At 60.2% G+C, this 87678-nt stretch carries 82 protein-coding genes, 4 pseudogenes and 2 riboswitches (1 of these 88 running past the window's edge); of the genes and pseudogenes, 42 read left to right on the forward strand and 44 right to left on the reverse strand.

The window, feature by feature from the left end:
- A protein-coding gene (locus tag KHQ24_RS09315; protein WP_012968198.1) for a hypothetical protein crosses the window boundary here: on the forward strand, positions 1-509 show its 3' portion. Its footprint begins 130 nt before the window's first position; 509 of the gene's 639 nt are visible here — the last part of the coding sequence; the start codon falls outside the window, past its left edge; it ends in the stop codon at positions 507-509.
- 42 nt (positions 510-551) lie between these two features.
- Here KHQ24_RS09315 and atzF read toward each other — a convergent pair whose 3' ends face one another.
- From atzF to KHQ24_RS09350, 7 genes are all read right to left on the reverse strand, one after another.
- Positions 552-2348 carry an allophanate hydrolase gene (gene atzF / locus KHQ24_RS09320; RefSeq protein WP_108432971.1) on the reverse strand — a complete coding sequence of 599 codons (1797 nt, stop codon included), beginning with the start codon at positions 2346-2348 and terminating at the stop codon, positions 552-554.
- Positions 2345-5950 carry an urea carboxylase gene (gene uca / locus KHQ24_RS09325; protein ID WP_211777240.1) on the reverse strand — a complete coding sequence of 1202 codons (3606 nt, stop codon included), beginning with the start codon at positions 5948-5950 and terminating at the stop codon, positions 2345-2347. Before uca ends, atzF begins: the two co-directional genes overlap by 4 nt.
- Positions 5951-6116: 166 nt before the next feature.
- The gene (locus tag KHQ24_RS09330) at positions 6117-6752 is read right to left on the reverse strand and encodes an urea amidolyase associated protein UAAP2 (protein WP_017900291.1); all 636 of its coding nucleotides are present in this window, start codon (positions 6750-6752) and stop codon (positions 6117-6119) included.
- 10 nt (positions 6753-6762) lie between these two features.
- Positions 6763-7491: an urea amidolyase associated protein UAAP1 gene (locus tag KHQ24_RS09335; RefSeq protein WP_048294868.1), complete on the reverse strand. Its 729-nt coding sequence runs from the start codon at positions 7489-7491 to the stop codon at positions 6763-6765.
- A gap of 4 nt (positions 7492-7495) precedes the next feature.
- Positions 7496-8272, reverse strand: a complete 777-nt coding sequence (locus KHQ24_RS09340) for an ABC transporter ATP-binding protein (RefSeq protein ID WP_004205863.1) — start codon at positions 8270-8272, stop codon at positions 7496-7498.
- On the reverse strand, positions 8269-9084 hold the full coding sequence (locus tag KHQ24_RS09345) for an ABC transporter permease (protein WP_023318280.1): 816 nt from the start codon (positions 9082-9084) through the stop codon (positions 8269-8271). The genes KHQ24_RS09340 and KHQ24_RS09345 overlap by 4 nt, the downstream gene beginning before the upstream one ends.
- A gap of 24 nt (positions 9085-9108) precedes the next feature.
- Positions 9109-10167, reverse strand: coding sequence for a putative urea ABC transporter substrate-binding protein (locus KHQ24_RS09350; RefSeq protein ID WP_023318281.1), 1059 nt, complete (start codon positions 10165-10167; stop codon positions 9109-9111).
- Between the two features lie 56 nt (positions 10168-10223).
- A riboswitch (guanidine-I (ykkC/yxkD leader) is annotated at positions 10224-10322 on the reverse strand.
- Positions 10323-10797: 475 nt separating this feature from the next.
- Here KHQ24_RS09350 and oxlT point away from each other — a divergent pair.
- Positions 10798-12054: an oxalate/formate MFS antiporter gene (oxlT, locus tag KHQ24_RS09355; RefSeq protein WP_064150025.1), complete on the forward strand. Its 1257-nt coding sequence runs from the start codon at positions 10798-10800 to the stop codon at positions 12052-12054.
- A gap of 38 nt (positions 12055-12092) precedes the next feature.
- On the opposite strand, the gene KHQ24_RS09360 is transcribed toward oxlT, so the two are convergent.
- Positions 12093-12629 carry a GNAT family N-acetyltransferase gene (locus tag KHQ24_RS09360; RefSeq protein WP_065802327.1) on the reverse strand — a complete coding sequence of 179 codons (537 nt, stop codon included), beginning with the start codon at positions 12627-12629 and terminating at the stop codon, positions 12093-12095.
- Positions 12630-12700: 71 nt separating this feature from the next.
- Positions 12701-13303 (reverse strand): HAD-IB family hydrolase, encoded by a 603-nt coding sequence (locus KHQ24_RS09365; RefSeq protein ID WP_017900283.1) that lies wholly within the window; start codon positions 13301-13303, stop codon positions 12701-12703.
- Positions 13304-13456: 153 nt separating this feature from the next.
- On the opposite strand from KHQ24_RS09365, the gene KHQ24_RS09370 reads away from it, so the two are divergent.
- Positions 13457-14035 carry a TetR/AcrR family transcriptional regulator gene (locus KHQ24_RS09370; RefSeq protein ID WP_004205853.1) on the forward strand — a complete coding sequence of 193 codons (579 nt, stop codon included), beginning with the start codon at positions 13457-13459 and terminating at the stop codon, positions 14033-14035.
- On the opposite strand, the gene KHQ24_RS09375 is transcribed toward KHQ24_RS09370, so the two are convergent.
- Positions 14011-15111 carry an iron-containing redox enzyme family protein gene (locus KHQ24_RS09375; RefSeq protein ID WP_211777241.1) on the reverse strand — a complete coding sequence of 367 codons (1101 nt, stop codon included), beginning with the start codon at positions 15109-15111 and terminating at the stop codon, positions 14011-14013. The two genes, KHQ24_RS09370 and KHQ24_RS09375, sit on opposite strands and share 25 nt — an antisense overlap.
- A gap of 203 nt (positions 15112-15314) precedes the next feature.
- Between KHQ24_RS09375 and KHQ24_RS09380 the strand changes: the two genes are divergently transcribed.
- A complete protein-coding gene (locus KHQ24_RS09380; RefSeq protein ID WP_017900280.1) occupies positions 15315-16229 on the forward strand; it encodes a DMT family transporter in 915 nt (304 codons plus the stop codon).
- Between the two features lie 39 nt (positions 16230-16268).
- Here KHQ24_RS09380 and KHQ24_RS09385 read toward each other — a convergent pair whose 3' ends face one another.
- Positions 16269-17501: an MFS transporter gene (locus tag KHQ24_RS09385; RefSeq protein ID WP_032456074.1), complete on the reverse strand. Its 1233-nt coding sequence runs from the start codon at positions 17499-17501 to the stop codon at positions 16269-16271.
- A 276-nt stretch (positions 17502-17777) separates the two neighbouring features.
- On the opposite strand from KHQ24_RS09385, the gene KHQ24_RS09390 reads away from it, so the two are divergent.
- Positions 17778-19385: an FAD-NAD(P)-binding protein gene (locus KHQ24_RS09390; protein WP_211777242.1), complete on the forward strand. Its 1608-nt coding sequence runs from the start codon at positions 17778-17780 to the stop codon at positions 19383-19385.
- Positions 19386-19492: 107 nt separating this feature from the next.
- Positions 19493-20593, forward strand: coding sequence for an NADH:flavin oxidoreductase/NADH oxidase (locus KHQ24_RS09395; protein ID WP_211777243.1), 1101 nt, complete (start codon positions 19493-19495; stop codon positions 20591-20593).
- Between the two features lie 229 nt (positions 20594-20822).
- Here KHQ24_RS09395 and KHQ24_RS09400 read toward each other — a convergent pair whose 3' ends face one another.
- Entirely contained in the window at positions 20823-21311 is a 489-nt protein-coding gene (locus KHQ24_RS09400) for a hypothetical protein (RefSeq protein WP_004205841.1), read from the reverse strand.
- A gap of 88 nt (positions 21312-21399) precedes the next feature.
- Positions 21400-22305, reverse strand: coding sequence for a LysR family transcriptional regulator (locus tag KHQ24_RS09405; RefSeq protein ID WP_072206860.1), 906 nt, complete (start codon positions 22303-22305; stop codon positions 21400-21402).
- A gap of 174 nt (positions 22306-22479) precedes the next feature.
- Between KHQ24_RS09405 and KHQ24_RS09410 the strand changes: the two genes are divergently transcribed.
- On the forward strand, positions 22480-23457 hold the full coding sequence (locus tag KHQ24_RS09410; protein WP_017900276.1) for an NAD(P)H-dependent flavin oxidoreductase: 978 nt from the start codon (positions 22480-22482) through the stop codon (positions 23455-23457).
- A gap of 32 nt (positions 23458-23489) precedes the next feature.
- On the opposite strand, the gene hpxK is transcribed toward KHQ24_RS09410, so the two are convergent.
- The 7 genes from hpxK to hpxU form a co-directional block, all read right to left on the reverse strand.
- A complete protein-coding gene (gene hpxK, locus KHQ24_RS09415; RefSeq protein ID WP_043519587.1) occupies positions 23490-24749 on the reverse strand; it encodes an allantoate amidohydrolase in 1260 nt (419 codons plus the stop codon).
- Positions 24746-25987 (reverse strand): pyridoxal-phosphate-dependent aminotransferase family protein, encoded by a 1242-nt coding sequence (locus tag KHQ24_RS09420; RefSeq protein WP_043519588.1) that lies wholly within the window; start codon positions 25985-25987, stop codon positions 24746-24748. The genes hpxK and KHQ24_RS09420 overlap by 4 nt, the downstream gene beginning before the upstream one ends.
- A 15-nt stretch (positions 25988-26002) precedes the next feature.
- Positions 26003-26740: an amino acid ABC transporter ATP-binding protein gene (locus KHQ24_RS09425; protein ID WP_002905293.1), complete on the reverse strand. Its 738-nt coding sequence runs from the start codon at positions 26738-26740 to the stop codon at positions 26003-26005.
- On the reverse strand, positions 26721-27377 hold the full coding sequence (locus KHQ24_RS09430) for an amino acid ABC transporter permease (protein WP_002905295.1): 657 nt from the start codon (positions 27375-27377) through the stop codon (positions 26721-26723). The genes KHQ24_RS09425 and KHQ24_RS09430 overlap by 20 nt, the downstream gene beginning before the upstream one ends.
- Positions 27377-28042, reverse strand: coding sequence for an amino acid ABC transporter permease (locus KHQ24_RS09435; RefSeq protein WP_002905296.1), 666 nt, complete (start codon positions 28040-28042; stop codon positions 27377-27379). Before KHQ24_RS09435 ends, KHQ24_RS09430 begins: the two co-directional genes overlap by 1 nt.
- A gap of 9 nt (positions 28043-28051) precedes the next feature.
- Positions 28052-28837: a transporter substrate-binding domain-containing protein gene (locus KHQ24_RS09440; RefSeq protein WP_012968181.1), complete on the reverse strand. Its 786-nt coding sequence runs from the start codon at positions 28835-28837 to the stop codon at positions 28052-28054.
- A 214-nt stretch (positions 28838-29051) separates the two neighbouring features.
- Positions 29052-29891, reverse strand: coding sequence for a MurR/RpiR family transcriptional regulator HpxU (gene hpxU / locus KHQ24_RS09445; protein WP_023289756.1), 840 nt, complete (start codon positions 29889-29891; stop codon positions 29052-29054).
- Between the two features lie 179 nt (positions 29892-30070).
- Between hpxU and hpxW the strand changes: the two genes are divergently transcribed.
- From hpxW to KHQ24_RS09470, 5 genes are all read left to right on the forward strand, one after another.
- Positions 30071-31657 (forward strand): oxamate amidohydrolase, encoded by a 1587-nt coding sequence (gene hpxW / locus KHQ24_RS09450; RefSeq protein ID WP_146410877.1) that lies wholly within the window; start codon positions 30071-30073, stop codon positions 31655-31657.
- 10 nt (positions 31658-31667) lie between these two features.
- Positions 31668-31853, forward strand: coding sequence for an oxalurate catabolism protein HpxX (gene hpxX, locus KHQ24_RS09455; protein WP_004205830.1), 186 nt, complete (start codon positions 31668-31670; stop codon positions 31851-31853).
- Entirely contained in the window at positions 31850-33247 is a 1398-nt protein-coding gene (locus KHQ24_RS09460; RefSeq protein WP_004205828.1) for an AtzE family amidohydrolase, read from the forward strand. The genes hpxX and KHQ24_RS09460 overlap by 4 nt, the downstream gene beginning before the upstream one ends.
- Complete coding sequence (hpxZ, locus tag KHQ24_RS09465) at positions 33244-33630, forward strand: oxalurate catabolism protein HpxZ (RefSeq protein ID WP_002905421.1); 387 nt, start codon at positions 33244-33246, stop codon at positions 33628-33630. The genes KHQ24_RS09460 and hpxZ overlap by 4 nt, the downstream gene beginning before the upstream one ends.
- 86 nt (positions 33631-33716) lie before the next feature.
- A complete protein-coding gene (locus KHQ24_RS09470) occupies positions 33717-34139 on the forward strand; it encodes a GNAT family N-acetyltransferase (protein ID WP_064150661.1) in 423 nt (140 codons plus the stop codon).
- A gap of 140 nt (positions 34140-34279) precedes the next feature.
- Here the strand turns inward: KHQ24_RS09470 and asd are convergent, their stop codons facing one another.
- Complete coding sequence (asd, locus tag KHQ24_RS09475; protein WP_211777244.1) at positions 34280-35398, reverse strand: aspartate-semialdehyde dehydrogenase; 1119 nt, start codon at positions 35396-35398, stop codon at positions 34280-34282.
- A gap of 191 nt (positions 35399-35589) precedes the next feature.
- On the opposite strand from asd, the pseudogene KHQ24_RS09480 reads away from it, so the two are divergent.
- From KHQ24_RS09480 to fabF, 5 genes and pseudogenes are all read left to right on the forward strand, one after another.
- Positions 35590-35709: pseudogene (locus tag KHQ24_RS09480) on the forward strand (hypothetical protein); the annotation flags it as partial.
- Positions 35706-36263, forward strand: coding sequence for a winged helix-turn-helix transcriptional regulator (locus KHQ24_RS09485; RefSeq protein ID WP_053810366.1), 558 nt, complete (start codon positions 35706-35708; stop codon positions 36261-36263). The pseudogene KHQ24_RS09480 and the gene KHQ24_RS09485, both read left to right, overlap by 4 nt.
- Positions 36247-37287, forward strand: coding sequence for an HlyD family secretion protein (locus KHQ24_RS09490; protein ID WP_017900267.1), 1041 nt, complete (start codon positions 36247-36249; stop codon positions 37285-37287). Before KHQ24_RS09485 ends, KHQ24_RS09490 begins: the two co-directional genes overlap by 17 nt.
- Positions 37284-38846: a DHA2 family efflux MFS transporter permease subunit gene (locus KHQ24_RS09495; RefSeq protein WP_049093216.1), complete on the forward strand. Its 1563-nt coding sequence runs from the start codon at positions 37284-37286 to the stop codon at positions 38844-38846. Before KHQ24_RS09490 ends, KHQ24_RS09495 begins: the two co-directional genes overlap by 4 nt.
- Positions 38847-38865: 19 nt before the next feature.
- Positions 38866-40140: a beta-ketoacyl-ACP synthase II gene (gene fabF, locus KHQ24_RS09500; RefSeq protein ID WP_211777245.1), complete on the forward strand. Its 1275-nt coding sequence runs from the start codon at positions 38866-38868 to the stop codon at positions 40138-40140.
- Positions 40141-40143: 3 nt separating this feature from the next.
- Here fabF and KHQ24_RS09505 read toward each other — a convergent pair whose 3' ends face one another.
- On the reverse strand, positions 40144-40635 hold the full coding sequence (locus KHQ24_RS09505; RefSeq protein ID WP_002905492.1) for a DMT family transporter: 492 nt from the start codon (positions 40633-40635) through the stop codon (positions 40144-40146).
- Between the two features lie 9 nt (positions 40636-40644).
- Entirely contained in the window at positions 40645-41079 is a 435-nt protein-coding gene (locus KHQ24_RS09510) for a DMT family transporter (RefSeq protein WP_004151877.1), read from the reverse strand.
- Positions 41080-41177: 98 nt separating this feature from the next.
- On the opposite strand from KHQ24_RS09510, the gene KHQ24_RS09515 reads away from it, so the two are divergent.
- From KHQ24_RS09515 to KHQ24_RS09525, 3 genes and pseudogenes are all read left to right on the forward strand, one after another.
- Positions 41178-42113 carry a LysR family transcriptional regulator gene (locus KHQ24_RS09515; RefSeq protein WP_002905496.1) on the forward strand — a complete coding sequence of 312 codons (936 nt, stop codon included), beginning with the start codon at positions 41178-41180 and terminating at the stop codon, positions 42111-42113.
- Positions 42114-42364: 251 nt separating this feature from the next.
- On the forward strand, positions 42365-42721 hold the full coding sequence (locus tag KHQ24_RS09520) for an ASCH domain-containing protein (protein ID WP_074186510.1): 357 nt from the start codon (positions 42365-42367) through the stop codon (positions 42719-42721).
- Positions 42722-42925: 204 nt separating this feature from the next.
- Positions 42926-43824: pseudogene (locus KHQ24_RS09525) on the forward strand (hypothetical protein).
- 461 nt (positions 43825-44285) lie between these two features.
- Here KHQ24_RS09525 and KHQ24_RS09530 read toward each other — a convergent pair.
- Positions 44286-45086, reverse strand: coding sequence for an AraC family transcriptional regulator (locus KHQ24_RS09530; RefSeq protein ID WP_170928056.1), 801 nt, complete (start codon positions 45084-45086; stop codon positions 44286-44288).
- A 92-nt stretch (positions 45087-45178) separates the two neighbouring features.
- Here KHQ24_RS09530 and KHQ24_RS09535 point away from each other — a divergent pair, with 92 nt between their 5' ends.
- A complete protein-coding gene (locus KHQ24_RS09535) occupies positions 45179-45904 on the forward strand; it encodes a type 1 glutamine amidotransferase (RefSeq protein ID WP_048294885.1) in 726 nt (241 codons plus the stop codon).
- A gap of 190 nt (positions 45905-46094) precedes the next feature.
- Here KHQ24_RS09535 and KHQ24_RS09540 read toward each other — a convergent pair whose 3' ends face one another.
- From KHQ24_RS09540 to KHQ24_RS09550, 3 genes are read right to left on the reverse strand one after another with little or no spacing between them, the layout of a single operon-like run.
- A complete protein-coding gene (locus KHQ24_RS09540) occupies positions 46095-46403 on the reverse strand; it encodes a YciI family protein (protein ID WP_017900257.1) in 309 nt (102 codons plus the stop codon).
- Positions 46404-46406: 3 nt separating this feature from the next.
- The gene (locus KHQ24_RS09545) at positions 46407-47042 is read right to left on the reverse strand and encodes an FMN-dependent NADH-azoreductase (RefSeq protein WP_017900256.1); all 636 of its coding nucleotides are present in this window, start codon (positions 47040-47042) and stop codon (positions 46407-46409) included.
- 25 nt (positions 47043-47067) lie between these two features.
- Positions 47068-47847: an alpha/beta hydrolase gene (locus tag KHQ24_RS09550; RefSeq protein ID WP_043519598.1), complete on the reverse strand. Its 780-nt coding sequence runs from the start codon at positions 47845-47847 to the stop codon at positions 47068-47070.
- Positions 47848-47919: 72 nt separating this feature from the next.
- On the opposite strand from KHQ24_RS09550, the gene KHQ24_RS09555 reads away from it, so the two are divergent.
- Positions 47920-48966, forward strand: a complete 1047-nt coding sequence (locus KHQ24_RS09555) for a GlxA family transcriptional regulator (protein ID WP_017900254.1) — start codon at positions 47920-47922, stop codon at positions 48964-48966.
- A 213-nt stretch (positions 48967-49179) separates the two neighbouring features.
- On the opposite strand, the pseudogene KHQ24_RS24410 reads toward KHQ24_RS09555, so the two are convergent.
- The 4 genes and pseudogenes from KHQ24_RS24410 to KHQ24_RS09570 all read right to left on the reverse strand — a co-directional run.
- Positions 49180-49463 (reverse strand): annotated as a pseudogene (locus KHQ24_RS24410) (LysE family translocator); the annotation flags it as partial.
- Positions 49457-50077, reverse strand: a complete 621-nt coding sequence (locus tag KHQ24_RS09560) for a histidine phosphatase family protein (RefSeq protein ID WP_004151880.1) — start codon at positions 50075-50077, stop codon at positions 49457-49459. The gene KHQ24_RS09560 and the pseudogene KHQ24_RS24410, both read right to left, overlap by 7 nt.
- A 143-nt stretch (positions 50078-50220) precedes the next feature.
- The gene (locus KHQ24_RS09565) at positions 50221-50445 is read right to left on the reverse strand and encodes a hypothetical protein (RefSeq protein ID WP_004202530.1); all 225 of its coding nucleotides are present in this window, start codon (positions 50443-50445) and stop codon (positions 50221-50223) included.
- A 193-nt stretch (positions 50446-50638) separates the two neighbouring features.
- Positions 50639-51406, reverse strand: coding sequence for an AraC family transcriptional regulator (locus KHQ24_RS09570; RefSeq protein ID WP_130947551.1), 768 nt, complete (start codon positions 51404-51406; stop codon positions 50639-50641).
- Between the two features lie 109 nt (positions 51407-51515).
- Between KHQ24_RS09570 and KHQ24_RS09575 the strand changes: the two genes are divergently transcribed.
- Positions 51516-52307 carry a sulfite exporter TauE/SafE family protein gene (locus KHQ24_RS09575; RefSeq protein WP_064187203.1) on the forward strand — a complete coding sequence of 264 codons (792 nt, stop codon included), beginning with the start codon at positions 51516-51518 and terminating at the stop codon, positions 52305-52307.
- A 100-nt stretch (positions 52308-52407) separates the two neighbouring features.
- Here the strand turns inward: KHQ24_RS09575 and puuE are convergent, their stop codons facing one another.
- From puuE to KHQ24_RS09590, 3 genes and pseudogenes are all read right to left on the reverse strand, one after another.
- On the reverse strand, positions 52408-53307 hold the full coding sequence (puuE, locus tag KHQ24_RS09580) for an allantoinase PuuE (protein ID WP_225608507.1): 900 nt from the start codon (positions 53305-53307) through the stop codon (positions 52408-52410).
- Positions 53225-54096: pseudogene (hpxA, locus tag KHQ24_RS09585) on the reverse strand (allantoin racemase). Before hpxA ends, puuE begins: the two are co-directional and overlap by 83 nt.
- Entirely contained in the window at positions 54096-54812 is a 717-nt protein-coding gene (locus tag KHQ24_RS09590) for a GntR family transcriptional regulator (protein WP_130939037.1), read from the reverse strand. Before KHQ24_RS09590 ends, hpxA begins: the two are co-directional and overlap by 1 nt.
- A 145-nt stretch (positions 54813-54957) precedes the next feature.
- On the opposite strand from KHQ24_RS09590, the gene KHQ24_RS09595 reads away from it, so the two are divergent.
- Positions 54958-56454 carry an NCS1 family nucleobase:cation symporter-1 gene (locus KHQ24_RS09595; protein WP_002905524.1) on the forward strand — a complete coding sequence of 499 codons (1497 nt, stop codon included), beginning with the start codon at positions 54958-54960 and terminating at the stop codon, positions 56452-56454.
- A gap of 101 nt (positions 56455-56555) precedes the next feature.
- Positions 56556-57866, forward strand: a complete 1311-nt coding sequence (gene guaD / locus KHQ24_RS09600; RefSeq protein ID WP_211777246.1) for a guanine deaminase — start codon at positions 56556-56558, stop codon at positions 57864-57866.
- A gap of 130 nt (positions 57867-57996) precedes the next feature.
- Here the strand turns inward: guaD and KHQ24_RS09605 are convergent, their stop codons facing one another.
- The gene (locus KHQ24_RS09605) at positions 57997-58938 is read right to left on the reverse strand and encodes a hypothetical protein (protein WP_117130020.1); all 942 of its coding nucleotides are present in this window, start codon (positions 58936-58938) and stop codon (positions 57997-57999) included.
- A 121-nt stretch (positions 58939-59059) separates the two neighbouring features.
- Positions 59060-60310: a sensor domain-containing diguanylate cyclase gene (locus tag KHQ24_RS09610; RefSeq protein WP_004202549.1), complete on the reverse strand. Its 1251-nt coding sequence runs from the start codon at positions 60308-60310 to the stop codon at positions 59060-59062.
- Positions 60311-60695: 385 nt separating this feature from the next.
- Between KHQ24_RS09610 and KHQ24_RS09615 the strand changes: the two genes are divergently transcribed.
- The 3 genes from KHQ24_RS09615 (at position 60696) to KHQ24_RS09625 (ending at position 64048) form a co-directional block, all read left to right on the forward strand.
- Entirely contained in the window at positions 60696-61748 is a 1053-nt protein-coding gene (locus KHQ24_RS09615; protein ID WP_228294897.1) for a LacI family DNA-binding transcriptional regulator, read from the forward strand.
- Between the two features lie 190 nt (positions 61749-61938).
- Positions 61939-62862, forward strand: coding sequence for a TIM barrel protein (locus KHQ24_RS09620; protein WP_049003889.1), 924 nt, complete (start codon positions 61939-61941; stop codon positions 62860-62862).
- Positions 62863-62875: 13 nt separating this feature from the next.
- Positions 62876-64048 carry a Gfo/Idh/MocA family protein gene (locus KHQ24_RS09625; protein WP_211774174.1) on the forward strand — a complete coding sequence of 391 codons (1173 nt, stop codon included), beginning with the start codon at positions 62876-62878 and terminating at the stop codon, positions 64046-64048.
- A 36-nt stretch (positions 64049-64084) separates the two neighbouring features.
- Here the strand turns inward: KHQ24_RS09625 and KHQ24_RS09630 are convergent, their stop codons facing one another.
- The 3 genes from KHQ24_RS09630 to KHQ24_RS09640 form a co-directional block, all read right to left on the reverse strand.
- Entirely contained in the window at positions 64085-65191 is a 1107-nt protein-coding gene (locus tag KHQ24_RS09630; protein ID WP_004202562.1) for a DUF4056 domain-containing protein, read from the reverse strand.
- 65 nt (positions 65192-65256) lie between these two features.
- On the reverse strand, positions 65257-66201 hold the full coding sequence (locus KHQ24_RS09635) for a lipoprotein (protein WP_004202566.1): 945 nt from the start codon (positions 66199-66201) through the stop codon (positions 65257-65259).
- Positions 66202-66219: 18 nt separating this feature from the next.
- Positions 66220-67341, reverse strand: coding sequence for a BamA/TamA family outer membrane protein (locus KHQ24_RS09640; protein ID WP_048294896.1), 1122 nt, complete (start codon positions 67339-67341; stop codon positions 66220-66222).
- A gap of 220 nt (positions 67342-67561) precedes the next feature.
- A riboswitch (TPP riboswitch) is annotated at positions 67562-67663 on the forward strand.
- Between the two features lie 68 nt (positions 67664-67731).
- Here KHQ24_RS09640 and tenA point away from each other — a divergent pair.
- The 7 genes from tenA (at position 67732) to KHQ24_RS09675 (ending at position 75136) form a co-directional block, all read left to right on the forward strand.
- Positions 67732-68427, forward strand: coding sequence for a thiaminase II (gene tenA, locus KHQ24_RS09645; protein ID WP_023318323.1), 696 nt, complete (start codon positions 67732-67734; stop codon positions 68425-68427).
- Positions 68424-69152: an ABC transporter ATP-binding protein gene (locus KHQ24_RS09650; RefSeq protein WP_004202571.1), complete on the forward strand. Its 729-nt coding sequence runs from the start codon at positions 68424-68426 to the stop codon at positions 69150-69152. The genes tenA and KHQ24_RS09650 overlap by 4 nt, the downstream gene beginning before the upstream one ends.
- Positions 69149-69889, forward strand: a complete 741-nt coding sequence (locus KHQ24_RS09655; RefSeq protein WP_094311948.1) for an ABC transporter permease — start codon at positions 69149-69151, stop codon at positions 69887-69889. Before KHQ24_RS09650 ends, KHQ24_RS09655 begins: the two co-directional genes overlap by 4 nt.
- A gap of 24 nt (positions 69890-69913) precedes the next feature.
- Entirely contained in the window at positions 69914-70849 is a 936-nt protein-coding gene (locus tag KHQ24_RS09660) for an ABC transporter substrate-binding protein (RefSeq protein WP_064149990.1), read from the forward strand.
- 306 nt (positions 70850-71155) lie between these two features.
- Positions 71156-72541, forward strand: coding sequence for a diaminobutyrate--2-oxoglutarate transaminase (locus tag KHQ24_RS09665; RefSeq protein WP_008804788.1), 1386 nt, complete (start codon positions 71156-71158; stop codon positions 72539-72541).
- 9 nt (positions 72542-72550) lie between these two features.
- Positions 72551-74032 carry a pyridoxal phosphate-dependent decarboxylase family protein gene (locus tag KHQ24_RS09670; RefSeq protein ID WP_025999270.1) on the forward strand — a complete coding sequence of 494 codons (1482 nt, stop codon included), beginning with the start codon at positions 72551-72553 and terminating at the stop codon, positions 74030-74032.
- A 210-nt stretch (positions 74033-74242) separates the two neighbouring features.
- Positions 74243-75136, forward strand: coding sequence for a LysR substrate-binding domain-containing protein (locus tag KHQ24_RS09675; protein ID WP_048294900.1), 894 nt, complete (start codon positions 74243-74245; stop codon positions 75134-75136).
- A gap of 233 nt (positions 75137-75369) precedes the next feature.
- On the opposite strand, the gene KHQ24_RS09680 is transcribed toward KHQ24_RS09675, so the two are convergent.
- The 4 genes from KHQ24_RS09680 to KHQ24_RS09695 all read right to left on the reverse strand — a co-directional run bounded on the left by KHQ24_RS09680 (position 75370) and on the right by KHQ24_RS09695 (position 79822).
- Positions 75370-76560 (reverse strand): cytochrome c biogenesis protein/redoxin, encoded by a 1191-nt coding sequence (locus KHQ24_RS09680; protein WP_211777247.1) that lies wholly within the window; start codon positions 76558-76560, stop codon positions 75370-75372.
- Between the two features lie 102 nt (positions 76561-76662).
- Positions 76663-78006 (reverse strand): ATP-binding protein, encoded by a 1344-nt coding sequence (locus tag KHQ24_RS09685; protein ID WP_023318328.1) that lies wholly within the window; start codon positions 78004-78006, stop codon positions 76663-76665.
- On the reverse strand, positions 78003-78743 hold the full coding sequence (locus KHQ24_RS09690; protein ID WP_049092217.1) for a response regulator: 741 nt from the start codon (positions 78741-78743) through the stop codon (positions 78003-78005). Before KHQ24_RS09690 ends, KHQ24_RS09685 begins: the two co-directional genes overlap by 4 nt.
- An 86-nt stretch (positions 78744-78829) precedes the next feature.
- Positions 78830-79822 carry an alpha/beta fold hydrolase gene (locus tag KHQ24_RS09695; RefSeq protein WP_049116421.1) on the reverse strand — a complete coding sequence of 331 codons (993 nt, stop codon included), beginning with the start codon at positions 79820-79822 and terminating at the stop codon, positions 78830-78832.
- 242 nt (positions 79823-80064) lie between these two features.
- On the opposite strand from KHQ24_RS09695, the gene KHQ24_RS09700 reads away from it, so the two are divergent.
- From KHQ24_RS09700 to pqqF, 7 genes are all read left to right on the forward strand, one after another.
- Positions 80065-81084: a dipeptidase gene (locus tag KHQ24_RS09700; protein WP_208527517.1), complete on the forward strand. Its 1020-nt coding sequence runs from the start codon at positions 80065-80067 to the stop codon at positions 81082-81084.
- Between the two features lie 136 nt (positions 81085-81220).
- On the forward strand, positions 81221-81292 hold the full coding sequence (gene pqqA, locus KHQ24_RS09705; RefSeq protein ID WP_002905689.1) for a pyrroloquinoline quinone precursor peptide PqqA: 72 nt from the start codon (positions 81221-81223) through the stop codon (positions 81290-81292).
- Positions 81293-81346: 54 nt separating this feature from the next.
- Complete coding sequence (pqqB, locus tag KHQ24_RS09710; RefSeq protein WP_211777248.1) at positions 81347-82273, forward strand: pyrroloquinoline quinone biosynthesis protein PqqB; 927 nt, start codon at positions 81347-81349, stop codon at positions 82271-82273.
- On the forward strand, positions 82267-83022 hold the full coding sequence (gene pqqC, locus KHQ24_RS09715) for a pyrroloquinoline-quinone synthase PqqC (protein ID WP_004143685.1): 756 nt from the start codon (positions 82267-82269) through the stop codon (positions 83020-83022). The genes pqqB and pqqC overlap by 7 nt, the downstream gene beginning before the upstream one ends.
- A gap of 2 nt (positions 83023-83024) precedes the next feature.
- Positions 83025-83303 carry a pyrroloquinoline quinone biosynthesis peptide chaperone PqqD gene (pqqD, locus tag KHQ24_RS09720; RefSeq protein ID WP_004202592.1) on the forward strand — a complete coding sequence of 93 codons (279 nt, stop codon included), beginning with the start codon at positions 83025-83027 and terminating at the stop codon, positions 83301-83303.
- On the forward strand, positions 83290-84432 hold the full coding sequence (gene pqqE, locus KHQ24_RS09725; protein WP_211777249.1) for a pyrroloquinoline quinone biosynthesis protein PqqE: 1143 nt from the start codon (positions 83290-83292) through the stop codon (positions 84430-84432). Before pqqD ends, pqqE begins: the two co-directional genes overlap by 14 nt.
- The gene (pqqF, locus tag KHQ24_RS09730; protein WP_211777250.1) at positions 84432-86717 is read left to right on the forward strand and encodes a pyrroloquinoline quinone biosynthesis protein PqqF; all 2286 of its coding nucleotides are present in this window, start codon (positions 84432-84434) and stop codon (positions 86715-86717) included. The genes pqqE and pqqF overlap by 1 nt, the downstream gene beginning before the upstream one ends.
- On the opposite strand, the gene KHQ24_RS09735 is transcribed toward pqqF, so the two are convergent.
- Positions 86714-87451 (reverse strand): glutamine amidotransferase, encoded by a 738-nt coding sequence (locus KHQ24_RS09735; protein WP_017900545.1) that lies wholly within the window; start codon positions 87449-87451, stop codon positions 86714-86716. The two genes, pqqF and KHQ24_RS09735, sit on opposite strands and share 4 nt — an antisense overlap.
- Between the last annotated feature and the right edge of the window lie 227 nt (positions 87452-87678).

Genomic DNA, 87678 nt, shown 5'->3' on the forward strand with positions numbered 1-87678 from the left:
CCTGTGCCGATTTCATTGCGCTGCGTAAAGCGGGAGAGACCGTCGATGCGCTGCCCGGGCTTTCCGACCCGGATGGCCGTGCGGCGGAAGCGGCGTTATTCTCCTGCTGGCTACAGGCCTACACCATCGATCATACGTTATTCCCCTCTGCTGCGCCGAAACCAACCCTGGCTGAGGTGGTTCAGCACTTTCCTGCCAGTGCGGCGTTTATCGTCAGCGATGACGAAAAGCAGGACGTCGCCAAAAACTATGTGGGGAAAACCATCGCCGACTATACCCCGGACCTGAAAGCCAGGGACGATCGTCTGGAATCAGCGGCCAGCGCCAGCGGTTATGTGCTGGATGAGTATTATGCGTTTACCGATAAGCAAGGGCATCAGCTCAACATTGTCGCTCTGGTGGGCTACGCCATCGGCGGTACGGCAAGCGTGAAAAGCTACTATCGCATCGATGACACGCACGCCCGCGTCTGGAGCGTCACCCTGCTCGATGAGAACAGCCCGTTATAAGCGAGGGTTCCCTCTGCGGCGCTACCGCAGAGGGTTTCCCGTTTACCTGGCCAGCCACTGACGCCAGCCGCCCCAGGCGGTGATCTCTGTGGCCGCGCCCAGCCCTCCGGCTTCGCAAATAAAGCCTGTCACCCAGCGGCCGTCGGCCAGCTCAATCTGTCCCAGCCCCAGCGGCGCGGGGATAGCGGCCAGCAGCGACCCCACCTCGGCGCTGGGGATCTCCCAGACTTCCACGGCTATCGCGTCCCCCTCTGGCTCGTCACGCACCATCGCCGGGCGCTTGCCATCCGGAAGGGCATACAACCGATAGCGCGGCGCGCTGTGGGTCGCCTGCAGCAGCCTGCCGCCCCGCGCCAGCAATTGACCGTTCAGCGGCTGGCCGGACAGATGCGCGCCGCATACCGCGAGAGCCATCCGATCATGTCCCGCGGGATGTGCAGGCGGCGGGCTTTCCAGCCGCGCGCCGCCAGCCAGCGGTAGCCGCTCCGCGCGCTGGAAGGCGTCGGCCAGGCTCAGCAAATACTGATCGGTAAAGGCCCGGCCAAACAGCGTGACGCCGGAGGGCAATCCGTCAGGCATAAACCCGCACGGCACGCTCACCGCCGCATAGTCCAGCAGGTTCATAAAGTTGGTGTAGTAGCCCAGGTCGGCATTGCGGGTGATGGGCTCCACCGCCAGCTCGTCGAGCGTTACCGGGCGCGGAACGGTTGGCGTCAGCACGCAGTCCAGCGTCTCGAGAATGGCATCGCACTGCGCTTTATACCCCTGCAGCTGATACATCGCCTTAAAAGTCGCCGTCGCGTCGATATCAGGCGCTTTCGCCAGCACATCGCGAATGACCGGCAGCACGGCATCCGGCTGCTGCTCAATCAGCGGGCCAGCCACCGCATAGCGTTCAGCAACCCATGGTCCGTCATATAGCAGGCGGGCGGCGGCCAGAAATGGCGCGAAATCGATCGCTATCGGCACGCCGCCGAGCGCCGTCAGCCGCTGCACGGCCTGGGCGAACAGCGCTTCGCTGACGCGGCAGCCGAGGAAGTTAAGCTCCCGCGGGACGCCAAAGCGAAACCCGGCGGACGGCCTGCCGAAGGCCTGACGGCTGTTCCACTGGGGATTGCGGCGGCTGTAGCTATCCTGCTGATCGGATCGGGCAACCAGGGCCAGCAGCTGGCTGGCCTCGTCGGCGGTGGCGCTGAAAAAGGTCACGCAGTCCAGCGTCCGGCAGGCAGGTACCACTCCAGCGGTAGAGATCACCCCTTTCGTCGCTTTCAGCCCCACCAGGTTATTCAGCCCGGCCGGGACGCGACCGCTGCCGGCGGTGTCGGTCCCCAGCGCGAAGCTTGCCACGCCCAGCGCTACCGCCAGCGCGGAGCCGGCGCTGGAGCCGCCGGAGGGATAAGCGGGATGGTACGCGTTGCGGCAGCGGCCATACGGCGAACGGGTCCCGTTCAGGCCGGTGGCAAACTGGTCGAGATTGGTTTTGCCCACCGGCACCGCCCCCAGGGCAATCAGCTGAGCGACAATGGTCGCGCTTTGCGTCGGCCGGTAAGCAAACGCCGGACAGGCAGCGGTGGTGACGATCTCCGCAAGGTCAATATTATCTTTGATCGCGAACGGCACCCCGTACAGCGGGAGCGTCTCTGGCGAATGGCCTTCCAGCGCCGCCAGAAACGGCGCCTGCTCCGCTTCGCTCAGGAGATGAATAAACAGATTAAACTCGGGATTCAGCGCTTCCGCCCGCTGGCGGATCGCCGCCAGCAGGGCGCGCGGGGTGGTGTTGCCGATACGATAGTTCGCCGCCAGGGTCGCCAGGCGTAAATCAAACGTCTGCTGCATCATGCCTTCTCCTCAATAATCACTGCCACCCGCTGCCCGGCACGCACCGCGCTGCCTGGCTGCACATTGACTTGCTGAACCCTGCCATCGCATGGCGCCAGCAGCGGGATCTCCATTTTCATCGACTCAAGCACCACCAGCACATCGCCGGCACGTACCTGGCGGCCCACCGCGGTCTGCACCTGCCACAGATTGCCGGATACCGGGCTTTCCACCCCCTGTTCCCCCGGCTGCAGCGGCGCATCGCCCGCCTCTTCTGTCGCGCTCTCCTGACTGTCGAAATGAGCCTGGCCGCTGGCGATCCAGCGCTCGCGCTCGTCGTTAAACGCCCGCTGCTGATGGTCGCGAAATGCGCTAATGCTCTGCGCCTCGCGAGCGAGAAACTGCTGGTACTCCGCCAGCCGCAGCGTGCTGTGCTCGATGCGCAGCGGGTAGCGTCCGAGCGGGAAATCGCGGCGAATCTCCAGCAGTTCCTCCGCCGAGACCGGATAGAAACGCAGCTGGTCGAAAAAGCGCAGCAGCCAGGGCTTGCCAGCAAAATGAGCCACCTCGTGATAGCGACTCCACATCTGCAGGGTGCGGCCGACAAACTGATAGCCACCCGGGCCTTCCATGCCGTAAACGCACAGATACGCTCCGCCGATGCCCACCGAGTTTTCCGCCGTCCAGGTTCGCGCCGGGTTGTATTTGGTGGTGACCAGCCGATGGCGCGGATCAAGGGGGGTAGCCACCGGTGCGCCGAGATAGACATCGCCGAGCCCCATCACCAGATAGCTGGCGTCAAACACCGTTTGCCACACCGCCTGCTCATCCGGGAGATCGTTTATCCGGCGAATAAACTCGAGGTTGCTTGGGCACCAGGGGGCGTCCGGGCGGACGGTGGTCATATATTTGTCGATCGCCTTGCGGCAGGCGGGATCGTCCCAGGAGAGCGGTAGATGCACCACCCGTGTAGGCACCTGCAGATCGTCGCTCATGCAGACCGTGGCCCACTCCTCGCGGACCCACGCCAGCAGGGTCTCCAGCGCCAGCGTTTCCGGCTGGTAATGCAGCTGCAGGGAGCGGATCCCCGGCGTGATATCAATGATCCCTTCCCGGGCTTGCTCCTCAAGGGCCTGCATCAGGGCATGGATGCGAAAGCGCAGCACCAGATCCAGCTCCGCCTCACCGGCCTCCAGCAGCAGATGGGTATCGCCGGAGAGGCGCGCCACCAGGCGTTTGTCAGCGTCGCCGCAGGTCATCACCACCGGCGAGGTAAGCGGCACAGGCTGCCAGGCAACGTCCTGCGCCTGCAGGGTCGCCAGCTCCGCGCGACGGCCTGCCGCCAGTCGCCGGGCGGTGGGGACGTCCACCGCCACAAAGCGCACTTTATCCCCCGCCTTAAGCTGGCCCAGTTGCCAGAGATCGGCTTCGATCACCGTCACCGGGCAGACGAAGCCCCCGAGGCTTGGGCCGTCCGGCCCGAGGATCACCGGCATATCGCCGGTAAAATCCACGGCCCCCACGGCATAGGGGTTGTCATGAATATTCGACGGATGCAGCCCGGCTTCGCCGCCGCTGTCGCGGGCCCAGACCGGCTTGGGCCCGATCAGGCGCACGCCGGTGCGGCTGGAGTTAAAATGCACCTCCCAGTCGGTGGCAAAAAAGGTCGCCATATACGCCGGGGCAAAGAACTCCGGCGCGCCGTGGGGACCATAGATCACCCGCAGCGTTCGCACTGCCGCAAGCTCAGTGCGCAACCCTGCAGGAAGCGCCGCACTTTCCGTGGTCTCAGCCGGAGGTGCAAGATGCAGCACGTCGCCGGCGCGCAGCGCCCGTCCGCCGTGGCCGCCAAACTGACCGAGGGTAAAGGTGCTTTTACTGCCCAAATAATCCGGCACCTGAATGCCGCCGCGCAGGCAGAGATAGCTTCTGACCCCTGGCCCGCTTATCGCCCCCAGCCTGAGGGTCGCACCCGCCGGAATAGTGAATACGCAGTCCATCTCCTGGTCGACGCCGTCGAGCGTTACGGCCAGCGGCGCGCCGCAGACCACCGCCTGTACGGCGGTATTAAATTTCAGGGTGGGTCCGCTAAGGGTGATCTCCAGCGCAGCGTCGCCCTCGGCATTGCCCAGCAGACGGTTGCCCAGGCGCAGCGCCCGGTCATCCATCGGTCCCGAGGGCGGTACACCCACCGCCCAGTACCCCAGACGTCCCGGGTAGTCCTGGACGCTGGTCTGGGTGCCGGCGCTCAGAACCTCCACGGTATCGGCCCGGTAGCGCAACTGCTCCAGACAGCGAGTCCAGGGTTCTCCGGCAGTAAACGGCGCAAAGCTGAGGATCTGCTGCAGGTACTGGCGGTTGGTTTCGACGCCGTACAGGCGGGTCTCTGCCAGAGCCTGCGCCAGGCCGGCGATCGCCTCATCGCGGCTGGGGCGCCAGACGATAGCTTTCGCCAACAGCGGGTCGAAAAACGGCGGCACCTCACACCCGGCCTCCACCCAGCGATCGATGCGCAGGGTGGCGCCGTCCGCCGGTGGAAACCAGACGTCGGTTAACAGTCCGGGAGAAGGCTGAAACTGGCGGCCAGGATCTTCGGCGTAAATTCGCGCCTGAATAGCATGGCCCCGGGGCTGTAGCCCGGCGGCCAGCTCGCTCAGCGGCGGTAAATCCCCTGCCGCCAGGGCGATCATCCAGTGCACCAGGTCCACGGCCCACACCTGCTCCGTCACGCCGTGCTCCACCTGCAGTCGGGTATTGACCTCGAGGAAATAGAAACGCTGCGCCGCGCTGTCGTAGACAAACTCCACCGTCCCGGCGCTGCGGTAGTTCACTGCTTTTCCAAGGGCAATGGCCGCGCTACACAGCGCCTGCGCCATCCCGTCCGGCAGATTTGGCGCCGGGGTCTCTTCAATCACTTTCTGGTTACGTCGCTGCAGCGAGCAGTCGCGCACGCCGAGGGCGATAACTTCCCCCTTCCCGTCGCCGAAGATTTGCACCTCCAGATGGCGGGCGCGTTCGATATATTTTTCGAGAAACACCCCGGCGTCGCTGAAGTTGTTTTGCCCCAACCGCTGTACCGTGGCAAACGCCTCGCTCAGTTCGCGGGCGTCGCGGCAGACGCGCATGCCAATCCCTCCGCCGCCCGCCGTGCTCTTGAGCATCACCGGGTAGCCCACCGCCTCAGCCGCCCGGCAGGCTTCCTCACTGTCGGCCAGCAGTTCGCTGCCTTCCAGCAGCGGAACGCCCTCCGCCTTCGCCAGGGCGCGGGCGGTATGCTTCAGGCCGAAGGTTCGCAGCTGTTGCGGAGTCGGGCCAACAAACGCCAGTCCCGCCGCCTCACAGGCTTCGGCGAAGGCGGCGTTTTCCGACAGAAAGCCGTAGCCGGGATGGATAGCGCGGGCGCCGCTCTGCAGCGCGGCGGCAATGATCTTCTCTACCATCAGATAGGTTTGCGCTGCCGGCCCCTCGCCAAGGCTGAGCGCCTCATCCGCTTCGCGGACGTGCAGACTGCTCAGGTCGGCTTCGGCGTAAACGGCGACGCCCTTCACCTGCATGGCGCGCAGGGTGCGCAGAATGCGGCAGGCAATCGCCCCGCGGTTAGCAATCAGTAAGGTATCAAACATAAGCGGAACTCACAGCGAAGCGGGTCGTCCCGCAATAATTCGTCTTCCCCTGAGGTCGTCCCCGGGAGAGCCGGCGCTTAAAGGTGGCGCGTCGGCGTGTGGTTCAGGCGGTCGGCGCGAACGGCGAACAGCCGAAAGGCCAGCAAACGCCAGCGCTGCCAGCGGGTCAGTTCCATACCAGCACCTCGGCGGGGGTCGGGTTCCAGCCGTTGCAGGGATTGTTGAGCTGCGGGCAGTTGGAGATCAGCACCATGGCGTTACACTCCGCGCGCAGTTCCACGTATTTTCCCGCCGCCGAGATGCCATCCTCGAAGGTCAGACCCCCCTCCGGCGTCACCGGCACGTTCATAAAGAAGTTAATGTTGGCGCCGATATCGCGCTTATGCAGACGGCCATCGTGCAGACAGGCGCAGAGAAAATTGTCCCGGCAGCTGTGCATATAGCGCTTGTCGAGAGCGTAGCGCACGGTGTTGCTCTCCTGGGCGCAGGCGCCGCCGAGGGTATCGTGCCGCCCGCAGGTATCGGCCACGATGGTCATCAGCGGATGACCAAGATTGGAATAGAGCACGCTGCCGGCGGTCAGGTAGGCGTTACCCTGGCGGCGCAGCGTGCGCTGCGCATCGTAGCGCTCGCGCGGGTTGTCGGCGTTGTAAAACAGGGTATCAATCGCCTGGTTGCCTTCGAGATCGAGCAGGCGCAGGGTTTGCCCTTTTTTTACCTCAAACAGCCACGGCTCCCCAGCGGGGATCACATGGCGATAGACGGCCTCTTCCGGGCGTCGGTTACTGGTGATAAGGGTCATAAACGCCTCCTTACAGGGCAAAAAGTTGGGTATTGCGGAACGCGCGCTGGTTCTCATCGCGGGTCAGGAGCGCCTGGGTGGCTGCGTCTTCATCGTCGGCCTGATACCAGCTCAGCTGCACCGGACGGGGGGCATACTCGGTGGCCGGATCCTGGGGATGCGGCAGCGCGGTGAGCACCAGCAGGACGTCCATCGGGGCATACAGTTCCACGTAATCCCCGGCGCGGCTGTTGCCGGAGACAAACTGAAAGCGCCCCTCGTCATCGACGGTGACTTTGCTGAAGAAGTTGACCACCATCAGCAGATCTTCCAGACCGAGATCCCATTTCCCCATCTCCACCAGCAGGTTATCGACGCCGTTGCGGTAGAAGCCATTGCGTAATTCCTGGTAGCGTCCGGCGCCATATTTGTCGTGCGTCTCTTCGGCGTTAAGGACCCCGCCGAACGGATCGTGCCAGCCGCAGCTGTCGGCGACGATCCCGGCGAGCACCCGGCCCATATCGGAGTAGAAACAGTGCCCGGCGGTCAGACGCGCGGTATGCTGCCCCTTGAGGGTATCCGGCAGGTTCAGGCGCTCACTTTTCTCATGGGGGTTGAGCATCATCATGCTGACGTTCGCCCCGCCGTCGATATCGGTCAGGCGCAGGATCTGCCCTTTGCGCAAAATCAGCGAGGTGTGCGCCCCGCCGGGAAGCTGCTCTTCGCGCAGGCTGGGGGTGGAGTGAAGCAGTTCAGTCATCAATTTATCTCCTTAATGCGTAAACGTTGGTGTCGCTACCGGCGGCCAGCTGTGCCATCCGCGCTTCATTGAGCGGGATGTCGTAGGTAATACGCGCTCCCCAGGCGTTGGGCGCCTGCGGGTCGATGCGCACTTTGTCGAACACCAGCAGCCTCGTGCCGAGGTTGAAGCCTTCCGCCAGGTCGTGGGTGACCATAAACACCGTCATGCGCGTTTCGCTCCACAGCTGGAGCAGCAGCGCATGCATATCCTTGCGAATGCCGGGATCCAGCGCGCCGAAGGGCTCGTCCAGCAGCAGCACCCGCGGCTGCATCACGAACGCCTGGGCAATGGCCAGCCGCTGCTGCATCCCGCCCGAGAGCTGCGCCGGGTATTTATCCAGGGCGTGTCCCAGGCCCACTTTCTCCAGCATCCGCTGGGCCTGTTGCCGGGCCTCGCGCTTTCTGCCGCCAAACAGGCGCCCCAGCAGCGGGGACGCCGGCAGCTCCAGACCGATGGCGACGTTATCCAGCACGTTGAGATGCGGAAACACCGAATAGCGCTGGAAGACCACACCACGACTGCGGTCCGGCTCCGCCGCCAGCGGCTGGCCGTCGAGCAGGATGGCACCACGGGTCGGTTTTTCCTGACCGAGCAGCAGGCGCAGAAAGGTCGATTTACCACAGCCGGACGCGCCGACCATCGAGCAAAACTCGCCCTCTTTCACCTGCAGATTGATGCGCTCCAGCACCACGTGGTCGCCGTACTCCTGCCAGATGTTTTTGATGTCGATAAAACTCATCCCCGACCTCCTTCCGCCCACGGGAAACAGGCCTTGTGCAGCTGGCGCAGCGCCAGATCCATCAGCCATGCCAGCAAAGTGATCCAGATGACATAGGGAATAATCACGTCCATCGCCATATAGCGCCGCACCAGGAAAATGCGGTACCCCAGCCCGGCGGTGGCGGAGATGGCCTCGGCGGAGATGAGGAACAGCCATGCCGAGCCCAGCAGCAGGCGCAGGGAGGTGATCAGCCGCGACAGCAGCTGGGGAAGCACCACCCGCAGCACCAGGGTCCAGCTATTGGCGCCGAGGGTCTGCGCCTTAATAAACAGCTCCGCCGGGATCTCCTGCGCCCGCTGCTCCAGGTCGCGCGCCAGCATCGGCGTAATACCGATGACGATCAGCATCACTTTCGACAGCTCATCCAGGCCAAAGACGATAAACAGCACCGGCAGGATCGCCAGCGGCGGGATCATTGACACTACCGTCAGCAGCGGCGACAGCGCCGCGCGGTACATCGGAAAGACGCCGGCGGCGATGCCGATGCCGAGGCCGATCAGCGACGAGACGGCCAGGCCCGTCAGCAGACGGCTCAGGCTGATCAGCGTATCGGCCCACAGCAGATACTCGCCGCTGCGTTTGTCCGGGGTGAACGCCATCCGGTCAATGGCTGCCACCATCTGCGACAGGCCTGGCAGCAACTTGTCCTGCGGATTGGCTTCCAGCCGCACCGCCGATCCCATAAACCAGGCGGCGATCAGCACGACAAAAGGCAGCAGCATCAGCGTCAGGCGCATCCCCTTTTGGGGATAACGGTTAATGTGGCGCATGGCGTGGTCTCCCGGCGGCAATCATTAGAGCTGGCCCGCGGCGGCCAGCTTCAGGTAGCTGTCGTCAAAGCGCAGTTTGCGGTTGGCGGCATCGCCGAGGGTGACATTTCCCGGAAAGGTCATGCCGATAAAGTCCGCGCTCTGCGCCCCTTCACCCAGCAGGCCTTTATCGAACGAGAACTGCGCCACTCGCTGCATGGTTTTCGCCAGATCCGGCGAGGAGATAAACGCCAGGGTGTCGGCAGGCGTCCAGAACAGATGGGTGGTTTTCAGCTGCGCCTGGTAGCCGGCAAGATCGGTACCGGCGTCGGCGGCCATAGCGCTCAACGCCTGGCTATCCCCGGCCTTCATTTTGGCCATCATTTCAAACCAGGCGCCGGTCAGGGCTTTGCCCAGCGCGGGGTTATCTTTCAGGGTCTGGGTATTCACCACCATCATGTCGATAAGCTCGCCGGGCACCTGCGAGGAGCTAAACACTTCGCTGGTTTGCGGGGTCTTTTTGATAACCGACAGCTGTGGATTCCAGGCCACCGCCGCCCGCACGCCGCTGGTGCCGAAGGCCGAGACGATATCGGCATCGGAGGTATTCACCACCTTGACGTCTTTTTCCTGCAGCCCGGCTTTTTCCAGGCCGCGCACCAACAGATAGTGGGATACCGACAGCTCCGGGAGATACACCGACATTCCTTTCAGGTCGCTGAGCTTTTTATCCACCCCTTTGAGGACCACCCCGTCGTTACCGTCGGAGTAGCTGCCGGTGATCAGCGCCGTACTGTCGACACCGCCCGCCGCCGGGATCGTCAACGCGTCCATGTTGGTCATCGTGCAGCCGTCAAACTGCCCGGCGGTGTACTGGTTGATGGATTCGATGTAATCGTTGAGCTGAACGATATTGATTTTGATGCCGTATTTGCTGGCCCATTTATCAATGATCTTTTCATTGCTGATGGCGCCCCAGGGCATCCAGCCGGCGTAGATGGTCCAGCAGACGTTGAACTCTTTTTTGACGGCGGCAAAGGACGGGACGCTGGTCAGCAGCGTCAGCGACAGGACGAGTGAGCGGAGGAGCGGCGATGTTTTCATGGTGGACCTCTGGTTAGCACGAGAAACGGAGCAGCGCGACACCCAACGGTGCTGCTGTCTCCCGGGCTTTTATCCCGCCGTGTAACCTCGCCGAGGTCGCCAGCTCTCGGACCAGACGTTCACCGCGGTGAACCGGAACCCTAGCCAGCTATTGTGTGATCTGAATTGTCTGTTGCGCTGCTTTCTGCCGATGTTCTTGCAAGCGCCATGCCAGGAGCCAAATAGCCGTTTCATCGGTGATTTACCGCCAACCGGCGCATCGCCTCCCAAAAATGGGGAGTAAAAGTGGGGCATTGCATGGCTTTGGTGCAGGAAAGATAAGCATGCCTTCCCGCATATCGGCGTGTTTCCCCGCGCACCGCAATCACGCATTTGCACCGCCTCAGTGCCGCTTGCTCACCATGCCGCATCCCTTCAGATCCCACCTCATCACATTAATATCTTGAATATAAATGATTATTTTAGGTGGCACGTTTAATGCTGTGCGCTTGTATACCGCGATGTGGACAAGATCGTATGCCGTATGGCCACAACACGTCGTCACTCTGCGGTCGCCATCTTCCCCTTTCCGTGAGGCATCCAGGGTGAATGCGTTTCACGGAAGTCTGTTAACTGAAAACGGAGAACAACATGACGACACTCAGCGAACCGTTGGTTACCCCGAAATATGGCAAATGGCGCCAGCTGGTGCTGGGCTTGATCTGTATGGCCGCCATCTCCAGCCCGCAATATGTCTGGACGCTGCTGACGAAACCCCTGGCCGCCAGGCTGGGCGTCGGTCTGCCCGAGCTGCAGGTCACCTTCTCGCTGCTGATCATCCTCCAGACCTTCTTTTCGCCCTTTCAGGGGCGGTTAGTGGAAAAATTTGGCCCACGGCGGCTGATCGCTATCGGCACGGTGATGGCCGGAATGAGCTGGGTGCTTTCTGCGCAGGTGAAGGGCCTGGCGACGCTGTGGCTGGTTTATGGCTGCATGGGCGGCCTCGGGACCGGGATCGTCTATATCGGCGTTGTCGGCCTGATGGTTAAATGGTTCCCAAGGCAGCGGGGTTTTGCCGCCGGCGCGGTGGCGGCGGGCTACGGGATGGGGGCGATCATAACCACTTTCCCCATCTCCCTGTCGCTGACCACTAACGGCCTTGAACACACGCTGACAACTTTCGGGATCCTTTTCGCCCTCGTCGGCTTCCTCGCCAGTCAGGGGCTGAAGCTGCCGCCGCCTGCTGTCTCACTGCCCGTTAGCCAGACGGTGGCACAGAGCAGCAGATCGTTTACCTCCCGGGAAATGCTGCGCCAGCCGCTGTTCTGGCTGATGTTTGCCATGATGGCGATGATGTCGACTTCCGGGCTGATGGTCACCTCGCAGATGGCGGTGTTCGCCGAGGACTTCGGCATTAGCCAGGCGGTGGTGTTTGGCATGGCGGCGCTGCCGCTGGCGTTAACGATAGACCGCTTCACCAACGGCTTAACCCGGCCGCTGTTTGGTTTTATTTCCGACCGCTTCGGCCGCGAGCAAACCATGTTTATCGCCTTTGCGCTGGAGGGGGTGGCGATGACGCTCTGGCTGGCGTGCCGGGAAGATCCGCTGCTGTTTGTCCTGCTCTCCGGGGTGGTGTTCTTTGGCTGGGGGGAGATCTTCTCGCTCTTCCCGTCGACGCTCACTGATACCTTTGGCAGCGAACATGCCGCCAGCAACTATGGCTGGCTGTATATTTCGCAGGGCATCGGGTCCATCTTCGGCGGCCCGCTGGCGGCTCTGCTCTATCAGTACACCCACGGCTGGCATGTAGTTTTCAGCTGCGCCATTGGTCTGGATTTTATCACCGCTGCCCTCGCGCTGTGGGTGCTAAAACCGTGGCGCGCGCGCTTTATCCGCCAACATAGCTGATCGCCCGGCCGGACAGAAGTGACGGCCATGCCGTCACTTCACTGATATTCGCTGCGCAGCAGCGCGTACAGATACTCATCGCCCCACTCGCCTTTAAAAAAGATATTCTGCCGGTAATGCGCCTCGCGACGAAAGCCCAGCCCTTCCAGAAGTTTGATCGCCCCGGTATTGCGAGTGTCTACCACCGCTATTAGCCGGTGATGGGCTAACTGCTCAAAGAGTAAGGCTATCACCGCCCTCATGGCTTCCCGGGCATACCCCTGATGCTGATATGCCGGGGAAAAGGTCATCCCAAGCTCGGCCTGTCTGCCCCGATCGAAAAAATGGATCCCCACATCTCCCGCCAGCGCACCGTTGGCCTGGATCGCTACGGCAAGCTGGAACCAGCTTTCATCCTCAGCAAAGGCCAGCGAACGCTGTTGTTCATAGAAGGCTGTCGCCTCTGCCATGCTGTAGTGGGTCCAGCTCTGAAAGCGGGCCACCTCCGGCAGGTTGCGATAATGGCTGAAAGACGGCAGATCTTCCGTTCTGAACCGGCGCAGCAGCAGCCGGGGCGTGGTCAGGGGTAACATCATCTCTTCTCTTCTTCCTGGTGAGACGGGCAATCGCGCGCCATCTTAACCTGCGTAGCCTGGCGCTGCCAGGCTCATGGCGGAGCCTCATCCCAGCGATAGATTTTGGTGGTGGCCAGCGCCAGCATGGCGAAATCTTCCGGCGTATCGCCGTAGGCGAAGATCTCCTCGTAATCGGCCAGGGAGTAGTTCGCCAGGATACGCGCCTTTTTGGCCAGGCCGCTGCAGTCTCCCCCCTGATACTTTCCGGTCGCTGCCCCGTTTTGAAATTCCACTTCGCTGCACAGCAGCTCAAGATTATGCTGCTGGCACCACGGTCGAAGATAGACATCCAGCGAGGCTGAAACCACCACCACGGTGTCCCCTCGCGCCTGATGCCAGGCTATGCGCTGCATCGCGTTCTCCCGCAGTGTATGGGGAATAAATACCTGGCTATGATCGTTCCCGCGCTGCAGGATCTCAGGTTGCGATTTCCCGGCAAAAGCATAATGAAATACTTTTTGCCGGATGGCAGAGGCGGAAAGCCAGCCCATTTTCCAGGCGAGAATATACGGCAACAGCCGCAATTTGCCCTGACGAATGGCTTTCGCATCGAGGGACTGATAAATAAAAGGGGTAAACGTATCTTCGTGGGTGATCGTGCCATCGAAGTCAAAAAAGGCAATGTTCTTCTTCATCCTTGTAACCTTATACAGACACACCGGCGCCGCTAAGGTGCGGCTGATTTACTTTTTTCCCGCCTGGCGGCAATATCCGGCATAATGCACCGCTGTCGCAGGACGGCCGTGTCTCCGGCCGTCGTGACAGCGAACCAGTCGACAGGAAAACGCATGAAGCCAAAACAAGCGGACATTCTCCGCCACGCCAGCGCGCTGTTTAATCGCGAAGGATATCAGTCCCCCAGCATCGAGCGGATTGCTGAGCATGCCGGCATCTCCAAAATGACCTTCTACCGCTACTATGCCGATAAAGAGGCGCTCATTCTGGCTATCCTCCGGCAAAAAGAGAGCGAGTTTATGCAGGATCTGACGCAGATCACCGCGGATAAAGCCACCGCGCGGGAGAAGCTGTTCGCCGTGTTCGACTACTATCAGTGCTGGTTGACCTGCGAAACGTTCCACGGCTGCATGTTCACCCGCGCGCTATTCGAATATGGCGCGTCATCGCCGGCGATCCGGGAGCAGTGCTCCCGCTTCAAGTCGCGCCTGTGGCAGTTTTTCCGCGATATCCTGACTCTGGTATTAAAACCAGAGCCTGCCGAACGGGTCGCTATGATGATGGTGATGCTCATCGATGGCGCCATCGCCGCCCAGCAGGCCGAGTCCGCCGAATGCCGGGAGATCCCGCCGGGGACGACCGCCTGGAGCGCGGCCAAAGCGCTTATTTACTCAGAAGGCGGTACGCTGTGAGATGATGCGCTGCCGTCCAGCGACTGCAGCGCCGCCAGCAGGCCATCATAGTAATCGTTGCAGGTTTGCAGGCGCAGCGCGGCGCCAAAGTAGACCTCCTCCATCGCCGCCAGATGTTTTTTGCCAATCGGCATAATGACATTATTCAGCCAACCGTCCGCATGGCCGATATCGACCGTGATATGTTCGGCATAGTAATGCACGTCGCGATCGGAAAGCCCAATCCGCCGACAGCCCGCCACCAGTTTTTCATACTGTGGCGGGTCGAGCAGTTCGGTCATCGCCATCACTCCCAGCGATTTGTAATAATGCTGACGATTTACGCCGCCGACCATAAAGGCGTTATACCCGGCCAGCCCCTGCCACTCGTACAGATGGGCAAAATGGTTGTCCGGTAAGGCGATATTCCGCCGCTTCAGTAAATCCTTATACAGATTGACGTGGGTGATCTCAGTGCTGCCCTGACCTATCTCATCCCACAAATTCTGCGCAATCTCGGCGCGGGTTTCCGGCAACGAGCCCACCAGCCCCATCGCCACCAGATCGAAGAAAAGCAGATTCAGCGCGCTGTCGCTTTTGAAGAAATAGTCGATCTGCGCGGCGGAGGCCTCGCTGGCAAGGAAATCGAACAGCGGATGATGAGACGCCCGGTGCTGCTGGCATAGAGCGCGCAGTTCGTCGACGATATTGCCGGCATTGAGCACCGGTCGCTGGCGGTGGAAACGTTTGCTTTCCGCCCGCAGCCACTCAGACTCAATGTAATTTCGGATCCCGGAGAGCAGTGGATGAAACTGATTGGCAGCCGCCGGCGAGAGCGGGTCGGCAAGCCAGGACTGATAGAGGATGAACAGCGCATGGTGCGCGCGCTTTTTGGCCTGCGGGTCGTCAGCGGAGAAGGCGCGGATGCAGGTATTCTCAGTCAGATGCCAGGCTCTGTCGGCGACCTGCGGATTGGCCGTCAGCTTCAGCGACAGCGCGTTACTGTGCAGAAGCTGGTCAATTAACTCATCCAGCGCCAGCCTGGCCATCACCGCGGTTTGGTCACGACCAATGACCCCATTGTCGGTATTACGCATGAATTTATCCCTGTGAAATGCATGGCGACTATACGGTATAGTACCGCTCACAATGCGGCAACGTAAATTTCATTAATATTAATAACGTGCTGTTTTTTTAGAGAATTTAAACGAAACAAACAAAAACCACTAAAATATTATTGATATTATAAAAATAATAACGTTACCATCCAGTACAGTGACAAACGACATAAGGAATCACTATGCCCTATCTGTTACTGACGCTGGCCGCCCTGTTCTGGGGCGGGAATTACGTTGTCGGTCACGTGCTGGTTCAGGGCGTGGATCCGATCCTGATGACCGAAGCGCGCTGGGCGCTGACGGCGCTGCTGCTGGGCCTGCTCTACCGCCGGCAGATTGCCGACAGTCGTCACCTGCTGCAGGAAAACGCCCCGGCGGTGCTGGTGCTCACCCTGTGCGGTCAGGTCAGTTTCCCGCTCACGCTCTATATCGGTCTGCAAACTACCTCCGCCCTCAACGCCGCCATCTATATGTCCGCCACGCCGAGCATGGTGCTGCTGATTAACCGGCTGATTTTTCGCGACCCGGTATCGGCCCGCAACTGGCTGGGGGTGGTCTTCAGCACTCTTGGCGTGATGATCCTCTTATTCCAGGGGAATCCGCTGCATGCCGCCTCGCTGCATACTTTTTCCGTCGGCGATTTGTGGGCGATGGGTTCGGCGCTGAGCTGGGCGCTCTATTGTTCGCTGTTACGTCTGAAGGACCGCCGCATCCCGGCGAATGGCTTTGTCGCCGTCAGCTCGCTGCTCGGCGCCCTGCTCCTGCTACCAATCGTCGCCTTCTGGCTGATGCGCCACCCGGCGCAGGACTGGACCGCCTGGCGCGAGCCGTTTTTCCTTAGCGGTCTGGCTTATCTGGTGATTTTCCCGTCGTGGCTGGCCTATCTTTTCTGGAATAAAGGTATCGCTACGATTGGCGCCACGCGGGGGGAAATTTACACCCATATCATCCCGCTCTCCGGCGGGGTGTTGAGCATCCTCTTCCTGCATACCCAGCCCCATGCCTGGCACCTGTTCAGCGCGCTGTTCATTATGCTGGGGATTGGCATCTGCTCGCTGGAGAAACGCCAGGCGGCGACGGTTCGCCTGCGCGGTTAGCTTGTCTGCCGGGCGTCTGACAACGCCCGGCGTCAGCACTTAACGGCTGGTGGAGAGCGGCTGGTGAGGCGCCGTCCCGGCAGGTTGCGCCACCCGGCCCTCACGGCCAAAGAAGGTCAGAATGGTAATGACGATCGCCACCGTCCCGGCCACCAGGGCCATCGCCAGGCCGTAGTTATGCCCGTGGTGCTGGGCAATGGAGGCCTGCAGGGTGGCATTCACCGAGGCCAGCAGGTTACCCAGCTGATAGACGAAGCCGGGCAGCACTGCCCGGGTGTTGGCCGGAACCAGTTCGTTGAGCCAGGTAGGGATCACCCCCCAGGCGCCCTGCACCATAAACTGCATCAGAAACGCCCCGGCCCCCAGCGCCAGCGAGCCGCTGGCGAAAGCCCACAGCGGGATCACCGGCAGCGCCAGCAGGGCGGCGCTCATAATCGCTTTGCGCCGGCCGATCTTTTCCGACAGCGAGCCGAAGAAAACCCCGCCGATGATCGAGGCGATGTTGTAGCACACCGCGATAATGCTGACCGTTTTAGGCTCGAAGCCGTGCTGGACTTTCAAAAAGACCGGGTAGAGATCCTGCGTCCCGTGGGAGAAGAAGTTAAAGGCCGCCATCAGCACCACCAGGTACAGGCACAGCTTCCAGTGGCTACGCAACACCGGCAGCAGAGCCGTGCTCGCTTTACTCTGCCGTGCCGCCAGCCAGACCGGGGACTCCTCGACGCAGAAATAGATAAACGGCAACAGCAGCACCGGCGCGGCGCCAATGACAAACATCCCGCGCCAGCCGAGCTGTGTAAACAACAGCCCGTAGGCCACGGCCGCCAGCAGATAGCCGAAGGGATACCCCGCCTGGAACAGACCGGACATCAGGCCGCGCGAGCGGTCAGGGATCGTCTCCATCGCCAGCGACGAAGCCACGCCCCAGATCCCGCCCATCGCCACGCCGTACAGTACCCGCAGCAGAAAAAACAGCATCAACGACGGCGCCGCGGCGGAGAGCAGCTCAAAGGCGGAGAAGAAAACGATGTTGAGCATCAGGATCGGTTTGCGGCCAAACTTTTCCGCCGCCCGGCCGAAGATCAGCGCGCCGACAGGCCGCACGGCCAGGGTCAGCAGAATCGCCAGGGTCACCTCTTCAAGGTCGACGTGAAACGAGTGGGCGATATCGCTCAGTAAAAAAACCAACAGGAAAAAGTCGAAAGCATCGAGCGTCCAGCTTAAAAAACTGGCGATCGCCGCGTTGCGCTGTCGTGAAGTCCAGCCGTGCATCTTGTCATCCCTATCCCGACGGCGTTGCCGGGAGCTTGCGCGGCGTCCGGCAGAGCAGGCTGGTGCCACCGCTTGTGTAAATTGTTTGTATAGAAAGTTGCTCTTTTGTTAATTACACCCCTTTTCCAGCCGCCGGCAAGTTTATTAGCACGCTAATTTGTTTCAAATTGCGTGCGACGGCCCACCGGTTCGCTAATTTTCGACCAGAATTAAGGACAGGCTGGCTTCAGTGCACTGCCCCAGATGCCGCATCCACCCACAGGAAGGGAGAGAATCATGAAGAGAATCGCCATCGTCGGCGCCGGGCCGACGGGGATTTACACCTTGTATGAACTGGTGAAGCGTGGTGAGCCGCTATCGATCGCGCTGTTTGAAAAAGAGGCGCAGGCCGGGGTGGGTATGCCCTATAGCGACGATAATACCGCGGCGCAGATGCTGGCCAATATTGCCAGCATTGAGATCCCCCCTATTGACCTGACCTATCTGCAATGGCTGCAGCAGCAGAGCGACGACTGGCTGGCGGCGCGCGGTCTTGAACGGCAGGCACTGCATGAGCGCCAGTTTCTGCCGCGGGTGATCCTCGGCGAGTACTACCGCGATCGCTTTCTGTATCTTGTGCAACTGGCCAGAGACGCCGGCTTCGTGGTGAACGTCTGCGAGTCCTGCGAGGTCACGGATATTGCGGTGCAGCCCGTCGGGATCGCCATTCACACCGACGGCGCGGCACAGCCGGTAATCGTCGATCTGGTGGTGATTGCCACCGGCCATTTGTGGCCTGAAGAAGAACGCGCCAGCCGGCAGTATTTCCCCAGTCCGTGGACCGGCCTGATGGATGCCCGCATCGCCCCCTGTCGGGTCGGGATCCTCGGGACCTCCTTAAGCGCGATTGATGCCGCCGTGGCGGTGGTGGCCCGCCACGGCGTTTTCCATACTGAGCACGACAAAACCACTCATTTTTCCCTGCATCCCGGCAGCGACGCGCTGGAGATCACGCTGATGTCACGCAACGGCGTGCTGCCGGAGGCCGATTTTTACTGCCCGATCCCGTGGGAGCCGCTGGAGATAGCCACCCCTGCAGCCCTTGAGGCGGCCGTCGCTGAGGGCTGCGACGGCCTGCTGGATCGGGTGTTCCAGCTGATCGTCCATGAGCTGGAATATGCCGCCCCGGCCTGGTGCGAGGCGACGGGGCTGCGCCAGCTGACGCCTGACAGCATCGCCGACGCCTGGTTTGCCGACCGTCTCACCCATGACCCCTTCCAGTGGGCGCAGCACAATCTGCAGGAGGTGGAGCGCAATAAGCGCGAGCGCCACACGGTGCCCTGGCGCTATGCCATTCTCCGCCTGCACGAGGCGATTGAAACCGTGGTGCCGCAGCTCAACGACGAGGACAGCCGTCGCTTCCGCCAGGGGCTCGCCCGCGTGTTTATTGATAACTACGCTGCGATCCCGCCGGAGTCCATTCGCCGGTTGCTGGCCCTGCATCAGGCGGGCATTCTGCGAATTGTGGCGCTGGGTGAGGATTACGAGCTGCAGCGCGAGTCTGACCGGACGCTGATTGTCCATCATCAGCAGCGCTGTGAATTCGATGTCTTTATCGATGCCCGCGGACAGAAAGCATTGAAAACCCGGGATCTGCCCTTTCCTTCACTGCGCCAGCAGCTGCTGGCCTGCGGCGACGCTATTCCTGACGTTGGCGATGACTACACGCTGCAGGCGCCGGAGGCCGTGCGCGGCCGGGTCGCCTTCGGCGCTCTTCCCTGGCTGATGCACGATCGCCCCTTTGTCCAGGGGCTGACGGCCAGCGCCGAGATTGGCAGCGCAATGGCCCGCGCGGTCTCCCAGCAGGCAACTGGCCGGCGGCGTCGTCTCTGGTTTATCGAATAGCAGGACGTTTAAACGCAATATCCGAATAAAGGGGGGCCAGCAGGCGTGCTATAAACAGTGGCTGTTCGCCCCCGTGCAAGACCACGTCTAACATTTACGAGGTACTCATGAGTCATCTTTTTAGCGCGACGCGTATTGGTCAGTTGACGCTGGATAACCGTATCGTTATCGCCCCCATGTGTCAGTATTCTGCCAACGAGGGGAAGGCAACCTCCTGGCACCGGATCCACCTCGGGCAGCTGGCGTTCTCCGGCGCCGGCCTGTTAATTCTGGAAGCCACGGCAGTAGAGCCGGCGGGACGTATCTCGCCTGGGGATCTGGGGCTGTGGGATGATGAAACCGAAAACGCCCTGCGTGCCGTGGTGGAGGATATCCGGGCCTGGTCACCGATCCGTCTGGGGATCCAGCTGGGGCATGCCGGGCGCAAGGCCTCCTGCGCAGCCCCCTGGCAGGGTGGCCATCAGCTGGCGCTCAACCAGGGCGGCTGGCAGACCGTCGCCCCCTCCGCGGTGGCGTTTCACGACGGCGACCGCGCCCCGGCCGAGCTGAGCCATGCCGATCTGGCACGCATCAAAGCGGCCTTTGTCGCCAGCGCGTTGCGCGCCCAACGCCTGGGCTTTGAGCTGATTGAGCTGCACGCCGCTCACGGCTATCTGCTGCACCAGTTTCTTTCACCGCTCAGCAATCAGCGCCGTGACGAGTATGGCGGTTCGCTGGAAAACCGAATGCGCTATCCGCTGGAAGTGTTTAAGGCAATCCGCGAGGCGGTGGGCAACGCCATGGCGATGGGCATCAGGTTGTCGGCTACCGACTGGGTTGAAGGTGGTTGGGACGGCGAGCAGTCCATTCAGTTCAGCCAGCAGCTGGAAGCGCTGGGCAGCGACTATATCCATGTCTCCAGCGGCGGTTTGTCGCCGCTGCAGGCCATCACCGTCGGGCCGGGCTACCAGTTGCCTTTCGCCCGCGACATTCGCGAGCAGGTAGCCATCCCGGTGATTGGCGTAGGGCTGATCACCGACCCGCAGCAGGCGGAAGCGGCGCTGGAGAATGGCGATGCCGACCTGATCGCCCTCGCCCGCGCCGTGCTCTACGATCCGCACTGGCCATGGCACGCTGCCGCCAGCCTCGGCGCCCAGGTTCGCGTTCCTTCGCAATATCTGCGCTCCGAGCCACACGGCCTGAAAGGCACCCTGCTGCCAAACCGTTGAACCCGCGGCGGGCATAAAAAAGGGGTATCGTAAGATACCCCTCAGCAGGATGTTATTGCGGTCCATATGCCGGGCGGCGTCGCCTTGCCCGGCCTACAAAAGGGTGATGCCCGGTCATTGCGCAGCCAACCCGCCCCCTGCGTAGGCCCGCGCAAGCGCAGCGCCGCCGGGCAATCTATCAGGCTCCGCTCCCTATATTTCCGGGCGACGGCCCGGCAAACACCGCGAGTTACTGCTGGGCGGGCGGTGGCGTGGTGTTCTGTTTATCCTTCGCAATACTGTCCTGAATGGCTTTGGTTTTGCTCGCCGCTTCCGCCGAAAGCTGATTGGCATCACCGATGGCGTTGTCTTTAATCTGACCCGCCTCTTTGACTATGCGGTCACTTTCCTGCTTTGCGTTCTGCTTCACCGCATCGGCCTGGGCTTTCGCCTGCTGGGCGATGGCATCCGCTTTCTTGTCCGCCTCCGCCTTGATGGCGCTGGCCTGATCCTTCAGACGATCGGCCTCGGCGTCGGCCTGGCTTTTCAGCGTATCAATTTGCTTATCCGCATCCTGCTTAATCGCCTGGGCTTTGTCCGCCGCGGCATCCTTCATCTGCTCCGCATTATCTTTGGCCTTATCCAGTTTGTTATCCACTTTCGACGCATCGTCGCAGCCAAACAGGGTCAGGCACAGGGCGGAAGCAAGCAGTGTTTTATTCCAGAGTTTCATCAGCATTCCCTTACAGGTTGAGTCATTATCCAGCCTTGTGATTTATTGCCTTAATAGCATTCACATTTTATATATAAACGCTCAGCCAGCAGAGTCAAGGCGACACCGGTCGATCCAGCGTCGCCACCAGCCCCTGCAGCCACTCGGCAAAAACCCGCACCTTATGCGAGAGATGCCGGTGCGGATAGAGCAGCGACAGTGGCCGACGCGGCGCCGGGAAGTCCGGCAGAATTTCTACCAGCTCCCCACTGTCGATATAGGGTTGTAGAAAGAATCGCATTCCCTGCAGCATGCCCAGCCCTGCCAGCCCGGCGGCGGTAAAAACTTCTGAGTTGTCCAGCACCAGTTTACCGGGGATGGCGATCTGCCTGATGCCCTCCGGGGTCTGGAATCGCCAGGGCATAATCTGTCGGCTGCTGCTGTTTACCCAGTTCACCGCCAGGTGCGACTGCAGTTCCTCCAGCGTGGCGGGCGCTCCATAGCGAGCCAGATACGCAGGACTCGCGCAGGTGGTTAACGCCACCTCCCCCAGCGAGCGCGCCACATAGTCGCCATCCTCCAGATCCCCCACCCGCAGCAGACAATCCAGCCCATCGCGCAGCATATCCCGGCGCACATCGGAGCTACTGAGGACAATTTCCACCTCCGGATGGGCCTGATAAAAATCCGCCAGATGCGGGATCACCAGCAGCCGCGCAAAAGCGATTGGCATATCGACGCGTAGCTGGCCGCGGATCGGCCGGTCCGGCGCGAACGACTCCAGCAGATCGTCGGCCTGGGAGAGCAGCGGTTTACTGCGACGATAAAACTCTTCTCCTTCCGGCGTGAGATACAGGCGGCGGGTGGTGCGCTGCAGCAACCTGACACCGCTCTCCCGCTCCAGCTGCTGCAGCGCTTTGGTCACCGCCGGCCGGTGGATCTGCAAATTTTCCGCCGCCTGGGCAAAGCTGCCGGCGTCGACGATTTCAATAAAGATTTTAATATTTTCAAACAGATTCATCTGCATAACGGCTCGTTCCCCGTCTCTTCGCCTGTCTCAATTATTACCAATTTAATAACAGTGATGAAAGTTTTTGCTCATTTTTTAAAACAATAAAGGCGCCTACACTGCCCTCATTGCCGCATCGCTGGGGCGAAGAAATTGATAACTCATTAACGAACAAGGAAAAATATCATGCAAACTAACCGTGTGGCCCGCATTTTGGGTATTGAAAAACCGGTAGTCCAGGGCCCGCTCTCCTGGCTGACCGATGCTCGTCTGGTGGCGGCCGTCGGCAACGCCGGTGGTCTCGGGGTGCTGGGCCCGAACGCCGGCCTGACGGCGGCAACCGCCGTCTCCACGCCGGAGGCGACGGCAGAGAAAATGCGCGAAGAGATCCGCAAAACCAAACAGCTGACCGAGAAACCCTTTGGCGTCAACCTGATCCCGACGGCGGAAAACGACATCTGGACGCCGGCGATCCTTCCGGTGATCAAAGAGGAAGGCGTTAAGGTGGTGGTCTACACCGGCTACGGAGACGGTTCGTTAAAACCGGCGCTGTTCGATGAGCTGAAAACCGCCGGGATCACCATTATCTACCGCGATATTAACCCGACGCCGGAGAACAGCCGTCGCGCGGAGCAGGCCGGAGCGGACATCATCGTCGCCACCGGCTTTGACGAAGGCGGCACGCTGCCGGCTACCGCAATGGGGACCTTCACTATCGTCCCGCTGATCGTTGACGCTGTTCAGCGGGTTCCGGTGATGGCCGCGGGGGGCATCACCGACGCCCGGGGAGCGCGCGCTGCTCACGCCCTCGGCGCGGAAGGCGTCTTCGCCGGTTCGGTATTCATCAGCACCGTCGAAAGTCGCGTTCCCGACTCGGTGAAAGCGAAAATTCTCGCCGCCAACGGCCTGGATCTGCGGCTGTTTCGTACGCTGCCGGACTACTACCGCGCCCTGCCTGGCAAACTGAGCGACAAGCTGGTGGCCATGGACCGGGCCGGAGCCTCAAAGGCCGAGCTGGCCCAGGCGATGGGCGGTCTGCGCGGAATGCGGCTGGGCATGCTGGAGGGGAATACCGATGAGGGGTATATCTCGCTGGGGGCGGGGATCGGCAACATCCATGCCATCGCCTCCGTCGCCGAGGTAGTCAACCAGCTGGCGGTGTGAAGCCGCCAGCCGGGGCACGGTAACCGGCGCGATCAGGCGTCAGCTACCTTCTCTACCGCCCAGGAGAACGCGTCGATAGCCAGCCCGACGTCGGCGGCGGTGACCGACTCCGCCGGGTGATGGCTGACGCCCCCCAGGCAGCGCACAAACAGCATGGCCGATGGCCAGCGCTCGGCGATGGCGATGGCGTCATGCCCTGCTCCGCTCGGCAGCGTCAGTGAACGCCCCTGCACCGCCGTCACCGCCTCGCTCAGAACCGCCTGCAGTTGACTGTCGCAGGCGGTGGCGGCGATACGGTAATACTCCTCGGCGGTGAAGCTCAGCTGGCGGCGCCCGGCAATGGCCTGCGCCTGCGCCAGCAGCTCTTCCAGCAGCGCCGCAAGCGGTGCATCCTGCGGGCCGCGAATATCCAGCGTCAGCTGCACCTCGCCCGGAATCACATTCACCGCGCCCGGCGCACAGCGCAGGGTGCCGACCGTCGCCACCAGGTTGCCGCCGCGCTGCCGGGTCAGGCTTTCCACCTGCACCATCCATTCCGCCGCCGCGGCGAGCGCGTCCTTACGATGAAGCATCGGCACCGTGCCGGCATGGCCGGCTTCGCCGGTAAAGCGGCAGGTCAGGCGGCGGGCGCCGTTAATCGCCTCCACCACGCCGAGCGCCAGGCCCGCCTGCTCCAGGCACGGCCCCTGCTCGATATGCAGTTCGAGATAGGCGGCGATATCCTGCGGGTTGCGGGCGGCATGGGCGATCCGCGCCGGATCGAGTCCGGCATTCACCAGCGCCTGGGCGACGCTCACCCCGTCGGCATCGCACTGTGACAGCCAGCTTTCGGGCCAGGTGCCGGTAACGCCGCGGCTGCCCAACAGGGTGATGCCGAAGCGGGTGCCCTCTTCATCGCCAAAGCCGACGATCTCGATAGCCTTCGCCAGCCGTCGCCCCTGCTGGTGCAGACGCTGGACCACCTCAATCGCCGCCAGTACGCCCAGCATGCCGTCGTAGCGCCCGGCGTTGCGCACGGTGTCGAGATGAGAGCCCAGCAGCACCGCCGGCGCGCCCTCCTGCACGCCTTCATAGCGACCGCAGATATTACCGACGCTGTCCTGCCATACCATCATGCCGGCGGCCTGCATCCACTGGCCCACCAGCTGGTTGGCCTGCAGATGCTCCGGCGACAGATAGACCCGGGTCAGGGCGTCGGCGGTTTCGCTGAGGGCGGCCAGCTGGTCGGCGCGCGCCATCACCCGGCTGGCGGCCGCCTCTCTCTCCGCCAGCTGGCGGACGGTATCACTCATAGGGTGGCCTCGTTGCGGTAGTGATCCCAGGCCGCCTGCATCGCCGCGCCCTGGGTGGTGGTGAACTTGAGGTAGTTCAGCACCGCCTCCAGCGCGCTGAGCGTCTGCATCACACAGTCTTTACGTGCGTTATAGCCCATGGTGCCAATGCGCCAGACTTTACCGTGCAGCGGGCCGAACGAGGTGCCAATCTCAATGCCGAAATCTTCCAGCATCAGCTTCCGCACCTGATCGCCGTTGATCCCGTTGGGGATCACCACCCCCAGCACGTTATTCATTTTGTGCCGCAGGTCGCCAAAGGTCTCGAGCCCCATCGCCTGGATCCCTTTCAGCAGCGCATCGCCGTGCAGCTTGTGGCGGGCGATGCCGTTGTCGAGTCCCTCCTGAAGGATCAGGCGCGCGCACTCCCGGGCGGCGAACAGCGCCGAGGTCGCTTCGGTATGGTGGTTAAGGCGCTCCGGCCCCCAGTAATCCATCACCATGCCGAGATCGAAATAGTTGGAGTAGATCATCTCGTCGACGCCATCGTGGTGGGCATCGGTGCGGATCCCCTGCTCAATGCAGCGGCGGCGGCGGATGACCTCTTCCATCCGTGGGCTGAGGGTGATGGGTGAGGTGCCGGAGGGGCCGCCCAGGCACTTCTGCATCCCGGCGGACACCGCGTCCAGCTGCCAGGCGTCGGTTTCCAGCGGGTTGCCGCCGAGCGACGCGGTGGCGTCGGTATAGAACAGCACATCGTGGCGACGACAAATCTCTCCCAGCTCCGCCAGCGGCTGCAGCATGGTGGTCGAGGTATCGCCCTGCACGGTGAGCAGCAGGCGCGGTCGCACGCGCTTGATCGCGTCTTCAACCTGGTCCGGGGTAAAGACTTCCCCCCACGGCACCTCGATAGTGTGTACTTCTGCCCGGCAGCGGCGCGCAATCTCGCACAGCAGATGACCAAACCGGCCGAACACCGGCACCAGCACCTTGTCGCCCGGCCGGATCGCCGACACCAGGATCGCTTCGATACCGGCGCGGGAGGTACCGTCCACCAGCATCGTCCAGCGGTTTTCGGTGCGAAACACGCCGCGGTAGAGCGCCATGACTTCATTCATGTAGTGGGTCATCGCCGGATCGTACTGACCCACCAGCTGGCTCGCCATGGCGCGCAGCACGCGCGGGTCGGCGTTGATCGGCCCCGGGCCCATCAGCAGGCGCTGCGGCGGGTTAATTTGCGAAAACTGAGTGATATCCATCTGCCATTCCTTACGTTAGTTAAGACCGCGCACCGAGGAGATAAACTGTTTCAGTTCGGTTGTCTGCGGACTGGCGAACAGCGTTTTGCTGTCGCCCTGCTCCCAGACGCGCCCCTGATGCATAAACACCACGCGGTCGCCCACTTCGCGGGCAAAATTCATTTCATGGGTGACGAGGATCAGCGTCATGCCTTCCGCCGCCAGCTGCTCCAGCACCTTCAGCACTTCGCCCACCAGTTCCGGGTCGAGCGCCGAAGTGATTTCGTCACAGAGTAAAACTTTTGGCGACATGGCCAGCGCCCGGGCGATGGCCACGCGCTGCTGCTGGCCGCCGGAGAGGTTGGCCGGATAGTAATCCAGACGATCGCCAAGACCGACCTTCTCCAGCATCCGCTGCGCCAGCTCGCGACATTCGGCCTGAGACTTCTTCAGCACCCGCCGCGGGGCCAGCATGACGTTCTCCAGCGCCGTCATGTGCGGAAAGAGATTGAAGTTCTGAAACACCATGCCGATGGAGCGGCTGATCTCCCGGGCCTGGGAATCGCGGTCGGTGATGGTCATGCCCCCGAGCTTGATGCTCCCCTCCTGGTACCCCTCCAGACCATTGATGCAGCGCAGCAGGGTGCTTTTGCCCGAGCCGCTGCGGCCGATGATCGAGATCACTTCCCCCATGTCGATATCCAGATCGACGCCCTTCAGCACATGGTTGTCGCCGTAGTACTTCTGCATCTGATTAATGGTGATGAGAGGCATTGAATTTGTTCTCCAGATAACGGCTGTAGCGGGACAGCGGATAGCACAGAATGAAATAGCCCAGCGCCACCAGGGCAAACACTTTAAACGGCTGGTAAGTGACGTTGGTCAGCATGGTTCCTGCCTTGGTCAGCTCCACAAAGCCAATAATCGATGCCAGCGCCGTGCCTTTGATCACCTGCACGGCGAACCCCACCGTCGGCGCGATGGCGATGCGCAGCGCCTGCGGCGCCACCACCCGGTACAGGGTCTGGCCGAAGCTCAGCCCGAGACAGCGCGAAGCTTCCCACTGGCCTTTCGGCAGCGCGCGAATGCTGCCGAACCAGATATCCAGCAGAAAGGCGCTGGTATAAAGCGTCAGAGCCACCGACGCCGCGGTCCATGCCGAGACGTCGATGCCGAACAGCGCTACGCCGAAAAATGCCAGAAACAGCTGCATCAGCAGCGGCGTCCCCTGAAACAGTTCAACGTAGCCGCGGATCAGCCGTTTCACCTGCCGTCCGCCGGTCAGGCGCAGCAGCAGCAGCGGTAAGGTCACCAGCGCCCCGCCGGTGAACGCGACCAGCGACAGCAGCACCGTCCAGCGACCGGCCAGCAGCAGGTTGCGGATAATGTCCCAGTCGGTAAAGGTGGTCATCATGCCTGCACCCCCAGCCATTTACGCCCCGCCGCCATCAGCAGCTGGCGCATCGCTATCGATAACGCTAAGTAGATCCCGGTGGTCACCAGATAGACCTCAAAGCTCAAAAACGTCCGCGACTGGATCAGGTTGGCGGCGAAGGTCAGCTCCTCATAGGAGACCTGCGACACCACCGACGAGCCGAGCATCACGATGATGCACTGGCTAACCAGCGCCGGATAAATCCGCTGCAGCGCCGGGGGCAGTACCACGCGAACGAAAGTTTGCGTCCGGCTGAGCCCGAGCACGCGTCCGGCCTCCCACTGGCCTTTCGGCGTCACCTGGATGCCGGCGCGCACGATCTCGGTGCTGTAAGCCCCAAGATTAACCACCATCGCCAGCAGCGCCGCTTCGCCGGCGGTCATCTTCAGACCCAGGTTCGGTAAACCAAAAACGATAAAAAAGAGCTGCACCACGAACGGCGTGTTACGGATGATTTCCACATATCCGCCCCAGATCCGGCTGAGGACGCCCGGGCGGCCGCTGCGGATCGCCGCCCCGAGGATCCCAATCGCCAGTCCGCCGATCGTCGCCAGCACCGTCAGCTGCACCGTCACCCACAGACCGGCCAGCAGCTCCGGCCAGTGCGGCCAGAGCTCAGAAAAATGAAGTTGCTCCGTCATCCACAGACCTTACGCGCCGAGGCTGGCAGGCAGCGGCGCTTTCAGCCACTTCTCAGACAAACCGTTGAGGGTGCCGTCCTTAATGCCCTGCTCGATCAGGGTATCCACTTTCTCCTTCAGCGCCGGTTCGTTCTTTTTCAGCCCGATAAAGCACGGCGAGTCCTTCAGCATAAAGCTCGGCACCGGCGCTTTGTCAGCGTTCTGCCGGGAGATGGCCGCCACCACCAGGTTACCGGTGGCGACATACTGCACCTGGCCCGACAGATAGGCCGACAGCGTGGTGTTATTGTCCTCGTAGCGCTTAATCTGCGCCGCCTGCGGCGCCACGCTGGTCAGCACCATATCTTCCACCGCCCCACGGGTCACGCCGATGCTTTTACCGCTCAGCGCGGCCGCGTCCTTCAGCTCCGCCCCTTTCGGGCCAAACACCCCGAGGAAGAACGGGGCGTAGGCGCGGCTGAAGTCGATCACTTTCTCGCGCTCGGCGTTCTTGCCGAGGCTGGAGATCACCAGGTCCACCTTATCGGTCTGCAGATACGGCACGCGGTTGGCGCTGGTCACCGGGACCAGCTGCAGCTTGAGCTTCATCGACTTCGCCAGATAGCGCGCCATATCGATGTCATACCCCTGCGGCTGCAGGTCGGTCCCCACCGAGCCGAACGGCGGAAAATCCTGGGGCACGGCAATGCGGATGACGCCGCGTTTTTCAATATCCTGGAGCTGGTCAGCCTGCGCAGCAGAAACAGACGAAAGGAGACAAGCGGCCCCGGCCAGTGCGATCAACAGTTTCTTCATGATGTTTACCCGTTACGTTAGCATGAAACAAAAGATTCTTTGAATCTGTTTTTGCAACTAATGTGCCAGATACGGTCGATGCGCGGGTTGGCGAGGAATTAAGGCAAAAAGTGAGAACGGACAGGCAGTAAGGAGCAGAAGAGTAAAAATCGACGGCGCCAGAACGCGGAACCAAATGCACCATATTGATGCACAGCACCACGCTGGCGCCCCATCAGCGTTGTTCCAGCTCGTCCAGCTGCTGATAAAGCGTAGCGATATCGTGGATCCGCGGACGACCGCTGTCGAGCGTTTCATGCAGAAAGGCATTGGCCAGCAGATTGATCAGACTGTTGACCGAGGCATAGCTGTCGTAAGCCGAGACGCTGTCCAGCGGCGCGCAGAGCTGCCAGCGGGAGAGCGGGAACAGGCTGTGGGCCTGCGGCTCGCACATTAACAGAACCGGCACCCCGTCGCGCTGCAGCTGCTGCAGCAGCGGGCGCACGATCCGCGGCCGCCGGCGAAATGCCATCATCACCACCAGGTCATCGGCGGTCAGGTCGACCAGCTCTTCGCTGAGGCTCTGCCCCGGCTGGGGCAGCACCAGCACCTGACCGCGAGCCTGCAGCAGCTGCTGGCGCAGGTGCAGCGCCGCCGGATAGGCATTGCGCATGCCAATCACCACAATGCGGCGCGCGGCCACCATCGCCGTCAGCGCCTCGGCGAACTGGTGAGCGTCAAGGGCATTGACCCATTGGGTGAGGTTCGCCATCTCCTGCTTATAATGACGCGCCAGCAGCGTGTTACCCTGCACCGCGTCGCGCTGGTCGGTCAGCGGCATTCCGCTCTGGCGCAGGGTGCGCAGTTCATCGCGCATGTCCTTATATTTGTCATAGCCCAGGCGCTTGAACAGCCGGCTGACGGTGGCTTTCGACACGCCGCTCAGCTGCGCCAGCTCGGCGCTGTTGTAGCTTATCAGGTCATCAAAGTGGTCAAAGATGAAATCCGCCACCCGCTGCTCCTGCGGCGACAGCGAGGCGTATTGCCCTTTCAGTCGTTCATCGAGTTGTTGCATAGCGCCCCTGTAACTTTCGTTTCATCATCCATCCCTCATCATACTGTATCTGCTATGCCTTACACATAGCGTGCCAGCGGGAAAATTCCGGTCATTGTTTTTATCAATGAAACGAAACGTTCAGAGCTGGAACAGCTTTTGCAGTGTTCTGCGAGTGATTCGTTCAGAAAGGATAATTTATGCACAGTAGCAACGTTTCGACCCACGGCATGGCGGTCGCTCCTCACCACCTCGCCAGCCAGAGCGCGCTGGCCATCCTGCGCGAGGGCGGCAGCGCCATTGAAGCGATGGTGGCTGCCGCCGCAGCCATCGCCGTCGTCTATCCGCACATGAACGGCCTGGGCGGGGATGGTTTCTGGCTGATCGTGCCTCCCGGGGGGGATCCCATCGCCATTGACGCCAGCGGTGCGGCCGGGTCGCTGGCCACCCTCGAGGCCTATGCCGGTCAGCGGCATATCCCCCACCGGGGGCCGCAGGCCGCGCTGACCGTCGCCGGCACCGTTAGCGGCTGGGACGAGGCGCTGCGTATTTCTCGGGACTTAACCGGCCGCGCGCTGCCGGTGGCGCGCCTGCTGGCCGATGCGATCGGTTATGCCGAAGACGGCATTCCGGTCACCGCCTCGCAGGCCCACGCCACCGCCAGCAAACTGGAAGAGCTGCGCCATCAGCCGGGCTTCAGCGAAACCTGGCTGGTCGCGGGCGAGGCCCCGCGGCCCGGCAGCCGCTTCCGCCAGCCCGCCCTCGCCGGTACCCTGCGCATGCTGGCCAGCGACGGTCTCGACAGTTTCTATCGCGGTCCGCTGGCTGAACGTCTCGCCCAGGGGATGGCCGCGCTGGGGATGCCTGTCACCCTCGGCGACCTGCAGGCCCACCGCGCCCGGCGTCCGGCGCCGCTGACGCTCCAGCACCAGCAGGGAACGCTGTGGAATCTTGCCCCACCCACGCAGGGGCTGGTATCGCTGGCGATCCTTGGCATTACCGACCGTCTGAAGATGGCCGACGCCGACGAGGCGCAAACGGTGCACCGTATCGTCGAAGCCACCAAGCGGGCGTTTGCCCTGCGCGATGCGCATATCACCGATCCGCGCCATCTGGATGTGGATGTACAGCAGTTGCTCACCCCGGAAGCCCTGCAGCCGCTGGCCGACAGCATCGACGACGCCAGCGCTTCCCCCTGGGGCGGCGGTAAAGGCCCGGGCGATACCGTCTGGATGGGCGTCGTGGATAACAGCGGACTGGCAGTGTCGTTTATTCAGAGTATCTATCACGAGTTCGGCAGCGGCGTGGTGATCCCGGACACCGGGATCGTCTGGCAAAACCGCGGGGCGGCCTTCAGCCTCGATCCGCAGCATCTCCTGGCGCTGGCCCCTGGCAAACAGCCATTCCACACCCTCAACCCTGCCGCCGCGCGCCTGAACGATGGCCGGGTGATGGTCTATGGCTCGATGGGCGGCGACGGTCAGCCACAGACCCAGGCGGCGCTGTTTACTCGCTATATCCTGCAGGGGGCGCCGCTGCAGGAGAGCATCTCACGGCCACGCTGGCTGCTGGGCCGCACCTGGGGGCAGTCCTCGGATTCACTGAAGCTGGAGGGACGCTTTGCCCCCGCCTGCATCGCGCGTCTGCGCGATCTGGGGCACGAGGTGGAAGTGCTGGCCGATTTCAGCGAAGCGATGGGCCACGCCGGGGCCATTGTCCGCCATCCCAACGGCCTGCTTGAAGGGGCTACCGATCCACGCAGCAACGGCGCCGCCGCCGGATACTAAGGAGCAGACCATGACCACACAGCCTGACTGGAGCGAGTATCTGACGCAGATGACTCACCTTTTTGATATGGAGCTGGATGCGCCGCGCCGCGAGGAGCTGGAGCGCCAGTTTGCCCGCATCGCCGCTATGGCGCAGCCGCTGATGGACTATCCGCTCGGGCCGCGCGACGACATTGCGGGGGTGTATAAAGCATGACACTTCACCATTTCACCATCGCCGAGATCCAGCGTGCGCTGCACGATGGCGAACTGAGCGCCCGGGAGATCGCCTGCCAGACGCTGGACGATATCGCCCGCGTTAATCCGCAGATCAACGCCTGGACCGAGGTCACCGCCCAGCGCATGCTGGCGGAGGCCGACAGCATCGACGCCCTGCGCCGGGAAAAGCGCCCCTTGCCGCCGCTGGCTGGCATTCCCTATGCGGTGAAAAATCTGTTTGATGTCGCCGGGCACACCACCCTCGCCGGGGCGGAGCTGCTGAGCGACCGGCCGCCGGCCGCCAGCGACAGCTGGGCGGTGCGCCAGCTGCACAGCGCCGGCGCCCTGCTCAGCGGGATGCTCAATATGGATGCCTACGCCTACGGCTTCACCACCGAAAACAGCCACTATGGCGCGACGCGTAACCCGCACGATCTGACGCGGATCGCCGGCGGTTCCTCCGGCGGTTCGGCCGCAGCGGTGGCCGCCGGACTGGTCCATTTCAGCCTCGGCAGCGACACCAACGGCTCGATTCGCGTCCCTGCGTCGCTGTGCGGGATCTTTGGCCTGAAACCCACCTTCGGCCGCCTCTCCCGCTCCGGCAGCCATCCGTTTGTCGCCAGTCTGGATCATATTGGTCCCTTTGCCCGCCGGGTGGCCGACCTCGCCGCGGTGTATGACGCCCTGCAGGGGCGCGACCCGGCCGATGACTTTCAGGCCGATAAAGCCAGCGAGCGCACCGGCAACCTGCTGGAGCGCGGACTGGAGGGGCTGCGCTGCGCGCGGCTGGGGGGCTATTTCACCACCTGGTGCGATGACGACGCCCGGGCGGCCGTGGATCGGGTCGCCCACGCGCTGGGCGCCGACAGCGAGCTGCAGTTCGCGGATGCCGCCCTGGCCCGCTCGGCGGCCTTTATCATCAGCGCCAGCGAAGGCGGCAATCAGTATCTGCCGGATCTTCGCCACTCGCCCGAGCGCTTTGAACCCCACTCCCGCGAGCGGCTGCTGGCCGGGGCGATGATCCCCTCGGCGTGGTATCTGCAGGCCCAGCGCTTCCGCCGTCATGCCCGTCAGGCGATGAAATCTCTGTTCAGTCAGGCCGACGTGCTGATTGCCCCGGCCACTCCATGCAGCGCCACGCCGATTGGCGCGGAGGAGATGGTGATTAACGGCCAGCCGCTGCCGGTGCGCGCCAGCATGGGTATGCTGACCCAGCCGATCTCCTTCCTCGGGCTGCCGGTGGTGACCGTGCCCCTGCGTACCGCCAGCGGCAAGCCGATTGGCCTGCAGCTGATAGCCGCGCCGTTTAACGAACAAGCCTGTCTTCGCGCCGCGCGGGCGCTGGAAGCGATGGGCGTTACCGATGCCCGAGTGGCGGAGAGTGCAGCATGATCAATCTGGACAATGTAGACCGCCCGGCGATCCTCGCCGAGGTGACGGCGGCGTTTTATCAGTATGAAGAGGCGCTGGTCAGCAATAACATCGAGGCGCTGGACGCGTTGTTCTGGCACGATCCGCGCACCGTGCGGCTGGGGGCCGGCGAAAATCTGTATGGCATTGAGGCGATCCGCGCCTTTCGCGCCGCCCGCCCCGCCGCCGGTCTGGCCCGCGACCTGCGCCATACCACCATCACCACCTTTGGCGCGGACATGGCGGTATGCAGCACCGAGTTTACCCGCGAAGGCAGCGCGCGCCTTGGGCGTCAGCAGCAAACGTGGGTGCGCTTTCCCTACGGCTGGCGGATTGTCGCCGCCCAGGTCAGTCTGATGGACTGAGAGGCATACACTGACGCGGGCCGGGGGAATGTGGCTATCCACCGGCCCGCACCCGCCCGGTATCAATACGTGAGGAGACGATGGTCATGGTGTTAATCAGGGCTGCTGAATCAAAAGATATCCCCGCGCTGAAAACGCTATTTCTGCAGCTGGGCTATCAGACGGAGACGGCGATCTTAGCGCAACGCATTACTGAACCCCAAAGTATGATGCATACGCTGGTGGCTGAAGCAGAAAACACCGTGTGTGGCGTGGTCGTTATCAATTTTATCTTACCGGTACATGAAAACCGATTGTGGGCATTAATTTCCGCGCTGGTGATAGAGGAATCGTCACGGGGTTCAGGGATAGGCCACCAGCTTCTCCATGCCGCAGAGCGCCTCGCCCGCGATAAACAATGCGCTCATATTGAGCTTTCAAGCAGTGAAAACAGAACCAGAGCGCATCAATTTTATGAAACTAACGGCTATAAGGAAGTCCGCAAACGCTTCGTTAAACGTTTGTCTTAGCCGCCAAGAAGTCTTTAAACGGAGCGATTGCGGCGCATGAACAGCAACATGTTCGTTAATATTGCGGTAATGCAGCCCGGGTGCCTTCCGGATATAACAAAAGCACCTGAGGCAGGTGCTTTTTGTCCGGATAATATCAGTTACACTTTGCCCAGCAGGATATTTAACATGCGGCGTAAAGGTTCCGCCGCGCCCCATAACAGCTGATCGCCCACCGTCAATACTGAATAAATCGGTTCATTATTTAGCGACATTTTCTTGTAGCGACCAATACCCACCTGCAGCGAGCCGCTAATAGCAGCCGGGGTCAATTTACTGACACTCTCTTGCTTATTATTGGGGATATAGTTTACCCACGGATGGGAATGGGTCACTAACTCAGCAAATTCCGCTTCGCTGACCTCACGTTTCAGTTTAAGGGTAATGGCAGCGCTGTGGCAGCGGATTACGCCGACCCGAATACATAAGCCATTGACCGGAATGGTGCCGGGCGCAAGGCCAAGAATTTTATTGGTTTCCGCCTCGCCCTTCCATTCTTCGCGGCTGTTTCCATCGCCAAGATCGCTGTCGATCCACGGAATGATGCTGCCCATCAGCGGGACGCCAAAATTCTCCACCGGCATGCCGGCGCTATTAATCAACTCACTCACTTTATTGACTAAAGGCAGCACGGAACCTGATGCCGTCAGTTCATCCGCAGATAAATGCTGACTGATATACGCGCTTTGCGCGATGAATTCCCGCACCTGTTTGGCGCCCGCCCCGGAGGCAGACTGATAGGTCATCACGCTCATCCATTCAATCAGGTCAGCCTTGATCAGCCCGGCCAGCCCCATCAGGCTCAGCGTGATGGAGCAGTTGCCGCCGACAAACAGTTTCATACCCGCTTTCACCGCGCGATCGATATTATCGCGGTTGACCGGGTCGAGAATAATGCAGGCGTTGTCATCCATCCGCAGCGCCGAAGCGGCGTCAATCCAGTACCCTTGCCAGCCAGAGTTAATTAACGCAGGATAGATGGCTTTGGTATAATCCCCGCCCTGACAGGTTATAATAATATCCATTTCGGCGAGGGCGCTAAGGGAATTCGCATCTTTCAGTTTGTCGCTTTTACCTTTAATAACCGGACCAGCGGCACCCGCACTGGAGGTACTAAAAAAATGCGCTGAAATATCGTCGAAATCATTTTCTTCGATCATGCGCTGCAACAATACTGAGCCAACCATGCCCCGCCAGCCAACAATACCCACCTGCTTCATTTATTTAACCTTAAAAAGTTATGAGAATGTTAATTTGAGTGTCGCCATACCTTATATCGTATCCCCCAATAAAGGTCATTACCCAGCACATCGATTTTTATCATTATTAAAATGTTTCATCTGCCATCAGCGATAGTTATCTCTTATTACGGTCAGGCAGATATAAGGCGGCGGAGACTGTTCAAAGGGAGAAACGACGTAGCGGAACGGCAGCGGCTTCTCCTCTGGCTGCCATGAATAGTCACTTGCATTTTGATAGTTACTATGTCAATTTGCTGGCAAAAGCCACTTGGTTACTGGACAGCCCATGAAAAATGAACCGCTTTGCCACGCTCCCTGCCCCATCGCCCGCAGCCTGGGCCGCATCGGCGACAGCTGGAGCATCATGATCCTGCGCGATGCCTTCGCGGGCTTTACCCGCTTTGACGAGTTCCAGAAAAGCAGCAACGTCGCGCCCAATATTCTGTCGCGCCGCCTGAAGGCGCTGGTCGACGACGGCCTGCTGGAGAAGGTGTGCTACAGCAGCACCCCGCCGCGCTACGAATACCACCTTACGCAACGCGGTCGCGATTTTCGTATGGTGCTGCTGGCGCTGGCGGAATGGGGTAACCGCCACTTCGCTCCCGAAGGCCGTCAGATGCAGCTGGTGGAAACCGCCACCCAGCGCCGCGTGGAGCCAGTCATGGTGGATAAAGCAACCGGGGAAGAGATTATCCCGGGTAAATACGCCATGGTGCCGGGCCCCGCCGCCTCGCCGCTGATGCAATATCGTCATGAATATCTGCTGCGCAAACGCGAAGGCGATAGCGGGCAAAAATTCCAGCCTGAACCCTACAGAGATGCCAACCATGAAGCTGGCCAGTAAGAAAAGCGTCCTCGTCCTGGCGGCCCTCTCCGCCGTTCTGGCGGCAGCGAGCTACGGCGCGTACTGGTGGCAAACCGGACGTTTTCTGCAGACCACCGATGACGCCTATGTTGGCGGCGACATTAGCGCCATCTCCAGCAAAGTCTCCGGCTATATCCAGCAGCTGGCGGTGCAGGACAATATGGCGGTGAAAAAAGGTGACCTGTTGATCCGCATTGACGACCGCGATTACCGCGCCGCCCTCGCGAAAGCCGCCGGAGAAGTGGCGGCGCAGCAGGCCGCGCTGGCCGATATCCAGGCTACCCGCCAGCTACAGCAGGCGACCATTGCCGGCTCTACGGCCTCGTTACTGGCCGCCACGGCGGCAACCGAAAAACTGGCTAACGACAACCGACGCTATAACGCCCTGGCCGCGTCGAGCGCGATTTCCGCACAGATCCGCGATAACGCCTCCGCCGATTATCGCCGGGCGCATGCCGAGCAGGAGAAAGCCAAAGCGGATAAAACCGTGGCCGAACGTCAGATGGCGGTGCTGGATGCTCGCCAGCAGCAAACCCTGGCTGCCCTGGCGCAGGCCCAGGCTAACCTCGAGATGGCCAGGCTGAACCTCAGCTATACCGATATTCGCGCGCCGTTCGATGGGGTGATTGGCAACCGCCGCGCGTGGTCCGGCTCCTTCGTCAGCAGCGGCACGCAGCTGCTCTCCCTGGTGCCCGCGCACGGCCTGTGGATTGACGCCAACTTTAAGGAAAACCAGCTGGCGCATATGCGCGCCGGCCAGGCGGTGACCATCGTCGCCGATGTGCTGCCGAACCATACCTTTAAGGGCCATGTCGCCAGCCTGGCGCCGGCGACCGGCTCACGCTTCAGCATTCTGCCGGCGGAGAACGCGACCGGGAATTTCACTAAAATCGTGCAGCGGGTGCCGGTCCGCATTGCGCTGGAAGGTGACGGGGCAAAGCTTGACGTCCTGCGCCCGGGACTGTCGGTGATCGTCACCGTGAACGAAAAGAGCCCTCGATGAGCACCGCTCAGGCGCTGTCCGCCCCGCAAAGTCTGTCGATGCCGACGGCGAAGAAAATCTTTGCCTTCGCCAGCATGTGCGTGGGGATGTTTATCGCCCTTATCGACATCCAGATTGTCTCCGCCTCGCTGCGGGATATCGGCGGTGGCCTGTCGGCAGGCGACGATGAGACCGTCTGGGTACAAACCAGCTACCTGATCGCCGAGATCATTATTATCCCGCTTTCCGGCTGGCTGGCCCGGGTCATGTCGACCCGCTGGCTGTTTGCCGCCTCCGCGGCGGGCTTCACGCTGATGAGCCTGCTGTGCGGCTGGGCGTGGAACATCCAGAGTATGATCGCCTTCCGCGCCCTGCAGGGGCTGGCGGGCGGGTCGATGATCCCCCTGGTGTTCACCACCGCTTTCGCCTTTTTTCAGGGCAAACAGCGGGTCATTGCCGCGGCGACAATCGGCGGCCTGGCCTCCCTCGCCCCGACGCTGGGCCCGACGGTGGGCGGCTGGATCACCGAAAACTACAACTGGCACTGGCTGTTCTTTATCAACGTTGTTCCGGGGATTTACATCGCGGTGGCAGTGCCGCTGCTGGTGAAAGTAGACAGCGCCGACCCCACTCTGCTGCGCGGCGCCGACTATCTCAGTATTCTGCTGCTGGCCGTGTCCCTCGGCTGCCTGGAATATACCCTCGAAGAAGGTCCTCGCTGGGGCTGGTTTGATGACGCGACCCTGACGACCACCGCCTGGGTCGCCCTGCTCTGCGGCGTGGCTTTTGTTATCCGCACCCTCCGCCATCCGCAGCCGGTGATGGATCTGCGGGCCCTGCAGGACCGAACTTTCAGCCTCGGCTGCTATTTCTCGTTTATGGCCGGCGTCGGCATCTTCGCCACCATCTATTTAACTCCGCTGTATCTCGGTAGCGTGCGCGGTTTCAGCGCGCTGGAGATCGGCCTGGCGGTATTTTCCACCGGCTTGTTCCAGGTCATGTCTATTCCGTTTTATTCGTGGCTCGCCAACCGCGTTGACCTGCGCTGGCTGCTGATGGCCGGGCTGATCGGTTTTGCGGTATCGATGTACAGCTTCGTCCCGATAACCCATGACTGGGGGGCGGACCAGTTGCTGCTCCCGCAGGCTTTTCGCGGACTGGCGCAGCAGTTTGCCGTCGCGCCAACGGTGACCCTGACGCTGGGCAGCCTGCCGCCTGCGCGCCTGAAGTTGGCCTCCGGGCTGTTTAATCTGATGCGCAACCTCGGGGGCGCCATCGGCATCGCCCTGTGCGGCACAGTGCTTAACGACAGAACCAATTTGCACTACAACCGCCTGGCGGACCATCTGAATAACGCCAACCTGGCAATGAGCGATTTTGTTCAGCGCAGCGCAGCAAACTTCGCCACGCAGGGGATCTCGCCGGATGCCGCGCAGACGGCGGCGCTGAAAAATCTTTCCGCGCTGGCGCTGCGGGAGGCGCGAACCCAGGCCTTTTCCGATGCTTTCTACCTCATCATGATGGGTTTTTTGCTTGCCGCGATGCTGGTTCCCTTGATGAAAAAGCCGCCGGCACACTGATACTACAGGAGAGTAAACTATGGGCGTTTCCGTTAAACGCATTGTCGTCACCGGGATGGGGATTGTCAGCCCGCTGGGCTGCGGCGTACAGCACGTCTGGCAGTCGCTGCTGGCAGGAAAGTCAGGGATCACCAGAATCAGCGAGCAGCTGGTCGCGGATATTCCCTGCAAAGTGGCCGGCCAGGTGCCGTCCATTGAAAGCGATCCGCTGCACGGCTTCGACCCGCTGGCGACCATCCCGGCGAAAGAGCGCAAAAAGATGGATCGCTTTATCGAGTTTGCGCTGGTCGCCGCCCGTGAAGCGCTGACCCAGGCCGGCTGGTCGCCAGCATCTGCGGCCGAACAGGAACGTACCGCCACGGTGATCGCCACCGGGATCGGCGGCTTCAGCGAGATCGCCAATGCGGTACATACCACCGATGAACGCGGGCCGCGTCGCCTCTCGCCGTTCACTATCCCCTCTTTTCTGGCCAACCTGGCCGCCGGGCATGTGTCTATCGCTCACGGCTTCCGGGGCCCCATCGGCGCGCCGGTCACCGCCTGCGCAGCGGGTGCCCAGGCCATTGGCGATGCGGCGCGGATGATCCGCAGCGGCGAGGCGGATATTGCCCTCTGCGGCGGCGCGGAAGCGGCAATTCATCGCGTTAGCCTGGCCGGGTTTGCCGCGGCAAGGGCGCTGTCCTGCGCCTCCAGCGACCAGCCGGAAGCCGCTTCCCGCCCCTTTGACCGCGACCGCGATGGATTTGTGATGGGAGAAGGCGCGGGGGTTATCGTGATCGAGTCGCTGGAGCACGCGCTGGCGCGCGGCGCTACGCCGCTGGCCGAGCTGGTCGGCTACGGCACCAGCGCAGATGCTTATCACCTGACCGCAGGCCCGGAAGACGGGAACGGCGCGCGTCGGGCCATGGAAACTGCCCTTCGCCAGGCCGGGGTAACCATCGAAGAGGTTGACCATATTAACGCCCACGCTACCTCGACGCAGGTCGGTGATAAAGGTGAGCTGGCGGCGATTAAAACGCTGTTTGGCGCGCATCCGGTCGCCATTACCTCGACGAAATCCGCCACCGGCCATCTGTTAGGCGCGGCCGGCGGGATTGAGGCCATCTTCACCATTCAGGCGCTGCGTGACCAGGTGGTGCCGCCGACGCTGAACCTGCATCACCTCGATGAAGAGGCGGCAGGCATGAATCTGGTGGCGCTGCAGGCCCGCCCGCAGAAGATGCGCTATGCGCTGTCGAACGGTTTTGGCTTTGGCGGCGTTAACGCCAGCCTGCTGCTGAAACGCTGGGAATAATCGTCAGCTCCCCCCCGGCGATGGCTGGCGGGGGATTTTCGCCGTGGCAGCTTTTGCCCTGCTGCTGGAGTAAATGAAGAACAGCGCGATACCCAGGCAGACAATGGCGCCGATTCGGCTCAGCGAGAATGGAATCGACGCATTGCCAAGCCAGCCGAAGTTATCGATCAGCATGCTCATGGTCAACTGACCAAAAATGACAGCGACCGTAGCCACTGCCGCGCCAATACGCTGGACGGCCAGTACCATAATAACGATATAAGGCACACCAAACATTGCGCCCAGCAGTTGCCATTTAGGCACGTCCATCAGCGTCAGGGTGTGTTTGGGTTCGAAGAAAAAGATCAGCAGCCCCGTCACCAGGGCGCCGACAGAAAATGTCAGGAACGCGCTTTTGAATACGCCAACCTTGCTGCCCAGCTGGCCATTGATAGCCGCCTGGATACTCAGCATGGCGCCACCGGCAACGGCGAGCAGAATCATGATAATAGTCATAATGTTACTTTACCCCTGTGCAACCATAACCAGCGCTGCAATGATGAAAATCAGCGCAATGATACGTTTACTGTCAATTTTCCTGCGTGACGTACCGAGCAGACCGAAGTGATCAATAATCAGGCTCTTGAACACCTGGCCTGCCAGGATGCCGATCATCGTCATGGCGATGCCGATTGCCGGCGTTACTACGGTCAGGATGATGACGTAAATCGGCCCAAGCACGCCGCCAAGCAGCTGCCACGCTGGTTGCGCAAAGAACGACGGACTGTTGCGCGGGCTGAAAAAAAGCATCAGCAGAAAGGTCAGCGCCGCGCCCACGCCGAATATGCTGAAGGTCGCCCAGAGGTCACCGACCTCCCCACCCAATGGTCCGAGCAATCCTGCCTCTATGGACAGTCCCATGCCTCCGGCAATGACGATGAAAATCAATATTAGCTGCATAGCAATCATCTCCAGTAGTCCAGGCGGAGGAGATTACGGCTTAATATGGATGAGAAAAATGCCATAATGAGATAAACACCTGTGCAGGATATGCATTAATGAATGAGCTTGGGAACATCAGTATTCGCGCCCTGCTGATTTTTATAGACGTCTATGAGACGCAGAATTTCTCTGTGGTGGCCCGGCGGGAAGGGATATCGGCCTCTCAGGTATCGCGGGTCATCCATCAGATGGAGGATGTGCTCGGCCAGCAGCTTTTTTACCGCAATACCCGGGCGATAATCCCGACGGAAAGCGGCCATCTTTTTATCCGCTATGCGCGAGCGATGACTGGCAGCATGGAGGAGGCGCGGCGGGAACTCAACGAGAGAACGCTTGAGCCTTCCGGAATGGTCCGCATAAACGCACCCGTATTCTTTGGACAGCGCCATGTCGCACCCGCGTTACCGGGCCTGACGGAGCGATATCCGAAGCTCAGCATTGAGCTTACGCTGACTGATGATTACATCGATCCGCACCGTGAGCCGGCTGACGTGATTTTCCGGATTGGCGTGCTGACGGATTCCGCATTTCATGCGCGCGTGTTTGGCCAGCAGTGCTATCATCTTGCCGCGTCACCGGATTATATCCGCCGGCACGGCATGCTGGGATCGCCCGAAGAGCTCGCCCGGCATAAATGCCTGGTCTACCGCGGTTCGTCAGGACCAAACCAATGGCTGCTGCGCCGGCACGGAGAGGAATGGGTGCACTACCCTGTCTCACCCCTGATGTCATCGAATAATGCTGAAACCCTGCTGATTGCCGCACTCGGAGGGATGGGGATTGTGCTGTTTCCTGACTGGCTGATTGGAGACCGGCTAAAGAGCGGCGAACTTATCGAACTGCTGCCGGAGCTGGATAGGTCCATAAAAACGGAGCCACAGCATATCGCGGCAATCTATCCGAATGCCCGCCACCCTCCGCTGAACGTGCGGGCGATTATCGATTACTACATCGACGCGTTCGGTTCACCGCTTTACTGGCAGTCTGAATAAGACAGGCGACTTTATGGTTCGTCTTGAAGTTAACTGCCGTTTCTGGCGCAGAGCAAACGCGTTCAATGCCCTTAAGGTCCGTTTTGAGCGAAAAACGGACCACACTATCTAAAGAAAGATATCGCTGATAATGTTGGGACCGCTCATGTTAAAAAGGTATGCCATTTCTTTTCATTGACGATAACGAAGGGATTTTCATGGTTGAGGTTGAGGAAATAAAAAAGAAGTATCCCGGCGCAGATGCCTGGCAAATGGGTGACAGTCCGGAGCTGGCTAACGAGCTTGCTGACCTGATCAAAAAAGGGATAAAAACGGCCTCTTGCGGATCTTTTGCCTCTTACCAGCAGGAAAAAACTGCCCCGAGAATTGGGAGTTATCACATTATTCTTGATGGCCAGAATGTTCCAGTTTGCGTGATCAGACTGATTTCGATGCAGCTGGTTCGTTTTTGTGATGTGACTGAAGCATTCGCCCGCAAAGAAGGTGAAGGCGATTTAAGCCTTGAATACTGGAAGAAAGAGCATCAGAGATTTTTCAGCTCCGAAGGTCATTTTTCTGAGGATATGGAGTTGATCGCAGAAGAATTTGAAGTGGTTGAGGTGCTGTGAGACAAGGTCAACGGGCTGACGTTTTTATCAATCGCCACTGATAACACTGTTCGCTTCTGGCGCGGAGCGGACAAGCTATCGAGCTAAAGGTTCGCATTGAGCAAGGAGCGGACGTGCCAGCTATAATTGGTAATAAAATGAGAGTAGAGCTATTCTAATTTGTTTATAAAGAACATTTTTACATCCAAGGGCGAAATATTTTTTATGCTATCTTACATGCTATCTCAATATGCCAGGCTACCTGTGCCTGAATTTACCCTACGTTCATGGCTAAAACAATGGTTGTCAGAGCAGGAATCGATGTGTACAGACAGAAGTTTCTCGGCGCGATTTCCCTGGAGAGAAACTGGATTATGTCAGGAATATTTTTTACAACGAAAACTCAAAATTGATGGAAAGCAATTTCTTACTGGCCCCCGTTATCAGGGCGGAAATATTAACAAACCTTTTATTGATATTGTAGGTATGGGTTCTGACCTAAATCATACTGCATTAGAACTCATTAGTAAGGAATGGTCACAACTCAGAGCTCAGTATGTTCGCATTCTTGTACCCGGCCAGTCCTTCCCGCAGGGTATTCCCGACCAGTATATATACGCCCCTCTTTTTCTGAACCCCCTGAATTCAATGATAAATCTCTTACTTTGCAAGTGGCGACATACGAAGATTTTGACTGGTGTTGTCAGGCTCTGGGCGATGCCTATAAGCATACATGGCAGACAGTTCGCGAACTTTCTGCAAACAATTTGGTAGCAGTTGATGACGAAGAGTTGTGTGACCATATTTCTGAGAGAGAAGTATATATTATCTATGAAAACGACGTTCGCGCCGGGTTGCTAATATGCCAGAAAGGAAACATCGCTTTTCTGCGAGGATATCGTATTACTGACAAAGTAATACTTCCTGCTTTTCGTGGTCGATCATTGTCAGCCCGAGCGCAACGCCTGCTGTACCGATTATTAACTCATTCCGATTCTGAACTATCTTTGTATATGGGCACAATTATTCCGGAGAATATCCCCTCGATGAAAACTGCAGAAAGAGCGGGACGAACTTGCATCCTAAGTTATCAATTTCTACCCATCTGCAGAACCCACGACTAACAGCAATGCTAATTTATCTTCAGCCTACTTCCGCTTTTGGCACACAGGGGACGTCAAGGGCCCGGGTGTACTCCCCTGGACGCACTAATGGGCGGTATGTGATTGTTGTGCAGGCTATCATATGGCCTGAGGTACAGCAGAATCAGGCTTCGTAGCAATGAGTCGGTTCACAGCGTCCGGAATCCACCCGGTGCCGTAAATCACCGCAAGGTCTGTCATAAGGTAATTTCATAACGTATCGCGACACCTTTTTTCTTGACGCAGGCCTTCTCTTTCACGGTTTGTCAGAACTGTGGACCGCAGTAATCTCCACTCCGTGCTTTAATCAATGAGAGTGTGTCGGGTGCAAATTAAACTACCTTTCTCAACAGCAAAGGCGGGATACGCCTACCCTCGCAGGGTTTCTGCGTCTGGTAATATGCCCATGACAGTCTCAAAGACCGCTTTGAGGGTTTCCCGGTTTAAGGCACATAATCGCGCGGCGTTGCCCCCAAAATGCAGCGAAAAGCAGCGGTAAAGGCTGCCGGGCATGAGAAACCAAGCTGGTAAGCGACCTGTTTGATTGGAATGCCGTTCGCAAGAAGATCCAACGAAGCGCAAATTCTGGCTCTCTGCTTCCATGTTCTAAAACTAAAGCCTGTATCCTTCATAAACAAGCGGGAAAAGGTCCGTTCCGACATGGCCGACATAAAAGCCAGCTCGCTTAGCGATGCTTCCCAGCGCTGATTGACCAGTAGCGATCTGGCCGCGCTAAATAATCGCTCATCATTCGGCATGGGTAGCGCCATCGTTAAAGGTGGAGCCTCGCTGAGAATTTCCAGAAGCAACAAAGCTATCTTCCGTTGAATCGGTCTGGCGTAGTCCTCACTGAACAGCCCAGCGATAAGCTCTTTGACTAACGGCGTAGCCGTGATCACATGCACCTGCTGACTCTTCGTAAAGCTCGTACATTCTGCGATAAGGCTACTGCTGAAATAGATCGCCCTGAGATCGGTTTGTGAAAGCAGATGGTAACTATGGATATGCAGAGGCGGTAACCATAATGCCCGCTGAGGAGGGATCACCCAACGGTCGCTCTCTGTTTGCACCAGCATAACCCCTCTGGTGGCGAAGAGTAGCTGCCCCTCAACATGATGATGGGGAGGATCTGCCTCGCCGCGTTGATAGCTTATCGCAGTACTGGACCAGCCTGTGGCCTCATCATGTCTTGGCGCTTTATCTATACTACCTGGCATTTCAGATTTAGCCCCTGCCATTATCATATCGAAACTGGAACCACCCGGAGAAGAGCCTTAGGCAATGGGTGCGTGACTTATCATTCTGATCATCAAAGATATTACAGGAGCTTAACCTCATGCGCGTACACTTTATCGTACATGAAAGTTTTGAAGCCCCGGGCGCATATGCAACCTGGGCAATAAACCAGGGTCATGATGTAACTTACTCACGCGTCTATGCAGGCGATCGGCTACCTGCTGACGCCGAAGGCATCGATTTTCTTATCGTTATGGGCGGTCCGCAAGATCCGGACACAACGCTTGAAGCGTGCCCGCACTTTAATGCTAAAGCGGAACAGACGCTGATTGCTTCCGCGGTTAAAACCGGTAAGGCGGTGATCGGTATTTGCCTGGGTTCACAGCTAATCGGTGAAGCGCTGGGCGCACCGTTCTCTCATAGCCCGGAAAAAGAGATTGGTAAATTCCCGATCACATTGACCGAAGACGGCAGGAAGGATGAGATGTTCTCTCACTTTGGGAAAACACTGGCAGTGGGTCATTGGCATAACGATATGCCGGGTTTGACGCCAGAGGCCAAAATTATTGCTTACAGCGAAGGCTGTCCGCGGCAGATCGTTGCCTATTCTGACCGCGTCTTTGGTTTCCAGTGCCACATGGAGCTCACATTGGACGTTGTAGAGCGGCTGATCGCTCATTCTGAGAAAGACCTGAGCCGTGCAGCAGAATATCGTTTCGTTGACACGCCTGAAGCGCTCCGGGCGCACGATTATAGCGAAATGAACCAAGTACTTTTTGGCTTTTTGGATAAGCTGGAGGCACGTTACAAAGCAGCGCAAGCATAATGTCATGCTGGTGAGCTTGCCGTCGGTTTTGATTTTAATGTCCGCTCCTGGCACAGAGCGGACAAGCTTCCTGAGTTGAAGGTCCGCTATGAACGAGGAGCGGACATAAAAATGATAAGAGAAAGTGCCCTCTAAATAACTGTTACGGAGTCATTTCACAGGATGCAGGGCACTTTACAGCGATTAATAGTCAAATGAAACGGGCTTTCTCTGCCCATTTCTCAGGGAATCCCTGCGCACATAGCGCTGGCTCAATACCCATTATTTCTGCATCGGCAATGTTATGCATGATGAAGGGGTCATCCTGAAGACAGTGTTGAATTTCACTTGCATTGTCTCCTTTAAAAAGTATGTAGCCGCCGGCATGATTGCTGAGGGGGCCAGCAAAAAGGATTTTGCCTTCTTTAAAACCCCTGACCAGCCATTGCTTATGTGCGTCAAGATGAGCAGAAATTGCATCGGGTTGTGTCAGGTAAGTCAGTGTAACGGCGTACAGCATGGTTCATTCCTTAGCGGCAAAAATCGCATTAATGGCCTGTGGAATTAAAGACAAAGCACGGGAAATTTCTCTGAGTTTTACGTCCTCACCTTTCGACACACCTTCAGCACGGACAAATTCAACACACGAGATGCCCAGGAAGCCCAGAAACTTGCGCAGGAACTGTTCCTGAAAATCCATATCTTCCAGTCCCGTACCGGCATAAAAACCGCCCCGCGCTGAGGCGATGATGACTTTTTTGCCCCCCGCAAGTCCAACGGGCCCAGCTGGGGTATAGCTGAAGGTTTTCCCTGGCTGAGCAATTCTGTCCATCCAGGCCTTCAGCTGGCTGGATACAGAAAAGTTGTACATTGGCGCGCCGACAACAATCATCTCGCTTTCAAGAAACTCCGAGACCAGAGCGTCTGATATTTGCTGCTCAGATGCCAGAAGGGGTGTAGCAATCGGCCGTTCCGATACAGACCTGAAACCTGAAGCGATCTCCCCGGTCAGATGACTGATTTCGTCTTTAACAAGATCCCGATAAGTCAGCTGATGCCCCTGACCGGTTGCCACCAGTTGCCTTACTATTTCAGCCGACAACTGGCGGGTTACTGAAAACTCATGGTTGATGCTGGAATCAAGATGGAGAATTTTCATTGCAAATTTTCCTGGCATGTACGGATCAGTGGATGCTCTGCGCCGCGTTAACAATCAATGCGGCAACCTCTTCGGGATGAGAAATCATGGACAGGTGGTCTGAGTGAATTCGCGTGATGTGCGCCCCAGCCTCATGGGCAAAACGGGCCTGTACTGACGGATTCAGCGCGTTGTCGTTTTCTGTGATGAGATACCAGGACGGTTTCTTTCGCCAGGCGGCTTCCTTCACTTTTTCCTGAAAGGCGGTAGCGGCGACAGGCTGCTGCACAGCAGCGAGCTGCCGGCTCTTTTTGATGCTTAGCTCATTGGCCATAACCTGTTGAAAAAACTCTGGCTCATCAAGCCAGATAAGGCCGTTCTTATCGGCTTCCATCCCTGTCATGGGTGCATGAAATCGCGCCAGTGCGTCAGATACGGATTGATTGCTGTCAGGAACAAGAGCGGATAAATAGACCAGTCCCCTGACGTTGCTCGCATTGCCAGCCTGAGTGATCACGGCTCCTGCCCATGAATGCCCCACGAGCAGAACGTTACCCTTCTGGCGCTCAAGCACACGCTCAGTTGCAGTTACATCGTCTCGTAATGACGTCAGAGGATTCTGAACAGCCGTAACGTGGTATCCCCTCTCTTGCAGCAGGGAGATGACGGCTGACCAGCACGAGCCATCAGCAAAGGCACCGTGAACCAGCACGATATTTTTTATCCCCTCTTCCTGTGCCATAAGCAACGGGCTATTCATGAATAGAAGACACAAGGCAAATGCTCCTTTTATCAGCGCACGTGACATAACATTTTTCATCCACATGTTTGTATTCTTCCTGCGGTGTTGAATTTCAGGCAGTGTAATCACCATGACAAAGGGTATGAAGTGTCATTAATGACAGGTAACATGCGAAATCAGACATTCTTCATGACGGGGTTAAACATGCGCGTTGCGTTACTTGCTCTTCCGGGCAGCATGCGTTCGGCGCTTGCGGGGCTGGCTGATATGTTCTGGCTGGCGAATCAGGTGGTCAGGATGAACCCTACGGTAAATCCTGAGTTATCCAGAGATGTTCCTTTATTCGACGTCAGGACGATTACCGCTGATGGTCAGCCGGTCAGGGATGTTCAGGGACGCAGTATTGAAAGTGATGGCGCATTTAGTGGACCTGATACCTTTGGGGTGATTATTGCCAGCGGTATGCAGCTGGATGAGCATAGATTTCCCGTTGACAGAGCCGCTGTATCAAATGCAGCCGAGTGGCTGAAAGTGAAGTATTTAAAGGGAAGCTGTATTGCCTCAGCCTGTGCAGGCAGTTTTGTACTGGGAGAAGCGGGTTTACTCAACGGACGGGTCTGCACCACAACGTGGTGGTTATATCCCACTTTCGCTGAACGCTATCCACTGGCAAAACCTGTATGGGGAAAAACCCTGGCCGAGCAGGACAATGTTGTCACTGCGGGTGGACCACTTTCATGGGTTGATCTGGTCATATACCTAGTTCGCAAATACGCAGGTAATGAGCTGGCAAAGTTAACAGCTGACATGGCCGTTGCTGACAGCCAGCCTCTGTCACAGCAAATTTATGCGCCCGCAGGTTTTCTCAATTCAAGACATCCTTTGCTGACTAAAGCAGAGAGCCTGCTTCGTTATCAAAATCCTGCAATGACGGTTGAGCAACTTGCTGCAGCTCTGAATATGACCACCCGGACGCTAAACCGTAAAATGAAACTACTCGTCCAGGAAAGCCCAAAAGACTTCATTACCCGAGTTCGTATTGAAACGGCATCCGTGCTGCTGGAAAGCCCAGGAAAAACTATTTCTCAGATCGCAAGTGCATGCGGATACGGCGATGAAACAGCGTTCAGGCGTGCCTTTAGCACCATAATGGGGATGTCCCCTGGAAGTTTCAGAAAGCGTCTTTTAATAAAGCGCCCTTGAGATTCGAGTTGCTAATGGACGCGTTGAACTTTCACCTGAGGATGGTGTTCCGCGCAGTTGCCGATCTGAACGGGATTAATTCCTGACCGGTATTCAGAGCAACATACCTATACTCCATGGCTGTCCGCTTCTGGCACAGAGCGGACGAACCAACTGAGGTTAAGTTCCAGTCTGAACGAGAAGCGGACAGCGGGTTTACAGGTTGTGTATACCTTAACGGGCTGATGTCGATACTATGCCGGCCCGCTAAACATCATGCGGATGACAACGCCTGTACACCGTTCCTGCCATTTGATATCGCCCGGGTGTTAAGAGCCGTTTCCAAACGTCCTTGATGCCATCGCGACTGAACCCAGGGAAACCATTCCAGCCCGCTTTTGAATACTCCCCAGAACAAGCAATTGCAACCAGACAGGACCCGCGACGGGAACGACAAACTGAGGAAGAACAGCAAACATGAACAGCAGGAATCTGGGGTAAGTCAGACTGTTTAATCCAGGTGACGTAAATGCGTCGCGATGCCCCATTTTAGGGCGGTACATCTTCCATTAATCAGTTCGAACACGGAGTAACTCGCGTTGGGTTGTGCATACCGGTGAAAATCATCCACAGCACCACTTTTTAGCATCGCAAGCACACCCTGAATGACCTGTCCGTGAGACACAATACATATTGTTCGATGATGACGTTTTTTTTCCAGATTGGTTAAAAAATGCATAATTCGCTGCGAAGCATGTGAGAGAGACTCACCCTCTGGCGGACAATACTCTGCATCAAGGTTGAATAACGCTTCTGCGGCGTCTGGATTATTCTGCAGGAGCTCTATGGTTGTCATACCTTCAAACTGACCAAAAGCCTGTTCTTTCAGAGCTGGTTCAGCTATCAGTGAACAATGAAAACTCTCCGCCAGGCGCTGTCCCATTTGCCAGGCCCGGCCAAGCGGAGAAGCGTAAACACATTCTACCCGGTAATCACTCGCTACAAACGCTGCCAGCAAGGCTGCTGTTTGACGCTCCCCACGAAGCGTCAAGGCGCTATCACTGTGTCCCTGAATAATACCTTTTACATTCCACTCTGTTTCCGCGTGTCGAACCAGTATTACTTGCATCATTGAAGGGTCACATATGCTGTTGTTTAAAATGTTACAAACTAAAAACACCCCGTTTATATGCTGGCAAGTTCTCAGCTCTCAACGAAAAACAGGAACACGTGTCGCTTACACGGATTATGTTCAGTAGCCCCTGCCGGCGGCCTCTATCTCAGTAAAACCTGAATCAGCTGTACGAAGATATACACTCCCGCTACCACTTGTATGATCCGAAAACCCCATCTGAAATAACGCCATTGATAACGTTCTCTGGCATCAGCCGCTTCAATGGCAGGATCAAAACGTTTTCTTTTCCTGGTTCTGAATGTATCGAATACCCACAGGACGAGAATGAAGATGATGATGACTTTTTCAAAGATTAGATGGTTCACAAAGAGAGATTCCGGTCTTCTCATGGTTACAGGCAGAATAGATAAACCGCATCGAGGTAGCCACCACTAAATGTTGGGGTACCTGAAGACGCAAGCCAGGTGTCTGTCTTATGGCTGCGTTAATGCATAGCAACGCCATGAAAGTGACATTCATTGCCGACACATGCTGCCGGGAGCCCCCTTCCCCTGAGCATCAGGCTGGGTGATAAAACGACGGCGGTTGCCCGGTCACGCGGCGGAACATGGTGGCGAAAGAGGACGCATTGTCGTATCCGAGGGATAAGGCCACTTCGTTCACCGGTTTCCCTGCTATCAACCATGCCAGGGCGCTCACCACGCAGGCTCGCTGTCGCCAGGCGGAAAATGACAGGCCCAGCTGCTTCAGGAAATGGCGGCGAAAGGTACTGGGACTCATAAACAGCGCCCTGGCCCAGCGCGCCGCAGGATCATGGATAGTGGGGTTAAGCAAAAAAGCCTGACAAAGCGCCAGCAGCGCCGGATGCTGTGGCAACGGAATGTCAAATTCGCGGACCGGCATGGCGGCCAGTTCCAGCAACATCAACTGTATCAGCATGCGATCGCGTGGGCTGTCGTACAACGGTGGTAAATCCACAGCCTCCAGCAGTAGCTGGCGCAACAGCGGCGAGACGCTGATCACTTCGCAACGATGGTGTTTAATGAAAGCGGACACACAATCTGGCTCAATATATAAGCTGCGCGTGGTCACCCCCACAAATCTGACAGCGTGCACGGTTTCAGGGGGGATCCAGACAGCATGTTGCGGAGGAACCACCCATTCTCCGTCCTGCGTAGTGACATACATCAGTCCGGTCGCGCCGTACAGCAGCTGTGCGCGACGATGCTGGTGCGGGGGCAGAATATACCCTTGCGCATAGTCATTGCCTAACGCCACCACTTCGCGATCGAGCCGATCGACCTCGTCAATTTTTACGTTGCGCACACCTGTCTCCCTTTGACCGATTTACAAAGGTAATTGAGCGCTGTGCAAATGGGAAGCTGTACGCGACCGGTATAAGCTGCTCGCTCATTTTCAGGGCGGGGATATTCTGTTGAATGATATCGTTATTATTGCACTGGCAGGCTTTACTACCGGCATTACCACGGTGCTGTTCGGCTTCGGCGGCGGCTTTGTGGTGGTGCCATTTGTCTATCAACTGATGCTCCGCCAGCCGGAACTCACGGAAAATGCTATGCACGTCGCGGTGGCTACCTCAACGGCGGTGATGATATTTAACGCCGGCTGGATCAGCTATCGTAACTGGCGAGCGGGCAAGCTTGCCGCACAGACGCTGTTTCCTTTGATATGGTTTATAGCCATTGGGGCAGTAGCGGGCTCCTGTCTGGCGGGGTTATTTAGCGAGAATATCGTTCGCGCGCTGTTTATTCTCTATATGCTGGCAACCATCAGCGATTGTTTGTTGCGCAAGGGATTTTTCACGGGCAGCGCTCGGCGTCGGCTGTCACTGCCAGTGGTCACCGGCGGCGGTGTGGTTATCGGTACGATTGCCGCATTGCTGGGCGTGGGCGGCAGCGTCATGACGGTGCCCCTGCTACGGCGACACGGGTATGCGATGCAGGAGTGCGTTAGCGCATCCAACCCGCTTTCTTTGCCCGTGGCGCTATGCGGCGCTGTGACCTATGCCATCATTGGCTGGCACACCATTCCGTTGAGCGGATTTCTGGGTTTTATCAGCCTGAAAATTCTAGGCCTGCTCGTCCTGACCGGCTGGGCCGGGATAGCGTTTAGCCGCCGGGCTATCTCTGCGGTACCGGATGTATGGTATGCACGCATCTATGTCCTGCTACTGTTCCTGGTACTCCTCGCCATGCTCATTCAATAATCACGATTCATCACGGCGTCTTTCAGGGTTTATCGGTGCAAGAGTCGCGATCGGGTGATGCCCTCTCCCCGGGGAGAGGGCCAGGAAAAGGGGCAGCAGGCTACCCGCGATACGGATGAACCTCGCGCCAGTGGTCGGCGATCTGCTGCCGGGTGCAGACCCACACCTTGTCGTGCTGCTGGATATAGTCGAGGAATCGCTGCAGCGCGCGGAAACGCCCCGGACGCCCAAGCAGCCGGCAGTGCATCCCCACGGACATCATCTTCGGCGCGGTTTCTCCCTCGGCGTACAGTACGTCAAAGCTGTCTTTCAGATAGGTATAAAACTGCTCCGCGGTATTGAATCCCTGGGCGGTGGCAAAGCGCATGTCGTTGGCGTCAAGAGTATAAGGCACGATCAGGTGCGGTCGGCGGCTGCCGTCGCTGCAGGCCACTTCGCTCCAGAAGGGTAAATCATCACCGTAATAATCGCTGTCATAGTCAAAGCCGCCGTGCTCCACCACCAGCTGGCGGGTGTTGGGACTGTCGCGGCCGGTATACCAGCCGGTGGGCGGCTTGCCGAACAGGTCGGTCAGCACCTGCACCGCTTTGTGCAGATGCTCGCGCTCCGCGGCGATATCCATGTGCTGATAGTGGATCCAGCGCCAGCCGTGGCTGACCACATCGTAATCCGCCGCCTTGATTGCCGCCACAATCTCCGGATGACGCGCTAGCGCCATCGCCACGCCGAAAACCGTCAGCGGCAGCCCTCGCTGGCTGAATTCGCGATGGATGCGCCAGAACCCGGCCCGACTGCCGTACTCATAGAGCGAGTCCATCGACATATGACGCGCCGGATAGCTGGCGGCGCCGATGATATCGGACAGGAACTGTTCCGAACCCGCATCGCCATGCAGGACGTGATTCTCCGCGCCTTCCTCATAGTTGAGGACGAACTGCACCGCGATCCGCGCCCCGCCCGGCCAGCGCGCGTGCGGCGGCTGCCCTGCATAACCTCGCAGATCGCGAGGATAGTGTTCCTGGTTCTCAACCATCTTCTGCCCCTTTTAAAATGGATTTAACGACTGAAATTGCCCGCTTAACGCCTTTTTCTCCGGGAACGCTAAGTCCCCGTGCTTGCTGGTCGCCAGGCCCAGCGCGACCAGCGACTCCACCATCTTCACCGCCGCGCTGACGCCATCGATCACCGGCACCCGCAGCTCGCGGGTCAGCTCCTGCGCCAGGGTCGCCATCCCGCCGCAGCCAAGGACTATCGCCCCGCTGCCATCCTCTTTCAGCGCGCGAATGCAGCGCTCGCGCACTTTCTCCTGCGCCAGGCCGCTGCCGTCTTCCAGCGCCAGCACCGGTAAATCAATGGCGTGCAGCGCCGCGCAGTGTTGATGAAATCCGTACTGGTGCAGTAAATGACGGGCGATGATCAGCGTGCGCGGCAGCGTGGTCACAATGGAGAAACGGGTGGCGACCATCGTCGCCATATGCATCGCCGCTTCCGCAATGCCGATCACCGGCCCCTGGGCCAGTTCGCGCGCTGCCAGCAGCCCCGGGTCGCCGAAGCAGGCGATCACATGTCCATCCACCCCCTGCTCGCGTCCGGCCTTGATCTGCTCCAGCACACCGACCGCTGCGATGGCTTCGTCAAAATGGCCCTCAATTGACGGCACCCCGGCGCGGGGACAGACCGCAAGGATCTCGGTGCCCGGCGCGGCGACCGCGCGCGCGGCGGCGCCTATCGTTTCGGTCATCGCCAGGCTGGTGTTGGGGTTAATCACTTGTATACAAACAGAAGACATCACGACTCCTTGTGACCGGCGAACAGCCGGGAAAAATCGGGCAGGCTGACGCCATCGCGCTCGAAGCACAGGCTGGCGACAATATGATCAAAATGGTGCATCAGCGCCTCGCTGAGCGGCTGCAGGGCTTTATCCCGCAGCAAACCGACCAGCTGCTGGTGATCGTCGCAGCGACAGCCCTGGCGCCAGGGTGCGCCCCAGGCGGCAATCACTAACGAGGAACGCTGGCTGAGGCGGGTCACCATCTCGGTGAGCACCGGGTTGCCGGAGATAGCCTGCAGCTGAATGTGAAAGTCAGCGGAGTGGCGGATGGCCGCCGGGCCGTCGTGCGCCTCATGAGCCTGCTGCTCACGCTGAATAATGTTCTCCAGCGCCACCAGATGCGGCGGCTGACAGCGCGCGATCACATCGGGTAGATTCGCGACCTCAAGCAGCGCACGGGTGCGAAAGATCGCCTGGGACTCTTCCACGCTCGGGCTGGTGACGTGTGCACCACGTTTGGGCGTTAATGTGACCAGTTGCACAGCGGCGAGTCGTTGCAGCACTTTTCTGATGCCGGTGCGGCTCACGGCGAACACTTCCGCCAGCGCCTCTTCCGGCAGTTTGCTGCCCGGCGGCAGCTGATGTTCGACGATAGCCGTCATCAGCGCCTGGTAAATGCTTTCGTCCTTATCCTGCAGCGCTGGCGCGGCCTGGAGACGATGTTCATTATTCATTAACCCACTCCGGTTTCACTTATCGATAGCAGATCGTATACATAAAATTTATTTTTTGTATACAAGATTCATCATTCTGGCCTGGATCCTGCAATAGCCTCAGCAATCCATATCAAAAGGGTTTTCATTCAGAGGAGCAGGTTTCATGCCACATTCATCCCACACGCAGCAGACGAAGACTCACGAGGCGGCCGCCGGCTATAGTCCGCGGCTATGTAATGACGATCTGGCGCCCACCCGCGACCAGAACTGGAGCTGGTACAATATCTTTTCGTTCTGGATGTCGGACGTGCACAGCATGGGCGGCTACGTGGTGGCGGCAAGCTTTTTTACGCTTGGGCTGGCCAGCTGGCAGGTTTTGCTCTGCCTGCTGGTGGGCATCTGTATTGTGCAGCTGTGCGCTAACCTGGTGGCGAAGCCCAGCCAGATGGCCGGGGTGCCTTACGCGGTGATCTGTCGTCAGGCGTTCGGTGTCTTCGGCGCCAATATCCCCGCGGTGATCCGCGGGCTAATCGCCTTCGCCTGGTACGGTATTCAAACCTATCTGGCGGCGAACGCCCTGATGCTGGTCCTGCTCAAGTTCTGGCCCTCCCTTTCCTCGCTGACCAGCAGCAGTTTCCTCGGGCTGTCGACGCTCGGCTGGCTCTGCTTCGCCACCATGTGGCTGCTGCAGGCGATGGTGTTCTGGCACGGCATGAACGCCATCAAGCGTTTTATCGATATCGCCGGTCCGGCGGTGTATGTGGTGATGTTGGCCCTGGCCGGCTGGATTGTATACAAGACCGGTCTGGATGGGATCTCCTTTACCCTCGCCAGCAAATCCCTCAGCGCTGGCGAGCAGACCTGGCAGATGATCACCGCCACGGCGCTGGTCGTCTCTTACTTCTCCGGGCCGCTGCTCAACTTCGGCGACTTTTCCCGCTACGGCAAAAGCATGGGCGAGATCCGCCGCGGCAACCGCTGGGGGCTGCCGTTCAACTTCCTGCTGTTCTCGGTGGTCACCGTGGTGATAGTCTCCGGCACCCAGTCGCTGTTCGGCAAAATGATCACCGATCCAATTGAAACCGTCAGCCGCGTTGGGAACGATCTGGCGGTGGCCATCGGCCTGCTGACCATGATCACCGCCACTATCGGCATCAATATCGTGGCTAACTTCGTCTCGCCAGCCTTCGATTTTTCCAACTGCGCGCCGCAGAAAATCAGCTTCCGCGCCGGCGGGATGATCGCTGCGGTGGGCTCGATACTCCTGACGCCGTGGAACCTGTTTAACTCACCGGAGCTGATCCACTATACCCTCGACGTGCTGGGTGCCTTTATTGGCCCGCTGTTTGGCATCCTGATCGCCGACTTCTATCTGATCAAACGCGGCCGGGTGTCGGTGGACGACCTGTTTGACGATACGCCGAAGGGTAAATACTGGTACCGCAACGGCTTTAACCCGAAAGCCATTGCCGCCCTGCTGCCGTCGGTGGGCCTGGGACTGATTATCAGCTTTATTCCGGCCCTGCATGAAGTGGCGAACTTCAGCTGGTTTATCGGCGTCTTCCTCGGCGCGACCACCTACCGCTGGCTGGCTCGCGACGAGCGCGAAGTGCAGGCGAAAGCCGCCTTCCGCTCCGGCGCGGTGGCGCAAAAAGAGTAACCTTCCCCTTCTGCCGCGGCGTCTGGCCGCGGCAGGCTGCAAACTGGCACCAATCTTGCTGTTTATCACTATTCCCAGAGTGTTAAGAGAAGGCAGGTTCGATGATGGATTACCAGACCGCGGTGCGCGGTGCATTTTTTGATATCGCCGGCGTGGCGGAGACCCCGGATGAGGTGGCCGCCCAGGCCCGCTATCTCGATGATGGCCTGTTGTTCTTGCAGGACGGAAAAATTGTCGCGCTGCTGCCATGGCAGGAGGGTGAAGCCTTTCTGCATCCGCTGAAGGGCTATGTTGACCTGCGGGGTAAACTGCTGTTGCCGGGGTTCGTCGATGCCCACGTCCACTATCCGCAGACCGAGATGATCGGCGCCTTTGGCGAACAGCTGCTGGAGTGGCTTACCACTTACACCTTCCCGGTGGAGAGCCAGTTTGCCGATGCGGAGTATGCCCAGGAGATAGCGCAGTTTTTTGTAAATCAATTGATAAGCCATGGAACCACCACCGCGCTGGTGTTTTGTACCCTGCATCCGGCCTCGGTGGAGGCGTTATTCAGCGAAGCGCTGCGCCTCAATATGCGCCTGATCGCCGGGAAAGTGATGATGGATCGCCATGTGCCCGACTACCTGTGCGAAACCGCCGGGGAGAGCTACGAGCAGACCCGGGGGCTGATCCGCCGCTGGCATCAGCGCGGCAGGCTGGGGTATGCCATTACCCCGCGCTTTGCTCCCACCTCGACGCCGGCGTTGCTGGAGGCGGTGCAGCGTCTGCGGGCCGAGTTTCCCGATACCTGGCTGCAGACGCATCTCAGTGAAAACCGCGAGGAGATCGCCTGGGTTAAGCAGCTGTGGCCGGAGCATGCGCGCTATCTGGATGTCTATCATCACTATCAGCTCACCGGCGAACGCAGCGTATTTGCACACGGGATCCATCTTGATGATGCCGAGTGGCAGTGCCTGCATGACACCGGTTCCGCAGTCGCCTTCTGTCCGACCTCGAATCTGTTTCTCGGCAGCGGGTTGTTTCGCCTGCCCGCCTGCTGGCAGCACCAGGTGCGGATGGGTATCGGCAGCGACGTCGGGGCCGGGACCACCTTCAGCATGCTGCGGACGCTGGGCGAGGCCTACAAGGTAGGACAATTGCAGAGCTATCGCCTGCGCGCCATCGAGGCCTTCTATCACGCCACCCTCGGAGGCGCGCGCGCCCTGCGGCTGGAAGAGAAGATTGGCAATTTTCAGCCGGGCAAAGAGGCCGACTTTGTGGTGATTGACCCGGCGGTCACTCCGCTGCAGCGTCTGCGGATGGGCCGCTGCCATGATATTTATGAGCAGCTGTTCGTACTGATGACCCTGGGTGATGAGCGTAATATCAGCGAGACGTGGGTGAACGGCGAGCGGGTGTGGTGTCAGGATTAACCCTCACCCTGGCCCTCACACTGGGGGGAGAGGAAACCGTCTGGCTGCGGGGACGGTTATGGACCCCCTTCGCCCTGGTCTCTCCCGGGGGTAAGAAGGCGCTGGCCGGCGGCAGCTGGGTTAATGGCCTTCAAAAACTCATCGCCAGTCCAACGCCATAGCCCGTGGTGTTATTGCCGAACATATAGCGCGCCACCAGCCGGGTGCGGGTGATAAAGACCGGGTATTTACTGCTGTCCAGCTCGAGGCCAATCCCCAGCGACGTTAAACCGGAGAAGCCCAGCGCCCCTCGCTGTTCGCCCAGATATGCAGTATGCGCCCCCTCCAGCACGTAGCGCAGCGGATTGCCCAGCAGCGTCCAGTCAGCGATCGGCGCGCGGCGGCGCAGATACAGACCGAGATTCTCCGCGCTGGCCTCCCCCTGCACCACCTCGGCCCTGCTGCCGAAACTTTGCAGTTGCATATAGGAGTAACGCAGCTCGGCATCAATATCCTGGGTGGCGGAGAAGCGTTCATAATCCAGCATCAGCGCCCCGCCGAGCCCCCATGCATTGAACCGACCGCCGTCGAGGAACTGCAGATCGGCGTTGGTTTTTCGCTCAATTACCCAGCTGCCGAGGCGCGCATCGCTGGCCAGGGTGCCGAGCATCACATTGACGATCGGCCGCAGCACCAGGTTGCCGCCAAAGCGATCCCGGTGCAGCGAAAAATCCCAGCCGACGCCGCCGGTGGTGGTCAGGCTGTTCCACTTGGTGGGCACATTCCGCGTCTGTTCGCCATTGCTGACCACAAAACGCGGGTCGTAACGGCTGTAGCCCATCGTTCCTTCGAGATAGAGAGGAAACGACTCGCTCAGGGTCGCCCCGCCGCCAAACTGAGTAATGGCCAGGTTGTGTTTGTCGTTGCTCCCGGAGCCAATATTGAGATCGCTGGCGGTCACGTCGGGGACCACGGTATAGCTCATCAGGGTCAGGACAGCATCGGCACGCTGCTTGATGGCGTGACCGTTCGCCGCCAGCGTCGCCGGCGCAGAAAGAAAAACTACCGACAGGACAACGAGAAAACGCACCATGAGTCGCATGCCACCTCAGCCGCAGGCAAACAAGATTACCGCCCAAATCAGCAGGCAGGACTCCCCTGAGTATAGCCGGCGAGTCTGCCTGCGCATCAGACGGCGATAAATAGCGCCACCTCTATTCTGACCGCCCGGAATGGGCCGCTACGTTTTCCGACGGCAAGCGCGTTACCCGGTTGCGTCCGTCATTTTTCGCCGCATACAGCGCTTTATCGACGCGGTAAAACAGCTGATCAATCGCTTCGCCATCATGATGCTCGGCAACGCCAATGCTGACGGTGACCGACAGCGTCTGATATTCGCTGATCGCCTGACGGATAGCCTCCGCCACCATCAGCGCGCGGGCGATCGGCGAATGAGGCAAAAAGAGCAGAAACTCCTCGCCTCCCCAGCGATATATCTTATCTTCGCGGTCCACCGAGGTTTCCAGAATGCGGGAGATCACCAACAGGACTTCATCGCCTTTTTGATGACCGTGAATATCATTAATACTTTTGAAATGATCGATATCGATTAGCAGCAGACAAAAACCATGGCCGATAAACGACGGCGCATCGACGAGCCGGTAAAATTCGCGGCGATTGAGCAGTCCGGTTAAGGGATCGTGGGCGGCGGAAAATTCCAGCTCTTTTTTCAGAAGCACTTCTTCGGTGATATCGTGAATGATGCATAACATCAGCCGAATATTATATAGCACCACCGGCCCGGCATAGGTTTGAACATGGCGCAGCGAGCCGTCAGCCAGAATATGAGTAAAATTAAGCGGCTTATGCCCGCCGGGCATATTGGCAATGTTATTCATAATAGGGATCACATCCCGGCCCAGGGTATTAATTTGCCAGGTATGTTTATTGCGCATTTCCTCATCGGAATAATGATAAAAGCGCAGTGCGGCAATATTGGCATCGACAATCAGGCCCTCTTTCTGAGGATCGATCAACAGCATTGGCGCGGTATTGGTCATAAAAAAACGGGCAAAAAAACCATTGTTACGCCGCTGGTAGCGGCGGGAGCCGGTATGAATCGACTGATTTTGCGCGAGCAGCTTCACCGCTTCAAATAACAGTAAGGGGCCGCAGTCCTCGGTCTCGACCAGGGTGGTTTTACAATATACCGACTGCAACCCTTTGGCGGTCTGCAGCGTCCAGACTTCAAATATCTCAGTCATCGCGTCGAGATAGCGCAGATAATGCTGCAGCTGCGTTTCCGGGCAGGTGGAATAGATACCGTTGCGCATCTCATTCAGCGACATATCGCCGCTCAGCGTCCGGGAAGCCTGATTGGCATAGACCACACACTCTGTAAAAGGATGGACTACCCAGATCGGCGTGCTTAATACATCAAAAACAGCCAGCTCTTTTAATAACATACAGGCCCCAAACCGACCCACTCCCGGCGCGGAACGGCACATTATTCAGTGCAGCCCTGACGCTGGCATAAAGTGATAGCAAAAAGTCATCGAGTAAACGTCATTACGCGCGTGCGCGGCAAGTATAGTCGGTTACAGGCCCAGCGACGCCCATCCGGAGCGACTTTGCGCACGGTTTAACCGACAAAGACGACACTGCCTTTATTATTAATTTTATTTCAATAGCATAGCAGCAATGCCAGAACAGGTAGTCGCTTTTGATCACAGACTGTGTATACCCGTCACACTTTACGCGGCAGGAGCGCAGGCTTGTCCTGTGGCACGCAGATTGTCGCTGTTCTGCGCAGGGTTACCGTGATAGTTTCTATCATAACGCTCATTTTTAATGGTCATCACAGTGATAAAATCCACCAGCAAAATCACGCTTTCCGACATTGCGCGTGAAGCTAACGTCGGCGTGGCCACCGTCGACCGGGTACTCAACAAGCGCGCGGCGGTGAAGGAATCGACCGCGTACCGCGTGCTGGAGGCCGCCCGGCGGCTGGGGTTTACGCTCGAACAGCCGCACTATCGCCTGGCCGCCGGCAAAGCGCCGGTTACCGTCAGAATGGGCTTTATTCTGCTGCAGGAGACCCACTCCTTCTACCTGCCGCTGGCAAGGGCGCTGGCAAGAGAGGCCGCGCCGTGGCTACCGGCAGGCGAGACACCGGCGATCCTGCATTTTGCCATTGATGCGGTGGAAGCAATGGCCCAGGCCATTCACCGGCTCAGCGATGAGGTGGAGGTGCTCGGCCTGGTGGCGCTGGATCACCCGCTGATTCGCCATGCGGTGGGCCGGGCCGCCGCCCGCGGCGTTCGCGTATTCACCCTACTTTCAGATCTGTCGGTTCCCCAGCGCAGCGGCTATATCGGCCTCGATAACCAAAAAGCCGGGCGCACCGCCGCCTGGTTTATCGACCGCCTATGCCGTGGCGAAGGCGAAATAGCCATTATCATTGGCGATAATCGTTTTACCTGTCAGGAAAGCTGTGAGATCAGCTTCCGCTCCTGCCTGCGCGAGCAGGGTAAAGGGCAGCAGATCCTCGAGCCGGTTCGCAGCCACGAACGGGCGGATGTCGCCAGAAGCGTGACGGAAAAGCTGCTCAGCCAGTACCCGGCCCTGCAGGCGATCTATGCTCCCTGCGGCGGCGTCGAAGGGATTGTCGGGGCGCTGCGCGACAGCGGCCGCCAGCAGGCCGTCACCCTGGTCTGCCATGGCCCGCTAAGCGGCAGTGAACTGGCGCTGATCGACGGCACCATCGATGTCATTCTCAACCACCGGCTGGATGACCTGGCCGCCGCCACCCTGCGCGCCATGACGGAAGCCGTTTCGCGGCCGCCCAGCGACGTGATTTCGCACCCTCAGCCTTTCGATATCATCACCAAAGAAAATATGTAAACGCTCGCCCCGTCGCCAACGGGACTGCCTCACGCCTGAACCACGCCTCGCCTCATTTTGATAAATAACTATCAAAAACAACCTCAATATAAATCATGATGGCCATCATAAAATCATCATTCCAATATTGTTGGCTATGAAATTTTCATTCAATACTCTGCGGCATACCCTGTGAAAAAAGGAAGCCGACATGACACATCCTATCGCCAACGCCCCCTGCAGCTGGGGTGTGGATGACCCGAAAAACCCTGACCTTCCCGCCTGGGCTACCGTGCTGAAGGAGGCGGCGCAGGCCGGGTATCGCAGCATCGAGCTCGGCCCGTGGGGCTACCTGCCCACCGACCCGTCCAGCCTGCGCGCGGCGCTGGACCAGCATCAGCTGTCGCTGGTCGCCGGGACGATCTTTGACGATCTGGTGAGCGAGGCCCATTACCCCACTCTGGAGGCGCTGACCCATCAAATATGCCGCAATCTGTCTCAGGTTCCGGCCGCCGAACCTATCCCGGGGCACCCTTTCCAGCCGCCCTATCTGGTGATTATCGACTTCGGCAACCCCGAGCGGGCGCGATTTGCCGGACGCAGCGCGCTGGCTCCGCGCCTCAATGACCAGGACTGGCAGCGGATGATGGCGCACATTACCGCCCTCAGCACCCTCGCCTGGCGGGAGTACGGTGTGCGGGCGGTTATTCATCCCCACGCCGGGGGCTGCATCGAATTTGCCGATGAAATCGAGCGGCTGGCCAACGATATCCCGCACGACGTGGCGGGGTTGTGTCTGGATACCGGGCATCTCTACTACGCCGGAATGGATCCGCTCACCTGGCTGGATCGCTATTACGCGCGGCTCGACTATCTGCACTTCAAGGATGTGGATCCGCAGGTTTACCAGCGCGCCATCGCCGAAGGCATCGACTTTTTCACCGCCTGCGCCGAAGGGGTGATGTGCCCGCTCGGCAGCGGCGCCATTGACTACCCGGCCATTAACGATTTCCTTGCCCGCCGCGGCTATCAGGGCTGGATAACCATTGAACAAGAGCGTGATCCGCGCCATGCCGCAGGCAGCCTGCAGGCGGTCACGGAGAGCCTGCGCTATCTGCGCGACGTTGGATTCTGACAGGAGACACCCCATGATTAACGGTTTAAGACCTCTCGATCGCACCCTGCGCTGGGGCATGGTCGGCGGCGGCGGCGGCAGCCAGATCGGCTATATTCACCGCTCTGCCGCCCTGCGCGATAACACCTTTGCGCTGCTGGCAGGCGCCTTTGATATTGATGCCGAACGCGGGCGCCAGTTCGGCCAACAGCTGGGGGTGGATCCCGATCGCTGTTACGCCGACTACCAGAGTCTGTTTCGCGACGAGGCTGCCCGCCCGGACGGTATTCAGGCCGTGTCGATTGCCACGCCGAATAACACCCATTATGCCATCTGCCGGGCGGCGCTGGAGGCCGGGCTGCACGTGGTGTGCGAAAAGCCGCTGTGCTTCAGCAGCGAAGAGGCGGACGACCTGGTGGCCCTCAGCCAACGGCAGCACAAAATCATCGGCGTGACCTACGGCTATGCCGGTCATCAGCTTATCCTCCAGGCCCGGCAGATGATCGCCGACGGACTGCTGGGCGACATCCGTATCGTCAATATGCAGTTTGCTCATGGCTTCCACGCCCAGCCGGTGGAGCAGGAAAACGCCAGTACCCGCTGGCGGGTCGATCCCCGCTTCGTCGGCCCCAGCTATGTGCTGGGGGATTTAGCCACCCACCCGCTGTTTCTGGTCGAAACCATGGCCCCGCAGCTGAAGATCGCCCGGCTGATGTGCGCCAGACAAAGCTTCGTCAAAAGCCGCGCGCCGCTGGAGGATAACGCGCAGGTGCTGATGGAGTATGACAACGGTGCCATCGGCTCGCTGTGGAGCTCCGCCGTTAACTGCGGCTCCATGCACGGGCAAAAGGTGCGCATCGTGGGAGAAAAGGCCAGTCTCGAATGGTGGGATGAACAGCCCAACCAGCTGCGTTACGAGGTGCAGGGCGAACCAGCGCGCATTCTGGAGCGCGGCATGGATTATCTTGATCCGCTGGCGCGTCAGGATGATCGCATCGGCGGTGGTCACCCGGAGGGGCTGTTCGAGGCCTGGTCGAATCTCTATCGCCGCTTCGCCATCGCTATGGACGCTGCGGACCGGCGCGACGAAGCGCTGCTGGCCGACTTCTGGTATCCGGACGCCCGCGCCGGGGCGTTCGGCGTCCGCTGGGTGGAAAACTGCGTGCGCTCGGCCGACAACGGCGCCTGCTGGGTCGACTTCCGCTAACTCGCCGGCTCAGGGCCTCGCCCTGAGCCTTCCACGCTACTTTTCAATGCGCGCCAGCTGGGTTTTATCGGCCTCGCGGGCGCGATCGGCCAGCCCCTGAAACGCTGCGGCGCCATAGTATTGCTCGGGCGCCGGCAGAGCCTGCATATCGTGCCCCGGGTAGATCTGCAGCTCGCCGAGGTCGCGCAAGCGGAATCCCGCCACCTGCGACGGCATGGTCAGGCGATATGGCGGCATGGTTTCGAAAGGGACCGGCGTCGGCAGCCGGTTTTCCTGCAGGTCGTAATTACGCTTCAGCACCAGAAACTTATCCGGCACCCGTCGGCGACTGTTCCACCAGTCGCCATCGATCCGCTGGAACATCGCTTCCGTCTCCCCTCGCGTGGCCACCATCAGCCGGGTCAGCGCCTTTTTCAGCGCCGCCTCCATGGCCTGATTATACGCTTCCACTGACCCGCCATGGCCGCTAAGGATGACGTTAATCGCCAGCCTGGCGCCCAGTAAATTGGAATAGAGATCTTCCGGCGAAAACGCGGAGATCTCCTCAGAAAACCCCGGCACCGACTGGAAGCCATACCACTGGGCGATCTCATGCCACTGGGCGATTTCGAAGGCCAGATGCCCGGCGAGCCAGGCCGCCAGCTGATAGCGCTGCCTGACGCCCGGCGGCGGCGTAAAGGCATTGAGCTGAACGCGGCGCACCCCCAGCTCTTCGCTGTAGAATATGCGCCCCGCCTGGCCCAGCGTCGGCGAAATGCGATTGAACAGATAAAAGGTGTAATCCGCCGTGTCGCGCACATGGGCAATATCGATAAACCCGCCGCGACGGGTATAAATAAGCCCGTTTTGCTCCTCGCTCAGTCCCAGCAGATTTTTCACCGCCCCGAGCGCGCTGTCGTTGTAATGGTGCTTGCCCAGAGAATCCAGAGTCAGCACGTTACCAATCTGGTACACCGGGATGGGGATGCCCACCGCCCGCACGTGCAGGTCGTAACCAAAGGCGCAGCATGGCCGCAGCGATTCCGGCGGCGACAGCTCGCCCAGGGTGGGCACCGGATGGATCGCCGTCACCGCGGGCAATACCGGGTCCTGCGCCAGCGCCGGCAGCGCCAGCGCGAATAACAGCCATAAGGCTTTACGCATCAACAGCCTCTCCACAGCAACAAAAGAACGCGCATCTTACCGGCAGACGGCGCCTGCAGGTTTAGTTAAAAGCGGTATTCACCGGAGACAAAGAAGCTATTGCGGTCGTTAAAACCGAATTCAGTCAGCACGTTAAAGTTTTTGGTGACTTCATACTGGGCTCCAATCAGCATATTCCACGGCGAGGTCAGCTTTTGCTTAACGTCGAATTTGCCCTCGCCGTCTTTATTGACCGCGGCAATTAGGGGCTGCAGCTCTGGCGGCATGTGCAGGTCGGCGAGATCGCCCTTAAACTCCTGCTGCACGTCCTGATACATGCTGCCGACCCACAGGCTGAGATGGGACGGCCCGTCGATCCCCTGAAAACTGAAGCGGTAGCCGACGCGCGGCGAGACGGTGACCGCCGAAATGCTGCCGTCGAGGATATCGAAGTCGGTGCGGGTGTAGTTAGTATCCACTAACCCAAACCAGTTGCCGTAGCCGCCGGCGAGCGTAAAGCCGGTCCCCCAGGTGGTGCCTTTAAAATCAAGCGTAAAATCAATATTCTGCAGCTTTCCGCTTTGATAAAGCTGATGAACCGCGCCGGCGATGACCCGGTCCAGACCGCGAAACTGCGACGGATCTGAATCCACTGAGACCTGGGAGACGGACGACCCGCGGGTATGCCCCACCAGTCCGTATACGTTGAGGAACGGAAAGACCCACATATCAAGGCGCAGGTTTTCGGTTTTGCTCTTCTCGCGGGTGTGCCCGGCATCGATGGCAAACATATCGCTGGGAATGGGATGATTGCCGAGCTTAAGCCCGGAAAAGGTAATACTGTCGACCATGATATCCTGTCGGATATTCATATAGCTCAGGTTGACGCCGTAAGGTAACGGAATGGAATATCCCCTGGCGCGAGCCTCCTCGCCCCAGATCGGAAAATAGCTGTCGCTCTCGTCCGGCTCCGCAGCCGACGTGCCCCAGGCCGCTAACAGCAGCGTTAACACCGCGCCGGATGATCTCATTTTTGTTCTCATGTGTAGTTATAAACCCGAACCGACATTGAAATAGACCGCCTGTTCATGCTCGCTGAACGCCACGTCAATCCCGGTACGTAAACCGTACTGTCGCGCGATCAGGTATCGAAAACCGGCCCCCCATGCCACCTCTGACTCTTCCCATAGCGTATCCGCCGCGTCAGCGGCGCTCCCGGCGCCAACGAATCCCTGCAGGATCCAGCGCGGAGTAACCGCCCAGGCCAGCTGGGTTTGCGCCGTGGCCACGTAGTCGCCCTGATAGCGGTAGCGCGAAATCCCGCGCAACGCGATATAAGGACGCGCCATCGGCATCAGATGCTTATCATGGTGGGTTAAGGACTGATAATTGCCCGCGACCGCCAGGGTCAGCGTCTGGCTGAGCGGAATAAACACCTTTCCGTCCAGCGAAAAAGTGTTGTAGTGATAATCGCCCCCGAGCAGCGAACGGAAAAACCGATATTCACCCTTCAGCGCTAACCCACTCTGAGGATAGAAAATATTATCGGTAGTGTCATATTCCGCCACCACCCCCAGCGCCGAAGAGGTGCTGTTTTGCCCGAGCACCTGCTGCCACACCCGGTTGAGCCGTGGATTATCGGTAGAGACATCCGCCCGGGCATACACCTGGGAGGCCCCGAGGAACACCGGCGTGTCGCCCAGGCGAAACAGCAGCTTTTGCAGCGCGGCGACGCCTTTGGTCTGCGTCTGCACCGGTTTAGCATGGCTGAAGTCGCCGGTGTCGCCGGAATAGATATCCAGATTGACGTTAGCGTAGCCGGCGCCCGCCAGGTAACGAATGCGATCATGCTGCCAGGTGTGACGATGACCGCCGCCAATAAACCAGGTGCCATTCTGCGTGGCGGCCCCGCCAAAAGCGGTGAGCGGCGGAGGAATAAACTGCCCGCCCTCCCGGCTACCTTTGCCGTGTAAAAACAGGCCAAACAGTCCGCCACCATAGCCGATGGCCGGCTCGGTTATCGCCAGCGGCACCGGCAGAAAACCGTAACGGTTTTCCGCCAGATACTGACTCATGTCGAGCATGCCATCTTCCGCATCGAACAGATCGGCGGCATCGCCAGGCGGGCACAACAGGAACAGAAGCGCCAGCGTGGACAGTGGGAATTTCATGCTCACTCCAGGGCGTTGGGGCGCGCACGACACGCGTGGCGAACAGGATTATTACAACGGAATAAGGAAAATATAACGTAACCGGAGAACCCTCACCAACGCGCAGTGGCCTGTTTTTTTGGTATTTTTGGACAAAAAAGAGCTGGCCGTCACAGAAAGCCGCCTTCGCTCCGCCGGACGGCGCGATGATTGTATTCATAAGGTGAATGTCGTATAACATAGCGCTACCGAGGGGTGTCCCGTGAGGGCTGAGATGGCGCAAGCCGAACCCTTTGAACCTGATCTGGGTCATGCCAGCGAAGGGACGGGTCGGCAATTTTGCCAGCATTACCGCCATTGCCTGTTCACACCCCTGCACGCCCGGATCTCCCCTGCACAACTGGAGGTCCTGTGATTGTTCCCGCGTTTAGCCAAGGTCTTTATGGCCGTTTACGCCAGCTGGCCGCCGCTGACTGGCAGCACTATGTGGCGCACCCTTTCGTCCGGCAGCTCGCCGAAGGCACCCTTGCTGAAAGCGCATTTCGTCGCTATCTCACCCAGGATTATCTGTTTCTAATCCATTTCGCCCGCAGCTACGCGCTGCTGGTGAGTAAACTGCGCACGCTGCCGGAGATGCGCGCCGCGGCCGCCTCCATGAACGCCATTCTTAACGAAGTGCCGCTGCACGTCGGCTACTGTGCCCAGTGGGGCATTAGCGAACCGGAGATGGCCGCCCAGCCCGAAGCGCCGGAAACCATCAACTATACCCGCTACGTGCTGGATATCGGCCATTCAGGCGACGCGCTGGATCTGCTGGTCGCTCTGATGCCCTGCGTAGCGGGTTACGCCGAAATCGGTCTGGGCCTGCTGCATCACCCCACCACCCGACTGGACGATAACCCCTACGCCTCGTGGATCCGCAACTACGGCGATGAAGGCTATCTGCAGGGCGTCAGCGCCGCGCTGGCGCTGCTGGAGACCGTGTGGCAACAGCGTGGAAGCGAGTCCCGAATCACTGAACTGAGCGACATCTTCACCACCGCCACCCGCCTTGAGGCGCAGTTCTGGCAGATGGGGCTCAACGCCGCGGTGGAGTCCCGGGCGTGACGGCGCCAGGTATCGAGGTCCGCAATCTGAGCCTCCATTTCGGCGACCGCCGCCTGTTCGACAATCTGTCGCTGACGGTCCCCGGCGGCCAGTGGGTGTCGCTGCTCGGCGCCAGCGGGGCCGGAAAAACCAGCCTGCTGCGGGTCATGGCCGGCCTGGCCCCCGCCACCTGCGGGGAAGTGGTCGCCAGCGACGGCAAGCCGATACCCGGCCGCCTGGCGTGGATGGGGCAGAAAGATCTGCTTTATCCCTGGCTGAGCGTTCGGGAGAACGTCGCCCTCGGCGCGCGGCTGCGCGGTGAGAAAGTGGATCACGCCCGGGTCGCCACCCTGCTGGAACAGGTGGAGCTCGCCTCGTGCGCCGACGCCCGGCCGGCGACGCTCTCCGGCGGGATGCGTCAGCGCGCCGCGCTGGCCCGCACCCTGTATGAGGACCGGCCCATCGTGCTAATGGATGAGCCTTTCTCGGCGCTGGACACCCTCACCCGCACGCGCATTCAGACCCTCGCGGCCACTCTGCTGGCGGGGCGGACGGTGGTGCTGATCACCCACGATCCGCTGGAAGCCTGCCGGCTGAGCCACCGTCTGCTGGTCCTCTCGGCCACCGACGGGGAGATCGACGACAGCCATCACCTCACCGGCGCGCCTCCGCGCGCGCCGGACGCGCCCGAGCTGTTGAACGCCCAGGCGGCGCTGCTGCAGCAGTTGATGAGGGCCCACTCATGAGCGAACGTCTCTGGCGCGGCGCCATGGTGTTCTGCGGACTGATGCTTCTCTGGGGGCTGGCCAGCCGCAGCGGCATTCCGCGCTTTCTTTTACCCTCCCCGACGGCGGTCGCCGAGGCGCTGTGGGTCAATCGCGCCTATCTCGGCTGGCACACGCTGATTACCCTCAGCGAGATCCTCAGCGGCCTGGCGCTGGGGGTGGCGCTCGGCGTCACGCTGGCGCTGGGCATGATCCTCTCCCCGCGCCTGCAGCGCTGGCTGATGCCGCTGGTGCTCACCAGCCAGGCGATCCCGGTCTTTGCCCTCGCCCCGCTGCTGGTGCTGTGGCTGGGGTTTGGCATGAGCGCCAAAGTGGCGATGGCGGTGCTGGTGATTTTCTTTCCCGTCACTTCCGCCTTCTTTGACGGCTTGCGACGGGTCAACCACGACTATCTCGATCTGGCGCGCAGCATGAACGCCTCCTTTGGCGCTCAGCTACAGCATGTCCGCCTGATGGCCGCCCTGCCGGCGCTGGGCTCGGGCCTGCGCATGGCGGCGGCGGTGGCCCCCATCGGCGCCATTATCGGCGAATGGGTCGGCTCCGCCGAGGGACTGGGCTACGTCATGCTCAATGCCAACGCGCGGCTGCAAACCGATATCTGCTTCGCCGCGCTGTTTATTTTAGTGCTGCTGACCCTCTTCCTGTGGCTGGCGGTAGACACCCTGCTGCACCGGCTGATCGACTGGTCGCCGGAATAATCATGAAGTAATAAAGGAAAACAGATGAAAACGTCGCTTTTCGCCGGGGCAACCCTGACGGCGCTGCTCAGCGGTCACGCGCTGGCCAATGAACCGCTCACCCTGGTGCTGGACTGGTATATTAACCCCGACCATGCGCCGATTATGGTGGCCGAGCAGATCGGCGCCTTTAAGGCCCAGGGTCTGGACGTCAAGATTGTCCCTCCGTCGGATCCGGCGCTGCCGCCCCGTATGGTGGCCGCCCGTCAGGCAGACCTGGCCATCACCTACCAGCCGCAGGTGCACTTCTTCGCTGACGAAGGGTTACCGCTGGTGCGCGTTGGCACCCTGATCAACTCGCCGCTGAATACGGTGATCGCCCTCGATAAGCAGATCAAAACCCCGGCGGATCTGCAAGGCAGGAAGGTGGGTTACTCGGTCAGCGGCATTGAGCAGGCCACCCTGGCGACCATGGCGCAGCATTCGGGGATCGATCCGGCCAGTATCAAGCTGATCAACGTCAATTTTCAGCTGACCAGCGCTCTGCTGGCGGGCCAGGTGGACGCGGTCATCGGCGGCTATCGTAATATAGAAGCGCAGGAGCTGAAGCTGCAGGGCAAAGCTCCAGTGGTGATGAACGTTGAGGATTATGGCGTACCGGCCTATGACGAGCTGGTGATTGTCGCCCACCGCGACGCGATTCATGAGGCGAAAATCCGTAAATTCCTCACCGCCCTGCAGGCCGGGGTCAGCTATCTGCGCGCCCATCCGCAGGAGAGCTGGGAGGCGTTCGCTGCCGCCCACCCGGAGCTGAAGACCGAGCTTAACCATCAGGCGTGGCTGCAAACCGTGCCGCTGTTCGCCACCGATCCGGCGGCGCTGGATAAAGCGCGCTATGACACTTACGAACAGTTTTTATATAACAATAAGTTGGTGAAAAAAGTTACACCTTTAACAAATTATGCGGTTGAGCTGCATTGACTCTTGCTATCGCTGACGGAAGGCTTTCCGTCAGCGCTTTAACGCAGCGGCAATAAAAATATAGAGACTTTCTCACTAATAATTACACTTTAAAGGGTTATCGTTACCTTGGGTTGTTTTATTATAATTCAGCAGGTTATGTTAATTTTTACCCCGGTAAGAATAGCGTCAAAATAACGCAATCAATAAAACGTTGAATGCGGATTTAAAAAGCCATATATTGTGCGCGCTTTATGAATGCCAATTCAATTCCTTACACCAATTATTCAACCAGCGTTCAACCGCAATGCTGGTTGTGGGAGTGATATGATGACGGATAAAGTCCGTATTGATACTTTACGTGCTGATTTATTAGACGCAAACAACGAAACCTTTTTGGCCCGTCAGGCCGAATTTGAATCGAATGTCAGGAGTTACCCGCGTAAGTTACCGCTGGCTATCACTAAAGCTGAAGGCGTGTGGCTGACGGATGCGGATAACAAACAGTACCTGGACTGCCTCGCCGGCGCCGGTACTCTCGCTCTGGGCCACAACCACCCTGATGTATTGCAGAGCATCCAAAGTGTCATTACCAGCGGCTTGCCGTTACATACTCTCGATCTGACTACCCCGTTAAAAGATCGTTTCTCCGAATACCTGCTCTCTTGCCTGCCGGGCGAAGGGAAAGAGTATTGCCTGCAGTTCACCGGTCCTTCCGGGGCTGACGCCGTGGAAGCCGCGCTGAAACTGGCGAAAAAATACACTGGCCGTACGGCGGTGATCAGCTTCTCCGGCGGCTATCACGGGATGACCCATGGCGCGCTGTCCGTCACTGGCAACCTGTCGCCGAAAGCGGCGGTCAACGGCATGATGCCGGAAGTCCAGTTCATGCCTTACCCGCACCTGTATCGTTGCCCGCTGGGCATCGGCGGCGAAGCCGGCGTGAAAGCCCTGACCTACTACTTCGAAAACCTGATCAACGACGTGGAGAGCGGCGTCCGTAAACCGGCGGCGGTTATTCTCGAAGCCGTTCAGGGCGAAGGCGGCGTGAACCCGGCGCCGGTTGAGTGGCTGCAGCGCATCCGCAAAGTGACCGAAGAGCATGGCATTCTGCTGATCGTCGATGAAGTACAGGCTGGCTTTGCCCGTACCGGTAAATTCTTCGCCTTCGAGCACGCCGGTATCCAGCCGGACATCATCGTGATGTCGAAAGCGGTTGGCGGCGGTCTGCCGCTCGCGGTGCTGGGCATCAAAAAACAGTTCGACGCCTGGGAACCGGGTCACCACACCGGCACCTTCCGCGGCAACCAGCTGGCGATGGCTACCGGCCTGACCACCCTGCGTCATCTGCGCGACAACAAGATTGCTGACAAAGTCGCTGCCCAGGGCGAGTGGCTGAAAGGCAAACTGGCGGAGCTGCAGAAGCGCTACCCGGTAATCGGCCACGTTCGCGGTCTCGGTCTGATGATCGGTATCGAAATCGTCAAGCCGAACGAAGCGCAGGATCACATGGGTTGCTACCCGGCTGACGGCGAACTCTCTGCCCTGCTGCAGAAGAAATGCTTTGAAGCGGGCCTGATTCTGGAGCGCGGTGGCCGCCACGGCTGCGTGCTGCGCCTGCTGCCGTCCCTGCTGATCAGCAACGCGGAACTGGATGTGTTCCTCGACAAATTTGAACAGGCCCTGCTGGCCGCCGGCGTAAAACCGGTCTGAGTGGAGTAAGTGACCACCATGTCCACATTGAATCCGATTCTTGCTGGTTCGGCGCAGAGCGTTGAGGCCTATCAGCAGGTTATCGAGCAGACCAGCCAGGCCGTTGTGCAGTGGCTGAAGCAACCTGAGATGTATCAGGGGAAAAGCGTTGACGAACTGCGTGAGCGTATCTCCCTTGAGTTTAACGAACAGGGTTTGGGTAACCAGGCGGCGATTGACCGTGCGATCGAGTACTTCCTGAAAGACAGCCTGTCGGTGCACCACCCGCAGTGCGTGGCGCACCTGCACTGCCCGAGCCTGGTGATTAGCCAGGCGGCGGAAGTACTGATCAACGCCACCAACCAGAGCATGGACTCCTGGGACCAGAGCCCGTCGGCGACCATCATTGAGATGAAGCTGATCGAGTGGCTGCGCGCCCGGGTCGGCTATCCGGCAGGCGATGCAGGCGTCTTCACCAGCGGCGGCACCCAGAGCAACCTGATGGGGCTGATGTTGGCGCGCGACGCCTTCTTTGCCCGTCAGGGACACTCCATCCAGCAGGATGGGTTGCCGGGGGATATCCGCAAGTACAAAGTACTGTGCTCCGAAAACGCCCACTTCTCGGTGCAGAAGAACATGGCGCTGATGGGGCTCGGCTACCGCTCGGTCACGCTGGTGAAAACCGACGAATTCGCACGGATGGACGTGGCCGATCTGCAGGCGAAGATTGCGCAAGCGCAGGCTAACGGCGAGCAGATCATGGCGATCGTCGCCACCGCCGGGACCACCGACGCGGGGGCTATCGACCCGCTGCGCGACATCGCCGGTATCGCCGCGGAGCATCAGATCTGGCTGCACGTTGACGCAGCATGGGGCGGCGCGCTGCTGCTGTCTGAGCAGTATCGCGACTATCTTGACGGTCTGGAGCTGGTGGATTCCGTTACTCTGGACTTCCACAAGCAGTTCTTCCAGACCATCAGCTGCGGTGCCTTCCTGCTGAAGGATGCCCGCCATTACGAGCTGATGCGTTATCAGGCGGCCTATCTGAACTCCGAGTTCGATGAAGAACACGGCGTGCCGAACCTGGTGTCCAAATCGCTGCAGACCACCCGCCGCTTCGATGCGCTGAAGCTGTGGATGGGCCTCGAAGCGCTGGGCCAGAAGCAGTATGCGGCGATCATCGATCACGGCGTCACCATGGCGAAAAACGTCGCGGAGTACGTGAAGTCTCAGCCGACGCTGGAGCTGGTGATGCAGCCGCAGCTGGCGAGCGTGCTGTTCCGTTCCCGTCCGGCGCAGATGGCGCAGAGCGACGCGGCGGCAATTGCCCTGCTCAACCAGCGCGTCGGCGACGCCCTGCTGGCTTCCGGCCGCGCTAACGTCGGCGTGACCGAGCACAACGGCGTTACCTGCCTGAAGCTAACCCTGCTGAACCCGGTGGTGACGCTGGATGATGTGAAGGTCCTGCTGAGCCTGGTGGAGCGCACCGCTCAGGAGCTGCTGGCGCAATAATCTGCCTGAGCGAGGCGGCGCCTGTCGCCCCGCTCAGCGGCCAGCCCAGCCTGCACTAAGCCGATAAGTTCTCTTATCGGCTTTTTTTATGCCTGCCTGCGCTACCGACGCGCTTCTACGCTTCTCGCCGTAGGTCCGTTGACGCCTGCCCGCCGAGATGCCACAGTATGGTCCCGATAATGGCAATCGCCAGAATCTAACGTCCCGGTAATAAGGATGATAATGGAGAAACGCTTACCCGGCCTCGATCTCGACGCCCTGCGCAGCTTTGTGACCGGCATGGAGTGCGGCAGCTTCGCCCTGGCGGCGCAGCGTCTGGCGCGCTCCACCTCCGCCGTCAGCGCCCAGCTTAAAAAGCTGGAGGGCCAGTGCGGCGCCGCGCTGGTGGTTAAGCAGGGGCGGCACCTGGCGCTGACCGCGGAAGGCGAAAAGTTAATGAGCTACGCCAGACGGCTGCTGGCGCTCAATGATGAAACCCTGCGCGCGCTGCAGGGCGAGCGGCTCACCGGCGAAATTCACCTTGGCATGCAGGAAGATTTTGGCGAATCGCTGATGCCGGGGATCCTTGGGCAGTTTACCCGCCACCATCCGCAGGTGCGGATAGTCGCGAGGGTGGATCGCAATGGCCCGCTGCGCCAGGCGCTGGCGGAGGAGACGCTGGATCTGGCGCTGCTGTGGCAAACCGAAGATCAGGGTCCGGGGCTGGGCCGCTGTTCGCTGGCGTGGATTGCGCATCCTGACTTTGACGTTCGCGCGCTGCTGGCGTCCGGCGAGCCGCTGCCGCTGGTGATGTTCGACAGCCCGTGCCTGATGCGTTCCCGCGCCATTGCCTGTCTCGATGCCGCTGGGATCCCCTGGCAGGTGGTGTTCGTCAGCCACAGCCTGAGCGGCATCTGGGCGGCGGTGCAGGCTGGCCTGGGGCTGACGGTTCGCACCCGCATCGGCATGCCCGGCAATCTGCGCCCCGCCGGCGGACTGCTGCCATCCCCTGGCAGTCTGGCCGTCAGTCTGCAACAAACCCCGCGTCAGGAACCCCATTCCGCCGCGGTCGCGCTGCTCGGCAAACTGATGACCGAGGCCCTACAGGAGTGGGTTGAAAGGTGACAGTGTCACGTAAATTTCCCTCACCCTAGCCCTCTCCCGGAGGGAGAGGGAACCGTTCGGCAGTCACCGGCAATGGATATTTTGCGCCGTTCCCGCTTCGATGCCCGGTGGCGGCTGCGCCTTACCGGGCCTACACGCGGCTCCGTAACCCCGTAGGCCGGGCAAGCGCAGCGCCGCCCGGCATCAGGTATAAGGCCTGGAGGGATCCATCCGCCAGAGGCCTGCGCCGCGGGTCAGGCTTTGCTCTCCTGCAACAGCTGCTGGATCACCTGCTCCTGGCGGGCATAATCCCCTTCGCCGAAGGCGGTATAGCGAAGCTGCCCGCGAGCGTCGAAAATGTAATGCGCCGGCCAGTATTGATTGCCGAAGGCGTTCCAGATGCTGTACTCATTATCCGCCACCACCGGGTAGGTTATTCGCCACTCCTTCACCGCCTGGCGCAGCAGCGGCAGCGAACGCTCCCAGGGATATTCAGGAGTATGCACGCCAATCACCACCAGCCCGGCCGCGCGGTATTTGTTCGCCCAGTCGCGCACGTAAGGCAGGGTATGCTGGCAGTTGATGCACTCCCGGGTCCAGAAATCCACCAGCACCACTTTGCCCTTCAGACGCTCCGGGGTTAACGCCGGGCTATTGAGCCATGCGCTGCCCCCCACCAGCGAAGGCATGGCGCTGCTGGGCTCGGGCATAGCGATCGGTTGCAGAACCGTTTTCTGCGTCGGCTGCGGCAGACGGGCGGCCAGCCGCTGCTCCAGCGTCTGACTCCACCCTCCCGCGCTTTGCAAATAGCGGTCGCCGCCGCTGGCGATCAGCGCCACCGAGGCCAGCATCGCCACCCCCGCCAGCCGGCGCAGCCGTTCGCCGAACGCCAGCCCGCGACGCAGACGGGCAATCAACGCCGCGCCGCACCACCCGAGCAGGAATAACATCACCGCCCCGCCGCTGCCGTAGGCCAGCAGCAACCCGCCGGTGGTCGCCTGGCCCGGATGCACAAAGCCCAGGCTCAGTATCGCCCCCAGTACCGGCCCGGCGCACGGCGCCCACAGCAGCCCCACCGCCAGCCCGGCCAGCAACGAACCGATCCAGCCGCGCTGGCGTGAGCTGGCGTCGTTAAGCTGATTCCCCAGCGCCACCAGCGGTGAGGTCAGCCGCTGTGCGATGCGCTGCGAAAGCAGACTCAGCCCGACAAGGGCGAAGAACGCCAGCGCCAGGCCGCGCCCAACCAGAGTCAGATTGACCACCCAGCCGCTGGCGACCGTCACCAGCCACGAGACAGCGCCGAACATCAGCGCCATTCCCGCCAGCATGATCGCCAGCTGCCCCCGGTGGCCCCGGACGCTGGCGAACAGCAGCGGGATCACCGGCAGCGTACAGGGGCTCAGCAGGGTTAACATCCCGCCGAAAAATGCAATTAATATCGACATCGCCTTCTCCTCATTGTGTCGTCGCTGCCGGGAGTGGCAGCCACGACATTACGGCAAGGAGATGTAGGGCGGATGTGTCAGGAAAGCGGGAGAATTGTCGGCTTAGTTTTCCAACTGCGCCGGAGATACAGCAGGATACAATCCCTGCGCGGCGAGACGCACGCTGGCGTCCAGGCCGCCCTGCGGGCGGTTGGACAGGCGCAGCGTGCCGTTCATCTGGCTGACCAGCTGCGCGGCGATCGCCAGTCCCAGACCGGTGCCGCCGGTATCGCGATTGCGCGAGTCCTCCAGGCGAAAAAAGGGCTGCAGCACCGCCTGCAGCGACGCCTCAGGGATCCCCGGCCCCTCATCCAGCACATGGATAGTGATATCCCCGGCGGCGTCGCGGGTCAGGGTTACCGTTACCGTGGCGCCGAATTTCAGCCCGTTATCGATAAGGTTAGTCATCACCCGGCGCAGGGCCTGCGGTGGGATCCACACCACCCCGGCGCTCTCCTCGGGGCAAAACCGCACCGGCCGGCCAACGTCGGCATAATCGCAGGCGATACTGTCGAGAAAGGCGTCAAGGTTCAGCCGCTGGCGCGCCTCCGCCAGCGGCTGCGAGGTGCGGGCGAAGGCGATACCTTCGCGCACCAGGCGGGTCATATTGTCGAGATCCTGCAGCAGTTTGTCGCGCAGTTCCGGCTGATCGGCCATCTCCACCCGCAGCTTCATCCGGGTGATCGGCGTTTGCAGATCGTGGGAGATGGCGGCGAGGATCCGCGCCCGCTCCTGCAGATGATCGTGGATGCGGGTCTGCATCGCATTAAACGCGCGGGCGGCACGGCGCACCTCCTCCGGCCCCTGCTCGGCCATGGTTCCCGCCGTGTCGCTGGCCGGCTCAAGCGCATTCACCGCATGGGTAAAACGGGTGATGGGCAGCAGTACCTGGCGAACCGCGTACCAGGCGCAGGCCAGCAGGAGGACAAACTGAGCGATCAGCACCACCGGTAGCCAGCGGGCGATGGGCGGTAGCTTCGGCCACAGGTCGAGGGTCAAGGGGGCGCCATCGTGGAGGGTGATATGGGCCTGGATATGCTGACGCGGACCAGGGATCGCCACAATACTCACCGGATATTGCGCGCTCAGCGCCTCCTGCAGGGAGCGCGCCGCGTCCCGGGCGCGCCAGCTGTCCGGGTAGTCGCCGCGTTCGCCGGCGTCCAGCTGATAGCGGTAGTTGCCGCGCGCCAGCTTCGGCAGCCATTGCGGGCGTTCAGCGGGCGGCAGACGGTCGAGGATCGCCACGCTGGTGGCGACATCAGACGCCAGATTGCCCAGCATCACACTGCGGGCGCTGCTCATTCGCTCATAAAACAGCAGCGACAGGGTTAAGGTGTTCGCCAGCAGCAGCGCCAGAAACAGCAGCGCCATCAGCCTCGACTGCAGCGAGACGGGCCAGAACCTCATTCATGCCTCTCGCGGATGGAGACCGGGACCGACAGCACATAGCCTTCGCTACGCACCGTCTTAATATAGGCCGGCTCCCGGGCATCCTCCCGCAGGCGCTGACGCAGTCGGCTCACCAGCAGGTCGATTGACCGTTCGAACAGTTCGGCGTCGCGTCCCTGGGTCAGATTAAGCAGCTGATCGCGGTTCAGCACCCGCTGGGGATGGTCGAGAAACACCCGCAGCAGTCGATACTCCGCCCCGCTGAGGGCGACAATCGCCCCGCTGTCGTCCAGCAGATGGCGGGCGGCGGTATCGAGCAGCCAGTCGCCAAAGGCGATCAGCCTGCCCGCCTCGGTGATCTGCAGGTTGGGCGGCAGCGCCCGGGTGCGGCGTAAAATGGCCTTGATGCGCGCCAGCAGTTCGCGGGCCACAAAGGGTTTAATCAGATAATCGTCAGCCCCCATTTCCAGGCCGAGGATCCGGTCGCTGTCGTCGGTGCGGGCGGTGAGCATCAGCACCGGAATATCCTGCTGCGGGTTAGCGCGCAGCTGGCGGCAGAGCGTTAAGCCATCCTCGCCCGGCATCATGATATCCAGCACAATCAGGTCAATTTGATGATTTTTGAGCACCGACCACATGGCTTTGCCGTTCGCCGCGCCGCTGGCGCGATATCCCGATTTTTCCAGATAGTCGACAATCAGTTCCCGGATGTCGCGGTCGTCATCGACGACCAGGATGTGGTCAACACGCTCCAAAGGCTGCTCCTGCGGCAAAATAAACTCTTCACAAGCATAAGCCGTGTTGCCGGAAGCGCAACGTCGCGCCGCCGGCAAGTCGCGGGTTACAACCGATCGGCGTCCACCACCGCCTGCACAAACGCCGTCGGATCCTCCTGCGGCGGGTTATGGCCCACCGCCCCCGGCAGATCCCGGTGCTCATATTTACCGGTAAATTTGGCCCGGTAGCTGGCCGGAGCCGGATGCGGCGCGCCGTTATTCGCCCCTTCCAGAGTGATGGTGGGCACGGTTATCGGCGGCAGCGCCGCCAGCCGTTGTTCATAGCCGGCATACTTCGCTTCCCCCTTCTCCAGCCCCAGGCGCCAGCGGTAGTTGCTGATGGTGATCGCCACGTGGTCCGGGTTATCCAGCGCCTGGGCGGTTTTGGCAAAGGTCGCGTCGCTGAATTGCCACTGCGGAGACGCCTGATGCCAGATAAATTTCGCAAAGTCGTGGGTGTTCTGCCGGTAACCGGCTTCGCCGCGCGGGGTGGCAAAATAGAACTGATACCACCACGACAGTTCCGCCTGCGGCGGCAGCGGTTTTTCGCCAATCTGCTGACTGCTGATCAGATACCCGCTCACCGAGACCAGGGATTTCACCCGCTGCGGCCACAGCGCGGCGACGATATCCGCCGTGCGCGCCCCCCAGTCAAAGCCGGCCAGATCTGCCTGCCTGATGTTCAGGGCGTCCATCAAATGGACAATATCGGCCGCCATCGCCGACGGCTGACCATTACGCGGCGTTTTCGCCGACAGGAAACGGGTGGCGCCGTAGCCGCGCAGATACGGCACAATCACCCGGTAACCCTTCTGCGCTAAAGCCGGCGCCACCTGGGCATAGCTCTGAATATCGTAGGGCCAGCCGTGCAGCAGAATCACCGGCTGGCCGTCCCGCGGACCGATATCCACGTAGCCAATATTCAGATCGCCAGCGTGGATCTGGTGGATTTTGTCGAACGCCCCCGCGTCTTCAGCGGCGCAAACGGCGGCGGACCACAGGGTGGATAACCCCAGCGCCGCGGCGCTGGCATACCGGATCAGGGATAATCTGTTCATCGCTTTCTCACCTTTTATCTTCATCAAGAGAGTACGTGACCAGTTAAGCGGAAATTTGTATCCGCCATGTGCCCGACCGGGGCCATTTTTATCTCTTAATGTCAGAGACCCGCCGCGGGATACAGTGTGATACACCGTTCACGTTAGCAATTGTTGCGGGCTTGTGAATTTCTGCTTGCCCCCGGGCATAAATCCGTTACCGTGTCAGCCATTTTTACCACCTGATAACCCAGGAGCCCGCTATGGCGATTTTTGATGGTCACAATGACCTGCTGCTGAATCTCTGGCTTCACCATCGCGAGGATCCGGTGACCGCCTTCTTTGCCGGGATAGAGAACGGCCACCTCGATTATCCGCGTATTCTCCAGGGCGGTCTGGCCGGCGGCCTGTTCGCCCTCTTTGTGCCGCCGCAGGAGTACATCTCCCGTATGGCGCCGCAGTACGCCAGCCAGGCGTGGGATCCCTTAACGATCCTCTGGCAGCAGCTGGCTATTCTCAAGGCGATTTGCGCCCATGACGCCAGCCGCGCGCGGCTGTGCCTGAGCGCGGCGGATATCGAACGCTGTCGTCAGGATAAGGCGCTGGCGATGGTGGCGCACATCGAAGGCGCCGGCGGGTTCGACGCCCAAGGCGACGATCTGCAGGCCTTTTATCGCGCCGGGGTGCGCAGCATCGGTCCGTTCTGGAATATCGCTAATCGCTTCGGCTGCGGGGTCACCGGCGCCTTTCCCGGCAGCCCGGACAGCGGGCCGGGTCTTACCGGCGAGGGCATCGCGCTCATCGCCCAGGCCAACGCCCTGAAGATGCAGATCGATGTTTCGCACATGAATGAACAGGCTTTTTGGGATACCGCCCACCATTCCACCGCCCCGCTGGTGGCCACCCACTCCAATGCCCACGCCCTGTGCCCGCAGCCGCGCAACCTGACCGATCGGCAACTGCGGGCGATCCGCGACAGCGGCGGCGTAGTGGGCGTCAATTTCGGCAACGCCTTCCTGCGCGCCGACGGACGGCGCGATAGCGACACGCCCATCGCCACCATCGTCCGGCATATCGACTATCTTATTAACATAATGGGTGAGGATCATGTGGCCCTCGGTTCGGATTTTGACGGCGTCACCCTGCCGGACGCGCTGGGGGATGTGGCCGGCTTACCGCTGCTAATCAATGCTTTGCGTGACAGCGGCTATGATCAATTGGTGCTGGATAAGCTGCTGTGGCGTAACTGGCTGCGGGTATTAAAACATGTTTGGCAACAATAGGTTATATTGTAAACATAAAGTTAAATCCTTACAGATTCCGGGTTGATCTCTCACCCGGTGAAGCGCAATATGCGGCGGCCGTCACAGATCCTGCATTATCCGTGAGGCCTGTCGTTATTTTTAAGAGGAACAAAACATGTGGAAGAAACCTGCTTTTATCGATTTACGTCTCGGTCTGGAAGTGACGCTGTACATTTCTAACCGCTAATCGCCCCGCCCGCCGTTCGCGCGGGCATCTTTTTACATTACCCGGTCCGTCTTCATGTTCATTAAAGTCCTCGGTTCCGCCGCCGGTGGCGGTTTCCCGCAATGGAACTGCAACTGCGCCAACTGCCAGGGTCTGCGCGACGGCACGATCCAGGCCAGCGCCCGCACCCAGTCGTCGATCATCGTCAGCGATAACGGTCAGGAGTGGGTGCTGTGCAACGCCTCGCCGGATATCAGTCAGCAGATTGCCCACACGCCCGAGTTAAATAAAGCCGGCGTGCTGCGCGGAACGCATATCGGCGGCATTATTCTCACCGACAGCCAGATCGACCACACCACCGGGTTACTGAGCCTGCGCGAAGGCTGCCCGCACCAGGTGTGGTGCACCCCGGAGGTCCATGAGGATCTCTCCACCGGTTTCCCGGTGTTTACCATGCTGCGACACTGGAACGGCGGCCTGGTGCATCACCCCATCGCGCCGCAGCAGCCTTTTACCGTTGACGCCTGTCCGGATTTGCAGTTTACCGCGGTGCCTATCGCCAGCAACGCGCCGCCCTATTCGCCGTATCGCGACCGGCCGCTGCCGGGCCATAACGTGGCGCTGTTTATCGAAAACCGCCGCAACGGGCAGGCGCTGTTCTACGCACCGGGGCTCGGTGAACCGGATAAGACCATTCTGCCATGGCTGCAAAAAGCGGATTGTCTGCTGATCGATGGCACCGTCTGGCAGGATGACGAACTGCAGGCCGCCGGCGTTGGGCGCAATACCGGCCGCGATATGGGCCACCTGGCGCTCGGTGATGAGCACGGGATGATGGCCCTGCTGGCCTCCCTGCCGGCAAAACGTAAAATTCTTATTCATATCAATAACACCAACCCGATCCTTAACGAGCGGTCTCCCCAGCGCCAGGCGCTGACGCAACAGGGGATTGAAGTGAGCTGGGACGGGATGGCTATCACCCTTCAGGAAACCGCATGCTGATCACCGACACGCTGTCGCCGCAGGCCTTTGAAGAGGCCCTGCGGGCCAAAGGCGCCTTCTACCATATTCACCACCCTTACCACATTGCCATGCATAACGGCGACGCGACCCGCGAGCAAATTCAGGGCTGGGTGGCGAACCGGTTTTACTACCAGACCACCATTCCGCTGAAAGACGCGGCGATCATGGCCAACTGCCCGGACGCGCAGACCCGGCGCAAATGGGTGCAGCGGATCCTCGACCACGATGGCAGCCATGGCGAGGACGGCGGGATTGAAGCCTGGCTGCGGCTGGGAGAAGCGGTCGGTCTGAGCCGCGACGATCTGCTCAGCGAGCGCCACGTCTTGCCCGGCGTGCGCTTCGCGGTGGATGCCTATCTTAATTTCGCCCGTCGCGCCTGCTGGCAGGAGGCGGCCTGCAGCTCTCTGACCGAGCTGTTCGCCCCGCAGATCCATCAGTCGCGCCTCGACAGTTGGCCGCAGCACTACCCGTGGATCAAAGAGGAAGGCTATTTTTACTTCCGCAGCCGTCTGAGCCAGGCCAACCGCGACGTGGAGCATGGCCTGGCGCTGGCGAAGGCCTACTGCGACAGCGCTGAAAAACAGAACCGGATGCTGGAGATCCTGCAGTTTAAGCTCGACATTTTATGGTCGATGCTTGACGCCATGACCATGGCCTATGCCCTGCAGCGCCCGCCCTATCATACGGTCACCGACAAGGCGGCCTGGCACACGACCCGACTGGTGTAACCATGCAAAAAACCTCCATCGTCGCCTTTCGTCGCGGCTACCGTCTGCAGTGGGAAGCTGCCCAGGAGAGCCATGTGATCCTCTATCCGGAGGGAATGGCTAAACTCAATGAGACCGCCGCGGCGATCCTCGAGCTGGTGGACGGCCGGCGTGACGTCGCGGCAATTATCGCCGTGCTCAACGAACGCTTCCCGGAAGCCGGAGGCGTCGATGACGACGTCATCGAGTTCCTGCAGATAGCCTGTCAACAGAAGTGGATCACCTGCCGTGAGCCAGAGTAAACCCGCCGTCAATCCGCCGCTGTGGCTGCTGGCGGAGCTAACCTACCGCTGCCCGCTGCAGTGCCCCTACTGTTCGAATCCGCTGGACTTCGCCCAGCAGGACAAGGAGCTGACCACCGAACAATGGATCGAGGTCTTTCGCCAGGCGCGGGCGATGGGCAGCGTACAGCTGGGCTTTTCCGGCGGCGAGCCGCTGACCCGTAAAGATCTGCCAGAGCTGATCCGCGCCGCGCGCGACCTCGGATTCTATACCAACCTGATCACCTCCGGCATAGGGCTGACGGAGAGCAAACTCGACGCCTTCAGCGAGGCCGGGCTGGACCATATCCAGATTAGCTTCCAGGCCAGCGATGAGGTGCTCAACGCTGCGCTGGCCGGTAACAAAAAAGCCTTCCAGCAGAAGCTGGCGATGGCCAGGGCGGTAAAAGCGCGCGACTACCCGATGGTGCTCAACTTCGTTCTTCACCGGCACAACATCGATCAGCTGGATAAAATTATCGCGCTGTGCATTGAGCTGGAAGCGGATGACGTTGAGCTGGCCACCTGTCAGTTCTACGGTTGGGCGTTCCTCAATCGCGAGGGGCTGCTGCCGACCCGGGAACAGATCGCCCGCGCCGAGCAAGTGGTCGCCGACTACCGGCAGAAAATGGCCGCCAGCGGCAATCTCACCAACCTGCTGTTTGTCACCCCGGACTATTACGAAGAGCGGCCGAAAGGCTGCATGGGCGGCTGGGGATCGATTTTCCTCAGCGTTACCCCGGAAGGCACCGCCCTGCCGTGCCACAGCGCGCGTCAGCTGCCGGTGGCGTTTCCGTCGGTGCTGGAGCAGAGCCTGGAGTCGATCTGGTATGACTCGTTCGGCTTCAATCGCTACCGCGGGTATGACTGGATGCCGGAGCCGTGCCGCTCCTGTGATGAAAAAGAGAAAGACTTCGGCGGCTGCCGCTGCCAGGCCTTTATGCTGACCGGCAGCGCCGATAACACCGACCCGGTGTGCAGCAAATCGCCGCATCATCACAAAATCCTCGACGCCCGGCGCGAAGCGGCCTGCAGCGACATAAAAGTCAGCCAGCTGCAGTTCCGCAACCGTACCCGCTCGCAGCTGATCTACAAAACCCGGGACCTGTAATGACGCTGGCGACACGCACCGTCACGTTGCCGGGCGGCCTGCAGGCCACCCTGGTCCATCAGCCGCATGCCGATCGCGCCGCGGCCCTGGCGCGGGTCGCCGCCGGCAGCCACCACGAACCATCGCGCTTTCCCGGTCTGGCGCACCTGCTGGAGCATCTGCTGTTTTACGGCGGTGAGCGCTACCGGGATGATGACCGGCTGATGGGCTGGGTGCAGCGCCAGGGCGGAAGCGTGAATGCCACCACCCTGGCCCGCCACAGCGCGTTCTTTTTCGAGGTCGCCGCCGATGGTCTGGCTGACGGTGTCGCGCGTCTACAGGAGATGCTGCAGGCGCCGCGGCTGCTCAGGGAAGATATTCAGCGTGAAGTGGCGGTGATTGACGCCGAGTACCGCCTGATCCAGCAGCATGAGCCGTCGCGCCGGGAAGCCGCCGTGCGTCACGCCGCCAGCGCGCCCGCGGCCTTTCGCCGCTTTCAGGTAGGCAGTGCCGACGCGCTGGCGGGCGATCGCCCTGCACTGCAGGCGGCGTTACGTGATTTTCACCGCACCCATTACGTCGCCCGGCGGATGCAGCTCTGGCTGCAAGGGCCGCAGTCGCTGGAGGCGCTCGGCGAGCTGGCGGCCCGTTTCGCCGTCGGGCTTGCCGCAGGCGAGGCTCCACCGCCGGCGCCGCCGCTGCGCCTGGGCGAATCCACTGCACTGCAGCTGGCGGTCTCCAGCCAGCCCGCGCTGTGGCGCTGCCCGCTGATCGCCTTAAGTGACAACGTCACGTTATTGCGCGAGTTTTTGCTTGATGAAGCCCCTGGCAGCCTGATGGCCGGGCTGCGCCAGCGTGGCCAGGCGCAAGAGGTGGCGCTGAGCTGGCTGTATCAGGATCGGCACGTCGGCTGGCTGGCGCTGGTCTTCGCCAGCGACCGGCCGGAACAGGTCGACCAGCAGATAACCCACTGGCTGCAGGCGCTACGGCAGACGACGCCAGACCAGCAGCAACACTACTATCAGCTGTCCTGGCGCCGTTTTCAAACGCTGTCGCCCCTCGATCAGCTGCGCCAGCGGGCATTCGGCTTTGCCCCCGGCGGGCCGCCCGTCGGGTTCGCCGATTTTTGCGCCGCCCTGCAGGCCGCCCCCACGGTCAGCCTGGCCTGCCAGACCATTTCCCCAGGGGAGCCTGTTGCCACCCAGGGCTTTAGCCTGCCGCTTAGCCGGTGGTGGCGCCGCCCGGTCTCTGACCCGGCGCTGGAATTCGCTTTTTATCCGCAAGCCGCTGGCGGCCTCGCCGCGGAAAACCCGGAGAAAGCTGCGCCGCTGCTCCATCTCCCGTCACCGGGCGAGCCGCCGAGGCTCCTGCTCCGACCGCCCTTCTACTGCTCGTCCGATCTGGCCGAAGGGCTGGCGCGCGGGGAACAGCTGCGCCCGCTGCTCGCCGCGCTCCGCCACGCCGGGGGCCGCGGCGAGTGGCATCGCGTCGACGGCAGCTGGCAGTTGCTCCTGCAGTGGCCAGCGTCCGGCCAACGGCCGGCGGCGATTCTGCAGGCCATTGTGCGGCAGCTCGCACTCCCGGTCGCCCCGCTGGCCCCGCCGCCGGAGAGTATTGCTATCCGTCATCTCATGGCTTTGCTCCCCGATCGGTTGGGCGCATCAGGGCTTCAGGAAGGTTGGCTGGCGGCCCTGACCGGCGGCAGCGCAGAGGATGCGCAGTGGATCGCGCGCCAGCTGAGCCTGCTTAGCGCCCGGGTTAACCCGCCGGGCAACCTCCCCGTCCCCTGCCGCCGCGGCGTCGAACGGCTGACTTTCCCCGGGGGCGATACAGCGCTGCTGGTCTTTATTCCGCTGCCGGAAGGCGCCTCGCTGGCGGCCCTGCGGGTGCTGGCGCAGCGCTGTGAGCCACTCTTTTTCCAGCGCCTGCGGGTGGAGCAGCAGATCGGCTATGTGGTGAGCTGCCGCTATCATCGCGTCGCCGATCGCGACGGGCTGCTGATGGCGCTCCAGTCCCCGGATCGCCGCGCCGTGGCGCTGCTGCGCTGTTGCAACACCTTTTTGCGCCAGCTGCCGCCGCTGGATGAAGCGACCTTCAGGCCGCTACAGCAGCGCCTGGCCGCACAGGTTCGCACCCGGACGCCGCCCGAGGCGCAAGCGCTGGCCGTCCTGCGTCAGAAGTATGGTTTAGCGGAGCTGACGCCGCAGGCGGCTGACGCGCTGCGCGTTGAAGAGGTCGACGACCTGGCCTACGAGATGTCCCGCCGTCGTCGCCGCTGGCGGGTACTGTTCACTGCCGGGGATTAATGGCCGGGGGCATCAGGGGGCAGATAGGCACTGACGAAGCGCGAGAGGATCGCCGCGGCCTGCGGGCTCTCCTGCACTTCATCGTGTAATCGTTTCGCGTCGATGCCCTCCGCCTGCAGCACCGCCTCCCGGTAGCGGATCAGCGAGCGGGCAATCGGCGCGGTGAATTCCGGGTGAAACTGCGTGGAGACCGCGTGCGGCCCGTAGCGCACGATCTGGTGGGGATCGTGGGAGGTTGCGGCCAGCACCGTGGCCCCCTCCGGCAGACGGGTCACGGTTTGCAAATGGCTCAGATGCGCGGGAAATGCGGCCGGCAGGCCCCGCAGCAGCGGGTCGTCGACACCCCACGGCGATAGCGAAACAGTCTGGCTGCCGCTTTCCCGTCCGGCGGGATGATACGCCACCTCGCCCCCCAGGGCATGAGCCATCAGCTGATGGCCATAGCAAACGCCGAACAGCGGCATGCCGATAGCCACCGCCTGACGGATCCAGTCGGCGGTCCGTTCGCTCCATGCCAGACGGTCGGTCACCATCGCCCAGGAGCCGGTCAGCACCGCCACCGTCTGGCGATCCGGCGCCGGCAGCGGCTCGTCCTCAAACACCCGTACCGCGGTGAGCTGCGCCTGCCACGGCGCCAACAGCGTGCGGAACCAGCGCGGCAGATCGCCATGCTCCTCACGGATGGCTGCCGGCGGCGTCCCGGTCTGAACCAGCAATAATCGGTTACGTGTCACCCTTCCTCCTCGCTCGTCATGTTCCCTAAAATACTATGCCGCCGGGAAGATGACGGGACAAATAACCAATTTCTATGAACGATGCGCCTGCGGAATAAGTCCAGCCGCTTACTGGGCGTCCGCGCTCTCCCGCTGCGGCACGTCGGCTGCGGCCGCCGGCGCCTGCTGCGGGACAAAAATATGGTCCAGAATGGCGCGCGCCGTCGGTCCGGCCACCACCCCATCCC

It is taken from the genome of Klebsiella sp. 54 (assembly GCF_018223875.1).
GTDB lineage: Bacteria > Pseudomonadota > Gammaproteobacteria > Enterobacterales > Enterobacteriaceae > Klebsiella > Klebsiella quasipneumoniae.

Bases quoted from the DNA above. Each gene is read 5' to 3' on its own strand.
- pqqC (WP_004143685.1), top strand. From the start codon at position 82,267: ATGCTGATCACCGACACGCTGTCGCCGCAGGCCTTTGAAGAGGCCCTG.
- KHQ24_RS09340 (WP_004205863.1), bottom strand. From the start codon at position 8,272: ATGAGTTTTATCGACATCAAAAACATCTGGCAGGAGTACGGCGACCAC.
- KHQ24_RS09435 (WP_002905296.1), bottom strand. From the start codon at position 28,042: ATGACGGAGCAACTTCATTTTTCTGAGCTCTGGCCGCACTGGCCGGAG.
- KHQ24_RS09550 (WP_043519598.1), bottom strand. From the start codon at position 47,847: ATGTGGATGAAAAATGTTATGTCACGTGCGCTGATAAAAGGAGCATTT.
- KHQ24_RS09510 (WP_004151877.1), bottom strand. From the start codon at position 41,079: ATGCAGCTAATATTGATTTTCATCGTCATTGCCGGAGGCATGGGACTG.
- oxlT (WP_064150025.1), top strand. From the start codon at position 10,798: ATGACGACACTCAGCGAACCGTTGGTTACCCCGAAATATGGCAAATGG.
- KHQ24_RS09625 (WP_211774174.1), top strand. From the start codon at position 62,876: ATGATTAACGGTTTAAGACCTCTCGATCGCACCCTGCGCTGGGGCATG.
- KHQ24_RS09595 (WP_002905524.1), top strand. From the start codon at position 54,958: ATGCCACATTCATCCCACACGCAGCAGACGAAGACTCACGAGGCGGCC.
- uca (WP_211777240.1), bottom strand. From the start codon at position 5,950: ATGTTTGATACCTTACTGATTGCTAACCGCGGGGCGATTGCCTGCCGC.
- KHQ24_RS09535 (WP_048294885.1), top strand. From the start codon at position 45,179: ATGCGCGTACACTTTATCGTACATGAAAGTTTTGAAGCCCCGGGCGCA.
- KHQ24_RS09640 (WP_048294896.1), bottom strand. From the start codon at position 67,341: ATGAAATTCCCACTGTCCACGCTGGCGCTTCTGTTCCTGTTGTGCCCG.
- KHQ24_RS09700 (WP_208527517.1), top strand. From the start codon at position 80,065: ATGGCGATTTTTGATGGTCACAATGACCTGCTGCTGAATCTCTGGCTT.
- KHQ24_RS09460 (WP_004205828.1), top strand. From the start codon at position 31,850: ATGACACTTCACCATTTCACCATCGCCGAGATCCAGCGTGCGCTGCAC.
- KHQ24_RS09495 (WP_049093216.1), top strand. From the start codon at position 37,284: ATGAGCACCGCTCAGGCGCTGTCCGCCCCGCAAAGTCTGTCGATGCCG.
- hpxK (WP_043519587.1), bottom strand. From the start codon at position 24,749: ATGAGTGATACCGTCCGCCAGCTGGCGGAGAGAGAGGCGGCCGCCAGC.
- KHQ24_RS09485 (WP_053810366.1), top strand. From the start codon at position 35,706: ATGAAAAATGAACCGCTTTGCCACGCTCCCTGCCCCATCGCCCGCAGC.
- KHQ24_RS09400 (WP_004205841.1), bottom strand. From the start codon at position 21,311: ATGCTGATGAAACTCTGGAATAAAACACTGCTTGCTTCCGCCCTGTGC.
- KHQ24_RS09505 (WP_002905492.1), bottom strand. From the start codon at position 40,635: ATGACTATTATCATGATTCTGCTCGCCGTTGCCGGTGGCGCCATGCTG.
- guaD (WP_211777246.1), top strand. From the start codon at position 56,556: ATGATGGATTACCAGACCGCGGTGCGCGGTGCATTTTTTGATATCGCC.
- KHQ24_RS09490 (WP_017900267.1), top strand. From the start codon at position 36,247: ATGAAGCTGGCCAGTAAGAAAAGCGTCCTCGTCCTGGCGGCCCTCTCC.
- KHQ24_RS09360 (WP_065802327.1), bottom strand. From the start codon at position 12,629: ATGATGTTACCCCTGACCACGCCCCGGCTGCTGCTGCGCCGGTTCAGA.
- KHQ24_RS09555 (WP_017900254.1), top strand. From the start codon at position 47,920: ATGACAGGTAACATGCGAAATCAGACATTCTTCATGACGGGGTTAAAC.
- pqqB (WP_211777248.1), top strand. From the start codon at position 81,347: ATGTTCATTAAAGTCCTCGGTTCCGCCGCCGGTGGCGGTTTCCCGCAA.
- KHQ24_RS09660 (WP_064149990.1), top strand. From the start codon at position 69,914: ATGAAAACGTCGCTTTTCGCCGGGGCAACCCTGACGGCGCTGCTCAGC.
- atzF (WP_108432971.1), bottom strand. From the start codon at position 2,348: ATGATGCAGCAGACGTTTGATTTACGCCTGGCGACCCTGGCGGCGAAC.
- KHQ24_RS09655 (WP_094311948.1), top strand. From the start codon at position 69,149: ATGAGCGAACGTCTCTGGCGCGGCGCCATGGTGTTCTGCGGACTGATG.
- KHQ24_RS09520 (WP_074186510.1), top strand. From the start codon at position 42,365: ATGGGTGACAGTCCGGAGCTGGCTAACGAGCTTGCTGACCTGATCAAA.
- asd (WP_211777244.1), bottom strand. From the start codon at position 35,398: ATGAAGCAGGTGGGTATTGTTGGCTGGCGGGGCATGGTTGGCTCAGTA.
- KHQ24_RS09610 (WP_004202549.1), bottom strand. From the start codon at position 60,310: ATGTTATTAAAAGAGCTGGCTGTTTTTGATGTATTAAGCACGCCGATC.
- pqqF (WP_211777250.1), top strand. From the start codon at position 84,432: ATGACGCTGGCGACACGCACCGTCACGTTGCCGGGCGGCCTGCAGGCC.
- KHQ24_RS09615 (WP_228294897.1), top strand. From the start codon at position 60,696: ATGGTCATCACAGTGATAAAATCCACCAGCAAAATCACGCTTTCCGAC.
- KHQ24_RS09685 (WP_023318328.1), bottom strand. From the start codon at position 78,006: ATGAGGTTCTGGCCCGTCTCGCTGCAGTCGAGGCTGATGGCGCTGCTG.
- KHQ24_RS09365 (WP_017900283.1), bottom strand. From the start codon at position 13,303: ATGAAGAAGAACATTGCCTTTTTTGACTTCGATGGCACGATCACCCAC.
- hpxU (WP_023289756.1), bottom strand. From the start codon at position 29,891: ATGCAACAACTCGATGAACGACTGAAAGGGCAATACGCCTCGCTGTCG.
- KHQ24_RS09695 (WP_049116421.1), bottom strand. From the start codon at position 79,822: ATGAACAGATTATCCCTGATCCGGTATGCCAGCGCCGCGGCGCTGGGG.
- KHQ24_RS09540 (WP_017900257.1), bottom strand. From the start codon at position 46,403: ATGCTGTACGCCGTTACACTGACTTACCTGACACAACCCGATGCAATT.
- KHQ24_RS09620 (WP_049003889.1), top strand. From the start codon at position 61,939: ATGACACATCCTATCGCCAACGCCCCCTGCAGCTGGGGTGTGGATGAC.
- KHQ24_RS09345 (WP_023318280.1), bottom strand. From the start codon at position 9,084: ATGCGCCACATTAACCGTTATCCCCAAAAGGGGATGCGCCTGACGCTG.
- KHQ24_RS09430 (WP_002905295.1), bottom strand. From the start codon at position 27,377: ATGACCACCTTTACCGACTGGGACATTATCCGCAACCTGCTGCTGGCC.
- KHQ24_RS09410 (WP_017900276.1), top strand. From the start codon at position 22,480: ATGCAAACTAACCGTGTGGCCCGCATTTTGGGTATTGAAAAACCGGTA.
- hpxZ (WP_002905421.1), top strand. From the start codon at position 33,244: ATGATCAATCTGGACAATGTAGACCGCCCGGCGATCCTCGCCGAGGTG.
- KHQ24_RS09515 (WP_002905496.1), top strand. From the start codon at position 41,178: ATGAATGAGCTTGGGAACATCAGTATTCGCGCCCTGCTGATTTTTATA.
- pqqD (WP_004202592.1), top strand. From the start codon at position 83,025: ATGCAAAAAACCTCCATCGTCGCCTTTCGTCGCGGCTACCGTCTGCAG.
- KHQ24_RS09375 (WP_211777241.1), bottom strand. From the start codon at position 15,111: ATGCGTAATACCGACAATGGGGTCATTGGTCGTGACCAAACCGCGGTG.
- fabF (WP_211777245.1), top strand. From the start codon at position 38,866: ATGGGCGTTTCCGTTAAACGCATTGTCGTCACCGGGATGGGGATTGTC.
- KHQ24_RS09605 (WP_117130020.1), bottom strand. From the start codon at position 58,938: ATGGTGCGTTTTCTCGTTGTCCTGTCGGTAGTTTTTCTTTCTGCGCCG.
- KHQ24_RS09405 (WP_072206860.1), bottom strand. From the start codon at position 22,305: ATGAATCTGTTTGAAAATATTAAAATCTTTATTGAAATCGTCGACGCC.
- KHQ24_RS09665 (WP_008804788.1), top strand. From the start codon at position 71,156: ATGATGACGGATAAAGTCCGTATTGATACTTTACGTGCTGATTTATTA.
- KHQ24_RS09395 (WP_211777243.1), top strand. From the start codon at position 19,493: ATGAGTCATCTTTTTAGCGCGACGCGTATTGGTCAGTTGACGCTGGAT.
- KHQ24_RS09425 (WP_002905293.1), bottom strand. From the start codon at position 26,740: ATGCCTCTCATCACCATTAATCAGATGCAGAAGTACTACGGCGACAAC.
- KHQ24_RS09335 (WP_048294868.1), bottom strand. From the start codon at position 7,491: ATGACTGAACTGCTTCACTCCACCCCCAGCCTGCGCGAAGAGCAGCTT.
- KHQ24_RS09370 (WP_004205853.1), top strand. From the start codon at position 13,457: ATGAAGCCAAAACAAGCGGACATTCTCCGCCACGCCAGCGCGCTGTTT.
- KHQ24_RS09680 (WP_211777247.1), bottom strand. From the start codon at position 76,560: ATGTCGATATTAATTGCATTTTTCGGCGGGATGTTAACCCTGCTGAGC.
- KHQ24_RS09470 (WP_064150661.1), top strand. From the start codon at position 33,717: ATGGTGTTAATCAGGGCTGCTGAATCAAAAGATATCCCCGCGCTGAAA.
- KHQ24_RS09545 (WP_017900256.1), bottom strand. From the start codon at position 47,042: ATGAAAATTCTCCATCTTGATTCCAGCATCAACCATGAGTTTTCAGTA.
- KHQ24_RS09635 (WP_004202566.1), bottom strand. From the start codon at position 66,201: ATGAGATCATCCGGCGCGGTGTTAACGCTGCTGTTAGCGGCCTGGGGC.
- KHQ24_RS09440 (WP_012968181.1), bottom strand. From the start codon at position 28,837: ATGAAGAAACTGTTGATCGCACTGGCCGGGGCCGCTTGTCTCCTTTCG.
- KHQ24_RS09560 (WP_004151880.1), bottom strand. From the start codon at position 50,077: ATGATGCAAGTAATACTGGTTCGACACGCGGAAACAGAGTGGAATGTA.
- hpxX (WP_004205830.1), top strand. From the start codon at position 31,668: ATGACCACACAGCCTGACTGGAGCGAGTATCTGACGCAGATGACTCAC.
- KHQ24_RS09350 (WP_023318281.1), bottom strand. From the start codon at position 10,167: ATGAAAACATCGCCGCTCCTCCGCTCACTCGTCCTGTCGCTGACGCTG.
- KHQ24_RS09420 (WP_043519588.1), bottom strand. From the start codon at position 25,987: ATGGATATCACTCAGTTTTCGCAAATTAACCCGCCGCAGCGCCTGCTG.
- KHQ24_RS09385 (WP_032456074.1), bottom strand. From the start codon at position 17,501: ATGCACGGCTGGACTTCACGACAGCGCAACGCGGCGATCGCCAGTTTT.
- KHQ24_RS09630 (WP_004202562.1), bottom strand. From the start codon at position 65,191: ATGCGTAAAGCCTTATGGCTGTTATTCGCGCTGGCGCTGCCGGCGCTG.
- KHQ24_RS09390 (WP_211777242.1), top strand. From the start codon at position 17,778: ATGAAGAGAATCGCCATCGTCGGCGCCGGGCCGACGGGGATTTACACC.
- hpxW (WP_146410877.1), top strand. From the start codon at position 30,071: ATGCACAGTAGCAACGTTTCGACCCACGGCATGGCGGTCGCTCCTCAC.
- KHQ24_RS09530 (WP_170928056.1), bottom strand. From the start codon at position 45,086: ATGATAATGGCAGGGGCTAAATCTGAAATGCCAGGTAGTATAGATAAA.
- KHQ24_RS09590 (WP_130939037.1), bottom strand. From the start codon at position 54,812: ATGAATAATGAACATCGTCTCCAGGCCGCGCCAGCGCTGCAGGATAAG.
- KHQ24_RS09330 (WP_017900291.1), bottom strand. From the start codon at position 6,752: ATGACCCTTATCACCAGTAACCGACGCCCGGAAGAGGCCGTCTATCGC.
- KHQ24_RS09380 (WP_017900280.1), top strand. From the start codon at position 15,315: ATGCCCTATCTGTTACTGACGCTGGCCGCCCTGTTCTGGGGCGGGAAT.